Source organism: Rickettsiales endosymbiont of Stachyamoeba lipophora (genome assembly GCF_003932735.1).
Taxonomy (GTDB): domain Bacteria; phylum Pseudomonadota; class Alphaproteobacteria; order Rickettsiales; family 33-17; genus RICK01.
Genome location: NZ_CP033611.1, coordinates 115,343 through 230,685, shown reverse-complemented (window position 1 = coordinate 230,685; position 115,343 = coordinate 115,343). Strand labels below are relative to the sequence as shown.

Genomic DNA, 115,343 nt, shown 5'->3' with positions numbered 1-115,343 from the left:
TTATTAATCAGTAGTAATAATCATGAAATATATAATTTACAAAATATCGTTCCTACACTTACTGCTAACCCTGAAGATTTAACTATTTTTAATCGCTATCATAATAGATTAAGTGAGTTTTTATTTGCTTTACAAAGGATTGGGCAAAGCAGTTTATCCTCTAAGCCTGAAATAGCATTTGATTATTCTAAACTTAATGAGGATTATTATCCAAAATTTTTTGAGATAAAGCAATATTTGATTGAGATTTCAAAATACTTAAGAATGATTGACTTAGATTGGCCAACCAAAACCATTAATAGAATAGGAGAGTATATATTAAAAGGGGAAGTAGACCAAATAAAGTTATTACTGGATTCTATTAAAGCTAGAATTAAGGTGTTGCAATCCAAAAATTTAAATTTATTATTGCCTAGGTCAAGTGCCCAGCAAAGAGCCTATCTAGCAGAAAATCAATATTATTATTTTGAGTTACCTAAGCAAGCAGCATTAAAGAAGCTAGGCAGGTTAGTATATATTATTGCAGAAACAACCAACCATCTTTACTCTTATAGAAAAAACAATCAAACTATAAAAAGTTTACTTTTTGCTGATCCTTATACAATTTATGCTGAAGGTTTAGAAGTATTGCAAGAAGTATTAATTCCGCCTATTCCTCAAGACGCAGTTAATGCGTGCTCTCAATCGTCATCAAGAGTAAGTGGAAAATCATCACTAATGAAACAGAAGCCAGCTCAGTCAGTTAAGTTTGACATTGATGGCTTAATCCTTGTTAGTAGTAAAGAATCTCTTAAAATTGCTCCCTCCAGTAAAAAGCAAGAGGTGCTATCTAAGCACAAGAGAACTTATACCAGTTTAGTTGAAGATGAAAAGCATTCCCAGCTAGTGCACGTACGCTACTAATATTAGAGGAAAGCTTTATAAAAATATATGTGAAGCGACTAATGATACAAGGTGTAGGCTAATAAGCCCAGCTGGCAACCTTAAGAGAAGGCCGCCTCAATGTTGGTTCTTGGTTTATGCATTTATCATGCTATAGGGCTGTTTCGGCTTTTTCTAGCTATAAATGTTTATTGGTTGCTTGAAACATACTTACTATTACTACAAAGCAAGCCAGCTTTTTACTGAAAAATCGCTTAAAATAGCCCTTATCTAGATAAGGAGCTTAACTTAAAACTTTTTTACAAAATAAGTTTTATATTCTTTATCAAGAATTACTGCCGTAGGATTAAAAGTTTCTAAGGATTTGATATCATACATGCTGACATCAGTCTTGGAGTTTACAAATAATTTTTGTTCAATAGGTAAAAATAATACTTCGCCTGGAGCAATTTTTTTCTCGATAATTAGCCTGCTTTTTTGGTCAAATACTTTAAGACGAGTCGATTCATTGGCTACTACAACATATTCGTTTTCATCACTTTTTTGGAATATTTCAGTTTGATCCAGTTTAGCAGGAGTGAAGCCGTGATGGAAGCTGCTCATTAAGGCAAGATCATGAGCCAATTTCTGTTCCAGAAGGGTTACTATATCCTTAGAGTCCTTAGTTTTTATAGTATAGTAAGCAAAGTAAAATAAAATAAAAACTAATATGCATGCAACAGGCAATATTTTTCTAATATATTTAGTAGATAAATCTTCTTTAATTAAAATGATTTCTGATTGCTGTTCTATTGGTTTAGGTGGAGAGGGAAGCAAATCATTGTAAATAAAAAACTTTATATTGATATTAAAATATTTTGCATAACTTTTAATGTAACCATACCTATAAACTGCCTCTACTAACCTACTGATATTATTTTCTTCAATGGCTTTAATATACTTGCTGTTAATTTTAGTGGCTTTAGCTATATCATTTATAGAAAGTCCTTTCTCTATTCTTTTTTGTTTAAAAAGAATGCCAAGTTCTTGCTCATCTAATGACGTTTCATCTCGATGTTGTTGTTCACTTGGTAGGCTAGCCATTTGTTATACCTAAGTTACTTTTTTAACTGTTGTATTATTAATCTTAAAAAGCGTTTTTTATTAAATCAAGTATAAAATTTTAATTTTTATAAAAAATTTAATAATTTTAGATTATTTGGATAAAATTCATCAAAATAAGAGAGAATTATTAGCTGAGAGCTAAATTGGGAACATATTTTAGACTTTGTAAGTTAATAAATTTTGGATAAGTAGCATATAAATATAAGTGGTAATTGAAAATTTTAAGTTGTTATAACCATCTGCCTGCTTCCTATTTAAATATTATTGAATCATTTTTGGTTTTTTTATAATACGGTTACTATATTATTAGTTAGGTTGCTTAACAATAATAAGGAGGGATTATTTATGAGTGGTGTAAGCCGATCAAATGTTGCAGATTTTGAACAAGTTGGTTCAATTCAAAATAATGAAGATAGGGTTTTTATTTATACCCTCAAAGGTGATAATTCTGGCAATAAATATATAATTAAAAAATTGCAAACAAGAGAAGAGCTGTACCACCAACTTTATTATCCTAGATTAAAAATTAAGTATAATGAAGAAGATGTGTTTTTTGATTATTCTGGAATATTGGGTAAAAGTTTTAAGCAACTTCAAGAAGATTTTGATAACAAGCATTATCCACGTTATTTAGAGTCTATGCGTCTTGGCTTTAAGATAGAAGTATTTACTGCTAGGTTATATCGTAATTTATTTAATCTTAATGGGGCAGAGAATTTTTTAATACCGGATTTAGAGAATGATATATGCGTAGTGTCTAAGCTTATACCTGATTGTAAAAATTTGGAAGATTATCAAGGGCCAGGGATAGTTAAGGGTTTAGGAAGAGATAGCATAATTTCTTTGCTGTTTGGTGAGTCAGATGCCAATAACAGAAATTTTCTAGTAAATAATGAAGGTGAGTCTATTCGAATTGACCTTGAACGTTGTTTCCAGTTTCGTAAAAGTGGTGTTAGAAAATTTTATAACAGCAAGGACCGTATAATAAATAAACCAAATAACCTTTTGTCATTATTATGTTATTTAGTTGAGGGATCTTACTACAATCCTTTTGTAAATTTTAATAAAATTGATTTAAAAGAGGTGGTTGATACTATTCATGAAATTGCAAGTAGCAAAGAGAAAATAATTTCTGAAGTCGTAGCAATGAATGATATAATGAGGGCGGTATCATCAAAGAAAATTATACAGTTTAAAGTTATGATTGAACATATTTGTTCTATATCTGAAGAAATTGAGCAAGATAGCCACCAAATAAAACCAATAAACATCGATGAATTAAAGCTTGAGCAACGAAAATTATATCAATTTTTAGTAAATATTAACAAACAAGTTCAGTATTTTAACCCAAACTGGGTAGATAAGAGTTTTAATATATTAATGGGATATATCTATACAAATAAGAAAAAAGAATTTAAGCAATTTATAAAAAGCATAAGAAGCGATTTTCCGCCGTTGATAGAATGCGGGGAGAGAAGTGCTAGGGAATATTTTAATAATTGTATGGTTTTATTGGATATAGAGTCTCTGCTTTACTTTGCTCGTAACAAAATCGACGGGATTAATCCTTCAGGACAATTTTCTGTTCAAGCAAAAAGCCCAAAGGTTTATTCTTTTGCAGCAACGATCAGTAATGTTGCTACACAAAGTAAAAGCCTTTTGTATAACCTGGCAGGCAATATAAAAAATGATACGTGTTATCATAAATAGAATAATATTACCATGCAGTTAGGTAGGTAAATTTGTAAAAGATTAGATCTTTATGTGGCTCTTCTACTGTTTTTTAGAGAGTAATGCTGTAAAATTTTAGGTTAAGTGCTTTATTTTGTATTTCTGTTAAATGGTATAAGATTTTTCTTTTTTTAATTCGGTGCTACGCTTAATTTATTCAGCATCCCTCACGAAACTTAATCTAGGCTAAAGAATCTAAGATTAATCTAGCTTTTTCTTGAGGATTTGGATGGTTAGTAATTGGCCTACCAATAACTAGGTAAGTGCTACCTAAGATCAATGCTTCTTTAGGGGGCATTACTCTTTTTTGATCATCAGGCCCAATATCCTCATAAGTTCGGATCCCAGGAGTTACGATAATAAAATCTTGGCCAAAATTTTTTCTAATCATGAATAATTCTTGAGGAGAGCAAACAATACCATCTGCGCCATTATTTAGTGCTAGTTCAGTAAGTTTTAAGATTTGGGATTCAATATCTTTCATACCTAAAGAAGCCAGATCATCTTCATCTAAGCTAGTTAAAATAGTTACTGTAATTAGCTTGGTTTGTGTATTATTTGTGACTTCTTTAGCCTTGCTAATCATGTTAGCTCCGCCTAGTGCATGAATGGTTATTAGCAATGGATTAAGCTCCATTACGTTGCTTAAGCCCTTGTAAACAGTGTTGGGTATGTCATGTAGTTTAAGGTCTAAAAATAAAGGTATATTATGATGTTTTTGGATAAGATTTTGGACTCCTTCCTTGCCATATTTGTTCCAAAATTCGAGTCCTAGCTTAATCCCACCAATATAGTCTTTAGTCTGGGTAATAAGCTGCTCGATTGTGCTAATCTCAGTATGGTCAATAGCAAGAAGTATAGGATTGTTAGGCTTAATTAAATTCATAAACTAAATGTCCATTCACAAAAGTTTTAATAGCTCTACCTCTAACTTTTCTACCGTCAAAAGGGGTGTTGTTTGATCTAGATGCAAATTTTTTTGCCTCTATAGTCCACTCTAAATCCAGATCAATCACCGTTAAGTCAGCAGGATAGTTTTTGGCAATTTGGCCAGCTTTAACTCTAATAATCTCGGCTGGTTTGTTGGTCATGAGTGATATCAGATCAATTAAATCAACTCCGTAGTTAAAATGCAACTCAAGAGATAAAGGTAGCATGGTCTCAAGCCCTACAATCCCAAATGTAGCACGGGTTAAAGGTTGATCTTTACTTGCAGCGTCGTGCGGTGCATGATCGGTCGCAATAGCATCTACTACTCCTTGCTTGATGGCGTCGATCAGGTTTAAGCGATCTTCTTCACTTCTTAAAGGAGGGTTCATTTTAGCTAACGTACCTTTTTCAAGTACCGTTTGATCAGTAAGTAAAAAATGATGAGGAGCCACTTCACAGGTGACATTTAATCCTTCAGCTTTAGCTAGCTGTATATGTTTAATAGCCTCTTTGGTAGATACGTGAAGTACGTGATAATAACCACCAGTTAGCCTTGTTAAATCGATGTCGCGTGCTACTATTACAGATTCACTGGCGTTAGGAATGCCTGGAACTCCCAGTTCAAATGAAACTACTCCCTCATTAATAGCGCCGCCGTTAGTTAAGTTTAAATCTTCTGCATGTTGAGCAATAGGAACATTGAGAATTTTAGAATATTCAAGAGCACGTCTCATCATTAATGCATTCATTACAGGCAATCCATCATCAGTAAAGCCTACCGCACCATGCTCTTTTAATAATGCAAATTCTGAAAGTTCTTTACCTTCCATATTTTTAGAAATGCTGGCATAACTGTGGATGTGGATATATGATTCGGCTTTAGCTTTATAGTTTATATAATCTAATGTAGCAGGGCTATCTATTACTGGCTTAGTATTAGGCTGGCATACCACCCTGGTAATTCCCCCGCTTGCCGCAGATTTACTACCGCTGATGATATCTTCCTTATGTGTCTGGCCAGGATCTCTAAAATGCACTTGGATATCAAGCAAGCCGGGAACAATCAATTTTTGCTGAATATCATGTTTGATTTCAGCCTCTATCGATTCTTTGGTAAACAAATGTTTGCCAAAATCGATAATCAGACCATTTTTAATTAATATACCACCCATAATATCAGCACGAGTTGCTGGATCTATTATCCGTGCATTATATAGTAAGGTTGTTGGATGGGAATTATGAGGAAGATACCAATTTTGTGTCATGAGTTTTCCAAATTTAATAAAATTGCTTGTCTAATTAATATGCCATTATTTACCTGTTGTAAAATATGGCTGTGCTCAGAGTTAGCTAAGTCGCTTGATATTTCTATAGTACGGTTAATAGGTCCTGGGTGTAGTATAATTACCCGGTCGTTTGCATATTTTAAGGTTTGATGATTCACTTGATAAAGACGAGCATAATCACTGAGTGAGGGGATATATAAGTTATTCATCCGCTCTTGTTGTAGCCTTAAACACATAATAACATCTGTATTTTCTACAGCTTGCTCAAGGTTGCTATATAGCTTAATTTTTGTATTTGACAGAGATGAGGGTAAAAGTGATAAAGGGGCCGCCAAGCGAATGTTAGCACCTAGCTTGCCAAGCAACTTAATATTAGACCTTGCTACCCTACTGTGGATGATATCACCAATGATAGTAATATTTAATCCTTGTATGCTGCCAAAATGGTTACTTATAGTATATGCGTCTGTTAAGGCCTGGCTTGGATGTTCATTCCAGCCATCACCTGCATTAATAATATGAATGTCCTGAACTTGGTTTGCTAGCTTTTTATGGATACCGCTATCAAAGTGCCTAATAACAAAATAGTTTATGTCTAAGGCTTTTAAATTATTTATAGTATCTAATAAGGTTTCACCTTTTTGAGCAGAAGATTTATCAATATCTAAATTAATTACTTTAGCGCCAAGCTTGATTGCAGCATTTTCAAATGAGGCTCGAGTACGAGTTGAATTCTCATAGAATAAATTGCACAGAGTGGTATTTTTTAAGAAATTATTAGGCTCTCTTCCTAGCTTGCTAGCCATGTTTAATATTTGGCTAATTGCTTGCAAGGTAAGGTCATCGATAGAAATTAAATGTGTTAAGCCCATAAATTTTATTTCCCTATGAAAAAATAACTTTACAAAACTCAAGAGATTTGTTAGTTAAGTGGGTATCGGGGCATAGCGCAGCCTGGTAGCGCATCTGGTTTGGGACCAGAGGGTCGGGAGTTCGAATCTCTCTGCCCCGACCATTTCTAAAGTTATTTCAATAAATCTTCCAACTTTCCTTGATCATTTAAAGTGTGTAAATCATCACAGCCGCCTACATGGTAATCACCAATGAAAATTTGTGGTACAGTTTTACGGCCTTTAGCTTTAGTTACCAGCTCAATTCTTGCATGATCATCACCTGTTAAATCAATTTCTTTAAAATTAATATTTTTCATCTTCAGCAATTCTTTAGCTTTAACACAGTATGGACAATAATTGGTAGTATATACTAAAACTTCTTTCATAGCTTTCTCCGTTGGTTTTGCTTCCATTAGGTTAATTAAACAAAAAATTGTAGCAATGAAAGTAACAATCTTCAAAGCATTATTTATCATGATCTTTCAAGTGCCTTTTTTGCTAAATCAATTGTATTATTTATTCCAAATAAGGCAATAAAAGTTCCCCAGCGTGGGCCTTGATCTTGCCCTAGTAGCATATTATAAAGGGTTTTAAACAAGTCTTTAGATTCAATGTTTTCTTCTCTAGCTAGATCGTATAAACAATTTTGAATCTCATCATTTGTGGCAGTAGCAGTTAATTTGCTAAGTTTAGTAATAAGATTATTAATGGTTTGTTTATCTATTTCTTGCAGTAGAGGATATTTTTTGTTGGGCTTAATAAAGTCATTATAATATTTAACAGCAAAGTCCACCATTTTAGTAAGCATAGGGGAGTTCTGCAAGTTTACATCTGGAGCGTATTTAGAGATAAAACCCCATAATACGGTGCTATTTTCAGGATTACATACCGAAGCTAAGTTAAGCAATAAAGAGAAGCTGATATTATGCGGCTCAAGTTTAGGAGGATTGCCTTGATGAATATGCCATACTGGATTTTCAACCTGCTGGACAAGATCTTGAGTATAATATTTATTTAAATAAATTAAATATTCATCCATATTTTTAGGTATAACATCAAAAAAAAGTCTTTTAGCTTTTTTAGGTGATTGATACATATACAAGCTTAAACTTTCTTCGGGAGCATAAGTAAGCCATTCATCCATGCTTAAACCATTACCTTTAGATTTAGAAATTTTTTGGCCCTTCTCATCTAAAAATAACTCATAGTTAAATAATACTGGTTCTTGATATCCTAAAATGCGGGCTATTTTAGTTGAAAGCTCGGCAGTAGGAATTAAATCTTTGCCATACATTTCATAATCCACATCTAAAGCACACCAACGCATCGCCCAATCAGCCTTCCATTGTAATTTACACTGACCGCCGGTTACCTGTTGTTCAATAATAACACCTTTAGAGTTTTTAAATGTAATAGTACCTTTTGCTACATTTTTCTCTAAGATTGGTACTTGTAAAACTTCGCCGGATTCAGGACAGATTGGTAAAATAGGAGAATAGGTTTGCTGGCGTTCTTCGCCTAAAGTTGGCAGCATGACATTCATGATTGCATCGAAATGTTGTAAAGTCTTAAGCAATAAAGCATCAAACTTACCGGCTTTATAATAATCAGTAGCACTTTGAAATTCATATTCGAAGCCAAATTGATCTAAAAATTGTCTTAGTCGGTTATTCATGTGATGGCCAAAACTTTCATGAGTGCCAAAAGGATCAGGTATAGAAGTTAAAGGTTTACCAAGGTAAGTTCTAACCATATCTTTGTTTGGTATATTATCCGGTACCTTTCTAAGCCCATCCATATCGTCGGAAAAGGCAAAAAGTCTGGTTGGAATGCCAGAAATTTTAGTAAAAGCATGTCTGATGATGCTGGTTCTTGCCACTTCACCAAAAGTCCCAATATGTGGTAATCCTGAAGGGCCATAGCCAGTTTCAAATAATACATATCCTTTGGCAGGTATTTTGTTACCGATTCTTTCTAAAATTTTTTTTGCTTCTTGTGCAGGCCAGCAGTTGCTACTTTCTAAAATATTTTGTAAGTTTGACATGGATATACTCTTAAGGATATTTTTTACAGATATTACAAAATATATAAATTATGACAATAAAATCTTTGGTTAAGCAAATTTTAATTAGACTGGATATAATAGCACTAGCTAGTACTATTGTGGCGATGGGCTTGGTACTTATAATGCAATATGGCTTTAATTTTTTACCATGTAAATTATGTGTGTGGCAACGTTACATCTTTTTAAGCTTAATTGGCATAATAATTATCAAATTATTAAAAAAAAATAACAACATGGATTATTTAATTATAATAGTATTACTGCTTTCGAGTTTACTTGCAGGCTACCAAGCTTTACTGGAACTGGGTTTGGTTAGTGATTGGTTTAGTTGTAGTATAGATCTTAATACCGCTTTAGATTTAGATTCAATTTTAAGCAATGCTCCGCAAGTGAGTTGTAAGCAGGCTGATAAAATTTTAGGGCTAACGCTTTCTAATATCTCATTATTATATTCTTTAGGATTAATGATGTTATATATTTTTAAAAAATATAGGGGTAATTATTAATGGTTAAATTTGATGATTATTTACCAGGTGATAAAAATACTTCTCACAAGCTCAAGGAAATCTTACGAGTCAATCATGCCGGTGAGTATGGTGCTAAAAGGATATATGAAGGGCAACTAAAAACTTTAGGCGATAACCCTGAAATAAAGCATATGTATAACCAAGAATTAGAACATTTACAGTTTTTTGAGCAAGAATTAATTAAGCATAATGTAAGACCGAGTATACTTTCCCCATTATGGCATATAGGTGGGTATATGCTTGGTAGAGCTACTAGTCTACTAGGCGAAAAAGCAGCTATGGCTTGCACCGAGGCAGTAGAGGAAGTAATTGATGAGCATTATAGCGAGCAAATTGAAGAGCTAAAAAATTATGCACCAGCATTATCAGCAAAGCTGGAGCAATTTAGGCAAGAGGAATTAGAACATCGTGATCTTGCACGCAAGGAAGGAGCAACCGAAGCCCCATGCTATTCTTTATTAAATGCAGGAATTAAAACGCTAAGCAAAATAGCGATTAGGATTGCAAAAAAATATTAATGTTAATTATATACATATTGAATAAATGTTAACTTTATGTTAACCTGTGCGGCAAATGTAATTTAATGGTAATAACATGCCAAGTTCAAGCTCAAGCTCAGGTTCAAGCTCAGGTTCAAGCTCAAGCTCAAGCTTACGCCAATCACCGCAAACCAGCGTACAGCCTGGAAATAACACTTCAAATATGGAGAGGAAATATAGTGAAGAAACCCTTAGTAAAGTAGCAACAATATTTGCTAAAATTGAGCTTTATGCACAGCAAGAATATAGAAAACAAAGCTTTTTACAAAGTTATAAGGAAGTTCTTATTAGTCTTGCTAAAAACAATGGGTTAGATGATGATAGTTCGCTTGCATGCTTGTGTGATATTTATAGAGCAGGAATAAGAGAGGGTAAAGGTACTGGTAATTCAGAAGCAATAGAACAAGAGTGGTTGATTAAAGCTCTTAATGAAGCGCGGGTTGAGGTGGCAATTACGGATGTGTGTAACAAGCTTTCTAATCTAACATCAGATAGGAATGATATAGTCGGTGTTATTAGAAATTATCTTAAGACAGAAAGACATTTACCAGAGGAACTAGCTAACAAAGTAATGCAAAACCCAGTGATTGATAATAAAATAGCAAATTATCTATTAATCAACCAACCACAACAGATAAAGAAAACACCCTCTTCAGCGATACATAGTATTAGTAAAAACCAAGCTCCGACAGCGGCCTCTAAGCCTGCTCTGCAGTCCGCTTCTTCATCAGCAACAACAGCAGTTAGGCCTTTAAGTGAAATTGAGCAGGAGATTAAAAATCTGAGTGGCAATCTGTCAAAAATTAAAAAGCAGGCTCATGATAGAGAGGAAATAGAAATAGATCCTTATGAAGAGAATGTGAGTAAAAATATATTTGCTCAAGAAATACGCAAGTATTTGCAGCGTAAAGGGTTAAACAATAAAGAAATTTCAACTGTACTTATGCATGAAACGATTAAAAATCAATTAAGGATTTATATAAAAGAAGTAACACAAAAAGCGGTTAAAGAAAGTAAGAGAGTAGATGCATTAGTAAAAAAATATAGAGAAGAGGAAGGCATGAACCCACCAACATCAGCTGCCGAAGCTACAAATGGTATGTCAGAAACGCCACCTGCAGCAGCAAATAGTACAACAGAGACAAATGGTATGTCAGAAACGCCACCTGCAGCAGCAAATAGTACAACAGAGACAATTTTAGAAAATGTTGCTGTAAGTGAGAATAGTGATTCTGTAGAAGTATCAGAGAGCCCTGATACAGATTTATATTCTGAGGCAGGAAGTGATACTGATGCCGAAGATGATCTGGAGGGTCAAGTTCAAACATTTGAGAAAGCAAGAGAAGTATTACTTGATAAGATTGCCAATGTTAATTGTTCTTACGCTGAAATTGATGGGTTATTTAATAGCACAGTCACAATAAAGGTTGGTGGCAAATCAAAAAATGTTAAATTTTTTGATCACTTAGATCCTGCATTTATATTTGAAGCTCAAGATGAGAATACTAATATTTATACTGATTTACTTCGTAATATTAACCAAAATCCAACTTGCCTGGCAATTCTATATAAACTCTTTCAAGAGAAAAAGCCAGATTCTAAGGTGCTTTGTATTTATTATGAAGAGGATTCACAGCATCCAGGACAGTTTATTGAATATAAGTATCCTTTATTGCATTATGCCATTCTTAGACAGTCTTATGAAGCAATTAAACTAGCAATGAGTTGTGATTCATTAGTAAATGATCCGCAATTTGTTTCTTCTGAAATTGTTAAGAATGCTAATGGCCAGTTTATAAGCGCTTCTGATTCAGCTTTAAGTTATTTGCGACAAGGCTATGAGCAGATGATAAGAACAAATAATACGATCGATAGATTTACAAAAACTAATAAAGATTTAGCAGATAAAAATATTGAATACGCGAAAAAGATAGTTAATTCAGTTGATGAGTTTGAAAAAAATTATTATCAACAATTAATATGGAGCATAAGAGATAATATTATTAATGCTAATGGTGAAGAGCAGAATACCAAAGAAACATTAAGTAATATTAAAAGCTATTGGAATCTTAAAAGAGAAGAAGCTTTACTTGTACAAAAAATAGAAAAGATAAAAAATAGTGGATGGTATTCATTATTAATGAGAATTTGGCATTTAAATTTTGACCAAGAAGCCCTCATTGTAGATTTAGAAAATAGAACTCAAAAGATTGAAGATGCAATTGAAGAAAGAGATAAGAAAATCAAAGATGCGATAAGGCCAGATTCAACTAATAATAATTCTAGATCCCTTGATCTTATTACACAGGAGCTTGAATCTTATTCGCGTATTACTTATCCATTATTCTTTAGCAAGATAAAATATAAGTCAATTTATGCAGTTTTAGCAATAGTTATCGCTGGTATTACTTATGCTCAGTTGATGGCTGCAGGAGTGTTGGTTGCTCCAACTATTTTCCTAAGTGCTTTAGCTTCTGTAACAAGTGTTATAGTATTGAAGAAGGTGGCAGAAATTATCGAATTTGAAATATTAAAAACATCTTTGTTTAAAGTCCTGTTTGGTTCTCCTTTGAAAAGCTTACGTACGATTGCTTTAGGTCTGCTAAGCTTGCCTTTATTAGGGGTGGCTTTTATGTTCCCTATTGTACAATTAATTGCTGCATGTTATGTAATATACAAATGTATTAAATTTATTGCTAATGTTCTGATTAATTCAGCAAACAGTATAGGTAAAAGGGCTAGTTACTTGGCGGTAAGTATGGTTACAGTTTTCTCTGTTATAGGGACTGTGGTAAGCATTAAAGTGGTGGGTAGAGTTATTTTAGCTCCGTTATCTAAAAGGTTGCCTGGATTTGTTACTATATTGCCTAGATTGTTAGCTAAGTCTCCAATGACGTTAGCCTTGGGGGTAATTGTTGGTGGGATAGTGGCTTATTATTCTTCTAAGATTTTTGCTAATAAAGGGTATTCTATAGTTGATGAAAGTAAGAATGAAAATCTTACTACACAAGAAAGGGAAAGCATAAAAGATCAAAATGCATTAAATAAATTTAAGCAAAGAGAGCTTTTGAAATCATACCTTATTTCTGCTGGGGGCTCATTAGGTGGTATTGCTGGGGGGATATTACTTAGTATGGTTGGTTGCGCTCCGGCAACTATAGTGTTTGCAGCTTTGCTAATTGAGTGGGTTGCATCTCATGTATCATTAAATTATAATCCTGAACAAGCACAATCTATGGGCTATGCATTAAGGCAAGAGAAGATAGAGGTGCCGGTTCAACCTGTACAAGAAAACCAACCGCAACAAACTCGTACTGATATACATTATAGTTATGAATATCTTTCAGGTAAACAGAGTGTTTTTGGAAATCAAAAACTGCAATATGCTCTAGATTCTATTAGTCCTTTAGGATCTTTTGTAGAAAGGTTTAAAGAAGCTGATAAAGCTAGTATATCAAGAACGGATGCTTAAAATGAAATTAAGCCTGTATTATATAACAATGCAGGCTTAATTTTTAAATATAGGTTATTTGTTTGCTTTATTACTAGCAGCCTGAGAGCTGCGATATTTTCTAACATTTTCTAAATGTTCTGTAAGATTTTTTGCAAAGTAATGTTCTCCATTATTTTGACTGACAAAATATAGATAATAAGTACTGGCAGGTTTTAGTGCTGCAATGATAGAGGCTTTGCCTGGATTGCATATAGGAGTAGGTGGTAGCCCGGCAAATTTATAAGTATTGTATCTAGATTGGTTTAACTCAATATCTTTACGAGTTAAAATATAATTAAAATCTTCTCCGCGTCTTATATCATAAATAAGAGTAGGATCAGCCTGTAAAATCATGTTAATTTTTAATCTGTTATGATATACGCTGCTAATAATTTCTCGTTCTTCATTAACTTTAGCTTCTTTTTCGATAATTGAAGCTAACGTAAGTAGTTCTTCGTACTTTGTTATATAGCTTGGTAAAATGGAAGAGTTAATATTAAGAAAACTTTGCTGTGATTTAATCATTCGAGATAATAGATTGGTTCTAGTATCTCCTAAAGTATAATCATAAGTTTCCGGTAGTATGCTTCCTTCTTTGATGGGTATTTCGATATTGCCAGTAAGTTTCGGTAAATTGTTTAAAATTTGAATAATTTGTTTATTGGTCAATCCTTCGGGGATAGTAACAAAGTTTATTTTAATTTCCCCTTGGGTAATTTTTCTAATAATCAGCTTTAAATTAAATTTTCCTTTAAATTCATATTCGCCATGCTTAATTGATGCATTAGTAAAAAAAGCATATAATGCAAATAATACCTTAGTAAAATGCGGAGAAGAAATAATTTTCTGTTTAGCTAAATTATCAATAACTTTAAAAGCAGGCTCGCCTTTATTAATAATAAAACTTTCAATTTCTAAGTTTTTAAGGTGATAAGTATTATGATAAGTTAAAAAGCTACTGATTATTAAGGTAATAATCAGTAGCTTTTTAATCATTAAAATATCACTCTTTTAAATTTTTGTGAAAATCAAAGAAGCATTAGTACCGCCAAAGCCAAATGAGTTAGACAAGGCATACTCAATTTTTCTTTCTTTTGCAGTTAAGGGAACTAAATCTATATCGCATCCTTCAGATGGATTATGTAGATTAAGAGTTGGAGGAGCAATTTGATCTCGAAGTGCAAGAATAGAAAATATTGCTTCTACACTTCCTGTAGCGCCTAGTAAATGCCCAACAGCAGATTTGGTTGAAGACATGGATATATTATATGCATGTTCTCCAAATAATCTTTTTACTGCATTTAACTCAATTTGGTCACCCAGAGGAGTGGAAGTGCCATGAGCATTAATATAATCTATCTTATCGCTAGAAATCTGAGCGTTATTTAATGCAGCTTTCATAGCCCTAAAGCCGCCATCACCTTCAGGATGAGGAGCAGTAATATGGTAACCATCCCCTGATAAACCATATCCAATCACCTCTGCATAAATTTTAGCGCCACGTTTTTTAGCATGCTCATATTCTTCAAGTACTAAAACGCCAGCTCCTTCTCCCATAACAAAGCCATCACGGTCTTTATCCCATGGGCGTGAAGCTTCAGTAGGGCGATCATTAAAACCTGTTGAAAGAGCTCGTGCTGCAGCAAAACCTGCAAGCCCTAATCTACAAACAGCAGCTTCAGCTCCACCTGCTACCATAACATCTGCATCTCCATAAGTTATAAGGCGAGCAGCATCACCAATAGCATGAGCACCCGTTGCGCAAGCGGTAACTACTGCATGATTAGGGCCTTTAAACCCATATTTAATTGAAACATGCCCTGAGATAAGATTAATTAAAGAAGCTGGTATGAAAAAAGGACTGATTCTTCGAGGGCCTTCTTCTTTTAATAACTGAGCATTATATTCGATAGTAGATAATCCACCAATTCCAGAACCAATTAATACGCCGGTTCTGATTAATGAATCTTCATCTGTTGGCTTCCATCCTGCATCTTCTACTGCTTGTATTGCAGCAGCGATACCATAGGTAATAAAAGGATCTATTTTTCTTTGTTCTTTTGCTGAAATATAAAGATCTGGATCAAATCCATCAATTTCTTCCTTGGAAGGGACTAATCCTGCAACTTTAGCTGCAAGATCACTGACATCAAAACGATCAATCTTTTTAAGACCTGATTTTCCAGCAATAATATTGTTCCAGCAAGAAGTAACACCACTACCAAGCGGCGTTACTAATCCTAAACCTGTTATAACTACTCTTTTCATAATAGGGCAATTTCTATTAGAATGATTGTTTATTAGTTAGCATTTTCTATGTTGGCACGAATAAAGCTTACAGCATCACGAACTGTAGCAATTTTTTCTGCAGCATCATCAGGGATTGCAATACCAAATTTATCTTCAAAAGCCATAACTAGTTCAACTTGGTCAAGACTATCAGCGCCTAAATCATCAACAAAAGATGAATTTTCAGTAATTTTTGTTTCATCAATATCTAAGTGTTCAGCAACAATCTTACGAACTTGAGCTTCGATTTCATTCATTTTATAAATCCTTAATTAAGTTAATTGGTTAAACCATGATTAATCCGCCGTTGACGTGGATAGTCTGGCCTGTAATATATTTTGCTTCATCACTTGCTAAAAATAAACAAGCAGCTGCAACATCTTCTTTAGTGCCAAATTCACCACGCGGAATTTTAGAAAAAAACTTTTGTTTCATTTCGTCGTTTAAAACATCTGTCATAGGGGAGGTTATAAATCCAGGTGCAACGCAATTAATGGTAATACCTTTGCTAGCCACTTCTTGTGCTAATGATTTACTCATGCCAGTAAGACCAGCTTTTGAAGCAGCATAATTAGCTTGACCTGCATTTCCCATTGCCGCAACTACAGAAGTCATATTTATGATTCTACCATATTTTTGTTTGAGCATTAATTTAATCGATGCTCTATTGATAGCAAACGCAGATTTTAAATTAACAGTTAGCACTTCGTCAAAATATTCATCGCTCATTCTCAATGCCAAAGTATCCTTAGTTATCCCAGCATTGCAAATTACAATGTCCAGGCCACCTAATTTACTATGTGCCTGCTCAATTAAATAAGAAGCCTCTTTGACTTCCTTTAAATTGGCAACCACAAAATGATCAATTGAGGTTTGCTTAGAAAATTCAACTAATTTACGTTCATTACTTCCTGAAATGCAAACGGTAGCTCCTTGTTTTGCAAATGCTTCAACAATTCCTGCGCCAATGCCGCCAGTTCCGCCAGTAACTAAAACTTTTTTATTTTGGAAATTAAAAAGCATCAAATTTACTTTTAATTTTATATCATTAAACTCTTTAAACTAAATTACCCAATTGTCAAGGAAAAGTGATTTTACTTATCTGCCAATAGTAGGTTCTGGTTTTTTACTTGGAGTTTCTGAGCGTTTTGATAATTTTTGATTGAAAGTTTCTTTAGTTAGATCACATTTATTTGACATAACACCTTGAAGGGTTTCTTTGATTTGACTAAATTCTATAGATTCATCTTTTGTTACCTCTTTTAAGCTTTTTGCTTGGTCTTTGTTTTGCTCTTTTTGTAATTCTTTTTTTAATCCATCAACAAACTTAGAAATTTCATCAGATAATTCTTTTGTTTCGCTTTTGTTGAGTTTAAATTTTTTTTGTTCTGTGAGTTGTTGCCGTACAGCCACATTGGTTAAAGTTTTATTTATAAAATATGAAGTACTAAGGCCTAAAGAGAGAGGTAGTAGTAATTCTATCAAGCTTAACCCGCCGGTCGCTGCAATGCCTAACCCGACGCTTGCTGATATTAAGGCGGCAATTAAAGTTTTGCGTCCTATATTTTTCTTTTGTTCAGGTTTTAAATGTGCCGCTTGGATTTGTTGAAGAATATTTGCAATAATGCTTGCTAATTTGTTTTTGTGTCTAAGTAGTTTGGCAAAGGCTCTTAGTTTCTTTTCATATTTCGGTTCTTGCTCTATTTCATTTTCGCTCAATTCTACTTCTGTATTTTGCTCAATAGCTTTATCAATCTCTTGATTGATTTGTTTATTAAATTCTAGCTTTTTAGGCTGGTCGGTACCCTTGCCTAATTCTTGGATAATAGCAGTATAGATTTGTTCTTTGCTAAAATCCTTCATTAATTGATTATGTTCTTTGGCTCTGGAAACCCCAAAAGCTACAAAACTTAGGAAGGTTCCTTGTTCTTCTGTCTCCATGTTAGCTATTTTCTTTAGTGATTCTGGTTCATTAAAGAAATTTTGTAAATTTTTAATATATTTATTGATTGCCTGATCTTCTTCCTGATCATTAGAATTCATTATTCCTAAAATTGATGCTATGATAGCTTTACTTTTATCATTAATTTTATTATCAAAGGAATGCTTTAATCTGTTAAAGATTTTTTTAGCTAAATTAGACTGCATTCTGAAACTTATTGAAGTTAGATAATTAATTATAATCAATATATTGTAGAAATTAAAGGGGTAATATGCAAAACCACCATTTTAAAAGCGGATTTTTAAAAGAATTTTGTGCTAGAGGTTATTTTTATCAAGCTACTGACTTAGCGCAATTAGATGAGTTATTTGCTTCCAAAAGTGCTATTGTATATTTAGGTTTTGATTGTACTGCTAAGTCTCTTCATGTAGGCAGTCTTATGCAGATTATGATTTTAAGACTATTACAAAAACATGGGCACAAACCAATAGTTTTGATGGGAGGAGGTACTACCTTAATAGGTGATCCATCATTTAAAGATCAAGAACGTAAAATGCTGGCTACAACTGCCATTCAGGAAAATATGGATGGTATGAAACAAATTTTTGCAAAATATATTAAATTCGGTAGTGATACAAATGATGCTAAAATGGTTAATAATGCCGATTGGTTATGTAAGCTAAACTACTTAGAGTTTTTAAGGGATTATGGGCGCCATTTTTCAGTCAATCGGATGCTTACTATGGATAGTGTCAAATTACGTTTAGAAAGAGAGCAAAGCCTTTCATTTTTAGAATTTAATTACATGCTATTGCAAGCCTATGACTTTGCCTATTTAAATGAACATTCTCAGTGCCAAGTGCAAATTGGTGGCAGTGATCAATGGAGCAATATAATTAACGGGGTGGATTTATCACGAAAATTGGCTCTTAAGGAATGTTTTGGCTTAACCACTCCTCTTATTACTACTGCCGGTGGTGCTAAAATGGGTAAAACTGAAAATGGAGCTGTATGGCTTAATGGTGATATGCTCGCACCATATGATTATTGGCAATTTTGGCGTAACGTTGATGATCGGGATGTAATAAAGTTTTTAAAAATGTTTACTGATCTGGAAGTTGAAAAGATTGATCAGTTAGCATTAGAAACACAAAATATTAATGAGCTTAAGAAGATGTTAGCCGACGAAGCTACTAAACTTTGCCATGGCGAGGAGGAAACCCAAAAAGCTCGCGCTACTGCAGAAAATACTTTCGGCTCAGCAAAATCTGGTGAGGGTTTACCTGAATTTGAGCTGAGTAAAGAAGAATTAACGGATGGCAGATTACTTTTTGATATTATCAGAGCTGCTGGATTAACCCCAAATGGAGCTGAAGCAAAAAGAATGATCAAAAGTAACGCTGTTAAAATTAATGATCAACCAATTACAGAAGAATTATATAAAGTGAGTGTAAGTGATTTTGTGGAAGAGCAAAAAACAAAATTATCTGTAGGTAAGAAAAAACATATTCTGCTAGTATTAAAATAAAAAGGTAAAAATTTCAGTGGATCAAGTGAGAGTATCGTTAGAAAAATTACAAAACCCCAATTGTTTAATTATAGTTCCTTTCCAAAAATTTAATATATCTGCTCAAATGGCAGAATATAAAAGTAAAGAAGCTTTTGGTTTGGCTCGTTCAATAGATTTAAATGTAATCGATGTTATTACCTTTAGGGTAAATAGCTTTAAACCGGGCTGTTTGTTAAAAAAAGGCAAAATTGAAGAGATTGATTCTGTTATTAAAAAAGAAGATATATCTTTGGTATATATTGATTTAAGTCTTACCCCAGTACAGCAGCGTAATTTAGAAAAAGCCTGGAATGTTAAGGTGATTGACCGTACAGGCTTGATTATAGAAATTTTCGCTTCCAGGGCTAATACGAGTGAAGGTAAGTTGCAAGTGCGTCTTGCACAGCTAGATTATCAAAAATCTAGATTAGTAAGATTGTGGACCCACCTAGAACGCCAAAGGGGAGGGTTGGGTAATATCGGTGGCCCGGGTGAAACGCAAATAGAAGCTGATAAGCGTATGATTAAAGAGGAGATGCAGCGCATTAGAAAACAGCTTGAGAAAGTTAAAACTACTCGTGAACTGCATCGTAAATCTCGTGAAATTGTACCATATCCGGTTATAGCTATAGTTGGTTATACTAATGCTGGCAAATCTACATTGTTTAATTTACTCACCAAAGCTAGCGTTATTGCAGAGGATAAATTATTTGCAACGCTTGATCCTACTATGCGAATTGTGAAACTTCCTTCAAGAAAAACCGTAATACTTTCAGATACAGTAGGCTTTATCTCAGAATTGCCAACTCAGTTAATTGCTGCGTTTAGAGCTACTTTAGAAGAGGTAATTGCTGCTGATATCATTTTACATGTAATTGATTCAACCAGCCCTAGTTTGGTAAATCATATTCAAAATGTTGAAGAGATACTTACCGAATTAGGTATAGAAGAAAAATGGCGATATCAAACCCTTCATGTGTATAATAAAATGGATGCCAAAAAAATAGATTTTATTAAACCAATTGATGGTTTAGAAATTTCTGCCTTAGAAAATAAAAACATAGATTTATTGCTTCAGCAGCTGGATGCATGCCTTGCCGTTGATGAAATTAACATGGAAATAACAATAAAATCTAATGAAGGAGAAAAATTAGCATGGATTTATCGTCATGCTAATGTAATTTCAGTTGAACATGCAGATTTAGAAATTAAACTATTAGTATTGATTTCGCGTGTTAACCTAGCAAAATGGCAAGCTAAGTATGTCTTACCTTCTTGATCAACTTGATAATAACCCTCTTTTTATTAATCAATCTTTTGTAAATGGTACTTTTATAGCTTCTTCGGAAGTGCAAGAAGTATTAAACCCAGCTGATAACAAAGTAATTGGCAATGTAACAATCGTTAATGAAAGCCTAGTATATCAGGCAATTGCTGCTAGCGAAAAAGCCTTAAAGGATTTAGCCAAAACTTCTTTCATAGAGCGTGCAAATATACTGATACACTGGGGGGTTTTGATAGAGAACAATTTAGAAAATTTAGCACATATTATTACTTTAGAACAAGGTAAAACTTTAAAAGAATCTAGAAGTGAGGTGCAGTATGCCTTATCATATATTCGCCATTTTGCCTTAATAATTAAGACTAATCCAAATTACTTTGTCACTTCAAATGATATCTTTAAAACTAGAACGGTAATACATGAACCGGTAGGAGTAACAGCAAGTATTACGCCGTGGAACTTTCCCATAGCTATGTATATAAGAAAATTTGCAGCTAGTTTTGCAGCAAGCTGCCCTATGCTTGTTAAGCTATCAGAATTAACTCCTTTTTCAGCACTTGCTACTTTAAATCTTTTTCTTAAAACAACAGCTCCTATTAATTCTTTACAAATGCTAGTAGGAAATGCAGTTGAAATAGGAAAAATCTTGACTCAAGATTTCAGAATTAGAAAACTAAGCTTCACCGGCTCCACCCGAGTTGGAAAAATATTGATGAACCAATCGAGCGGCACACTAAAACGTCTATCTATGGAATTAGGAGGCAATGCTCCTTTTGTAGTGTTTAAAGATGCTAACCTTAATAAAGCCATTGATATGTTGATGAATGGTAAGTTTAGAAACAATGGTCAGAGCTGTATAGCTATTAACCGTGTATTGATAGATAAAGAGATAGTAGATCAATTTATTGAAAAAATTTATGATCGAATAAAATCTTTAAAAGTAGGTAACGGGCTTGATGAGCAAAATGATTTAGGAGCACTCATTAATTTTTCAGCTATTAATAATATAGAAAAATTAATAAAAGATGCCAAACAAGAAGGTGCCACAATGTTGTTTGGAGCAGAGAGAATAGGCAAGCAAGGCTGCTTTTTTAGCCCAGGGATTGTAACAGGGGTTACTCCTAGCATGGATATTTTTAAGCAAGAAATTTTTGGTCCAGTGGTGACTATTACTACTTTTGATAATGAAGAGCAGGTGCTAGCCCTTGCTAATCAAACTGAGTATGGGCTTGCTGCTTATATTTGCGGTGAAGATGAAGGTAGGAATTATAACTTTGCTACTAATTTAGAATTTGGCATGATAGGTATTAATGATGCTCGTATTTCTGATTCTTTAATACCTTTTGGAGGAATTAAAGCCTCTGGGTTTGGTAGAGAAGGTGGAAAGGAAGGGATATTTGAATATCTTAATACAAAATATATTGGATTTTAAAACTATATGCTGTTGATATAATACAGTATAATTAAAATATTAATTCATTTTCTTTTAAGTTTAGTATATAATAATCAATATAACTTTAACTTAATTTAAAAAAATGCTCTCAATAATTGGTATTATCGTAACTTTTATCATGGTGTTTGGTGGGTATGGGCTTGCTGGAGGTAAATTTGCGGTAATTCTTCATGCTCTTCCACATGAAATGATAACTATATGCGGAGCAGTGGTAGGGGCTTTTTTAGTTGCAAATAAATCGGATATTGTTAAGGCTACATTGCGTGATTTTAAAGTTATTTTTGTTAAACCAGCTTGGACAAAAGATGATTATCTTGATCTATTATGGATGTTGTTCCAAATTTGTAAAACTATGCGTAGTAAAGGTTTGCTTGAAATTGAAAAGCACCTAGAAAAACCTGAGGAAAGTGAGCTTTTTAATCAAAATGCTAAAATATTGCACGATCATTTTGCCCTAGATTTTATAGTAAGCACATTAAGGCTTATGACGATGAATATGGATAACCCATATCAGATGGATGATTTGCTTGAGGCTCAAATAGAGAAACATCATCATGAGTCTTTAGAAACTTCTCATGCGCTCCAAAGTGTAGCGGATGGATTGCCTGCCATTGGTATCGTAGCTGCGGTTCTTGGGGTAATTAAAACCATGGCCAGTATTGATCAACCTCCTACAATATTGGGTGCAATGATTGGTGGGGCGTTGGTAGGAACGTTTTTAGGGGTGTTCTTAGCTTATTGTTTTATTGGACCAATGTCTCAAAAAGTTAAAGCTTACTATGACGACCATTCTAAGCTTTATATAGTGATTAAAAAAGTTTTTGTAGCGCATCTGCAAGGGCATGCGCCTCAAATTTCTTGTGAAATGGGTAGAAGTAATATTCCCACTCATGAACAACCAACTTTCTTAGAAGTTGAAGAAATGCAGCAGAATCGTAAATAAATATTATAAGTAGTTATTGCATTTTAATATTTTTTGTTTTTAATAACAAATAAATAGTTTTAAAATTTAGTTTCAATGTTTAGATATTTTTATATTATAGCCTTTTTATTTATTAATAATGCTCATGCTGGCTTTGATTTTTTTAAAAAACCAGATTTACCAACCGTCTTAAACCTAGAAAATTATATTATTTATAGCAAAAATAATGCTAAACCCATTGATTTAGTTAAGCAATATGGTGAAAATCTAGATGGCTTAAATATGGGCAAAGTATATGCACGCCAGATAGTAGTAGAATCAGCAAGTTTAAAAGAATCTAATTTTGATCTTACTAACATTGAGCAAGGGTATTTTCAAGATGTTAAAATGCGAGGTGCAACATTTAAAGCGGCTGATGCTAGTAGTGCCATATTTATTGGAGTTGATTTTAGAGACGCAGATTTTGGGTTGGCTGATTTGAGTTTTGCTAGCTTTGTTAATTGCAATCTTAATAATGCTAAATTTTCAGGTGCTAATTTGACTAGTGCTGTATTTTTTAATTCTACGTTAAGCGGAGTGCAATTTGACGGTGCTAACTTAGAAAATGTTAAACTTGCAGGAAATGACCTAAGTTTAAGTAATTTTAATAATGCAAAATTAATTAAAGCAAATCTTGTAAATGCTAATTTGGAAAGAAGCACTTTTAAAAGAGCTAATTTATTTATGGCTAAATTAAATAATGCTAATGTTAAAGATGCAGAATTTTACGAATGTGATTTAACAAGAGCAGATATTCGTGGCATTAGAATAAAAGAAGCAAAATTTAGTGATAATAAGCTTACTAGGACAAAAACCTATCCTCTTAAAAATGTCGATTATGAATATCAAAAAGTAATAGAAGATTATACCTATAACAATTAATAAATTAACTTATTTATTAATTGTGCTTTAAGGTTAAAAAGTGATATAATTATTAATATATTTATATATTGGTAATTATGCCTAGTAAATTTTATTCCAGCCTTAAAAAATACAGACAAGAATATAATAGCAAATCTGTAGAAGAGATTGTTAGTTATGCCGCCGATCAGTTTAAAGATACTTTAGATGTTAGCAGTTGGAAGGTTGATTCAAAGTCGTTATCTCAAGGGCAAGAGCCTCAGTTAGATCCTAAAGCAGCAGTGAATATTAAAGCCAATACAGTATTAGTGAATGCCCTTACGTTAGTGCAGCAAGGGTTAGAAGTTAGAGGAAATCCAGAAGATGGAACAAAAGATTTAGCCAATCCATTTATTTATATGCAAATAGGTGGCAGAATAATGATTACTTATGATGCTAATGATAAAAATTTTTTTGAACGATTCATAGGAGGTGTAAAGCAAGATGTAACTTCAACTAAATATCATAGTGAAGATGCAATCAAAGAAAATAAAGCAATTTTTAAACGAACAGCCTCTACCCATGAATTAAAATGGGATGAACAGAAGGGGGAATTTGAAGAAATTAAAACTAGAGGGATATTCAAAGCAATTCGTAATCTTGCCGATGAATATTCTCAAAAATATCCAAATTTAATACCATTAAAAAATTTTATACATAATATTATACCAGAGCCAACTTTTGAAGAATATGGAATGGTAATTGCTTCTGGCGGGCTTGGTAATCAAGATATTTTAGGTAATAAAATTGATATTACCGGTGGTCATGGGCATATATTAATTCACCATCAAAAGCCAGATATTGCAAAAGGTATTCCTGGTGGAATAATGATTGGTATTGAAACGGCAGAGCATGGTAGTAAATCACAATCCCAACCATTTGGTAAGCACTCCTCACTTGGCCATGCCAATGAATTTTCCTCTTTTGGTATAGGAAAAATGAAAGACTTGGCAAAGAAAATAGTGAAAGAAAGTGCTAATATAGCCGCCCCTCAGTCAAAGTATAATTGTATGAGAGTGGATTTAACCAAAGAGCAAAATAAAGAGTTGGCTAAAAATTTTGATAATGTTGGTAAAAAATATCAAGAAGAAGTACAGCAAGTGCTTAAATCGGGCGTAGGCAAAGCAGCTGGGTTTCTAAATAACCTGCTTAAAACTTTTTCAAAACCTATTAATATTGAAACTAGAAAAGAATTTAAAGATACTTGTATAAATAGTGTACCAAAATCTCTACCCCCTAGAAAAGTATCACGTAAGATGCAACCAATAACAGAAGTTTCTGCAAAGATTAATAAAGATTTTCCTCCTCAAGACCAAGAAAAACTTGATAAATTAAAAAATGATTTAGGTAAAATGGTAAAAAGAAGAGAGAATAACGTACATTCTTCACCGGCGGCAATGAATCCACAAGTAAAGAAAAGAAGCAATACTATAACCTAACAAATAGAAATAAAAAGTAAATTTTTTATTGAGCTGTCCAGCCACCATCTAAGGTTAAATTTGTTCCGGTAATATTATTACCAGCTTCGGTAGTCAAAAATACTACCATATCCCCAATATCGCCAGGTTTAGTAAAAATTTTAGATGGTTGCTTTTCTGCAAGTAATTTAATGGTCGCTTCTTCATTGGTAAGGTGGTTTTGTTCAGCGATTGCATCAATCTGTTTTTGGACTAAGGGAGTATGCACCCACCCAGGGCAGATAGCATTACAAGTAATGCCGCTACCGGCAGTTTCAAGAGCGGTAACTTTAGTTAGTCCGATAATGCCATGCTTGCTTGCCACATATGCAGATTTGTTGACTGAAGCAACTTGACCGTGAGTGGAGGCAATATTAATAATTCTTCCCCATTGTTGCTGTCTCATAATGGGTAAAGCATGTTTAATACTATAAAAAACTGCTGAAAGGTTAATATCAATTATTTGTTGCCACTTAGCATCAGGAAATTCTTCAATAGGTGAGACATATTGAATGCCTGCGTTATTAACAAGTACATCTATTTTATTAAAAGTTTTATAAGTATACTCAATAAGTTCTGTTACTTGTTCCTTTTTACTTAAATCTGCAGGGTGATAAACTGTGGTAATATTAAATTCATCACTTAGTTGTAAGCATAGTTTGTTAATCTCTTGTAGGTCGCCAAATCCATTGATGCATAAATTAAATCCGGCTTTGGCTAATTTCTCAGCTATAGCTAGGCCAATACCACTTGTAGATCCGGTAACAAGAGCTGTTTTCATAAATTACTCTAAAATAAATATTAATGGTGGATTTCTTAAAAAGTAATAGAATTTTTTAAAAACATCAAATCAAACTTATCTTAATAGTTTAGTATAAAATCTTTGCAAATTAATGAAAAAATAATAGATTGAATTTTTAAAGAATATATTAAATATAAAATTAGCAAAAAATATGCGCGGTAAGCCTAAAAATATTAAATCACTTATAATAAATGGTAACCTTTATCTTAAATATGAAGATGAGGAACAATTAGCTATTCCTCAAAAAGGGGATATTATGTTTTATCTTAATGATGATGCTAGCCCTAAAAGTGGGATGCTAGGTAATTATTTTGATAAAGGTTATGCCGGATATTTTAAGATGGATATTTTTGATGGAAAAGAGTGGCAGGGTTTAAATATGGAAGAATTTTTTGACCATAAAGAATATCAATTCCATAAAAAAGAAGTTCCTATTGATTGCTATAATTTATGCAAGGAGGCAATGGAGAATTTTACCAACCTTCCTGTATATTACAACTATAGAGGACATTATACTAACCATCTACATGTTCAAAACGATTATATAAGGAATAAAAAACAACTTACGAAAAAAAAGAAAAAATTAACAAAGTGATGGTTTAGCTGGTCATTTAAATTGATTCTTCTATTTCATGAATAATTTATGTAATAGTTACTTCGTTTAACGACTTATGAATCTTATATTCATCATCTGGGCTTTAAAGGAAATAACAATATTATTTTTTAAGCTTTGAAAGAATTTCCTGAATCATAGCAGTGTTTGCTGTTTACTATTTGTGCAGAATAGTAGCTAATAAAATGATTATCTTGGTTTTTTATATTCTGAATTTAGTAAACAATTTCATTTCTGATCGTAATAATTATACATATAATTATTACCTAAGCCTTTAAGCTTAATAAATAGTTATAAAAAATATTATTTCACGTTGAGCGAAGATTTTAATATTTCATAATAGATTTAATAAGCGGGTGAATATTCATCTTTTTATTAAAATCAATATAATAAATTATATTAAAATTTTCAATGAGGTTTACTATGTGGGATACAATTACAAATACGGTTAAATCAGGTGCAGAGCTAATGAAATCGATGCTACTGTTTTTATGGAGGACAGTAGCATTTCCAATTTTATTAGCAATAGGTGTAGAGGTAACTTTAAAGCTTTTAGCAAATTTTCTGTTAGGTGTTAACTTACCGATGTTAAAAAATATAGCTCCAACTAAAGTTGTGGCTGTGCAGCCTACCCCTTCTGTGGCTGGAAAAAATCTAGCTATGTGGTCTGAAATAGTATCAAACTTATCTACTAAGAGAGAAGTGATACAAGGTGCTATAAATATTGCTAGCTACATAGCAGCTGGCGTAGCAGGACTTGTAGGTATAAAAAAAGAGATTTCTACAAGAGAGACTTTTGTCGATCAATTGGGAAATTACAGTTGGGTTAAGACGCTAATGGGAACTAACGACGACAATAACAAGGCTCCTACTGTAGAAAAAACGCATATCGGTGTAGAATTGAAGCCGGTTGGCGATCAAGTTAAGCGTGTGAATACAACAATAAACGATACGCAGCAAGAACACATTCGATCTGAGGAGGTGAAGGTAGAAAGAAGTAATACTGCTCCTGGAACTGCAGCCACCGCAGCGGCTGCACAGCAATCCACCACTGGTGCAGTGAATAGTTCTGGGACAGCTAACACCAATAAAAATAAAGCTGCTACCTTTGCTGAGGCTGTTGATGCTTCTAAAGCTAACACTAATAATGGAGCTCAGGCTGGAGTTGGAGTGAGCGCTTAATTTTAAGTTCTGTTTCAATTAAAAAGCTCATTTTGAATTTATTCAAGTGGGCTTTTTATAAGTAAACTTTATATTAGATTGAGCTCAAATTTAATTTAAGTATTTAAGCTTACATGCTATATTATATTTAAACTAATTAACAAATTTATAAAAAATGATGATCTTGAAAGATATTATAAAAGCATTTTCAATATTAGCTGTAAGAATGCTAGTGCCAATAGTAATACATTTATTGGTCAACAATGGGTTAAAAATTTTAAGTAATTTGTTATTAAATACTGGTTTTAAATTAAATTTTTCTCTTGCCGAAATAGCTAGAGATGAAGAAGATGAAAATTATTTTGAGCAATCGGTAATTAAAGATAATGATTTAGCACAACAATATGTATGCGGTGCTATCAATCTTGTTACATTAGTATTGGATTTTGCGGCTATCGGAGCGGCAGGATACCATGAGATGAATTCACCAAAAAGCTTTACTCGAATGTTGGCTGATAATAATATCATGAAAAAGCTACTGCTGGTAAGAGGGGATGTATCTTCCAGGTCCAATAGGTAGGATTGTTGATGTAATTAATAAATTGATAAAAGGAATGGTAATAGGGTTTCATGCCGTGATAAAATAGGTGTGTGTATGAATAAGTTGGTTAATACTTTGCTAGGGTTCTTTGTTATATCACCAAAATTTGTATAAGAATAATTTGGGTATCTAGGGTATGTAAGTAAAGATTATCCAATATTGATCTAAAGTCTTTAAATAATATTAACACTAATCAAAAGTAATAACCTTCTATAGTTAAATAATAAGATAAAAATATTGATGCTTGCTAAGAATGTCGAGGGGACCATTAGATAGGTAAATATCAGACCAATAATTAAAAAGCTAGGAAACATTGGCTTAAAGGTAATGACATCTTTTGATTTTTTAACACTAATTAGGACCAATAAAAGAAACTTCTTAATGGTTTAATCATAAATTTTCTCTTTAATATCAATAAAAACTTATATTTTTCATTTTCTCCACTTGAATAAAGAAAAAGCACTATTATATAGCTTTATCAGAAGCAGTGCTTCACGATATGCTTAAATTTTTTTTATGGAGAGATAAAAAATGGCAAAATTTGTTCCACTAAAGGATCGTGTTGCTATCGAACGTATTGACGAAGAGAGCACCACCGCAGGAGGAATTATTATTCCAGATACAGCCAAAGAAAAACCATCAAAGGGCAAAGTAATAGCTGTTGGCCAAGGTGTTAGGGATGAAAATGGTAAGTTAATTTCACTTGATGTTAAAGTTGGCGACACCGTATTGTTTGCTAAATGGGCTGGTACAGAAATCAAGCTTGATGGCAAAGAAGTATTAGTTATGAAAGAAAGTGACCTTATTGGTATTTTAGAAAATTAATCCTAGGAGAATAAATATATGTCCGCAAAAATAATTGAACATAATATGAGTGTTCGTCAAAAAATGATTGAGGGTGCAAATCAGCTTGCTGATGCTGTTGCTGTAACTCTTGGTCCTAAAGGTCGTAATGTTGTTATTGAAAAGAAATTTGGTGCGCCGCATATTACTAAAGATGGTGTAACGGTTGCTAAAGCAATTGAGCTTAAAGATCCTTTCTTAAATTTGGGTGCACAACTTGTTAAAGAAGTGGCCTCTAAAACTAATGATTTAACAGGCGACGGTACTACTACAGCAACCGTCCTAGCACGTGCAATTATTAATGAAGGTCATAAGATCGTCAGTGCTGGTTACAATCCTATGGATGTTAAGCGTGGTATTGATAAAGCAGTTGATGCAATTAAAGAACATATTGCTAAAGTTAGTAAGTCAATTGGTTCTGAGAATGAAATTTCTCAAGTTGCTACCATTTCTGCCAATGGCGATAAAGAAATTGGCGAAAAACTTGCTGAAGCAATGAAAAGAGTAGGCAAAGAAGGTGTAATCACTGTTGAAGAAAACAAAGGTTTAGGCTTTGATATTGACGTGGTTGAAGGTATGATGTTTGACCGTGGATATCTTTCACCATATTTTGTAACCAATGGTGAAAAAATGACTGCTGAGCTTGATAGGCCTTTCATTCTTCTTTACGAAAAAAAGCTTACAGCTCTCCAACCAATGTTACCACTTTTAGAAGCGGTAGTACAATCAGGTCGTCCGCTTTTAATTATAGCTGAAGATATTGAAGGTGAAGCACTTGCAACTTTAGTAGTTAATAGGCTTCGTGGTGGTCTTAAAGTGGCTGCTGTAAAAGCTCCAGGTTTTGGTGATAGAAGAAAAGCAATGTTAGATGATATTGCAATTCTTACTGGCGGGCAAGTAATTAGCGAAGACCTTGGCATGAAACTTGAGAGTGTCAATGTAAGCATGCTTGGTACTTGTAAACGTGTAGTTATTACTAAAGATCATACTACAATTGTAGATGGCGAAGGTGATAAAAATGATATTCAAGCAAGATGTAATCAAATTCGTAAGCAAGTTGAAGAAACTACTTCTGATTATGATCGTGAAAAGCTACAAGAGCGTTTGGCTAAACTTTCAGGCGGTGTAGCTGTACTTAAAGTTGGTGGTGCTACTGAAGTTGAAGTGAAAGAGCGTAAAGATCGTGTAGATGACGCATTAAATGCAACTCGTGCAGCAGTAGCTGAAGGTGTGGTTGCAGGTGGTGGTGTAACACTTTTTTATGCAGCTAGAATTCTTGAAAATCTTCAAGTAGAAAATGATGATCAAAAGGCCGGTGTAAAAATTATTAAACGTGCACTTGAAGCTCCGCTTCGTCAAATTGCAGCTAATGCAGGAATTGATGGTGCAGTAGTGGTTTCAAAGTTAGTTGATAGCAAGGATAATAATTATGGTTTTGATGCTCAAAATCATGAATATGTTGATATGCTTAAAGCTGGTATCATTGATCCAACTAAAGTAGTACGTACTGCACTTGAAGATGCAGCTTCTGTTGCTGGTCTCTTTATTACTACTGAGGCAGCAATTGTTGATATGCCTGAAGATAATAAGCCTGCTGGGATGCCAGCTGGTGGAATGGGTGGCATGGGTGGCATGGGCGGAATGGATTTCTAATTCAACCCCCCCACTACATTTATCACGTTAAAGAGGAGTGTTTTAAACACTCCTCTTTTTATTTGAATTTGCTAACTGCAATAATAACTTTCAACAAAAATAAGGCCTGTTTCTAAACCAAAAGTAAAGTTCCTAGATTGTGTGTACCTATCTTAGCCAAATAATGACAGAGGCCTTCTTATTAAGCTTTAAGAAAATCCGTTTGAAAGGTTTAATTTTATTAAAAAAGCATTTGATCAGAGATGTTCTTTATAACAATAATTATCGTAATATGTAAAAATTTTATGGTTTTTTCTTGGGAAGCCTGACAAGGCTATAAATTTATAATTTAATTTGTTCAATCAGAGTATTTGTATATCCACAGGCCTTTACTAACAGCTACATAAGAAGCTTAAAAGCTACCGATCAATAAGCATAAATAGTATAATGACGGTTGCTGAGGTTAAGGCAAGACGTAAACTTGTCCTAAAGCATTGCCACGTGCAGATCTGAGTAATAAAAACATTATTTGATAACCCAAATATTTCTTGTTATTAGAATCCTTTTGTATGCGTCATAAATAATAGTGAAATCTTTTAAATTTGCTACTAAGAAAGAAGTTGCTCTGAGAGGCATGTATATATGCAAAAATAGCAAGAAAAAATTCTTCTTCTGAATATTATGGTGATGTAAAAAACCATTGTAATTTAATTATCAAAAATAAAGTTGGGCTAATACCATGCTATTGCTTCTTGGATAATAGCCATTAGGGTTGTAGATTAGGTATTATCAATTATTTGTGTAAGCTGGCCGCCATATTTAGTATTACTAATACCTAAATCTTTCTGGCCATCACAACTACACTTATTTGACCAATATCGCCGAAATAATTCTTATTAAGTTCAATATTTCTATAAAATTGCTCACTATTATTTTACTGTTTGAGAGCAACCTTTCCTGGCAGTTTATGAAAATATCTAATTGCTAAATTATTATCAAGGTTAGTAATATTTTTTATATTTCAGTAGAAGAGATTCAAAAAATCTATAATTTTATTGAGTTTTATAACACCCTAATAATTTTTGTTATCAAACACTGCCTTTAGCAAGGATTTTATTTTTTTACTTTGCATCGTTTGGGCATCAAGGTGAATATAAAAAAAGGCCAGCAACTTGCTGGCCTTTTAAGAAAGTATGTATTATTTAGTAAGACCATTCAGCAGAAGGATATATTCCTTTAACTTTATTACTATCCTCACTTGATATATTATTTTCAAGCCCAATAGAATAATCCATATTCATGCTTGGATAAAGCCCGCTATTTTGATAAGAAAATTTCTTATAATCGTTGTTATCTGCTGTGGTAGTGCCGCCATTATCCATCCAAGCTTCCATAGGTGGAGCTGATGGAGCTGTATTGTTTACCATTTCCTCATTTATCCAATCTTCTGTAGGTGGAGCTGATGGAGCTATATTGTTTATCATTTCCTCATTTATCCAAGCTTCCATAGGTGGAGCTGATGGAGCTGTATTGTTAAAATCATTTTGAACATCATATATTTTTTCAATATGGTTAAGGAACGGATTGTTATCATTATAATCAAAATGATATCCGTTATTTTTGCCTACTAGCTCTTGAGGAGAAGCTGAAGGTGACTCTTCATAATTGAAATGATAGCCATTATTATATGTTGGTAATAACTCAGCTGGTGAAGGCGAGATAACTAGATCTTCTTTGAGTAAATCTTCCATAGAAGGAGTAGAAGAAGCAACATCAACATAAGAAATATTAGTGTTAGGATAAATCCCGCTATTATAATTATCTGCAGGATTAGGTTGAATATAGCCGGCTTTGTTTCCTTCAGGCTGGTCATAATTTTCCCAAGTACTATTCTCCGATACAATTTGGTAAGGAGTATACTGATATTGCTCAGAAATTTGGGTATCAATCTTGGATAAATATAAATCAACAACCTTTAATTTAGTATCAGAGTTGAAATAGCCTTTATGTACCTGTTGTAGATTATATTTGATAGCTTCCAATTCAAATTTAGCTTGTAATAAAGATTTGGTGCTATTTTCATAAATAGCTTTTTCGGCTATCTTTTTGATTTGTATCTCATTGTAGTTAGTATAAGTAGGAGTAATAGGTGAACTTTTAGAAGTTAAAGAACCCTGAATCTTATTAATTTTATCATTAAACTTGTATAGATACATACTATTAATTAAGCCATTTGCAGCTACTTCTTCATAAGTATATAATAAACCATTAAGCTCCCAACCGCCTTTTACTAATAGTGAGTTATAAGTATCTGTAAGCTTATTTATATCTTTGGTGGTTGCAAGTATCTGTTCATAATGAACTACATCCGCAATAGATTTGTTGATAAATTGCTTGAAATGAATATTATATTTTTGGGTAGCTTGCTCTTTAAGCATGTTAAGCGAATGCTGCCATTCTAATTTAATTTTAAAGTTCATTTGGCTATCAGCTTTAATCTCCTTAAGCTTTTCATTTAATTCTGAAAAGAGCTCTTTATCTTTTTTTAATGATAAAGAGTAAGAAATAGATTTGCCATAATTGTTAAAATAATCTTGAATCATGTGGTGATGCAACTCATCAGCCCTTTCTTCAAGCTCGCTAGCTTTAATAAGCATAATTTTATTCATTTGAGGGTCTAAATTTGGATTATTCTTATTCACTGATTTTGCAAATAGTTTGAATTGATAATAATCTTTAACCTCATGGCATTGATAAAAATTGATAAATAGATTCAAATTAGTATTAAATTCAGGTAACTGGGTAAGTCCATCAATCTGTTGCGAGGTCAGTTGGCGCATAGAATAAGTAAAAAAGTCACTTAAATATTTTTTATTGGGAATGATATTAAAATAGTTATCAAGGTTGGTAATTAGGTCGTTAGCTAGGTCTAAATGTTGCTCAGAAGTATATTGTAAATCTTGTGCAATTTGTGAACAAATTTTATTTAAAGAATTTTTACTCAAATCAAAAGCATTAAGCATTTCATTTAAATAAATCACACTAGTATTAATTTTAGATTCACCTATCATTTTAGCTACTTTGGTGTCTACATGAAAAATGCTAGCTAAAATTTCAGATTTTTGTTCTTTATTAAAAGGACTTTCATTAAAAGTTTTAGAGAGAATTTTGATCGCATTTTGACCAAAGATTTTATAGAAAAAAGTTTGGTCACTTACTCTTAATAATAAACCTTTTATATTATTTTCTAATAATTTATGATTTACAAATTTGTGAACATGTTCACTATTAATATCTTGAAAGTAATACAGATGATCTAGCAATTCATCCAAATCTTGTTGGGATAATTTACTATCTTCGTTTATATCCAATAAATTCATTATTGAGTTAGCATGATCTACGTCCGACCAAAATAATTTTTTACGTAAGTAGTCAAATGGAGAAAAGATTTTATAAAATACTGACATATAACATCCTAGCAATTAATGGTTCTATATTAATATTTAAAATTTAATATTTATGCCAGCAAAATTATAATAAATAAGATAGTTGAGTTCTTTTTTAATAAAAAGAGGAGAATTAATTCTCCTCCTCACTAATTCTTCTTAGGCAATAACCAAGGGACCTAATAGTTTCTATAATAGGTAGTTCATCAGGATTATTTTTAAGTGCTGTACGTAACCTATTGATATGTACATCTATTGTACGAGATTCAATAGGGTTGGTCTTACCCCATACATAAGACATAATAAAATCACGTGACAAAACATTTTTAGGGTATTCTAAAAAGCATTGCAAAATTTTAAATTCTGTAGGGCCTAATTTAATTTCACGATTATTGCGGGTAACACGATAGGTGTTAAGGTTAAGCTCTATATCGTGATGCCTTAAAATTCTTGCTGACTCAGGTGAGCGATAGGCTTTATAATATTCTTTAATTTTATAAATCATCGAACCAGCTTCAACATATTCAATATATTCTTGCGGCCCGCCTTCTTCCAACGATACCTTGTTAATATAAGATTTAGTTGAAGTTATGATAAAAATCACACTAAATTTCAATCTCTCAATGGTTCTAGCATAAAGACATAGTTCATTTGCTGTCATGCCATCGAGTTCTTCAGCTATAATAATAATATTAGGAACGCTGTTTTTTAAATATCTCATAGCTTGTTGGGCAGAGGTTTCATATGTAGTAATGAAGCCGCTATCTCTTAAGCTCTTTTCTAAGTTTACTTTCGATAAACTCAAATTTTTATCATCTGCAATCAACACTAAAGGGCTGAAAGGACTTTTTACTGCTGTAGTCATAATTTTTAACTAATTAATATTTTTCTTTAAGATTAACATAAACTTAACTTTAATTTGAAATATAAACAAGAATAATCTTTTTGTAAAGATAAAATTTACAAATTACACTTATTTGTTAACCAAAGTTTATTATAGCTATTAGCTTAAAGGATTGGTAAAACAATTGTTATTAAGGTCTGTTGATAGTATGGCCTACATTATAACAATCAATAAAGTTAATTTGTTATTAATATTAAATTTTAACATAATAAGATTAATATATATTTAGCATTATAGAAGTGGTACATGAAATTTGAAGAGCTTTTAAGAGAGATGTTAAAAAAAGAAATAGATATTAATAAATTTAGGAACCTTTGGGATCAAGATAGAGTTTTATAAATGCTAAAAATCAATTTGGGCGCATTTTATTACCTGCATCAGCTCAAGGGATAGTACGGTTGTTATTATCTTTTGATAGTATTAATCCTAATATAAAAGATGTTTTAACTTATATATCTTTACATTTCATGCGCATAAATGAATTTAGTTTCAGAGGTTCCCAATGATAAGCTTGATCAAAAAAATCAAGCGCGTAATAGAGTTGTTGAGTTGTTGTTGGGACATAAAGATACAGATGTGAATATTTTAGATAATTCAAAAACTAGTCCTTTAGGATATACGCTACCTTCATATAAGATGGATATTTTTAAAAAGATAGTAAATCACAAAAATTTTGACTCTTCAGTAAGTAAAATATCCGGCCCAGATATTAAGCAACATATCTTAGATAACATAGGAGAAGATAAGAGAGATCTTACAGGCGACCTTAAAGTTAGATATGTGACTGAGCTGGAAAGTATGTTAGATAGTTTTAACCAAGCAGAAGAAATGGAAAGCGCATAACCGCCAGAATAGCTTGATTAAAATCGCAAGTGACAGAAGGTAGAGCTAACATTGTATCTCAAACGATATGTACTACTATTTTAGAGCAGGGGTGCCTCTTCCAGTTTTGTTGCTGGTAGTAAAGTAAATACAAATAGCGTTGAGAGAAATTAAAAAGAATCAATTAATGCCATTAACTATAATAAGCTTTTTAAAGCTTATTATAGTTAATTAAGTAATTTATATATTTTCAAAATAATATAAGTGCTACCCATATCTTCCGGTTATATAATCTTGCGTAATACTTTGCTCTGGATTGGTAAAAATATTCTGGGTAGTATTATATTCTACTATTTTACCTAAATTAAAGAATGCCGTGTAATCAGAAGTGCGGGCGGCTTGCTGCATTGAATGAGTGACAATAATAATGGTATATTTAAGTTTTAAATCCTCAATCAAAGCTTCAATTTTAGTAGTAGATATAGGGTCTAAAGCTGAACAAGGTTCATCCATTAAAATTACTTCAGGTTTAATCGCTATAGCTCTTGCAATGCATAAACGTTGCTGTTGTCCACCAGAAAGGTTGGTTGCAGGTGAATGAAGCCTATCTTTAACTTCATCAAAAAGGCCCGTTTGTATTAAGCTTTGTTCAACTAGTTCTTGTTCTTCTTTAGAGTTCTTTTTAACCAATCCATGTATACGTGGTGCATAAACTATATTTTCATAAATTGAACGTGGAAAGGGATTGGGTTTTTGAAAAACCATCCCAACTTTAGTTCTAAGTCTTACTACATCAAGGTTTTTTTCTAAAATGTTATGACGATCTATTAGTATTTGTCCGGTAACGCTGCAACCTTCTATTAAATCATTCATACGGTTTAAACAACGTAAGAAGGAAGATTTGCCACAGCCAGATGGTCCTATAAGAGCAGTAACTTTATGCTGATAAATCTCCATGTTTATATCGAATAAAGCTTGTTTATCGTTATAAAATAAGTTAACAGCTTGTACGGTTACTTTAGGGTTTAATTTATTGTTAGTAATGTCACTACCAGCGATACTCATATTTTTTCCTTATTATAAATGCTGATAAATTTAGTAAAGAAATTACGATTAGTAATACCATAATGGCTGTAAAAGTTTTGGTAATATAGGCTTTCTCAATACCTATTGACCATAAATAAATTTGTACAGTCAACGTGGTAGTAGGTTCAAGAATATTCGTTGCAGTATTGGCAATAAAAGCGACCAAGCCAAGCATTAATAAAGGTGCAGTTTCACCTAATATTCTACTTACCGTAAAGATTGTACCACTCATAATACCAGGAATAGTTAATGGCAAAAGATGGTCAATAATAAGTTGGCTTTGTGAAATACCCAATGCGGTTACACCTTGTCTTAAACTTTGGGGAATTGCCTTTAATGATTGCCTAGTACTGATAATAATTAGTGGTAAGGTCATGATGCTCATAGATAATCCAGCAAGTAATGCGGAAGACCTGGGTATATGAAAAATAGCTATAAAAATACTTAATCCTAGCAGCCCATAAATAATTGAGGGTATGGCTGCAAGATTATTAATATTGGCTTCTATTAGGTTTTTTAACCAGTTGTTTTTTGCAATTTCTTCAAGATAAATGCCTGTGATCACCCCAATTGGCAAGCTAATTAGTAATGCTACCATTACTGTCAGTAATGATCCGGTAATTGAGCCAAGCAATCCAGTATTTTCAGGATATCGTGAATCATTATTAATAATAATATCAAAATTGATTTTTCTGATAATTCTTTTCTGGCTCTTAAAAGACTTATATAGCTTCTTTATCTCTACATGTTCTCTGGTTAGGGACGGCATATTATCAGTAAGTTTAAGCTCATATTTAGTCTTAATTCCAAGGTTACCTTTAAGCAATCTTTTGAGTTGATTGTGCCCTAAAATCCTTTGGATTATTGGTAATTCCTCTGGGGTAAAATTATAAGTAAGGAGCTGTTCTTCGGTTAAATTTTTCAGTTCCTGATCCGGTAAATCAATTTTAAGATAATATGAAGAAAATCCACTAAGCCCATTAATAAAAATAGTACCCATCATAACAACAAGGACAAGCATAATAAAATAGAGTGATAATTTAATTTTTCGCTCAAATTTGCGCTGTTTTTGATAACGTTTGGATAAATTAGAAATTGTAGCCATATTTCTCTTTATAATGTTTTACAATTTTATTAGCAATTAAGTTGAGCGTCATAGTAAATATAATTAAGATAAGCGCAAGTGCGAATGCAGATAAAGTTTTAGGGCTATCAAATGCATCATCTCCTATCAGTAAATTAGTAATCTGCGCGGTAAAGGTAGAAACTGCTTGAAATGGATTTACTTTAATTTCTGAATTTAAACCTGCGCACATTATAACAATCATCGTTTCGCCAACAGCTCGTGAAATAGCTAAGATAATTACTGCTAAGATTCCTGGCTTTGCTGCGGGTATAATTACATTTTTAATAGTTTCGTGTTTAGTAAGACCAAGCGCCAAAGCGGAAAATCTTAAATCTTTAGGAATACTTCTAATGACATCATCACTTAAAGACATAATCATTGGAATCATCATCATTCCGATCAGTAAACCAGTCGAAAGAGTATTTTCAGTGGTAGCAGAAAGATGGATTGTTTCCCCGATAATTTTAATAACAGGGGAAATATATATTAAACCTAAATACCCATAAACTATTGAAGGAATAGCAGCTAGCATTTCTACTGCGGGTTTTAGCAGGTTTCTTACTTTTTTCCCTGAATATTCACTAAGATAAATGGCTGCATTAATAGCTATAGGGGCTGCAAATCCAATTGCAATAGCGCTAATATAAAAAGTTCCAAATAGTAGAGGCATAATACCAAAAGCGTGTGATAAATCCTTATCCGCCATAGTGGGATTCCAGGTGAGGCCAAATAAGAAATCAAAAAAATTTACTTTTGCAAAAAACTGTAAACTATAATTAAGTATAATGCCAATTGTGGCTATTACTCCCAGTATACTTATAGAGCTTATACTTAGAATAAATATTTTAAACCATTTCTCTAAATGAAATTGAGCATTAAATGAACGATTCAAGCTAAATATGCATAATATTAATGTTATAAAGCTCAAATTTATAGGTAGATATTTAATTAATTTATGAGAAGCTGCGCCTTCGGCATAATAAGCAACCAGTAAACCTACTACTGCAGCGAGAGTAGTATATAGAAAGGTTATATACCCGTAATATTTTAACTGAGAAACGCTCTTACGTGAGGGAGACGTTTGGTATCTTATTCTATAAACAGCAATAAAGTAGCCAAAAAAGCCTAAAATACCTGATAAAAATGAAGTGAAATGGCTAATACTCATTATACAACTGCTTCTAATAATTTTTTTGGTAATTTAAATTTCATACTTTCTTCTACGCCACTCATAGTGGTAACCTCCATATTGCTAATAGATAGAATATGGCTAATCACTTGCTCAACCAATTGTTCAGGGGCAGAAGCACCAGCGGTAATACCAACAGCCTTTTTACTGCTAAGAATCCATTGAGAATTAATATCATGATAGGTATTAATTAGATAGCTTTTTACACCTAGCTCATTACCTAAATCACACAGTCTATTAGAGTTTGAGCTATTTTCTGAACCAATTACTAACAGTAGGTCGATATCTTTACATAGCTCTCTTACTGCATTTTGTCGGTTTTGGGTGGCATAACAAATATCTTTTAAATCAGGTCCTTTAATTGTAGGAAAGCGCTGTTTTAAGGCATCAATAATTTCTCTGGTTTCATCTACACTTAAAGTTGTCTGCGTAATATAACCTAGGTTGTCTGGGTTTTTAACTTCTATTTGCGTTACATCACTTAACCCCGAAACTAAAGTAACTTCCTGGGTTACTCTACCAGAAGTGCCGATTACCTCAGGATGATTGGTGTGTCCTATCATAATAATTTGTCTGCCCATAGCTTCTAAGCTTTGAGCTTCTCTATGAACTTTAGTAACAAGCGGGCATGTGGCATCAATAACATCTAATTTTCTTTGATTGGCGTTAATCTCAACCATTTCAGATACTCCGTGAGCGCTAAAAATCGTTATAGCACCTGTTGGAATTTCATCAATTTCCTCTACAAAGATAGCCCCTTTTTTTCTAAGGTCTTCAACTACATATTTATTATGTACTATTTCATGTCTTACATAAACTGGAGGGCCATATTTTTGTATGGTTTGTTCAACTATATCTATTGCTCTTTCGACCCCTGCGCAAAATCCTCGTGGTTGAGCTAGAATAATTTTCATTAACGCGCCTTAAATTATAATTTGTGATTAATATAGTTTCGTGTTTGCATTTCGTAAAGCCTGGAAATTGTTCTGGCAAATTCGAATGCTCCTTTTCCTTCTGTATAAAGAAGATTTATTGCACATTCAAGACTAAGAATTAATATTACTTGATGAATATACGCTTGATCAATAAACATTAGAAATCGTTTAGCTTCATTATGCATTTCAGTAGAGAGTTTAGGCACATTTTTTACTATGATGATTTTAAAATGTTTACAAATCTCAATATAGTCATTTTGGCTAAAATGTTGCCTGCATAGCTCATCAAAATCAGTGATTAATAACTGATTAAGAGTTTTTTGAAAATTTATATTTCTATCAAATACTTTTAAACTAGCTGCTTTTAAAGTCTTTTTTTCAGTTAAGTTTTCAATAATTGTATCAATTTTTTGATTGTTCTCTGAATCATTAGGTGTATAAAATAATTCCTGTGCGGAAAGCGTTTTCTGAAGACGATAATCTTGTTCTCCATCCAAAGATAAGATTGTATGATGGTTACGAATTAAGCTAATAAGCTTGCTAACATGCTCTCTTCCAAAGCTGTCATGATATAGATCACTTGGTTCACGATTAGAAGTAAAAACCATTATAGATTTAGAGTTAAAAATCTTTTCAAATATCCTAAGGAGAATCATAGCGTCAGAAATATCTAAAATTTGAAACTCATCTAAAACAATGAGATTATACTGATTAATTAAGAATTCTGCAGTAGCTAGTACAGGATCAATTTGAGGAGAAGTTGTCTTATGTTGGTGGATTTGTTCATGAATCAATTTAATCAAAGCATGATAATGGATAAATAGAATGGAAGCAGCATTGCAAGCATTTAAATATTTAGCAAAAAGTGAACCAATTAATGTTTTCCCGCGTCCTACACTACCAAATAGATAAATTCCTTGAGGTTTTTTTTCAGCTAAAATTTTATGTAACCATTTTTTTGAAGTAAGATAATATTTTAGTGCATCTGTAAGTTTTACAAATTGTTCTATTGTTTCAAGTTGCCATTCATCTTGCTTTAAGTTATTTTCCTCTAAATGTTTAAGGTAATATTCTTTAAAACTAATAGTTTGCTGATTATTCATGGATATAAATTTACAAAATGAGCTTAAAAACTGTTATTTAGAACAGTATAATTTAATTAATAACTGTTTAAATAACCAAAAAATAAACAGTTGGATTATAACAGGCAAAAAGGGAATTGGTAAAGCTTCTTTAGTAAAATTAATTGCTAAGGAAGTATTTAATCAAAGTAATGCTCATATTGAACTTTCTAACCATCCAGATTTTAAGCTAATAGAAAAAATAGAAGATAAAGAAATATCTATCGAGCAGATTAGAGAAATTATTGGCTTTGCTAGAATTACTAGTTCTATTTCTGCTAAAAAAATTGTGATCATAGATGATATAGATTTTCTTAATAAAAATGCAGCTAATGCTTTGCTTAAGATATTAGAAGAACCTCCAAAAAATTTATTTATATTTTTAATTACCCATCAGCCGCATACCGTATTGGAAACTATTAATTCAAGATGCGCTAAAATTAAGCTTGCTCTTAACGACCATGATTATGCTAAAACCATTCTGGTAGAAAAGCTTGGATTTGATGAAGAAGAAGCTTTGATGTATTTAGTGCTAACTAACAATTCAATAGGTGAAGCGGTAGCTTTTAAAGAGATTAAGATAAAATCATTTTATGAAGAATTATTACAGAGCCTGCAAAACTTGAGTTTAAATGATATAAGCAAATTGACTCAGGTAAATAATAAAGTTTTATATTTTATAACCTTACGACTTTCGAGGTTATTATTCGGGTTTTTTGATAATAAATATATTTTAAGTTGTGAAAAAGATTTTTTACAAAACATGAATTACCTAAATATACCCATAGCTTATAAGCTAGAGCTGTGGGAGGATATAAATAAGAAATTTTTAGCTTTAGAATATGCAAATTTAGATTATAAGCATTGTTTATATTTAATTTTAAATCAGATTAGGCAAGTAAGTTTATGAATAACTTTTATATTACTACCCCCATTTATTATGTAAATGACATACCACATATTGGTCATGCTTATACTTCTGTGGCAGCCGATGTTCTGGCCCGATATCATAGAATGAGAAATGAAGAGGTGTATTTTTTAACAGGGACTGATGAACATGGCCAAAAAATCGCCTCTAGTGCATTGAAAAATAATAAAGATCCGCAGGAGTTCACAGATTTTTATTCACAGAAATTTCGTGATTTAACTATTGCTCTAAATTTATCCAATAATGATTTTATTAGAACTACTGAAGAAAGGCATAAAAAAGCTGCAAGCTTTCTATGGGAAAGATTAGTTGAAAGCGGTAATATTTACTTAGATTCTTATAGTGGTTGGTATGCGGTAAGAGATGAGGCATTTTATCAAGAGAGCGAGCTTATTGATGGCAAGGCTCCTACAGGAGCGCCAGTAGAATGGGTAGAAGAACCTAGTTATTTTTTTGCGCTGTCTAAATGGCAAGATAAGTTATTAGAGCTTTATGAGCAAAACCCAGATTTTATTTGGCCTAAAGCACGCCGTAATGAAGTTATTAGCTTTGTGAAATCCGGGCTTAAAGATTTATCAGTTTCGCGTACTAGTTTTAATTGGGGCGTGCCTGTGCCTGGCAATGATAAGCATATTATGTATGTGTGGCTTGATGCTTTAACTAACTATATTTCTGCTCTAGGTTATCCTGAAGATACAGAATTGATGAAAAAATTTTGGCCCGGAATTCATATGGTGGGTAAGGATATTTTAAGATTCCATACTGTTTATTGGCCGGCATTTTTGATGGCTGCAAATCTTCCGGTTCCTAAACAGATTATAGCTCATGGTTGGTGGACTAATGAAGGCCAAAAAATATCTAAATCGCTTGGTAATGTTATTGATCCTTATGAGTTGATCAAAATCTATGGACTGGATCAAACCAGATATTTTATGTTACGCGAAGTCCCTTTCGGCAATGACGGAAATTATTCAAAATCCAGTTGTATTAGACGCTTAAATAGTGAACTCTCTAACAATTTTGGCAACTTAATGCAGCGAGTAGTATCATTTATTCATAAAAATTGTGAATCTAGGATACCTAAAGGGCAGCATGATCCTATTTTTTTACAAGTAGCGGAGCTAGTAAAAAATTATCATAATTTTATGGAGAATTATGAGTTTCATAATGCTTTAGAGGTGGTAGTTAATATTGGCAACTTAGCTAATATCTATATTGATGAACAAGCACCATGGAACCTAAGGAAAGATAATCCTGAGAAAATGGCCCATGTATTGTTTGTATTAATTAATATTATTAAGCAGATTGCAATATTGCTTTTACCTTTTATGCCTACTCTATCTCAAATAATGCTTGAAGTACTTAATGTTGAGGCAAACGATTTTTCAGAATTAGAAGATTTATTGCCAATAGGCGGGCTGCTTAAGGAAGTTCAACCAATTTTCCCAAGAATAGAGGAAGCTGTTTAAATGTATATTGTGGATTCGCATTGTCATTTAAATTTTCCTGATTTTCAGGAAGACTTTCAAGAAATGCTCAAGCGAGCTTTACAAAATGATGTAAAATGTATGCTGAGCATTTGTACTAAATTAAGTGAGTTTGAAACAGTTTATCACATTGCAAAAAGCTATCCTCATATTTATGCATCTGTTGGGGTTCATCCCTGTGAAGTAGAAAAAGAGGGAATAGCAAGTATTAAAGAGTTGCTGGAAAAAACCCAATTATCTAAAGTCATTGGTATTGGTGAAACGGGGTTAGATTATTTCCATCAACCGTTTGATAAAATTAAGCAAATAGAGAATTTTATTAATCATATTAAAGTTGCTCAAGAAACCGGCTTACCTTTAATTGTGCACACCAGGGATGCAGAAGAAGATACGGTTAGAATATTAAAAGAGCAATTTGAACAAAAACCATTTAAAGCGATTATTCATTGTTTTACTGGAACGGAATATTTAAAAAACGAAGTTTTAGCGTTGGGATTTACTATTTCTATTTCTGGAATTGTTACTTTTAAAAATGCCAAAGATTTACAACAAACTATTGCTCAAGTACCTTTAGAATTGATGCTGGTTGAAACTGATGCTCCATATCTTGCACCAACCCCTATGCGTGGTAAACGTAATGAGCCGGGTTTTACTAAGCATACTGTGGAATGTCTAAGTAAATTACTTGGTATAGAAGCAGAAAAAGTTGCTCAAATAACTACAGATAATTTTTTTAAGCTATTTAGTAAAGCTCAGAGAATATAATAACCTTTTGCTTATAAGATGGGTTGTAGAACTTGCAGTAACCATAGGGTTATTCTGAATTTTGCTGACTGCAAAAGCTGATTGTTTTTTTGCCAATTAGAAGTCATAATTCCTGTAAAATAAGCTGGATTTTTTATTTAAAAATTTCTTTCCATTAAATATCTAGAGTTTTCTACAGCTTTTCTATATATTGCAACATTTGCAAGTGTTAAATAATCCAGATAATTTTTTATAGCACTAATCTTTCTTCCTATTATTGATACATTTTTAAAAATAGTATTTTTTTATATCTAATATCAGCTAATAAATACTTATGTAAAACCTAACAGCTATAAATTACCAAAAGAATTTAGAAATTTATATTAAAATTTAAAGTAGCTTAATTTATATTGAGGAATATTATTTTTTATAACTTCAATAAAATTTTCTAATTGGTAAATAGGATTTAGCACTAAAAGGCCGCATTTATTCATTTTATCATTAGGGATTGATAAGTTAGTAATATCAATAGCAAGCTTTTCTATTTCTAATCCAACAAATTGCTGCTGAAAGCTATGAACTAAATCAGCATCTTTATTAGGATACCATATAATAATCTGAGCTTGTGCAAATTTTTTGAGTAACTTTAATATATTGGTACTAGCTTGCTGCCAGTCGCCTTTATCTTCAAACGCTGGATCGATTAAAATTATTGCTCTTTTTTCTTGGCCAGGTAGCAAGGAAGGCAGGCTGCTAAAACCATCACGCTGATGAAGTTGAATATCATTATCCTTATAAGCTGATAAGTTATGCTTTAATTTAGTAAAATGCTTCTCAGATTTTTCAATAAGTATCAGTCTATCTTGTGGGGCCATTAGTTCGGCAAAAATGGTTGGAGAACCAGGATATTTATCAATCTGCACTTTCTGGTTGAGTTTTTGCACTTTCTGGTTGAATTTTAAAATTATTTTTTTATACTCGGCTGAAATTTTTTCTAGATTGTCAACTATGCTTGCAATGCCTGTAATAAACTCGCCTGTTCTTAGTGCCTCATGTTCGCTTAAGTTATACATGCCTTGGCCTGCATGTGAATCAAAAAAAACAATTGGTTTATTTTTTAACTTATTATATTCTATAATATGTATTAAAATAAGATGTTTAATTACATCTGCGAAATTACCTGCGTGAAAATGATGATTATAATTCATAATATTTGTGTATTTGAATGGCTTTGACAACCAATAACCCTAAATTAAATAGTTTTCAACCTTTACCTCAAGCGGAGGATATAACTTCTCAATCCATTGAGTTAATTGAAAATATTATATTACATGCTAAGAAGACGGGGCATTCCTTTGGCTTCTTAATGATAAATATATTAAATTACTGTGATTTGTTGTTGGTACACAACGAAGAATTGATTCAAAGCTTGGTAGAAGAGTTGTTAAGATACCTAGGCGAAATTGATGATCATTATATTATACAAAAAATTAGCCGTGACAAATTTTTAGTTATAATAGAGCATTGTGGTAATCTAGAACACTTAAACCTTAGAGCTGAACAAATTTTTAACGAAATTCATAATTTTGGATTTCATAAAAAACAGATTACTGTGTATTTTCATACTAATATTGGTGGTGAGCTGCTTAATGCTGTCAATTATTTAAATCCATTTGAATTAATTAATCGTTGCTATATTGCTGTAAAGATTGCTGAGAAAGATGGATATCAAAATTTTTGTTCATATGAAAAAGCAAAAATTATGCAAAATGAATTGCAAGATGAAATGAAGAAAGCGAATTATTTACATCAGGCGATTGAAAAAAACCGTTTAACTTTAGCATTCCAGCCGGTAATTGATGCTAAAACTGGCGAAATTGGGTATTATGAGAGTTTGCTGAGAATAGTGAGTAAGTCCAATGAGCTAATTTCAGTAGGGCCCTTTATTAAGCTTGCTGAAAAATTTGGGTTTATTAATCTTATTGATGAGCTGGTGGTAACTCTTGCGACTTCAGAACTGATTTCAAATCCCAATCTTAAGCTTTCTTTTAATTTATCGGCTATTTCAGTACACCATACTCAAATTTTGGATAAGATTTCCCAAATAGTAAAATCTTTTGATAATTTGAGCAATCGCATGATTGTAGAAATTACTGAAACTGCACTAATGCGTGATTTAAGCAGTGCTAGCATTTTTACTAATAACCTTAAAGCTTTGGGTTGCCATGTGGCCTTAGATGATTTTGGTGCAGGATATTCATCATTTAAAGAATTACAAATGCTTAATGTGGATGTAGTGAAAATAGACGGATCATTTATTCAAAATATTCATAAAGATAAAAATAATCAGCTTTTTGTTAAAGTACTGTTAGAAATATGCCAGAATTTTAATATGAAATCTGTAGCAGAGTTTGTTGAAAGTCGAGAAATTGCTGAAACCTTAATGGATATGGGGATAGATTATATGCAAGGTTTTTATTTTTCTCAGGCAATTAAATATAATTCTTAAAAATAGCTTTTTAATACTTTTTAAAGAGAGCATAATATTGAAATTATATGAACAGAATTTTATCCATGCAACTTAGAAAGTTTTATATTTATATTAAATTATACAATAGATTTCTTTCTTTTAAATCTTGTAGAGAGGCTAGTGATTAGGCTGCTTAGCAAAATTAAAGTAATGCCAACAATTTGTTCCTTACTCATTATTTCATCAAGTAACAGTACTCCCGTTAAGATGGTGATTACAGGTTCAATCATGGTAAGAATAGAGATTTTTGTAGCAGATAATACTTTGAGAGATTTGATGAGAAATACCAATGCAAGAGCAGTACAAAAAAGGCGATACAAAATATATAAGTCCAAATTTCTATATTAAAAGCTAACGCGATATTATTGCCTTTGATTAGGTTAAAGGCAGTGAAACTAATCAAAGTACCAAAACATGTTACTGTTGAAGCGTTATATGAATCAACTTTAGAGGCGTATTTTTTAGAAAAGAAAATATACGACCCAAAGTAAAACCCACTAATGATTGCCAAAATTACTCCTAAATCTCCATGATTAGTTTTGGGTCCGTTATTCTCATGGATAAGTGTAAGACCTGTTAGTATTAAAATAATTGATATAAATACGTCTTTTTGAATTTTTTGCTTATCGATAATACGTGCATAAGCAATAACAAAAAGTGGAAAGGAAAAGAAAATAGTGATGGCAAGCCCCGAGCCAATATAGGTTGCAGCAGTGTAAAATAAAAATGACGATCCCGATAAACAAATCAAACTAATGAATAGTAAAACTAAATATTGTTTATCTTTATAACATTTTACATTTAATATTTTTTTAGGATTAAATAATATTAAAATAATTATCGCAGTAGCAAAACGCCAAAATAAAACTGTTTCAACCGGGATGTTTTTTTGATGAAGTTTAATTGCAAAAAAAGCCATTAAACCATAGAAAAAAGCTGAGAGCAAAGCATATAACAAAGCTTTATTATATGCTTTCTGATGAGTAATTATGTTCATTAATCCTTTAATTGCTTAAGATTGATAAGGTAATAATCATTTTAAATTACTAAATAAAATTAAAAACTAAATTGCTATGGGTAAGTAAGGTATAATAAAAAGATGATGGTTACAACCTTTAATCTGCCTTGATGGTGATTAAAATGGTTGATTAGCTTAATAATAATAGTGATTTTAGCTAGGGTTTTCTTACATTTATCAGGATGTTTTAATTTTTTTAAATCGTGATGAAAGGGTAACAATAAGGCTGCTGATTAAAATTAATAATGTACCCACTATTTGATCCTTGCTCATTTTTTCGTTTAAGAGAGCGGTACCTATAATAATAGTTACTACTGGTTCTAGCATGGTTAAAATTGATACTTTAGTAGCAGAGAGTACTGCCAATGCTTTGATTAAAAATAATAAAGCAAGCGCCGTCGAAAAAAATGAAATGCCAAAAAGATGACCCCATATGCTTAGATCAAAATTGCCGAATAATTGATGTCCTAAAATTAAATTTAATATTAGAAAACCAATGGTGTTACTCAGGCAAATGACTGTAGAAGCATTATATGAATTAACTTGAGAGGTAAATTTCTTTGAAAGAAAAATATATGATCCATAGCAAAACCCACTACAAATTGCTAGGACTACTCCTAAATCACTTTTGTTTGAACCTGAATGGTTATCATGAATTAAAGTTAAGCCAACCAACATAATAACCATAGAGATAAAGATATCTATATGAATTTTTTGCTTGTTGATTAGCCATTCATAAAAAATTACAAAAATTGGAAACAGAAAGAAAATAGTGATAGCCAACCCTGAGCCGATCAAAACCACTGATTTAAAAAAGAAAAAGGAAGAACCGGTAAAAAATATTAAACTAATAAAAAACAATTTTAAATATTGTGGATTATGATAATTTAATAAATTCAAGGTAACTGTAGGCTTTAATGCTATAATTACTATAATTGCTAAAGCGAAACGCCAAAATAATACTACTTCAACTGGAATGGCATGCTTATGAAGCTTTACTATAAAAAAAGCCATTAATCCATAAAAAAAAGCTGATAATGAAGCATTCAATATAGCTTTATTATACTCGCTGAACTGAGCTGGTATATGCATATAAGTAATGTTAATTAGTTAAAAAGTTAAAGGCTTGATTTAAATTATAAAAGATGATGTAATTATTATATCAGTTAAAGTGAGTATATACAAATTATAAACATGATGAGATTCTAAATTAAGAAATAAAATGCCAAGATTTACAGTTGCACTATTAGTTTTTTTAACAACTTTTATGATAGCCTTCTTAATGGGGGCTTATCTGCGTGATAAGGCGCTTAGCAATCTAGTTGTGCTTAAAACCTCTAATCAATTTAATAACTTAAGTGATAACTTTAATAGCAATATCTGGAACAAAATTTATGAAGGAGTCTTAAAAGAGACTGAAACTTCTTCTGCGGACAAAAAAGTATTTTATCCTCTTTTAGAGCAATATTTTTATCTTTTAACTAAAAATATGGATTTTAAACCCATTGCTATTTTAACTAAAAACGGTGCTAAAGTTATTTCTAATAATGGTGTTGAGAATATAGTAATTTTACCAAGCACCTTACAACAGCGCGTGCTATGTGTGGGGGTAGCTAATTTTAAAAATCATGATCTTCTTCAGGAATCAATTGTTAAGGGTAAAGCTAATCTTGGAATAATTTTTACCAATCAAGGTTATTTTATTCATCTGGTTACGCCGCTGATAGTAAACAATCAACTGACAGCATTTTTAGATGGTTATTATAATATTACAGGAACATGGAATTTCTTGTTTAATTTTCAAATAATTTATGCGCTGATCATTTCGGTAGTTATTACGGCAATTTTTGTAATTTTAGGCGCTTATTCAGCTAAATTGCAGTCTATTATAGTAAAGCAAATTCAAACTAATGAAGAATTAGAGTTAGCTAAGGTTGAAGCTGAAAAATCTAGTAGGCAAAAATCACAATTTCTAGCTAATATGAGCCATGAGCTTAGAACTCCTCTGAATGCTATTATTGGTTTTTCTGAAATAATTAAAACTGAAGCATTAGGAGCCGTAGGGGTACCGCAGTATAAAGAATACGGTAATGATATTCATGCCTCTGGTACTCATTTATTGTCTATCATTAATGATATCTTAGATTTCTCTAAAGCAGATGCAGATAAGTTGATAGTTGAAAATATACAAGTAGACGCCACCAAAATGGTTAAGCAATGTTTAAGGATCATGATTGCTAAAGCGCAAGAAGCAAAGGTTAACTTAAGTGATTTAACAGCAGATAAGCATTTTACAATTTTTGCTGATCCGAAAAGACTTAAACAAGTGATTTTAAATGTACTTTCCAATTCAGTTAAGTTTACCCCTGAGAATGGAACTATTGAAGTATCTCTTGAATCTCAAACTGATGAGGGCAAGGTACAAATTGTAATGCGTGATAGTGGCATTGGTATTGAAGCTAAAGATATAGCTAAGGTATTGTCTCCCTTTGGGCAGGTAGATAGTAAACACGCGCGTAAATATGACGGTACAGGGCTTGGTTTACCTTTAAGTAAAAAACTTGTTGAACTTATGAACGGAAAATTTCATATTGATAGTGAAGTGGGAATTGGTACTACGGTAAAACTCACTTTTAACCTAGCAAGCGATTAAGATTTATTACAATGAAATTATCTAACGATCTAACTAACCAAGGAAGCTTCACTAACAATCCGGAACTTACCGTAACTGAGCTCTCCAATCTAGTTAAAAAAACTATCGATACTTCATTTTCTTATGTAAAGGTACGAGGAGAAATTTCTGGATTAAAAATTGCTGCATCTGGCCATGCTTATTTCTCTTTAAAAGACGAGGGTGCCGTCCTAAATGCAATTTGCTGGCGTGCTAAAGTCAATTCTTTGGGAGTGAAATTAGAAGAAGGCATGGAAATAATATGTGCCGGTTCTTTAACTACTTTTCCTGGGCAATCTAAATATCAAATGATTGTTGAAAATGTTACTTTAGGTGGGATTGGTGCATTAATGGCACTACTTGCTAAAAGAAAAGAAGCACTCACTCAAGAAGGATTGTTTGAGGAACGGCATAAACAACCTTTAGCTAAGTTTCCTCAAGCTATTGGAGTTATTACATCTCCTAAAGGAGCGGTAATAAAAGATATTCTTCATCGTATTGCTGAGCGCTTTCCTTGTGATATCATTGTATTCCCGGTAGCAGTTCAGGGGGAAGATTGTCCTGGACAAGTAATTAAAGCCATTAGGATTGCTAATGACGCGGACAAATTTAAACTTGATACTTTAATAATTGCACGTGGCGGCGGTTCTATTGAAGACTTATGGGGTTTTAACGATGAAGGGGTAGTGAGAGCTGCTTTTGAGTCTAAAATTCCTATTATTTCAGCCATTGGTCATGAAACAGATTTTACTTTGCTTGATTTTGTAGCTGATAAACGGGCTCCAACCCCTACGGCTGCTGCTGAATTTGCTACCCCGGTTAAAATAGAGATTGAAAGGCATCTCAAGCATTTGCTAGTTAATGCTGCTAACATTTTTGATAGCAAGCTGTATAGCCTTGAAAATAATTTGGTATTAATTGCTGCTAAACTAAAGCATCCTTCGCAAATTATTGATGAGCTGGCGAGCAAGATAGCACTAATTAAATCTAGGATTGATGCTTTATGCCAAAATAAGCTTCATAGCCTCTCTCAGTTTTTAACTAAGCAATCAGCAAACATAGGACCAAGCTTGCTTAGCAACCACTTATGGCAGAAACAATCTACATTAGATAAAGTGGAGATTAATATACCTCATTATGCTTCCCAATATTTCCAAAAGTTAGCTCATCGGCTTGAAGTAATTGAGAGTGTGCTTAAAGCTAGTGATTATAACAAAATTTTAGAAAAAGGTTTTGCAATAGTTAAAGACTTAGATGGCAACTTAATTTCAAGCAAAAGCTGTATTGTACCTAATAAGAGTTACGAAATTATCTTTAAAGACGGCAAAGCAAAAGTTAGAGGTGAGGGAGATTTTTTACTTAGTAATCCTAAGTAGCTAACGTAAATAAAGACTTGCTATTTTAGCATAAGAGAAAAGTTATATAAAAAAACGGCCCCAATTTTTATAGAGCCGTTTTTCAGTATAAACATTAAGCATTCCTCTTAATTAGCGACCTAACTAAAATATAGCTATCCTATCTATTAAGCTGTGCTTGTTCATTTCGTTGAGTTAAAATATTTAAACCAAATATTGTAGCATTATTTTGCTCTTCATTATGTAGACCATGATTTATATTGTTTATAAACTGTAGAGGGCGAGCGGTAAAATGCTGAGCATCTGCCGGATAATCATTTTCAACACCTTCATAATATGGTTGGAGGTATGATAAATAATATTTAGTATTGTTATCTAATAAGCTGTACATATTTTTTAATACGTCGGTAATAAATCCTGCCCATAATACCCCTTTATTGAGGCTTGCTGTCCTGTTCAAGCAGTTTAATGATTCTTCTATAGCAATTCCACCACCAAGTATGCTCAAGCTTAATAAAACTAATGATCCTGCATAATTTAATGTTAGTAATAGGCCTTCTTTCATTCCTAAAAGTAAATTTTTATTACCTTTAAAGTAGATGCTGGATAAGGTAACAACAGTCGGTATTAACGAAAAGGCTGCGGCTTTAGAAGCGCGGGCTAAATGAATTAAATTTCCTTTATTACAAAATCCATGGTGCTTAATATTTAAAATTAAATCGTTTAAGTTATGCTTAATCCCAAATATAAAACCATATTTAAATATAGCGTATGGAATTTCTAGAAAGGGTGTTAATGAAAACCAGGTGAAGTTAAATAATGTTAAAAGTATAATTTTACATGTTCTTATGAACACACTATCAAATGTAACGATAGTATTGTTTATATATCCCAATTTAATATATATAATTAAAAGTTTAAATGGTCTAAATATATCTATAAACCTGCATTGTCCCTTTAAGTATTTATAAGCATTAATCCAAGGTTGAGTTAATATAATTCCTGTAAAAATTGCGGTGGTTATGATCTTGCTTAGCAGCATTAAATATAAAATGTTACTATTATGTAATTTAGCTAAAAACTTAGAAATTTTAGTATTATCAAAAGCCGCAAGTAATGAAAATATATGGGAGAGATGCGCTAAATTATCTTGAATAGTTGAATCTCTTCGGGCTAAGTCCCTAAATAAATTATTATTCACCCTAGTGTTAAAAATGTTATTATCTCTAAAATTCCCAATGTAATTATTAACATTGTCAGTAGAAAGTTGGTTTTGAGTTAAAAATTGTTGCTCTTCTGCGGTAAATGCACGATTAATAACGTATTGATAATTATCAGCTTGTTGAGGATTATCTTGGTTTTCCTGAATGCTAAATATGAAGTTAGCAAATTCTTTTTCAATAGCCTCATCGTTTAATACATTTAAATCTCCTGCTTCCTTTCGGCGTAAGAATATAATATTTCTTATTAAAGCCTCAGCTAAGATTTCTCTAACTATGCCATTGTTTACTATGGTTTCACCGCAAGGTCCTTTGCAAAATTCATCTAATCTATTATAATTGCTTGGCGTAAGATAATATGACTTAATAGAAGATAAGATTTCAGAAAGAGGGAGGTTATTATCAATAGGTTCATTATCAATAATCTTTTTTGCTTGTGAAATAAGCCACTCTATTTTTTCACTATTATTATTTATTTCAGGTGTGCCAAAATCTTCTAGCTCATAAGAAAATAACATTAATGTGTTGATATAAGGAGCAATTCGTTGCTTGGTTGCGTCTGAATAAAGTGCCATAATCAAATCCTATTTTGAATAGTAGTTTTTGAATATTAGTTATGTAATGGGTGGGTATTTATTTTGATTATATCGTTATATAACATTTTGATAAAGCCAAATAATAAGATTAATATAAAATTAACCTAATGAATGTTAAATTTTCATTTGATCAATAAATAAGTACTTTATAAAAATAAAGCTAGAACAATCCGATAAATTCCAAAGCAAGCTAAAGTATATTTAAATTTTATAAAAGCTTTCCTAGCTAATTTAAAGCTGAGAAGGCTAAATATGAACGCAGCAAATGCGCCAAATAATGATATTACTACTAATGAGCTGTTAAAATGATTAATTTCTTTAGTTAAACTATAACAATTTGCTGCAAAAATAGTGGGTATTGCCAGTAAAAAAGAAAAATCAAATGCCTGTATAGGACTAAGTCCAGCTATTACTCCGGTGGTAATAGTGGCACCTGATCTGGATACGCCTGGAATAATAGCAATTGTTTGTGCTATACCTATAGTTAAAGCTTGAGTAAAGCTTAAATTATACATATTTCCACTTAGATGGTGGTTCTTTTTAGCAAACAGATTAACTATAATCATAATTATTCCTCCTATAATAAGACTTAGAGGTATAATTTCTTCGGTAAAAATAGCTTTTAATTGTGAGCCGAATAGCCCGCCAATAATAACTACTGGTAGAAATGCCACAATTAATTTTAAAAATAACTTTTGATCAGGATGATTTTTAACATAAAAATTTTTTAAGATACTTAAAATATTTTGCCGATAGAAAAAAATTAAAGCGAATAGGCTTCCAAAATGCAAAAAAGTTTCAAAAATTAATTGCGTTGAAATGCTTGAACCAAGCAGGCTGCCTAGCAAATTGATGTGTGCAGTAGAAGATATAGGTAAAAATTCAGTAAGCCCCTGAACGATGCCGATAATTAAAGATTCGTAAAAATTAGTTAAACTGCTCATAAAAATTAATTTTTCTATAAAAATAAAATGCTTGTGATAAAATTAAAGCGCTTTTATATTATTAAAACAAGTTAAAAATTATTAAAGAGCATCTCAATGTTTTCTAAACTTCTTGGCTTCATGTCTAGTGACATGGCAATTGACCTTGGAACCGCTAATACTTTAGTTTATGTTAAAGGTAGAGGGGTGGTCTTAAACGAGCCTTCTGTAGTTGCATTATATAAAGAAAACGGCACTACTAAACCTTATGCTTTTGGACATCAAGCTAAAATGATGCTTGGAAGAACTCCAGCTGAAATTGAAGCAATTAGACCGCTTAAAGATGGGGTCATAGCTGATTTTAAAGGTGCTGAAGAAATGATTAAGCACTTTATTCGTATGGTGCATAATCGTAGAAGCTTTACAGGTCCATTAATTATTGTTTGTGTACCTTCCGGTTCAACTCCAGTGGAGAGAAGAGCAATTCAGGATGCAGCAGAATCTGCTGGTGCTCGTGAAGTATATTTAATTGAAGAACCAATGGCAGCGGCAATTGGAGCTGATTTGCCCGTTACGGAACCTACAGGATCAATGATTGTAGATATTGGTGGCGGTACTACTGAAGTGGCGGTATTATCGTTAGGTGGTATAGTTTATGCTCGCTCAGTAAGAGTAGGTGGGGATAAGATGGATGAGGCCATTATATCTTACATTAGGCGTAATCATAATTTGCTGATTGGAGAGTCAACAGCTGAGAAAATTAAAAAAACTATTGGCGCAGCTTGTGTTCCAGAAGATGGCATTGGTAAATCAATGGAAATTAAAGGACGAGATCTTATTCATGGCGTGCCTAAAGAAATTACTTTAAATGAATATCAAATTGCTGAAAGTTTAGTGGAGCCTGTAAGCCAGGTGGTTGAAGCGGTTAAAATTGCATTGGAATGCACTCCTCCTGAACTGTCATCTGATATTGTGGATAAGGGAATTGTGCTTACTGGTGGTGGTTCATTACTCAAAAATCTTGATATAGTATTAAGAGATGCAACAGGTTTACCGGTATTTGTAGCTGATGATGCATTATCTTGTGTAGCCATTGGCACTGGTAAAGTGCTTGAAAATATGAAAAAGCTACAACATGTTTTGTTTAAACAGGATTAAATAATATTATTATATGTTTTTCTTAACAAGTAGGTATTGGAGAGTATTAAGCTTATACTTTAAAAAGCTATGGGCTTATATTCTTAGCCTGCTTATTGTTTTGGTAATATACCTAGATGCCTCTAATCAAGGCACCTACCTTGCTGTTAAAAAATGTGTCACTGATAAGCTTGCTACCCCGGTGGGAATAATCAATAATAGTTTTTCAACAGTTTATGATTCGTTTGGCTTTATTAAAGATTTATCTAAGTTAAATAAAGAAAATAAGTATTTAAGAGAACAAAAACATAAACTGGAATATTACTATTTGCTAACTAAGCATCTTGATCAAGAAAATAAAGATTTACAAAAATTATTAAATGCGGTTGCTGACAAAAAGTTTAAATTTAAAACTGTGCGCGCTGCATATCTAGTAGATAATTCTTTTAATAAGATTTTATACTTAAATGGTGGCGAAGAAGATGGTATAAAGAAAAATCAAATAGTCCTGCATAATAATGGTTTAGTAGGAAGGATAATTGAAGTAGGAAGTAACTTTGCTAAAGTATTGTTAGTAACTGATTTTAATTCTAGAATTCCTGTAATAACGGAAAAAAGCCGTGAAAGGGGCGTAGCAGTTGGCGAGCGGTTTGAAACCCTTAACCTTGAATATATTCCAGAAGATAATAGTATTGAAGAAGGAGAGCTTGTTTTTACTAGTGCTGAAATTGATAATTTTCCTTCAGGAATATTAATAGGAGCTATCAGTAAAAAAAATGGTTCGGACATTCAAATTAAGCCAGCTATTAATTCAAGGAATTTAAATTTTGTAATAGTATTAGTTAACTAAATTTTTTATATAGGTGATGGATAAGATTTAGGCTTGCCAGATGGGTATCTTAAAAAACCTCAAAATTTATGTAATGAATTACTTATAACAAGCAAGCAAAAAGTACTTATTCATGGTGATTTTACGCCTGAATTGATTATAATAGATCCTGCATCCTAATATTAGTGAATTGTATAAAATCTTAAAGTAGATAGTCCTTTAGTAGTTAAACTTACAGGCGATAGTCATCAAAGAATGAGAGATTGGTGCTATGTTAGGAGTATTCTATCCCCATGTTGATATTTCGAAGATAATATGGATAGCTCGATATTTTGAGGATTGATATAAAGTTTAGAGGATATATAATATGATAAAAACTGAAAGACTTATTTTACGCAAGTGGGTTGATACAGATATAGAACCTTTTATGCGTATTAATCAAGACATTAAGGTAATTGAGTATCTTAGAGGTTCAATGGATATTAATGTATCAAAAACTTTTACTGAAGAAGCTAACCAGGCTACCGACCAGCTTAATTTTGGATTATGGGCAGCTATGATTGAAGAAACCGAGGAGAATTAATAGGCTTTATTGGTTTAAACGTTCCTAGCTTTAAAGCTAATTTTACTCCATGCGTGGAGATTGGCTGGAGATTATCTTCTAAACACTGGGGTAAAGGTTATGCTACTGAAGGTGCCAGAGCTTGCTTAGATTATGGTTTTAATAAAATTGATCTAAATGAAATATTAGCTTTTACTGTAGCAGCAAATCAAAGATCAATAAGAGTAATGGAAAAGCTGGGAATGAAGCGTGATTCTAATAGTGATTTTAAGCATCCTAAAATTCCAAAGGAGCACAGATTATCACCTCATATATTATATCGAATTAAAAAATCTGATTGGCAAGCTTGCAAATAACTTTCTTAATCTCTGCAGCTTTTTGCTCTTTAGCTTTCTCTCACTTAAGTATTATTTCTTGCTGGCTTGTTTTTTATGATTACTTTTTAAATATAGTTGTACTATAAGTTCTATGACGTTACAATCCATTAGGCTTCTTTCAAAACCGTGAGAAAAGAGAAGTTTTTAGGAAAAATGTAGATGAGGAACGAAGCTTATTTAACAATAAATGAGGTCCGAGACTTAATTTAATACTAAAGTTACCTTTTATGTTTAGTTTCATAAGAGATTTATCACTAAATTTAACTCTAAATACATTCAATATGTTTAAACTCCTTAGTTTTTTAAATAATAATAATTTATATTCTTATCTTAGTCTTATAGTAGTAGGAATTTTATCATCATTTGGTTTTGCCCCCTTATTTATCTATCCGCTAATTATTTTATATATCGTTACTTTAGTTTATATTATTGAGCATAATGATGCATTACTTCCGCTTTTTCAAAAAGCATGGATGCTTTCTTTAGGGCATTTTATTGGGAATTGTTATTGGATATGTTATTCATTAGTGATTGAACTGGAAAAATTTTGGTGGATGATTCCATTTGCTTTAACTGTTTTGCCAGGGTTTTTAGCCATTTATCCTGCGCTTGCCGCCTTTATAGCTAAGAAGTTTGTGCATAAAGGTAATGTTTTAGGTGTTATTATTGGCTTTCCTGCTATTTTTGTAATTTGTGAAATTTTAAGGGCCAAAATATTAACTGGTTTTCCTTGGAACTTAATAGGATATAGCTTAGCTTTTAATGATGAACTAATTCAGATAGCAAGCTTTGGAGGAATATATATTCTTAGCTTTGTTAGTATCTTAATTGGTACTATTCTTTATTATGCTATTATTCATAATTCTTTATATAAATTATTAAGTGCTGTGCTGATTATGGCTGCTATATATATCTTTGGGTATTATAGATTGCCGGCGTTCCCCGAATTTACTAATAAATCAGTTAAGATCATTCAAGCGAATATTAAGCAAGAACTCAAATGGGATGAGCAGCGAAAATATCAAGAATTTATTAAACATATTCATTTAACTAAGGCGAATGCTAGAGTTAATGATATTATTATTTGGCCGGAATCAGCTGTTCCTTATGCACTTAATCAATTTGCTGACCTTAAAAAGTTTATTATTAACAATCTACCGGCAAATTCTTATTTATTAACTGGCGCCATTCAAGTTAATATGGTGCAAAATGAGATATTAAATTTATGGACTAGTTTGTACATCCTTTCTACCAATAATCATTTAGAACATAAGATATACAATAAAACTAAATTAGTTCCGTTTGGTGAGTTCATACCTTTTAGAGATATATTGCCTATTGATAAGGTAACTCCTGGGCAAATCGATTATTCTCCTGGTAGTGAGAATTCATACCTTATTCTTGATAATCTTATTATTTTACCATTAATATGTTATGAAGCCATTTTTCCTAAACATAATTTAAATCCAAATGTTAAATATGATTTAATAATTAATATTACTAATGATGGCTGGTTCGGTGATAGTTTTGGACCTTATCATCATTTTCATATGAGTAGGTTAAGAGCTGTGGAGTTAGGTTTGCCGTTAGTAAGAGCAGCCAATACGGGTATATCAACGGTAATTGATGCATATGGAAAGATAATATCTTTTACTAAATTAAACCATGAAGCAGTGCTTGAAAGCTATATACCTAAAGCTATTCCTTCAACTTTTTTTGCAAAAAATTTAGATGACAATATTATTTTAGCAATCTTATTTAAATTAATAACAATAATATTTATTATTAGCCGTAGAATCTCAAAAAATATAAAAATTTAAATGTGCATATAAATAATCAAATATATTATTAAAAATATATTTTTGAAGCTATATGGTTTGTTAATTAAATTATTAAAAGGAAGAAATATGCCTAATACTACAGATTATCAGGTAAGTAAAAAGCTTTTAGGAGTAAATGTAGATAATGAAAACTTATTTAAGCTTATTGAAGCGGTTAATCAGCTTATTGCTAAAGCTACTCCTGAAATTAAAGAAAGTATATTATCAAAAAATAGGGAATTTAAGTGGAATATTCTGCATTGGGCGGCTTTTTATGAGTATAATTTATTGCTAGCAAGCTTGGTAGATTTAATACCTAATGAATTTAGAGAAGAACTGATTAACCAAACAGACTCTTTTGGACGTAATGTGTTACATTATGCAGCCTTCAGAGGGGATATAGTATTGATAAAGAAGTTACTAGATTCTTTTAAGTCAGATATTAAATTTGTTAATACTAAAGATAAAAATAATATATTACCAATTATGTGTGCTGCCAGAAGACATCATTGGAATGTAGTACTTTTATTAGCAGAAAATGGTGCTTACCTTCATTATAATCATCATGTAAGAGAAACATGGCAATTATTAGCAAATTTTGCCTATACAGATAGAAATAATATAGATCAAACTATTAAAGATAAATTGCAAGTATTGATAAAAGATGCACAGGAGACAACGAAAAAAAGCAAAACCTCTCTTATAATGAAAAGAAATCCACGCAATCAAGACCAAGATCAAGATATACAAAATCAAACTTACTCAGCAAGCTTCTCATAGTTTCGTGGGTTATTTTGATTGCATGAACATTGTTCTGTTAGTTTAATAGATAATAAAAAAGTGATAAGGTTAGATAAGCATCATATCAATTAGATTATTTAGCTATCCTGCTTATAAAACTAAGCATAAAAGGTAATTTTAATATTATATTAAGTCTTGTTGCTAATTGATGTTAAATAAGCTCTGCTCTCCTCATCTGTATTTTTTCTAAAAACTTCTCTTTTTTCACGGTTTTGAAAGAAGCCTAATGTTTCTTTGGGAAAATAATATATTTCAGAAAAGTTTTCTCTAAATTTAATAACTCAGTTTAGCGTGTTGTGATTATTGCTTTACTTCCTCTTAACTATAAAGTTGGGTAGGCTAAGCAATGCTTATACGATCTAAGATTCTTATATTTTTGATTATGCTAAAAGTTTAGGTTGTATAGAATCTTAAAAATAATGATAAGCAATCTAGGGTGATTTTCATAAAGTAGATTTTATTAAATATGTGTTAGCCGCAGCACGCTCAAATATTTATACATTGGCGTGCTGCTTGGTCAATATTTCCTTATGCTACTTCTTGAAATCCTTTAGATATACACAATTTTTAGATCATTTTGTTGTGCTATCTACAATAGCTTTAATCTCTTGAATTGCCCTATCTAATTGTGGATCTTTATTATTTTTATAATCCATTGGGGTTATATCTACCTCGATATCAGGTTCTACACCAAAATTTTCAATTTTATAATCATCATTAAAAAATTTCATTAAATATTCAGGTTGAGAAGTAATTCCGCCATCCGGAAGATATCCATTAAAGTCAATTCCTATAATACCGCCCCAAGTGCGCATACCAATGACCGGTCCTAATTTATAGGTTTTAAATACATGGGTCATAATATCGCCGTCTGATGCAGTGAATTGGTTATTAAGTAATACCATTTTACCAGTAGAAGAATTATCAGGGTAAGAAAACTTGCCAAATTGTTTATGCTCAAAATGACCGATCAGTTCCCGTTTAATTTTATCTAAAATATACCCTGAAGCATGCCCGCCAGTATTAAATCTAATATCAATAATTAACCCATCTTTTTTTAGTTGGTTCATGTAAGATCTAAAAAATTCATTATAGCCAAAGGCGGTCATATCAGGAATATGGATATAACCAATTTTGCCATCAGTATGTTTAGTAACGTAATCTTGGTTCTTTTTTACCCACTGACTGTAGTACATAGTTCTACTGCTTGGTAAAGGTTCAACTTTTACAATTCTTTTGTTTTTACCTTTAGCAAAGGCAGTTTCAATTAAAATAGGTCGTTTATGACTTACATTAAGTAAGGCTCGCTCCGGAGTATAATCTTTGCTCAATTGTTGATAATTAATAGCAAAAACCAAATCATTCTCTCTAATATTTACCCCAGGATTCAGTAATGGATTGGAACGATCAGTTAAATTATAATCACCTTGGACTAAATTCTTAATTCTATAGGCTTTATAGTTACTATCATATTCAAATTCACAGCCTAAGCGGGCAATAGGGTAGAATGCTTTATTATCATAGTCACCACCCATTACATAAGCATGTAAAGTGCCTAGTTCTCCATAGACTTCCCAGAGCAAATCATTGAGCTCAGTACGAGAACTAATGCGATTAACTAGGTGACGATATTTATTATAGATATAATCCCAATCAATTTTTTTTACCGGATTATTAAACTTTTCTTTTTGGTAAAAGAAAGCTTCATTAAAAATTTGTGCCCATTCAAGATTGCGATCAACTTTTAAATTGAAATCAAGATTAATCCATCCGCTTTCTTTATTGTAATCATAGGCTTTAATCGGGTATGATGCAGGTTGATTGCCACCTGGTTGAGAGTTAATAAGCCTTAAATATTGTCCTTCAATTTGTACTACAAAATTTTGACCGTTGTTGGTTAATTCGGCTCCATCAATTCCATCTATAACCGGGGAAAGTTTTTGCTTAGCTAAATCATAATGCACTAAACTGTAAACTGAGGATTTATGCTCCGGGTTATATTGTTCTTGGCCTATTGCAGGAGTGGGATAGGTGGCTAAAAACCAAATATTTTGCCCGTGGGTATAAATGGCATGGTAATTAGCAATTCCTATTGGAAAACGAACGGCCCTTTCATTGATTCGTTTAACATTAATAATCTGCTTCTTTTCTTTAGGAGTAGTTTTTTTTAAATCATTAATTTTATTAAAGGGATTGCTTAAATCATAATTTAAAGTAGCCAAATAAGGTTTAAGGGAAAATGGATAAATAAAATTCCATTCATATTGGTCCCTATAAGGTATATAATCACGATTTGATAAGAAAAATACATATTCATTATTTTCACTGATAATCGCACTAGAATTGTTGTATATATTATCATTCAAATTAAATATGTTACCTTCCTTAACTGAATATAATTTGTTAACGGCTTTTTGAAAAAAATCTTCAGTTGCAACAGTATAGGTAAGATATAAATCGTCTGCTGACCAATTTGCAGCGGCAATATATCCAAATTGTGATTTGTCAATCTTCTTAATACCTTTGTTTTTTGGAGAATAATCAACAATAAAAATTTCTCCCCTATTATTAATTACCGTAAACTTTTTTTCTTTATGAGATGGGCTAATATCAGTAATTCTACCAAAATCAAAATAATTAAAATTATGTTTTAAGCTTAAATCTTCGCTATCATAAATTTCAACAGTATCACCCTTTTTGTGCTTGGAAGAGAGGGCAATTGCTTCGCCATTCTCAAGCCAGGCAATATGTTTATATCTAAAATATGGGTTACCCACTTCAAAGAAACTACCATCAAAATAATGGCTAATAACGGCTTTGCCTCTAACAATTTGAGCCAAATAGTTTTTTTCTGGGTGTGCGCTCCATTTTTCAGTTAAAAATTTGTTATTTTTAAATTCTCTTTCTCTGGCCGCTTGATTTGAGTTCAGCTTAACTTCAATTTTTTTGCTTTGCTTGTTGAGAGTATCATAAAAATAAATTTCTCCACCTGCAGTATAAACAATGTTTTTACCGTCAGTAGATATGCCTCTTATATAATAGCCTTGATCATTTTTATCTTCTAACTTCAGATCTTTGCCATCAAATTTAACTGAATAAATATTCCCATGATTTTCGTGGTCAGATTGGAAATATACACGATCATTGATGATTAAAGGTCTAAAAATGTTTCCTTCAAGTTTAACCAATTCCTTAAATTCATGCTGGCCATCCAAGCTAATCCATAAATCTCCTTTCGTACCACCTTTATAACCTTTAAGATATGCATAATCTCTTGGGTAATTATGTCTTTGTAAAGCTGTTACATTATCCTTAATGGCAATGAAGCTACCTGGGCCATAAGGTAGCGTAACTACTTGGTCATGAGCTAGATCATAATAATTAATATGACTAAGCGTATATTCGTTTTTTTTAGGAGTAATCGATGAAAAATAAATTTTATGCCCTATCCAAGTTATAGCTCTTACGTTGCTAGCTAAGTGGGTCAACCTTTTGGTTTTTAAAGTTTCTAAATCAAGTAAATATAACTCACCATAACCTTCATGTGAGCCTGAAAAAGCGATTTGCTTACCATCAGGAGAGAAAATAGGTGAAAAAATTTCTGAATAGTAACTTGTTAATCGCTGAGCGGTAGTGCCTTTTGTATCAGTTAACCATAAATCGTTCTCGCTGATAAAGACGATTTTTTCTTCAAAAATTGTGGGATCGTTATAATAACCTGCGGTATTAGCTAAGGCAAGGTTAATAAAAGAACAGGATATAACTAATAATCTAAGTAATTTTTTCATATAATTTACACAAACTTCTTACGGTTAATAAAAATAAAGATAAATAGAGCAGGCAAGGCAAGTATAGTACTTATTATAAAAAAGCTGTTCCAACCAAAACTGTCAACTACAAATCCAGAACTGGAAGATAAAAATGTTCTGCCAAGCGATGCAGTGGAACTAAGTAAAGCATATTGAGTAGCAGTAAATTGAGGGTTATTACATAATCTACTTAAATAGGCAAGTAATGCTGCACTCCCCATGCCACCTACCAGATTTTCGACGCTAATTGTAAGGGCGAGTATTAAAGTATTATATCCCACTTCGTTTTGAAGAATATAGAATAAATTGGATAAGGCCTGCAGTATACCGCATACCAATACTCCTTTAGCTAATCCATAACGATAAATAATGCTCCCACCAAGAGTAGTGCCAAGCAGGGTAGCTAAAAGACCATAGGTTTTTACAATGGTTGCAATTTCAGTTTTACTAAAACCAAGCTCTACATAAAAAGGATTGGCCATGTGGCCTGCAAAGGCATCCCCCAGTTTAAAAAACATAATAAAAATTAAGATTAATAGCCAATGATTTTTTTGCATAAAATCTTTGAAAGGAGCAATGATTGTTTTCCTTAGAATTATCATTGCGGCTTTTTCTTTGCGGCGCATGAATACGTTGCTTGAAAAGAACACCTTTTTAATCTCTACATCTGGCTCGGCCATAAAAAATACAATGCTCATACTAACCATGATGATTAAGGAGATAATAGTATAAACAGTTGACCATTCAATTACCTCAGCCATAAACAAAGCTCCGGCGCCTGAGATTAACATACCAATACGGTAGCCTACAATATAAGCGGCAATTCCAGGAGCTTGCTGATTTTTGTTTAGTAATTCTAGCCTGTAAGCGTCCACTACAATATCTTGAGTTGCTGAAAAAAATGCAACCGCAATCGAGATTAAAGCGGTAAACAACAATCTATTTTCTGGTTTGGAAAATCCTAATAATACTAAACTGACAATAAGTAGAGCTTGACTTAAAATAATCCATGATTTTCTTCTACCCAAAGCATCACTTAAATAAGGTAAGGGCACAAAGTCTATAATTGGTGCCCACAGAAATTTAAGTGAATAAGGAATGGTTACTATTGCAAACAAACCAATGGTGCTTTTTTCCACTCCAATTTCAGTAAACCACATGCTTAAAGTAGAGCCGGTAAGTACAAGAGGCAACCCACAAGTTAGTCCTAGCAAAGCCATTGCTAGAATTCTAGGATTAGTATAAATCCTAAACATATTGAAGAGATTTGCCAAACTCATCTATCCTCCTGAAATAATTACTAGGAAGATAGCAAAGTTTTAAAACTTTACTATAAAATTTTAAAACTTTGTTACATAGAGTTGTTAATTTTTTTAATGAGTAGGGAGTTATATTCTTTATTGAGCTTATTAATAGCGGTAAGCCATAAGATCGCCATGACTAAAGAAAAGCAACCTAAAATACCCGAATATAACTTTTGATTTATCATCGGAAAGAGCATAATAATTGAAGATTGTAAGAAGGAACCACCAGCAATAGTGAATTTACTACCCAGAAGATCCACTACCGCTTTTCCTTTTACCTTAAGTTCTGGCTCTAATGGAATGTAGACCATCTCCCTTGTATTATCAAAGAAGGTAAACTTACTGCATTTCATCATTAATATAGATGCGGTGCTAACTATGCATAACAAATGTAAATATGAACTAATATATACTGTGAGAGTAGGGCTAATATATTCTTCAAATACATTAAGCGGGTAGAAGGTTAAGCAAGCAAGTAGCGCAATAAAAGCAGGAATTTTTGCGGCAGTACGCCATTTTGCTCTTCTAACCACGTTGCTTGATACGATGCTGAGGATAATAAGCGTTACACCGCTCATGATACTGAAATTTCCCATGAAGTGAGCATATTGATTAGTGTCGGTGTATAGCTGGTTCAGCTTGGATTTCCATTGAATTTCAAGGATATTGTTAATTACGCCGTATCCAACTATCATAGTGAATACATATAATAAATATTTAGAACTGAGAATAACTTTAATACTTTCTTTAATAGGTAATTTTAATTTGGAAGTCATATCAATTTTATTATGATAAATCACGCTAACATGGCGATTTACTAAATAAAACATGCCAACCATGGCAATCATAAAACCACTCATTAAAAACATATTAAAATGAATGAAGGCAATAGTACTTAAACTTTTGCTAGTGATCTTAATCACTTGCCCTGAGAAAATATGAGAAAAATTACCTAAAATACCAAAAGTAGGGTAAAATCTTCTAGCTTGATCTGAGCTGATTACATGGTTTGCAAATTGCCAAAATAGTAAAATGAAAGTAATTGGCATCCACATTTCTACCAGTACTCCCCAAAAGGTAAAGCACCATTTGCCAATTAAAACTACAAAAAACTTAAAATTAGGACTTTGGTCGCTAATTTGATTAATAGTTTCATCGCTCATGTGGAAATATTCAATATTAGGATAAAATACAAATCCAAATAAGTTGATAGCTATAAAATAAAAACCTATAATAAAATAAAAAATATATTCGCGTCTAACACTGTTGGTTAGCTTTGCATAAAGGATACTAAATAATATAGATATTGGCCCTACAAAATATAGATCAATAAAAGTGAGGTAAATTGAGCCAAGCTCTGGAACAATGATACTATCTCTTATAGCCCGTAATGTGCTATAAATATACAAAATTGAAAACATTAGGAAAGTCATTAATAAAAACTTTTTTCTTTCATTGCGATGAATAGGAAAGAAAAAAGTTACGAACTTAGTAAAAGGCGAATCTGTTACAAGTTGCACGTTATATTGCTCCCACGCTAAGAATTTTGTACGGTCTGAAAATTTAACGCAAGTTTAATATCTAAATTGAAAATAAGCAATAAAATTACTTAAATAATATCTAAATAAATTATTTCTTAAAAGGTTGCTTCACTGTAACAATTTGGAGTTTCATATAATCTGACTTTTATGCAGCGTACTTCATATGAAGAAAATAATTTAGGACAAACATCGTTTAATAGATAAACAGCCATATTTTCAGCGGTAGGGTTAAAAGGGAGCATGTAAGGTTTTTGATTAGTAGCTAGTTTTATACTGTTTGCTAGCTTCTCATCACCGTTAGCTAAAATCACATTATGATCCCAATATGTATTAATCCAATTATTTAAAATTTCCTTAATAATACCAAAATCAATTATACGCCCGAGCGGATCCAGCTCTTCAGCTTCAAAGGTAAATTCAGCTGTGTAGCGATGACCATGTAAATATTTACATTTAGTTTCATGACCAATTATTCTATGACCTGAATCAAAACCAATTTTCTGTGTAATAGTAATTTTCATAATGAATGAATTTATTTAATGTGACTGATGTTTTTCAAGCTCTTGATGATAAAGGATATTTAGGGTTTTAACGGCTTTTAACCATAAAGCACAAATCATTATACAACTAATTCCTACTGCTAAAATATATAAATTCATATGAGCTGCAGAAATTAAAATGATTAACGAAGACTGAATAGCAGCACCACCTGAGTCGGAAATTCTAGTACCAATTAAGTCTATAGCTGCTTTACCCTTAATCTTTAATTCATTGGGTAGAGGAATATAGCTCATTTCTTTGGTATTATCAAATAAACTATATTTGCTTGATTTAATAAATATTAAAGACAGAGCCCCAACTATCACCGTAATTTGAAGAAATAAATGATAATCTATAAGAGAATTAAGATTTTTTAGGATATTCATGCTGAAAAAGATTATTGAGGTGATTAGAGCTATAATTGGCGGAGTAAAGGCTGTAACCTTCCAACCATAATTTCTTAGCATGTATCCGCCAACTAACATCATTAGTATGGTAGCCACTCCAATACTACTAATAAATAGTCCCATAAAAGAAGCATAAGCATTTTGAGTGGTGTAAAGCTCTTTAGCAATTTCTTTAAGTCTAATTTCCATAATGTTATTGATTACTCCATAACATATAATCATGATAAAAATTTGTAGCAGATATTTAGATGTGGTAATTACCTTGATACTCTCCCATACGGTCAATTTTAGTTTACTGTCAGGAGTTTTAAATGCTTTAAGTTCAGGTTCATCGAGTTGTTCAAGATAATTGTTGGTATAAGTGAGTAACATTATTATTCCCACGATAATTGAAGCAAGTATCGTCATGTTTACGGTAATAAATGCTAAATCAGAGAGAGCATAACTTAGTTCTCGGATCATAATTCCGGCAATAATCAAAGCGAAATTACTTATTAAACCCAGATAAGGGTAAAATCTTTTGGCTTGAGCAATATAAACATTACTATTAATAAATTGCCAGAAAGATAACACCAAGATAATAGGTGACCACAGTTCAACCGAGACCGCAAAAATAGTAAGTGGCAACTTTTGCCACAGAACTGAAAGATATTCGCTAGTAGTGGTTGGAGTGAATTCGGGATAAATTGTAGCAGTAAACGCTGGATAAATATTATAACCAAACACTATAAAAAAGCATGCATAAATTACTAAGACCCCAATGAAAATTTGGTTCCTACTAAGGATGTTAGTAAGTTTGGTATAAAGAATAGTAAAGCCAACAGAAGAGGGAAGCACCCAGTAAAGATCAATAAAGCTTAAATAAATTGAACCAATTGATGGTACAATGATGCTATCTTTAATACTTCTAAGTGAACCGCCAATATATAAAATGCCAAACATGATAAAAGCAAATAGGATGAACTTTTGTCGTTCATGCGGTAAAATAGGGAATAACTTACTAAAAAATGACTTGATCAATGTGGCCATTATTTTTGTAGTGTTTGGGATTGATCTTGAGCTAATCTTTGTAGTAATCTGCCAGAAGAGCTGGGTTTTTGCGTTTCTTGGAATTTATCTCGGGCAAACTTTTTTCGCAAGCTATCATCAGTGCTGATATTTATCTGTTTATTTTCCGACCTTATTCTAGATGTTGTTTGAGATGCAACAGGGTGTGTCTTGTGAGTTTCCTGTGATTTTGCATCCTTCATTTTTTCTTTGGCTTCACTTAGTAAAGCATCTAAGGTAACAGAGATATTGGTTGATGAGCCTGCTATGGTAGCACTAGTATAAGAAAAATTTCTGTCTAAATAGCCTAATCTTGCCTGTTTTTCAAAGAATGTTTTATCTCCCATATAAACTTTTTTGGGATTATAAATATCTAAATCACCTTCACCAAAGCTAAAATTTATTAGATAAGGTCCTTTTTCGGTTTGAAGAACAATTAAAAATTCTTCTGGAATTGAATTTTCATTTTCTACAATAAAGCTTTTATCAATATTGGATGTATTTAACACTAAGTTGTTTGTAGATGAGGCTGTGCAAATCAACGCTTTATGGCTAACTTCATATAAAAAACTATCAAACGCAGTATCTACCCATATGTTTTGTAATCCTGAATCATTATTAAGCTGCTTATGAAACTCAGTTAGTTTAGATGCAGAAAAGCTAAAATAAATTAAGCATGAAGTGAGTTGATTAGACCTAATTAAATCGCTTAATTTTAAAAATATAGTTTGGTAAGATAAAGCTGTAACTTGAAGAGAGGGGAATCTTCTTTGTTGTGAACCTTCAACCGTGGAACTAAAAACTTGAAATAACTTAGAATGTGTTGCCTCCCTTTTTGATTCATCTGTAATCTTTTGTGAAAGCAAGAATTCTTGCAATGTTGATAGAAATTTACTACTTTTACTTAAGTAGCCAGTTAACTCTGTATCAAAGCTGTTATCCTGTATATAAGATTTAATAGGAGTAATAAAATTTCTCTTTGACGGAGCTAGTGTCATTTTTTCTCTCTAGTAATATAAAATTAAAATGTTAATATATTTTACAGTATAAATTTGGATAAATCCATTTTTGTAGTAATATTTTCTAAATGATTTATTACATAGGCTTCATCAACTAATATTGGTTGATTACTTAAGTGCTCATCATCACCTGCTTTAAAGCTGATTTCTTCAAGTAACTTCTCAAGCATGGTATGGAGCCGTCTGGCACCGATATTTTCAACATTTTGATTAACTGTGGTAGCAATTTCGGCGATTTTAGCAATACCATCATCAGTAAATTTAATATTTACATGTTCAGTGCCAAGTAGGGCTTGATATTGTTTTAGTAGGCTGCTCTCTGTTTCCTTTAAAATTCTAATCATATCTTCTTTAGTTAAAGATTTAAGCTCCACTCTAATTGGTAGCCTACCTTGTAACTCTGGTAATAAATCAGAAGGCTTAGAAAGGTGAAAAGCGCCAGAAGCAATAAATAGGATGTGGTCAGTTTTAATAGTGCCATATTTAGTGTTAATATATGTGCCTTCAATAAGCGGTAATAAATCACGTTGTACGCCTTCACGGCTTGCATCTGCTCCTCTACGTTCATGTGAGGTTACCACTTTATCAATCTCATCAATAAATACGATTCCGTCTTGCTCGGTAAGTTCAATAGAAGTTCTAATTACTTTTTCTTGATCAATTAGCTTTTCGCTTTCTTCCTTGATTAAAATATCTAAGGCGTGCTTCACACTCATTTTTTTAGGTTTAGTTTTTTTATCCATTCCTAGAGCTTTTTGGAACATTTCCCCTACATTTACTATGCCCATTTGAGCACCAGGCATGCCTGGAACATCAAACATAGGGTTACCGCTATTTGCTGGCTGATCTAAAACTTCAATCTCAATTTCTTTATCTTCAAGCTTACCTTGTTTAAGTAAATCGCGGAATTTTTCACGAGTGGTTTCGTTAGAGTTGGTGCCTACTAAAGCATCAAGTATTTTTTCCTCAGCAGCTATTTCTGCTTGCTCTTTTACCCGTTCATGCATTTGTTTTTTGACAAGCGAGATAGCATTTTCTAGTAAATCACGTACTATAGAATCAACATCTTTCCCCACATAACCGACTTCGGTAAACTTAGTAGCTTCGGTTTTAACAAAAGGAGCTCCGACAATTTTCGCAAGCCTTCTAGCAATTTCAGTTTTACCTACGCCAGTAGGTCCAATCATTAAAATATTTTTAGGAACAATTTCTTCTTGTAACTGAGGATCTTCAATCATTCGCCTTCTAATTCGGTTACGTAGGGCAATTGCTACAGCTTTTTTAGCTTCATCTTGACCGATAATAAAACGATTTAATTGATCTACAATTTTTTGAGGAGTTAGATGGCTAAATTCTTGAGTAAAATTATTCATAATTAATTGTTTCTATAGTTAAATTATTATTAGTATAAACGCAAATATCTGCTGCAATTTGCATTGCTTTTTTGGCAACATCTTCTGCAGTTAAATGCTCAATATCAATTAATGCTTTAGCCGCAGACAATGCATAATTTCCACCAGAACCAATGGCCGCAATGCCGCCTTCTGGCTCAAGTACATCCCCGGTACCAGTAATAATAAAGCTATTATTTTTATCCACCACAATAAGCATGGCCTCTAATTTGCGTAAATATTTATCAGTACGCCAATCTTTAGCTAACTCAACACATGCGCGCATTAATTGATTAGGGTGTTTATCCAGTTTGGATTCTAATCTTTCAAATAAAGTTAAAGCATCAGCAGTGGAGCCGGCAAAGCCTACATGGATAGTGTTATTTGCTAGGCTTCTTAATTTTTTTGCGGTTGATTTAATAACAGTAGGCCCTAATGAGACCTGGCCATCAGCAGCAATAGTTACCTGCTTGCCTTTTCTAACAGCAAGAATTGTGGTTCCATGCCAATTATTAGAGTTATTGTGCGTCACTTATTTTCCTTAAAGTTTTATTTAATTTAAATGTGTTTCATTAGGTATATCTAACGAGAATGTAGGAATGGTCAAATAGAATAATTTATTATTTGATAAATCTAAAATTTCATACTCACCAGCCATAATACCTGACGGGGTATGTAACAAAGTATAACTATTATAATCAAATTTATTTTTAGGATCAATAACCGGTTTTAGGCCTACTACCCCTTCACCTTCTATTTCTTTAATGCAGCCATCTTTATCAATGATATTCCAAAATCTGGAAAGTAATTGAATTTTGTGCACAGATAAATTTTCAATAATAATATGATAATTCCATACATATTCTAAATTGAACGGTGATGAAGCTTCAGGGTTATATTCTGGGCTTACGGTTATTTTAATATCACTTTCAGTATGGCTATATACAATTTTACTCAATTTCTGACTCATAATTTAAATTTAAAATACTTTACTGTACATATAGAAATCATTTTGTAAATTACCAAGCTTTGCATAATTCTTCAAGATTCCTTCTAAGTGAAAATTATTTTTTTCTAATACTCTGGTTGAAGCAACGTTATCAAGTGCTACAGTTGCCTGGATTCTTTTAGCGCTCATTCTCTGTTGTGCATAATTACACACTTGAGTGATTGCAACGGTTGTAATGCCTTGTCCCCAAAATTCCGGATCTAAATCGTAACTGATTTCTAAGCGTTCATGAAATTTATACCAATTATTAAACCCGATAGTGCCTATCATTTTATTGCTTTCTTTTAAAGCAATTGCCCAATATATACTGTGCTGGTCTCTAAATAAGGCCTGCCAGTAACGAAGTTCATTAATAGCTTTTTCAAATGTTTCAGGAATATCTTCGTCTGATAGATATTTTTTGACCAGAGGATGATTGATATATTCATGATAGTAGATAGCGTCATCAATGATAATTTCACGTAAGATTATGTCTTTGTTAATATTTAAAGAGGGGAAATTATTTTTATCAGCAGAGTGAAACAACATAACATTGGTAAGCTTATCTTGAAATTGAGGTGGTTCCCTATTTATTCTGATAATTATAAAGATTAAATCTAAATTTGCTAGCGGAAATATTAGGTGGCATTTTTGGAGGAAAGTATAGTTTAAAATATTAATATTTATTGAAAAGGTGAATTTTAAGTTGTTTTTCTCATGTTTTTGAACCGAATATTAAATTAAGGTTAGTTAAATCGTTATTAAGGAGCTTGGTTAATTATGTTAGATTTTACAGAAAGAGATAAAGAACTTTTACAAGAATATTTTACAGCAAACACCTGGAGACCGGTTAAGGTAAATAATTCAGATATAATATATGAATATTTCTTAGATAAAAATAAGAATAAATTTGAACAATTAGATAATTTATGTACTCATTTAAATTTACCAGGCACTTTAATGGAGTCTAAAGATGCAGAATTGGCAGCTGAAGAAAATCAATATTATCGTGTATATATAGATAGGAAGGATTTTGAAGACAAGCTTGCTCCCATTTTTGATCGTAAAATTTCTTTTGAGCATATTCTTACTATATTGCAAATTGAAGGTAGATTTGAAGCAGTGTTAGAAATAGCTCGTACTCAATATATGACAGAGTTTTATTGTAAAATAGGCCAGCAAGGGGGCAGCCCTTCATCTTATAAAAACATGGTTGTGACTACACCTCAAGCAGCAAAACGCCAATATGCCATAGAGGCGCTATTGCAAGAGGAAAGAGAAGAAAACGGTCCCTCAAGGTAAGCAATTTGATTTTTGAGATAAAGTTAATTACAGGTTATATTTGAAAGGCAAGCATTACAACTTGCCTTTTAACTTGAGATATTACTACTATTAAAATAGCATAAAATTATATTATTTTCCTTTGTAAAAAGCCATTCATTCTTTAGAAATTATACTTTTAATTTTATTAATAGTGAGTTAGAAGTTGATCATAAAAATTAAAAACAAGTTGTTATAATAGGGGTAATTATATGGCGTTTAATACAATAGGGATAGAATTACGTAATATTATTCAAAAAAAAGCGTCAGATCAAGAGACTGCCCAAGACTTTAATAATTATTTAGCCCAATTAGCACCTGTTTGGCAACAAAATCTAAAACAAATTATAACTTCTAAAGATATAAAAGATAATAGTAATACTCTTTTACATTATGCGGTAATGGCTAATAAACCTCAGGTTTTAGAGATATTAATTGAATTGGGTGGAAAACTTAGCTTGCCAGATAAAAATGGGTTACCTCCTTTGCATCATGCTTGGCTACCTTTATATAATATAATACAGAACGCTGAGCTAACAGATGAGCAAAAATCAGCGGAGATTAATGAATATATAGCCCAATTAGAGCAGCAAGGATGGAGCCAAAATTTAATTACGTTAATCATTAATTATCAAAATCCTAAAGATAAAAACAATAATCTATCGTATTATGCTGCACAGATAAATATACAATTTACTGTAAGGCGTTTGATTGCAGCAGGGGCGCAAATAGATTTAGCTAATCAAGAGGGTGTAAGGCCGCTTAATAAGCAATATTTAGCTAATCAAGAGGATATAGGGCCGTTTAATGAACAATGGTTAAAATTATATAATATTATTAATAATATTGGATTAACGGATGATGAAACAATTGTAAAAATTAATGAATTTTTACCCAATTATAATATTAATGAAGATTTATTTATGCAAATTATAAATTATCCAGTTGTGATCAATGATCGGTTATTTGAGCAGCTTATAGATTGCCAAGATATTATAAATGATGAAGATGCTAAAAGTGCTATGCAAGCAAGGAATAAGAATAATACTATGTTATTATTTTTAGCTCAGAAGCAAAAACCAAAGACACTCAAATTTTTAGTAGAAAAAGGAGCAGATATTAATTGGCGCAATTTTTCTTTTATAACAGCGCTTTATTTTGCTGTTTGGAAAAATAATATAGAGGCTGGCAAGATTTTACTGGAGAAAGGAGCGGATTTAAATAAAGCTAACAATGCTGGTAATACCCCATTACACCAAGCGGCAATAGTAGGACGTATCGAGTTTGTTGACATGCTGCTAGCAAAAAATGCAGATTTTAATATTCTAAACTGGGAAGGTAAGACTCCTCTGGATTTAGCCAAGGAGCATAAGCATAATGATATTGCATTAAAATTATTAGCTGTAGGTGGAAGATCTAAAAGTCAAATGCTGCTTGAAGAGCAGCAGGAAACCTTACGTGCTCAAGGTTTAATAGATAGGGCGGTAATCACATCTCAGCAACAGCAAATCAAGGGACCAGTACAAAGAACTACTGTACCTGAGCAAAAGAGCAATAATCATAATCAACGACAAATGAATAAATTAGGCTTAACATTACAAACAGTGATCAATATATCGGCTATTATACTTGGCTTACTTGTAGTGGGCTTAGGAAGCTTTGTAATTTATAAATGCTTAAGCCCTAAATTTACTATCAAAGAAATTAATTCAATTTTACCTTTCTCTATAAAGCAAGACAATATACCTCAACATTTAGAAACGGTAACTAAAGAATATGCGCCGAGTATCTTAAAAGCCAGGCAAGGAATATTAAGTAATTTATCTGCGATGTTATTTTAATTAGTATTAAAAGCTCCTCGGTATATTTCCAAAGGGCTTTATTATGCTAAGGTTAAGCTATATCTAAAATTTTATGAAGTTGTATAGAGAAAAAATATCCATGCTTTAAGGCAAGCTCTAAACAATATGTAGTGTTTTGCTTATTCTTTGCCTCATCATATTCATCCATGGGTTGTACATATACCGGTATATTATTTGCAGTTTGGCCTACTTCAGGGACGTAATTATAATTTGGTTGATCTTGAGCGATAATAAATTTAAAAGCATCAATTCTTTTTAGTAAATCTTCTCGTATATAATGATATTTTCCTGAATTATTTTTTGGGGAACATATTATTTTTATCCCTGCAGGCAATTCTTGATAAAGGGTACCGTTAGTTTCAATTTGTACTAAAAATCCTAGCTCAATTAATTGTTCACAAAGAAGAGATATATTCTGCCTAAAAGGCTCACCTCCGGTAATTACAATTAACTTAGCAGTTTCTAAATTCCTTGATAGCTGGGTGGCTTTAGCTGTAATTTCATTTAAGTTTAAATTACTAAATGATTCAAATTCAGTATCACAAAAATGGCAGGCTAGATTACAACCTCCAAGGCGGATAAAAACAGCAGGCTGTCCTTGATAAGGTCCTTCTCCTTGAAGAGTTAGTAAGATTTCTTGGATATCTAAACTTTCCCCGCTGCCTAAATCAGGCTTTCTTTTTGGATTATTGCCAAACATACTAAGCTGCAATATCAATTGTATTTATAATGTTGTTTGCGATTTGTTTTGTTTGATCTATTAGCTCGAAACAATCATCTAAGCTTGATAGCATGAGATTATGGTTTATATTTAAAGTTTCTACAATCACATGGTAAATTTGAGTAAATTTTATTTTATTATTCAAAAAAGCATTTACTGCCACTTCGTTAGCCATATTAAATATAATCATATTCGCTTGGCTTTCAGATAATAATACTTCTCTAGCTACCTGAAAACATGGGAATAATTCTTCATTAATCGGACGAAAATTTAAATTCCTTAAGGCTAGTAAATCGATATTTTCTATGCTAGTGTTGCTTCTATTTGGAAAGTCCATTGCGTAGCTAATTGCAACCTGCATACTAGGTTTGGATGCATGAATTAAACTAGTTCCATCTTTAAAATTTACTATCCCATGCACAATAGATTCAGGGTGCATAATTGCAGAAACCTGTTGGGGCTTTAGATCAAATAAAAAATAAGCTTCAATAAGCTCTAACCCTTTGTTTACAAGACTGGCACAATCTACGGTAATTTTAGCGCCCATTTGCCAATTAGGATGATTAATTGCCATTTCTTTGGTTACATTTTCAAGTTGAGCTTTAGTATAATCCCTAAATGCTCCTCCGGATGCAGTGATAATAATATCTTTGATATCACTTTTGTTTTCTTTGTGGATCAGCTGTAATAATGCATTATGTTCAGAATCAATGGGGAGTAATTTGGTATTATATTGCCTACATAGATCTTTTAGAAAGAACCCTGCACAAATTAAAGATTCTTTATTAGCTAAAGCTATTTGTTTACCTTGGCGGATATATTCTATAGTTGGTTTGAGACCTTCTACCCCGACAATGGCAGAAATTACTAAATCGGCATTATCCTCTGCTATAATTTTGTAGTTATTGCCTGCTATAACTTTAATATCAGTAGTTTTTAAAGCATGCTTGATAGCTTCATAATAAGATTCATCAGCAATTAATACTTGCTTTGCCTTAAACTCTATTGCGATTTTGGCAAGTTGCTGCCAATTAGAACTTGCAGTTAAGGTTTCAACCGTAAACTTATCTGGATTATCCCTAATTACTTGTAATGTATTTAATCCTATGGAGCCGGTTGCCCCTAAAATAGAAATTTTTTTACAATTCATTTTTTAAAATCACTCTATTATGCAATATTTTTAATTCAGTACGATATAATCTATAAACTGTCTCATCGTATATTGCTTGGGTTTTTAACTTGAGATCGAAGTCTATAAAGTTTTTATTACAATATAAGTATCATCATTCAATTCTTCTGCAATCATTTGCTAATGCTTCTTGGCCTAAGTTCTTCATAAACATAAATATCCTCTATGTGGATACTGTGTTTGCATAAAAAAGTAAAATAATTATATAAATATGATGCAAAACTAGCTATCTGGCCTTCTATCTTTAGCAGAGAGGCAAACACTTTCGGATGGCCATAAAATAGCGTGTTTATGACATTATCTATTTGAGCTGTTGCTTCATCCTCTAACTGTTCATATCTGGATAATGTTTTAATGAGCGCTAAAATTGCTTCTGAAGATGCTTTAATAGTTTTTCTGATATTAAATGTCATCTTCAGTTCCTATTTCATAAGTATTAACATTCAACTGTAGATTAAGTTGTGTGGCTCACTAAAATAAATTACCATTAGTTAAATAAAGAAGTAAAACCATTTTAGGAGCGGTAAGAATTAAACCATCAATCCTATCTAATATCCCACCATGACCTGGTATAATCTTACCGCTATCCTTAACCCCAAAATGCCTTTTAATTTTAGATTCAAGCAAATCACTAATTTGAGAATACACCGATAAAAGTGAAGTGATTATGGCTAAATTAGTTAGATTTAAATTATAAAATAATCCAAAACAAAGGCCACCGAGTAATGCAAGTAATATACCACCAAAAAAGCCACTCCAAGTTTTATTAGGGCTGATTTTAGGAGCAAGCTTAGGACCCTTTAAGGTCTTGCCAAAGATATAGCCACCTATATCGCTCATCCATACAGTAATAAACAGTAAGTAAATAAGCTTTAATCCATCTTCCTGTATTCTAATCCAAATGAGTGAGAGAGTAGGGGCAAGAATAACCAGCGCTCCAATTAAATACCAAATATTTTTTGGTTTGCCATTGCTTGAAATAATATGCTTCCATTCCATTGCCATTATTATAGCCACTATAGCTACTACAGCATTAAACCACATGCCACCTAAGTAAAATACATATAATGCAAGTGGAGCAAGAATAATAGCGGAAATAAAACGAGTAATAAAGTTACTAATATTCATTATATGCTAGCCTTCCACCAAAACGGCGTTCACGATGTTTGTATTGTTCAATAATATTTTCAAATTCACCTATAGTAATATCTGGCCACAAGGTTTGGGTAAAAAATAATTCTGCGTAAGCTGCATACCACAGCATAAAATTACTAATTCTTTGCTCACCACTGGTGCGAATTAAAATATCAACCATTGGTAGATTTGGATCATAGAGAAAATTACCAAAATTAATTTCATTTAAATTATTGATATCAAAATTACCTGCCATTACCTCATTACATATTTTTTTAGTAGCATCAACAATTTCTTCTTTACCGCCATAGCTTAGAGCTATAGTCAATTGTAAGCCATCATTTTTAGCTGTGGCTTCAGTTGCGCTTTCAATGCGGCTAGCAATATCTGAAGGTAATTTAGAGATGGCACCTATAACATTTAATTTAACATTGAGTTTGTTAAAAAATTCTACTTCGTGTTTTAAATAAAAACGCAATAGATTCATTAAATCATTTATTTCATGTGAAGAACGATTCCAATTCTCGGTAGAAAAAGCAAAGACAGATAGAAACTTAACTCCCAAAAGAGGAGCATGCTCAACTATAGCCTTTAAAGCTTGAGAACCTCTTCTATGTCCTTCAATACGTGGAAAGAAACGTTGTTTTGCCCAGCGTCCATTCCCATCCATAATCATGCCTACATGTAGGCGTTCAGTATCAAAGTGCATTTATTGTTTAAACCGTAAGAATTTCTTGTTCTTTATGCTTTACTAATTCATCAATTTTTTTGATGTATTCGTCAGTTATTTTCTGAATTTGGTCGCTTAAAGAATGCATAGTATCTTCATTGATTTGTTTATCTTTTTCTAGCTTTTTAACTTCATCCATGACATCACGTCTTACATTTCTAATAGAAACTTTGGACTCTTCTGCATATTTATATGAAACTTTGACAAGTTCTTTACGTCTGTCTTCTGAAAGCGGAGGAAGTGGAATTCTTATTAGTTGTCCTTCACTGCTGGGATTAAGACCTAAATCGGCATTGGCTATGGCTTTTTCTACTGATTTAACTGCTGTTTTATCCCAAACCTGTACGGTAAGCATCCTGGCATCACTTACTGTAACCGTAGCGAGCTGCGCAATAGGTAGCCTGTCGCCATATGCTTCAACTACGATATGATCAAGTAGGTTAGCAGAGGCCCTGCCGGTGCGAAGTCCTTTTAGGTTATGGTTAAATGAATTAATTGCACCATCCATACGTTTTTTTAAATCATTAAGAAGCTCAATGTTTTCTGTCATCTTATTCCTCTGTAATTAAAGTGTATTTTCCTTTCCCTTGCACTACTCTTGCAAAAGAACCTTGTTCTTTAATAGAAAATACTACGATTGGTAATTTATTATCACGTGCTAAAGTTATAGCAGATGCATCCATCACCATTAGATCGTCTTGAATAACTTGTTTATAATGTAAATTAGTATAATGTTTAGCATCAACATTTTTTTTAGGATCTGCTGAGTAAACCCCATCTACCTGGGTACCTTTAAATAGGGCATCACAGTTCATTTCTATAGCCCGTAAGGTTGAAGCGGTATCAGTGGTAAAAAATGGGTTACCTGTACCTGCTGCAAAAATAACTACGCGGCCTTTTTCCATATGTCTTATGGCACGGCGCCTAATATAAGGTTCACAAATAGAGGTCATAGGAATGGCTGATACTACCCGAGTGCTTGTTCCTAATGCCTCTAATGAGCTTTGTAATGCTATAGCGTTCATAACGGTGGCGAGCATACCCATATAATCAGCAGTGCTTCTTTCAATGCCAATAGCAGCAGCTGAGCTGCCACGGAAGATATTGCCACCACCTACAACTAAGCTTACTTGGATGCCTAATTTGCAAACTTCAACAATATCTTGGCAGATTCTTTGAATAGTAACAGGATCATGTCCAAATGGTAGGTTGCCCATTAATGCCTCACCTGAAACTTTAAACATAATTCTTTTAAATTTTAAGTTGTGGCTTGCCATTATAACATGATCCTTTTAAATTTTAGTTTTTAATACCAGCCATTTGAGCAACTTCATTGGCAAAGTCAGATTGTTGATGCTCTATTCCTTCACCCAGATTAAATCTTACGAATGAAGAAATTTTAACTTCGGTACCTAATTCTTTGGCTAGTTCTGCAACGGCATCTTTAATTTTAGTTTTGCCATCAATTACGAAAACTTGCTCTAATAATACAGCTTCTTCGTAGAATTTACGAACACGCCCTTCAACCATTTTTTCAATGATATTTTCTGGCTTACCGGAAGCGCGTGATTGTTCAGCAGCAATATCTCTTTCTCTTGCTACTAAGCTAGTGTCAAGCTCATCAATGGTAAGTGATTCAGGTCTGGCTGCTGCGATATGCATTGCAATTTGCTTTGCTAATTGGGATAGTTTTTCCTGATTACCAGTTGATTCAAGACCAATTAATACACCAATTCTGCCCATGTTTTCTGCAGCGGCATTATGAATATAATGGCCAACTACACCGTTTGTTACTTGTACTTGTCCAATACGACGAAGGTTTATGTTTTCACCAATAACAGCAATTTTATTAGTAATTTCTTCTTCCACTGTATTGTTATTAGTTAAACGTTCAGCTTTAATTACTTCAATATCTGTAGCTTTTGTTTTGAAAGCTATTGCTGCAATATCTGCACAAATAGTAATAAATTGATCGTTTTTAGCTACAAAATCAGTTTCCGAGTTGATTTCAACTGCTACGCCAAAGTTCCCTTCAACTTTAACAGCAACTAGTCCTTCAGCGGCAACCCTTGAAGCTTTTTTAGCAGCGGCAGCAAGGCCTTTAGCACGAAGCCAATCTACTGCTTCTTCAAAATTGGCGTTATTTTCAGTTAAGGCTTTTTTACAATCCATCATTCCTGCGCCGGTTTTTTCGCGCAGTTCTTTGATCATTTGAGAAGTAATTTCACTCATATTTTATAATCCTTTACCTAATTATTCGCTTTCGTTTACTTCAGCTTCTTCTTGGTCGGCTTTTTTAGATGATTTTTGAGTAACAGCTTTTTTATTATCACTGTTTTCTAATTTGGCTTTGGAAGCATGAGCTATAAAAGGTTTATTACCTTTTTTATCTTCTTTTGCTGCAGCAGGTTTTTTAATAATTTTTTTGGTTCTTGAAGCTTTATCTGCTTTAGCATTTTCTTGTTCATTAAGTAAATCTTCAATATCTTCCACCGCGCCTAAATCCACACCGGCGGCTACTAAGCTATCTTGGATGCCAGCAAGAGCTGCTTCTGATGCAAGACGTAAATATAATCTGATAGCACGAGTAGCATCATCATTTCCTGGGATTATATGATCAATTCCTTCAGGATTTGAGTTGGTATCAAGTATGGCAATTACTGGAATGCCAAGCTTGTTAGCTTCTTTAACAGCGATATTTTCTTTATTAGTATCGATAATAAAGAGTAAGTCAGGTAAACCACCCATTTTTCTGATCCCACCGAAAGCGAGTTCAAGTTTATCATTTTTACGGGTAAGTTCTAAAATTTCTTTTTTTGTAAGGTTTTCTAAAAACTCTTCATCCTCAAGCTTGTTGTCTGTACCTTCTAATCTTGAAATTGAAGCGGAAACTGTATTCCAGTTGGTAAGCATACCGCCAAGCCATCTATGGTTTACATAATGTTGTCCACATCTTTTAGCAGCTTCGGCAACCAATTCGGAAGCTTGTTTTTTAGTACCAACAAATAAAATACGTCCGTTGTTTTTTACAGCGTTATAAATTTGCATTAATGCTTGATGAAGCATTGGAGCAGTTTGCTGTAAATCAATAATATGGATACCATCACGCTCACCATATATGAAAGGAGCCATTTTTGGGTTCCAACGCATTGATTTATGTCCAAAGTGTACACCAGCGTCAAATAAGTCGCTAATAGAGAATTCTGGGAGATTAGTAGTAGTCATAATTTTCCTTTAATTTGTAGTTGATCCACCGCACCAGTAGTCTACTCTTAATCAAGTAGCACCACAAATTTTTGATGCGTGAGTATTTAGGCAAGTTATGCCCAAACGGCAATATAAGGAAAATTTAAATAATTTTCAATAAAAAATACGGTTAATTTTAATTTTTACTATAGTTTGCACAACAAATATTATTAAAATATTTACAAACATATAAATTTATGTTAATAAAAATAGACATATTTAAATACAAGTAAGATATAAAGATGTTATTAGCTAAAAAGAAAGTGATAAAGGGTTTAATAAAATTTTTGCATAAGCAAAGTGGAAGTATAATAACTTTTGTTCATTTTTTTGCTTTTGTTAAACATAAATGGAACAGAGATCTACTTAGATGGAAAGAAATTTGGCTAAGCACTTTGCATTATTTAAGAGATTTATTATTTTCTAAAAAATTTTTAATAAAATTGTTAAAAGCTAGGTTACAATCTAAAGTATCTGCTAGTGGCTCATTCGATAGGTCATTAGATGGTGGGTGTTCTTTATCTGTAAGCTCATTGGTAGCAAAACAAAACACGTTTATACAAGACCAGCACCGCAAGTTGGGTAATATCGGCCAACCAAGCTGCCTTTTTATTCAAAATGTTTATCGTACCGAATGGTATCAGATAAAAAATTATTATGAAAATTTTGAACTAAAATTTACAATAATTTCTTCGTCGAATATCATTAATAAACTTAATAGCCTGCTAAATGTTACCCATGATGTTACAGTAAAGAATTTAACCTCAGTTATAACCTGTACAGCTTTTGACCAAGGGGCATTCTTATCAAATAAGCAGGCTAATAATGATAATAAGCTAAGTTGTGCTAACAATTATGAACCGAATAAAATTAGGTCTATGCAAACCATAAACCTAAATCAGGTAGATAAAGTAAAAAAGAATTTAGATATTGTTAATGATAGGCATATTTAAGCTTTGTAGTATTAATGCCCTCTGCTAAGTTGTGTTAACATTTTTTAGTTCGCCACTACTATAGCTGAGACTTGATAGAAAATGATTGAATCAATGAACACGCTATCATATCTTAAGAAAATCCTTATAAAATTCTTTATGCTTGCAAAGCTTAAAAGTAAAATAATTGATGGGCTAATAGCACTTCAAATTTGTATTGAAATTAAAGATATATGGGAAGCCATTGTCATGCCAGATAAAAAACAGATTACATTAAAATTCTAGCCTAAGTTATAGCCAAATAGATTAAGAAAAATAAAACGATTGATATCTAGAATCTCTATAAAATGCTAAATTTAGCTTGGATTTAAATAAAAGGCAATGTGTGGAGTTAGTTAATCGATGGAATCAAGCTTTAGATAAACATATTGAATATTCTGAATTCCACTACGAATTATCAAGATATTGAAAATGTAAAACAACAAATTACGCTAATGCATGATTTTGATCAAAAGATAAGATGTGAGCTTGTAAAGAATTCTGTTGAGCTGCTTAACGAGGAAGAGGTAAGAGAAGTTGTTAGCAAGATGGATGAATCATACAAATAAACTGAAAGATATCTTATTAATCCATAAATGGTTAGTTATTTCAAAATTTGGAGAAGAAACCGATAGCAAAGCTTGGCTACTTGCATAACATGCCGATCATGATCCTGAGTTTTAAGCTAGTGTAGCTTTTCGTTTGCAATTGCTTTATCCCTTAGGGGAAACTGATAAAAGCAATTTCGCTTATCTTTATGATCGAGTTGCTCTTAGTTTTCCTGAATTAGAACTTAAGCAAAAATATGGCACTCAGGTAATATTAGAAAATGGTAAGTGTTGCTTGCAAGATTATGAGGGAAGTTTGCAAGATGTGGATTATAACAGAAGCGAAATGGGTTTAGAAAATGTTGAAGAGTATATTAAAAGTTTAGAAGAAATATATTTATAAGATTAGCAGAAGGAACTTTATAAAAGCTGTTAAGGATGTAGAAAAATCCTTTTTTGCTTTTTGTAAAGATGTTTTGGCTCTCAAGTCGTTGGTAAAATAGGATAAAGAACTATATTTTCTAGCTGTATAGCCATGGCTTGGGTATTAAGTAATGTTGATAAAGTAATAATATTAAATACTTATTATTCTAATTATTCTTTTAATATAGCAAAGAAGATATAAAGGCTTGTGGGTTATAACAACAAAAGTCATAATAAATAGCGCTCAATAACGCTAAGGGTTGTATGGTGTATCCCAGTTTCCATTAAATTTTTTGCTACATAGTTAAAGAATAAGGGATTTGGAGGTAAGAGGGGTGCTTTCTAGCAAAGCTTTTAAGTAATTATTTGTTAAAGAATTAATTTTATTTATCAATTTTTTGTAAAGATAAGTAAAACCATCTAATCTTTTGCTGATATATTTAATAAAATTAATCCTGAAGATTTTTATCCAGGCGAAACTAAAGGTCCACCGCGTTTATAATAAGTTTTACTTAGAGAAATTTTTATTTAGTAAGTATTTAATATTTTCAGAAATAAAATAAGTCTTGAATAATTAAGACGCAACTCCTCTGCTGATTTCTTAATGAATATCTTCTCTTTTATCTCTACTTTTCCTATTTAATATTTATAAAACTTTTTTACTTAGGTTAAATTCTCATTTTGAGACTAATGATATGCAAGGTGTAATTGGACGGTAATTATGCAGCTGGGTAGTGTAGGTAGTGCAAAGATTTGATAAAATTACAAGGGAGAATAGAAAGGGGAAAAGGTGTAAGTAAATGGCGGGAGTGACGGGACTCGAACCCGCGACCTTCGGCGTGACAGGCCGACGCTCTAACCAACTGAGCTACACCCCCTTTCTACAAGGGTGGTGGGCGATGACAGACTCGAACTGCCGACCCTCTCGGTGTAAACGAGACGCTCTACCAACTGAGCTAATCGCCCTTTAAGCCACTTAAAGTGATGCTGAATATACAGCAACTTAAAGTATATGCAAGCATTTTTTTCACCCTTGCGTGAAATTTTGCTTTAATTACTCAAATTAACCGTTAAGAGCATCTTTAAGCTTTTTTGGTGCCTTGAATTTAGGAACATTTGCAGCCGGAATGGTGATTGCAGCACCGGTTCTTGGATTTTTACCTTGTGAAGCCGCTCTATGCTTTACTGTTAAGGTGAAAAGTTCAATTATACGTACGTCTTTTTTTGCTTTAGCTGCTGCGTAAATTGCATCTACAAAAGCATCAAAAACTTTAGTGATGTCGACTTTGGTCATGCCAGTTTGTTTAGCAATTTCGTTAATGATATCGCTTTTGTTCACGTTACACTCCTACTATATATTACTCTATAAGTGAAGAATTCTCCTTATAGTCAAAAAAAATTGTAGGAATAAATTATTAAACAGTAAAATAAAAAAACACTCTGCTTAGAAAATATTTGAGAATTATTGACTAGTGTGTCAAATAGTCCTCAGTTTCGCTGCTTAATAGCTCTTTTTGGCTTCTCAAATACTCTACTTCATCCCAAGTAGTTGGATTGGTTTTTTCAGTTAAAGCATGTTTTAAGACTTCATCAACATTTTCAACAGGAATGATTGTTAAGCTGTTCTTAACATTTTCAGGGATTTCCTCTAGATCTTTGATGTTATCATGTGGAATTAAAACTTTTTTCATGCCAGCTCTTTGTGCTGCTACTAGCTTTTCTTTAAGCCCGCCAATAGGGAGCACTCTGCCTCTTAAAGTAATTTCACCTGTCATTGCCACTGAATTATCTACCGGAATATTAGTCATAACAGAAACTATAGTGGTAACTAATGCAATACCGGCTGACGGACCATCTTTAGGGGTTGCACCTTCAGGTACGTGAATATGGAGATCATGTTTTGCAAATTTAGGTGGAATAATCCCTAGCTCTAACCCTTTGGATTTAACATAACTTAGTGCAGCTTGGGCTGATTCTTGCATTACTTCACCAAGTTTACCGGTAATTTTAATACTGCCCTTACCAGGGACTAATACTGCTTCGATTGTAAGTAATTCTCCACCTACTTCAGTGTAAGCTAGACCATTAGTAACTCCAATTAGGCTAATTTTTTCTGCTTCGCTAGAAATAAATTTTTTAGGTCCTGCAAAATCTTTAAGGTTATCAACAGTAATAGTGACATTTTTAAGTTTTTTATCTACAGAAAGATTTTTCACAGCTTTTCTGGCAAGATTTGATAGTTGACGTTCTAGGTTTCTTACCCCTGCTTCCCTAGTGTAAAATCTGATAATATCTTTAATAGCATCAGTTTTAATAGTAATTTCGTTGCTAGCTAAACCATGTTCTTTAACTATTTTAGGCATTAAATGATTTAAAGCAATTTGAAGTTTTTCTTCTTCTGTATAGCTTGAAACCTGTATTATTTCTAAACGATCTAATAATGGTCTTGGTAAATTATATGAATTAGAGGTGGCAATGAACATAACATCTGATAAATCAAACTCGACCTCAAGATAATGATCCACAAAATGAGAATTTTGATTTGGATCTAATACTTCTAGTAACGCCGATGCTGGATCGCCTCTATAATCCATACCCATTTTGTCAATTTCATCAAGTAGGATGACAGGGTTGTTAACTTTAAGTTTTTTAATAGTAGAAATAATTTTACCTGGCATTGAACCAATATAAGTTCGGCGATGGCCTCTAATTTCTGCTTCGTCTCTAACTCCGCCCAATGCAATTTTACCAAATGGACGGTTTAAGCTATCAGCTATAGATTTTGCTAAAGAGGTTTTACCTACTCCTGGAGGGCCAAATAAGCAAATGATTGAGCCTTTAATTTTTTTAGTGCGGTTGTAAACGGCAATATATTCTAAAATTCTTTCTTTGGGTTTTTCGAGTCCAAAATGATCTTTGTTTAAAATAGTTTCAGCTTTCTTCACATCAGCAGTGGTTTTAACCTGTTTACCCCATGGTAACTCAATTAAAGTTTCAATGTAATTTCTAACTACCGAAGCTTCTGCTGATAATGGATTCATCATCTTCAGTTTTTTAAGTTCTGAGGTGGCTTTTTCAAGAGCTTCTTTAGAAAGTTTAGTTTTTTTGATTTGTTGTTCTAATTTATAAATTTCTTCTTTTGGATCGTCAGCTTCCGTTCCTAGTTCTTTTTCAATAGCTTTGAGTTTTTCTTTTAAATAATATTCACGATGGGATTTTTCCATTTGATTGCGAATCTTATTACTGATTTCGCGCTCAAAATCCATGATAGTAACTTCTTTATTTAAAATCTCTAAAATTAACTCAAAACGTTTTTTTAAACTGGTTTCATTAAGGAGCTCTTGTTTATCAAGCGTAGGTATTGGTAAATTATAAGAACAAAAATCAACAGTTTTTGCAGGATCTAATGATTGAGCGATAATTTTAGTTACTTCCGGATTAACTCTGCGGTTTTGTTCTGCATATAAATTAAATTGATCTTTTACCGCTCTAATTAAGGCCTCTTGCTCAACTTGCTCTATGTCGCTCTCTTGATGTATGGGATTAATATCAGCTAAAATATAACTACCATCAGCAATAATGCTCAGCATTTTAGCTCGCATCATGCCTTCTGCCAGAATTTTAACCGTGCCGTCAGGAAGCTTAATAACTTGTATAATATTGCATATTACTCCCATAGGGAATAAATCTTTGCCGGCAGGATCATTTTCTTCAGGATCTTTTTGAGTAGCTAATACTATTCTGCTATCTTTAGATTGCATGGCAGCATCAAGGGCTGCTATTGATTTTTCCCGTCCAATAATAAGAGATACTATAACATTAGGAAATACTACAATATCTCTTACAGGTACTACTGGATATAAATTCTCAGGTAATAAATTGTTTTGCTTCTTATCTTCACCTTCAGTTAGATGTAATTCTTCTGCCATAAATCAATACCCCCATTATATTTACACATAGTTTTACTAGGCTTTAGCCGCATTTTTATTGTTACTATATATTAATATAGGTTTGTTTTTTTGATTTACAACGTCTTCAGTAATAATAATTTTTTCCACATCATTTTTTGAAGGGATTTCAAACATGAGATCAAGCAGTAAATTCTCTAGTATTGCTCGTAATCCTCTAGCCCCGGTTTTACGTTTGATACCAAGATCTGCAATGGCTTTGATGGCCTTATCTTCAAATTCAAGTATCGTATTTTCCATATCAAATAATGCTTGATATTGCTTAATTAAAGCATTTTTCGGTTCAGTTAGAATTTTAATTAAACTTTCTACATCTAAATTATTAAGTGTAGCAACTACCGGTAGTCTACCTACGAACTCAGGAATTAAACCAAATTTAATTAAATCATCTGGCTCTACTTGGTGCAAATAGTGAGATAAATCCCCATCTTCTTTTGGTTTTAATTCTGCATTAAAGCCCATTGAGGATTTATTCGATTTATTTGCAATAATTGTTTCAAGTCCTGCGAAAGCACCACCACAAATAAATAAGATGTTAGAGGTGTTAATTTGCAAGAATTCTTGCTGCGGATGTTTTCTGCCACCTTGAGGAGGAACTGAAGCTACGGTACCTTCTATAATTTTAAGTAAAGCTTGCTGCACTCCTTCACCTGATACGTCTCGAGTAATAGATGGATTATCTGATTTACGTGAAATTTTATCAATTTCATCGATATACACAATACCGCGTTGTGCTTTTTCTACATTATAATCAGAAGCTTGTAGCAATCTTAATAAAATGTTTTCTACATCTTCACCAACATATCCTGCTTCAGTAAGGGAAGTAGCATCAGCTACAGCAAAGGGTACATTTAAAAATTTTGCAAGAGTTTGTGCAAGTAATGTTTTACCGCAACCGGTAGGGCCAATTAATAAAATGTTAGATTTGCTGATTTCAATATCGTTAATCTTTTTTTCTTGTGAAATTAAACGTTTATAATGATTATGCACGGCAACAGATAAAGTTTTTTTAGCTTTATCTTGACCGATCACATACTCACAAAGTTTGTTATAAATTTCTTCGGGAGTAGGGAGGGTGTCAGTAGTTTTAGTAGAATTACCTTTTTGTTCATCCTTAATGATATCTGAACATAAATCAATACATTCATCACAAATATACACGGATGGACCGGCAATTAACCTTTTGACTTCTTGTTGACTTTTGTTACAAAAAGAGCAAAAAAGACTATTATTATTTTTATCACCATCGTTATTTTTGCTCATAAGCTCTTCTCCTTACCCGCTGTAGTCATATTATGTAGTAAAATAGGTAGTAATAGTAATATATTGTCTAACAAAGAATTAACCAAATTTCTAGATAATAATGATTTATTCTGCTATTTTTGTAAACAAATAATGCTACATTTAAATTATATAATTTAAATGTAGCAAATTTAGAAATACTAAACTAGAGGAAAATATTAATTATTTGTTACTTTTTGCAAGTTCCCTTTTATCCACCACATGATCAATAATGCCAAATTCTTTAGCCTTTTCTGCAGACATGAAATTATCACGTTCAACACTAGCATCTACTATTTCAATAGGTTGTTTGGTATGCTTAACATAGATAGTGTTAAGTTTTCTTTTCATTTCTAAAATTTCACGGGCATGAATTTCAATATCTGTTGCCTGGCCTCTAAAGCCGCCTAATGGTTGGTGAATCATTACTCTTGAGTTTGGTAAAGAATATCTCATTCCTGCTTCACCGCCTGCAAGTAATAGCGAACCCATAGAGCAAGCTTGACCGATACAAAGGGTTGCCACTTTTGGCTTGATATATTGCATAGTATCATAAATTGAAAGCCCTGCAGTTACTACCCCTCCTGGAGAATTGATATACATCCAAATATCTTTATCAGGATTTTCAGATTCTAGGAATAGGAGCTGTGCAACCACTAAGCTCGCCATGTTATCTTCAACTTCACCAACTAAGAAAACGATTCTTTCTTTAAGAAGACGGGAAAATATATCGTATGAACGTTCCCCACGGTGAGTTTGTTCAACTACCATTGGAACTAACCCGGCATATTGCTCAAATTTACTGCTTATCTCTGACATATTTTCCCTCGTTTTATCGTTGATTTATTTTATTAATTCTAAAAATTCACTATCTTTAATAGCAACCTCATTAAATTTTACCTGAGACATAATCCAAGATACAACCTTTTCTTCTAAGATTGAACCATGTAATGACTCTAGCATGAATTTATTCTTCATATATAAATCAACTATTTGCATTTCTGCACCAGGGTATCTATTTGCAACATCAAAAATTGCTTTACGATAATCCTCTTGGGTAACTTTAATGCTTTCTTGTTCAGAAATTTGTAAGAATAGTAAGCTTAACGCAACTCTTCTTTTAGTAATTTGATCAGCTTCTTTATCCTCAATAGAAGGATCAGCTTTTTTAACTTGCTCAAGCTCGTTTTTGAGTAATGTTGGAGGTAAGTCTTGATCTAAAAACTTCTCTAATTTATCGAATAAATCTTTTTTGCTCATATGGTAGCTTGAAGTTTTAAAATCTTGCTCAAGCTTGCCTTGAAGGTCTTTTTTAAGATCTACTACGGTTTTGATATTAGGGAGGTTTAATTTTTCAACTAAATTATCGCTTACCTCGGGAAGATCGCCTTTGCCTTTAACTGCTTTAATGGTTACTTCAAAAAGGGCTGGTTTGCCTTTTAGGTTTTCAGCGTGATAATTTTCAGGGAAATTTACCTTTACTTCAATATAATCTCCAACCTTAGTGCCAACTAACTGCTCTTCAAAGGTATCAATAAATGACTTAGAACCGAGCTCTAATTCATAATCAGTAGCGGTACCACCGGGGAAAGCTTCACCATCAATTTTTCCTACGAAATCAATTATAGCAATTTCGCCATTTTTAAGCTTATGAGTTTTGCTAGTAATTTCTTTGAATTCACGCATTTCTTCTTGGAAGCGCTCAAGCTCTTTGTTAATTGAAGTGTCAGTGACTTCAACGGCATGTCTGCTTACAGTAAAATCTTTGAAATTAGGAATATCAAACTTAGGAGTATTTTCTACATATACATCAAATTCAAAATCTTGACCTTTATTATAATCTTTGAAATCAAGCTTTGGTTCAAAAGCGGGTCTAATATCTTTTTCTTTAAAAATAGCGCTTAAAGATTTTTTAAAAGAAGATTCAACTGAGTTTTGGATAAGGTCGGCCTCATGTTTTTGTCTCACAATTTTCAGAGGAGCTTTGCCTTTTCTAAAACCTGGTACGTTAACTTTGTCTTTTAATTTCTCGGCTTCTGAATCAATATTATTTTCAATTACCTGTGCGGGAATAGTAACTGTAAATTCATGAACAAGTCCGGAAGAGTTTTTTTCGATAATTTTGTAATCTGACATATTTCTTTCTTTTTAATTTAATTACATAAGTTGCTGGTGCGGATGAAGGGACTTGAACCCCCACAACTCTCGTTACAAGAACCTAAATCTTGCGCGTCTACCAGTTCCGCCACATCCGCTTAGTTGTATTATTATGCTGTAAATTATAGCAAAAGTTAAGAAAAGCAAGCTATTAATTTTTGAAAGATTTAAAAAAATCTGTAAAGAAAGTAGCTTCATAGTAACAAAAACCATGAAGCTACTTATTATGATATTAACGTGAATAGAACTCGATTACTAAATGAGGTTCTGCTTCAAATGGGAATGGAACTTCAGCTAATTCAGGAACTTTTATGAAAGTACCTTTGAAAGCTTTAGCATCTAATTCCATATAATCCGGAACGTCATTTTCCATTTTGCTAAGTGCGTCAATGAAGTGAACGTTTTCTCTGTAGCCTGGAGCTACTTCAATTATATCACCTGGTTTAACTTGGTAGCTTGAAACGTCTAACTTATGCCCATTAACTAAAATATGACCATGAGAGATAATTTGGTTAGCTGCAAAAATAGAATTTACAAAATTCAATCTGTAAACAACTGTAGCTAAACGGCTCTCTAGCAATCCGATTAAGTTTTGTGAGCTGTTGCCTTTTAAGCGCATAGCTTCTTTATATATTCTACGAAGTTGTCTTTCTACTTTAATACCGTAGTAATATTTGATTCTTTGTTTAGCAATTAACTGGGTACCAAAGTCTGATAATCTTCTTTGGGTATTTTTCCCATGCTGGCCTGGACGATAATTGCGTGTTATGAAACCACTATTAGCCTTACCCCATAAGTTAACGCCATAGCTACGACAAAGTTTTGTTTTCTTTAGTTTTCTTAGTTTTGTCACAGATTAACCATTGTTAATAAATTAAATGAACTTCACGCAAAAAATATACTTTTTGTTTATTGTGTCAACTGTTATTTAATGTTTCCATATTCATATAAAGAGCGAAAAATACCATGTAGCGTTCTAATCTCTTGCTCGCTATATAGGTTTTTAGTAAAAATATTATGAATATTTATTACCATTTTGTTTTTTTTATGTGGTTCTTGAAAGAAATTGGCTGTATCTAAAAACCCTTCAAGCTGTTTAAGCATAAAAGATACCTGCTCAGATGTTGCTGGAATATTTTTGTTTATAGCTACCTTATCTTTTTGAGTATTTGCAAATTGTTTATTTAATTCATAAGCAATTACTCCAATTGCCTGTGCTAAATTCATAGATTCACATTTTTTAGTGGTAGGGATGTGTAAAATAGCATTACATAAAGAAATTTGTTCATGAGTAAGGCCAATTCTTTCGCAACCAAACACAAAACCAACTTTAGTAACATTTGACTCTAATATGGTATGCAGGTTAGCCCAAGCTTCATTCGGGTAAAGTGTAGGTTTGTTAATAAAAATGTTTTTGCCGCACAAGGCGTAAACATATTCTAGCTCATTGATAGCCTCAGCTAAAGAATTATAAATAGTAGCGTTTTCAAGAATATATTTACCACAAGTTGCCATTTCTTCTGCTTTTAAGTTGGGCCAACCATCTCTTGGATTTATAATTCTTAGATTTTCTATACCAAAATTAGCCATAACTCTGGCAGCGGCGCCAATATTTTCTCCCATTTGCGGTTCGCATAAAATAAATGTAATTGCTAGATTATTATTTGGCTTTGGGTTTGGCATCAGGTGCTCGCATATAAAATGGTTGTAATTCATGAGAAGCGAATGAATTTTGGGCTTTTAGTTTAGCAGCTTGAAGTAACATTTTTGCATTAGGGCCTGCTTCGGTGATAATTTGATAATTACTTTCTTTAAAAAACTTACTGCCAGACCCTGCAATAAAGGAACCATCTTTTAAATAAGTAAGTAATTCTTGCTGATGAATAAGTTTTGCCTCTAGTAAACTATTGTTACTCCATTGTTGAAAGTAAAGTTGATTTCTACTGGCGTCTAAAATAACAGCAAAGTTGCTGATTGAGGGGTTGTTATTATAAATTTGTGCCCATATCGCTTCCATACTAGTGATGGCGGTAAATTTAAGGTGAGGTAGAGCAATTTTAAGCCCTTTTACACTTGCAAGACCAATTCTAACCCCAGTAAAACTGCCTGGGCCAATATTAACAATAACTTCATTTAGCTGGTTATAGCCTATTTTATTAGCTTTAAAAGCTTGGTTGATTTTAGGGAAAAGAATTTTAGATTGTTGTGAAGGAATAATTTCTTCATCAAAATAAATATGTTCATAATCTTGATTGCCTAAAGCAATTGAGCAAGTATTATTAACAGTTTCGATAGCTAGTTTGAACATTTTTGCTTTTAATCTTATATAAATTTTATTACAAAGGTAAAAATTACTTTGCGTATAGTAATAAACCTATTAAACATTTTGAGTATGCTCTGTTAATTTCAAGATTTGATAGCGTCAAAAATTAATACAGTGAAGCTCATGTATTATTTGTACATGGCTCAAATATGATATTAATTTTCCTTGCTAAATTTCGAAATCATTTGAGTATATATCCTCAGTAATTTGAGTACAATTAATACATTAAAGCTTTTATAATGCAAATTTTAGTTAAAAATATTACTAAGTCGCTAATACTTCCTAATATTATTGTGGCGGTAATTTTATGTTTTTTAGTGTGGATCATCCAATCGCTACGCTTTTTGGAGTTTATTTCAAGTAAGGGGATTGATTTTTTTATGGTCATCCAGCTTACTCTTAATTTTTTACCTAGTTTTTTGTTTCTCATCTTGCCAGCAGCGATAGGAATTGCTGTTGTTTATTATTATAACCGCATGCTTTGTGATAATGAAATAGTAGTAATGCGTTCAATCGGTATGAGTGATTGGCAGATTACCAAGCCTGCATTGATTTATGGATTGTTAGTTTGTGTGGTTGGTTATGCACTGTCTTTTTATATTTCGCCTCTAGCTAATAGAAAGTTTCAGGAGCGTAAAGCCTTCCTACAAAATCATTATGCTGCAATTATTATTCAGGGCGGGGCATTTACTGAGCCGGTTAAAGGGCTTACTATTTATATTGATAAAGTGTTAGAGAATAATACATATAAAGGTATTTTGGTTAATGATCAACGAAAGTCTGGCCAAGAAATGACTATGATTGCCAAAGAGGCCAGATTGATTGAAGATGAAAATTCTAGTTATTTTGAGCTCACTGATGGTAGTAGGCAAGAGGTAAAAGATAATAAACTTTCGATTTTATTTTTTAAAAATTTTCCACTCAATATTACCAACTATGTAAAAGACCCGCAGCAAAAATGGTTAGAACCACAAGAACGTAACATCTTTGAATTGTTTAAACATGAAGATCAGCGCCCTGAGATGCAAGGGAAGTTGAGAGCAGAGCTTAATCAACGTCTGGTGTGGCCTTTGTTATGCATAATTGTTTCAATGATCGGTTCAAGCTTAATTATTTCAGGTTATTACCGCAGATATAATTATAATAATAATATGATTAAAGCTGGTCTTGCTATTCTTAGTATTATCAGCGTACAAGTTATAATTAATATGTTTGTGGCAAGGTTTAGTTACGTTAATTATTTATCGATATTATTATTATTAGTTTCTATAAGTATTTATTTATTCATTATTAACAAATCAAGGGCGCTATGAAGAAATCAATTAAGGGGGCTTATTGGTGTAAAAAAGAGCAAAATCAACGTGATTTGCTTTTTTTATCGCAGAAATATAATCTTAATCCACTAGCTGCAGAGATTGTGTTAAGCCGCCTTGATAATATAGAAAATGCTGAAGAATTTTTAAACCCGCGTTTAAAAGATCATTTGCCTAATCCTGATTCTTTGCTTGATATGCAAAAAGCCTCTAAAAGAGTAGTAGAAGCTATTATGAATAATCAAAAACTAGTGGTTTTTGGAGATTATGACGTGGATGGTGCCACTTCATCTGCGCTGCTTGCCAGGTTTTTTGATTTAGTTGGTTATAGTAATTATCAGGTATATATTCCAGACAGAATCAAGGAAGGTTATGGTCCTAATTTGCCGGCTTTCCAAAATTTTGTGGCAAATGGCGTAAAGGTAGTTATTACAGTTGATTGTGGTACCCTCTCTTTTGAGCCGATTGAATATGCCGCTGATAATAACTTAGATGTAATAGTTTTAGATCATCATTTAAGCGATGTAATATTACCCAAAGCATGGGCAGTAGTTAACCCTAACCGTTTAGATGAAACTTTTCCGCATCGTAACTTAGCTGCAGTGGGGGTGAGTTTTTTATTTTTAGTATCGCTTAATCGGTTTTTACGTGAAGAAGGATTTTTCCAGAATAAAAAAGAACCCAATTTAGTTACCTTACTGGACTTAGTAGCGTTAGGAACGGTCTGTGATGTAATGACTCTTATGGGAGTTAATAGATTATTCTTAAGTGTGGGGCTTAAAATATTGTTAAAAAGGCAAAATTTAGGTCTTGCAGCTCTTATGGATGTAGCAGGGATTAATAGTGAACCAAATGTTTATCACTTAGGCTATATTTTGGGCCCAAGAATTAATGCTGGTGGCAGGGTTGGTAAAGCTGATTTAGGGTCAAGATTACTTAGATCGTTAGATTATGACCAAGCTCACAAAATGGCAGTAGAGCTAAACGAGTTTAATAACAACCGTAAATCTATTGAGCAATTAGTACTTGAAGAAGCTATAGTGGTTGCTGAAAGGCATGATCCTAATGTGCCGCTTTTGTTTGTTAGTGGTGATAATTGGCATCCCGGAGTTATTGGTATTGTCTGCGCTCGTATTAAAGAAAAACATAATAAACCGACAGCTATTATCGCTTTTGATGATCAAATAGGTAAGGCTTCTTTAAGGTCGGTACCTGGAATTGATATTGGTGCGGCTGTAGTTGCTGCTAAAAATTCAGGCTTGCTTATGGCAGGAGGCGGCCATGCTATGGCTGCAGGCTTTACTATACAGCGAGAAAGACTAGAAGATGCTTATAAGTTTATGTTAGAATATATTGCGGTTAATCAAAATGTAAATAATGTTGCTAGCAAATTTTATGATATTGCAGTTACCGCACGAGCTGTGAATCACAAACTTTATGAAATAATTAACTGTGCCCATCCTTATGGTAATGGTAATGAAGAGCCTTTGGTCCAAATTTCAAACTTAAAAATTGTAAAAGTAAACCAATATAAGAATGATGTAGTTAAGCTGATTTTAACAGATGAATTGGATCCACAAATTAGAGTATCTGCCACTCTTTTTAAAGCTTATGATAGTCCTATTGGGGAATATGTGCTGAATAATTATGGAAGTATTAGTTTGGTGGGTAAGCTGAGTATTAATAGCTGGAATGGTAGAGATAATATAGAAATCCTCGTTGAGGATGTTATATAAGCCCTTTGCTGGATTTCTGTATTCTTCATTTTGTTTCGTAATAAAAAATCACCTTGTTTGTTATACTATCTAGAGTATTAAGTTTAGACTATAGCCTTGAAATCTAGGCTCTTCTCTTGTTCTGGAATGGGGGATGATTTAATATAATTGATATCTTAAATGTAACAACAGCTAATTTAAGTGCTCCATTGTGCTCAGATCTTTATATATTCTATACATTATATACAATATGTGTGGTTCTTGTGTGATGTAATGCTGTTTAAGTTTGCCAATAATCTCGGTTTTGAGATGGCTATATGGTGATTCTTTTCAGTTTGGGCTAATTGCTGTACTTGGTTTTCTTGTCTTTCAGATTCTAATAAAAAGTTATCCGTTTGGGTGGGTTGTGATAATTCATCTTTGGTAATATATTTCTTGGTAATATATTTGTAATCATCTTTAAAATAATCACTTGCTGTGCTAACACGCTCCTTAATAATATTTGATATATTTTGAAGAAGCCCTGATTCTTGGTATATTACATAATCATTAATCATATCTTCAATTTCAGTTTCTGTAACTGATTCTGCTACCTTTAATGCTTTTTCTAAAATTCTTTTCTTTGCATAAGTGATGGTGTGGTTTTGAGCATGATATGCAAGATAAAAATCTTGGCCGCTTTCAGTACTTTTCTTTTGTGTTATCCCTGTTTTTAGTAAGTTAAAACTTCTTGTTTGGTTTTCGCTGTATATTAAATAATTTCTAATACGTGAATGTGAATTATCCCCTTGAGCAATTATAACCTGTTTTTTTATGATTTTATCTTGTAGTTTTGCTGGTTTGGAATGTTTATTTAATTCAGAATAACTTTGAATATTTTTAAGCAGCTCAGGGATTTGACCAAAAGTATCTCTAGCAGAAAGCAATTGAGCTTGAGCGGCAGTTTTATCCTTTTGTAAAGTAACCTTGAGGTGGTGGATGAAGCGATAAAGCTCACGCCATTTATATCCATCTTGAGTGTTATCATTGCTAATAAAATCAAGTATATTTTGTTGTAATTTTTTTATCGTTTTTGGAAGGATATCTCCGTACGTTTGTTCTATATTAGAATTGTTACTTCGGCTAATAGTTTCCATTTCTATTAAAGTGTTATGTATATGCTCAAGCAATTCTAAAAAATGTGGTTGGTATTGATCCTTTTTGATCTGAATATCATTTGCTTTAAACGGAGCAGAATCTCTACTTTTTTTTATGTTTTTGATTAGTTCTGCAATTGGTGAAAGAGCATTGGTTACCTTGGTGTGTTTTTCTTTTGTGTTGCTAAAAATTCTAATTAATGTCTCATCAGAGAGTTGTGAGAGAATTCTTAACTGGCTAAGTGCAAAATAAAAGCAGGAACCATTATCATATTGTAGGTAGCCGTAAGTAAGAAAGGGATGATATTTTATATTAGGGTCGTTTTGCTGTGATAAATATCTGATAATGCGTCTATTTAGATTATTAAAACAAGTTTGATTGGCGCTATCCATAGCAAAAATGTTAATTTGATCGCCTAGTTTTCTAATAATACAAAGATTGACATGGTCTAGCTCATCATAAATTAATAAGTTTAATTCAAGTTTTTTATTGGAATCTAAAGCTATTTCTTTGGTTGAGTTAATGATGTGGGGTAAAAGATGGTCTTTACAAGCTATAGGATTAAAATTAATGTTTTTAAGCTTTGGTGAATCATTTTTCGATTTTAAGATGGTAGCTATAGCAAAATGAAGGTTCCTATTAATGGCAATTCTATTAGTATATTCTTTTCGAGTTTGTTCTTTTATATATAAAGACGTTACTTCTTTAATCAGCTGCTGGTTATCAGCTTCAGTAGTTAATTCAGCGCTTTTATAGTGTAGCACGTTTTCCTGTATGGCTAGGCTTTTTTTAGCTGGATCTTGAATGGCACTCAATTGATATTTCTCTTCTAGATTAAGTATATCATCTTCTTCAATCGAGAAAATAAACTGGTTGATGAATTCAATTTTATTTTTTAGAGTGCTAATAAGCTTTTGTTTCATAAATATCGTAAATTAATTTTATATTAATTAAAAATGTATTTTAATACAAAATTAACTAATGTAAATATATTAATGCTCGTTGCGCTATAATTTACTTTTTGAATTAAAACGCTAAGGGTAATATAGAAGAAATTCGTCAATTGTCTCTATGCTAATCGCTTTAGTTTATATTAAAAGTTGGTTACTTATCGTTTGATTAAAGGGAATAGGGGGCTGTGAAAAACAGGTAGTTTACCAATTTGCTATACAAAGGTGTAAATTTGGATGGATAGTTTGTTAAAATTAAATGATTCGTTATGCTAATTTCTTTGTTTTGTAATCTATTAAATATTATGTTGATAAAATTTGATAATTATAACAAATCATAAGTGTAGATGTAAGGTTAAAAATAAAATATTTTGCTTGCTATTTTTTATTTTAAGTTATAAATGTTTGTAGCAATTAGTTTGCTTAGGACAGATGGCCGAGAGGTCGAAGGCGCCGGTTTGCTAAACCGTAGTACGGGTTAACCGTACCGAGGGTTCGAATCCCTCTCTGTCCGCCATTCATAAAATCATAACTTTCCAGCTTAAGAATGCAAATATGCTTCTAATCAATTTTTATTATTGTTTAAGGGTAGTATTAGCCAATCTAATTATTAAAAAATTTTCTTAAATATTTTTTTTATCCAGTAAGTTCATATAATCTATATAATCTTTAACTTGTGCATTTATATTATCTTCATTATGCCAATACCCATTAAAAATATATTGGTTAGTAAGTAAACTATACCAAGTGAGTCATATTTAAATTAATATTGTCAATGAATCTGGCAACAAAATCAAATACACATCAAACTCATAAAAGATGAGTGGGTAAATAATAAAAATTGATTGATATTATTTAAGATAATTATAAATTAATAAAATTTATAATTATTTTTAAAAATTTAATTGTATATGAAATAATATCTATTATAGATTTGATGGCTTAGCTTTAGGGATGATATTAGCAACTAATCAAAAGTAGATTTTCGGCAAATAAAAATAATGTTTAGTGAGTAGATAATGCATGAGGCAATATTTGATTTTTATCAATCAAGAGTAAAAAATTCTAGCATAAGTGATAAACGCTTTATTTCGGTGATAACCCGCTTAGCTAAAAATTCTACCAGTAAAATTGATATTAATATGCAAGATCTTAATGGCAATACGCCGTTAATGAAGGCAATTAAAAATAATAGATATAAATTAGTAGAGTTTTTACTTCAATCTAGGAAGCTGCTTAACTTAGATCTAAATATTCACAATAATTATGGCCAAACTGCATTGCATTATTTGGCTGAAAAAAATGATTATAAAAATTTGTATATTATTATTAATGAAATATCTGATGAATCTTTAAATGCTAGTTATCTAAATGCTTATAGTTCTGGTTATAGTGTATATGCTGCAGCTATTTCAACTTCTTCACTACAAGTTGTAAGATTATTAAATCATTATAAGAGAGATAAATTTAAAACTCAAAATTTAAAAGATATTATAACAGCAGTTAACTATGCAGTAGAAAGTAAAGAAATTGGGGAACAGCAGGTTAACATTATTAGTATGATGCAGTTAGTAATATTTGATATCTTTAAGGAAATGGATGCTAATTCTTTAGATGATATGGGACGTACTATGCTTGCTCAAGCTTTGCATTGCGGGATGGATAAAGTGGCGAAATATTTATTAGATAATACCGCTATTAAGGTCAATACACAAAATTTAATTGATGACGAAGAAACCCAAAAAGCATATGGCCATAATGCTTTAACTGCCGTGGTTCTAAGTCCATTAATGTCTCAGGAACTACAAAAGCAATTTATTTTAAATTTAGTACGGGAAAAAGGATTAAATCCTCTAGAGTGTAATAGCAATGGAGAAAATATAGCAGAAAATGCTTTAAATGCAGGAAATGTAGAAATTGCAAAATTTTTGTTAGCAAATTGGCCTCAGCTCAATAATTCTAAAGTAGAAGATAAGTTCTTACAATCAAGATTGATTGAAAATGATGATTATGAAATGACTGATGAAGACCTAGAAGAGCAAGAAAGATCTTCTTCGGATATCCAAACTCAGGAAGAAATTAGCTTGCTAGGTAGCAAATATAATGAAGAGACCTGTGATGCTGGTAGCCAGATAAGCAATAGTGAAAGTAATGCTTATCCACAAGAAAAGATTGATTGGAGAAGCAGAACGGCGCTGCGGTTAGCTGAAAATAGTGGATTGAAATATCTTATAGAAGAAAGGCTGCGTACAGAAAAGAGAGCCAATGAAAATAGTTCCTTTTTATTAAATTGTTAGGTTGGATGAAGTAAGTTTTATTAGCTAGGTATCTAGGTAGGTTTTTTGTAAATAACCCAACTATTTTAGCAAATATCTATTTGAAAATAAATTTCTGACTAGGTTTTTGCAGTATCTGATTTAAAAAATTTTATTATAAGAAGAACTGAAATAGGCAGAGGCAAAATTAAATCTAAAGTAGTTGCTATCCAGTAACTTTATTTAACGTAAAAGAGTTGAATTATGGTTAAATTATAGCTTATATAGCATATAAATCAGCAGTAAGTGTTAATGGATAGAAGAAGTTGGTAATGAAAATAGATTCTGAACGGCTTAATTTGTTAAATATAGGCTCAATAGAGAGTAAAAATTTAATGGAAGGGTTGAGCGTCGATTTAAATATCTTGTTAAGCAATAATCTTCCTGATCACCAAACTATTATTTTTCCTGAAAAAATGGGTATCACCAAAAAAATGAGATTGGTTGCAGAGAGTTTATATCATCGTTATGGATTTAAAATTTTTGATCATTTACTAGTTCAGCGCTCCGATACTTTGCGTGGTATTGCTTGCTTTGTTTTAGGAGGGCATTCAACGCTGCTTGCGGAAAAATTAAATTTAATTAAACCATTAGCGGATGATAACCATTTTGGGGTGAGAGAATGGGCGTGGATGGCGCTGAGGGAGAATATTGCCCAGGAGTTAGGTGAATCTTTAAAAATGCTGGAATTTTGGGCTGAAGAAGGTTCGGAGAAAATCCGCCGTTTTGCTAGCGAAGCTACCAGGCCAAGAGGAGTATGGTGTGCTCATATTAGGGAGTTAAGGGCAAAGCCTTGGCTTGCACTTAATATTTTAGAGGCGCTTCATAATGATTCGGCTAAATATGTGCAGCTATCGGTAGCTAATTGGCTAAATGATGCGGGTAAAGATCATCCTGTTTGGGTTAGCCAACTTTGCTTACAGTGGCAGCAAATATCCAATACAGAACATACCAAAAAGATTTGTAAAAGAGCTTTAAGGAATATTAAATTTCCTGCATAGCTTAAGAATTTAGCCTCGGTGATAAGTAGAATTTAGCGTAAATAAGCTATTATGTGTTATTTATATAAGAGTAAATAACGCTAGAGCTAAACCTAAGTTTACAACAGGCAGCTAGAACTAAAGATAATAAACAAAATATTATTCATAACACTAAAGATGCTGTATAACTATAGCGATAATTTGGTGCCATTACAACAAAGCATGTTTATGAAAGAGCAATTTACTGTATTAATTGAAAGGCAAGGATTCAAAGGCGATGGTATAGGATCATATCGCAATAAAAAGGTTATGGTGCCATTTGCTGTAGTTGGCGATGTGCTGGAAGTGGAGTTAATTAAAGAAAATAGCAAGCTAATTGAAGCTAAAATTGTTGATACTATTACACCAAGTTCTCATAGAGTTATTCCTGTTTGCAAATATTTTACCAGTTGTGGTGGGTGCGATATGCAGCATCTAAGCGATAATCTTTATCAAGAGACTAAGTTGAAACAGGTTAAAGAATCTATCATGCGTGCAGGTTTTAGTTGCGGTGAAGTGAATTTTGTTGCAATAAAAGCCAAATCAAGAAGAAAAACCAGGTTGCATGTTAAAGATGGGAAAATAGGTTTCTATCATAAAAATAGTCACCATATTGTCCCAATTGAAAGTTGTGAAGTTTTACCTGATGAAGTTATGGGTATAATTAAAACTTTAAGAGAAAGGGAGCTTTCTTCCCGTAGAGATGTAGATATTGTTTTAACCAATGACGGATATATTGAGATAGGTAATTATTTAGTTAAATATGATAACTATTTTCTACAATCATCAGCAGAAACTAACAACATAGTTGCAAGCTTAATTCAACCTACTCTAACTAGGACTATGAAAATTTTAGATCTTTTTGCAGGAGTTGGGGCATATAGTTTATTGCTTCATGGGCAAGTTGCTGCTATTTATGCTGTCGAAGGTGATGAAAAAGTTCAACCATGTCTTAATGAAACTCTTAGTAAATATGCAATATCTAATATTCAATTTACCTTGCAAGATTTATATAAACAACCAATTACTCCTAAAGCTTTAAATCAATACGATACCATAATTATTAATCCGCCTAAAAATGGTGCAGAACCCCAATTTAGAGAGATTGCGAAATCAAATGTAGCTTCAGTCCATGTTATTTCGTGTAATCCTATTACTTTAGAGCGGGATTTGAAGTATTTATCCAATGCTGGCTTTAAAATAAAGCAAGCTCACTTAATTGATCAATTTAAATGGTCTTATCATTCTGAGGTCTATCTCCATCTAGCAAGATAATTAAATTTTCCTATAAATGCTATCTATGACTAATAAGCTATTCAAGTGATTGAAAAGTAATAGCGCTGAATTAAACCATTGATTTTAAAACAAAAACGAAGTCATACCATCAGGTATGGGATCACAACTGTATTTTATTTTGCAGACGAATTATATAAAAATTATAGTTAATAAACAAAAGTAAAGTGAATATCTAAGCTATGCAAAGGGATAGAGCTAATAGCATACACTTAAGCTAAATGCTTACTTAACCTTTTTATGGAAATTAATGCTTTCTTTAGATTTATTGTCTATTTTTTACTTTTAAATAAGTATTTACGTTACAAATATAATTAATTTACGATATGTTTATATTATTAATTTTAATGATAATGGGCTATTCATCATCCATTAAACATTATCAACAAGGTCTGTTTTCCTGGTAAAATATCCAGCTTGTATGATATAATTTATATTAATATTTTGATAACTTACTAGCAAATAAGCAATTAAGCGTTGACTAACAAGATTTACTACCTATTTACTTGATTTTTATGTAATTAATGACAATTAATTTTAACGCAATTTTAATTAACATGTTAATGTTGTTGACAAGCCGTTTATACCTAGGTTATAAATTAATAACCAACCTATGAAGGAGATTGTTTATGTCTTTTGCTATTAAGAGAATTGAGGAACTAATTACAGACCTAAAAGAAAAGCAAACTATTGGGCATGCGGAAAAAGAAGCTAAGAAATTAAAACCGCTTATAGATCAAGCTGGCAAATTTATGATGAATATGAAAGATATTGATCCTAAAACACGCGGTCAATACCTAGATAAATTAGTTGATATTCAAAAACAATTAAATAACGGCATTGCTAAAGAAGAAAATTATTTAAGTAATGTTGCCAAGCTAGCTAGTAAATCACAAGATTTAAAACTTAAAATCTATCAAGATAAACCAGACAAACTAGATCAAATTAAAAAACTTTCTTCTCAAAAAAGTAAAGATTTAGATGAGTTTAAAGAAAATTGGATTGCACGCCCAAAAGTTTTTGTTAAAAAAATAGAAACTCTTAAAGATCATGCTCAACAGAAGCCTACACTTTATCATAGATAAATATATTCAAATAGATAGGTAAAATTATAATTTTACCTATCTATTCCTTTATCTGCATTGTTTTTAACATTAGGAGTGATAGTAGGCTTTATTGCCTCATGATTCTCTACAAGTTTCATGCTTGATACTCCATTTAATACTCCCGGTTCTTTTTGGGGTGAATTCCCTTTAGAAGTATTAGAAGGTTTTATTGCGCTAGGATTTTCCATAGATTTCATACTTGATACCCCATTTGAATTCTCTATTTTTACGTTAGCATTATTAGCACTCTTTGTAACGTCTTCCTTTACAGGTTCTGCGCTTGGCACCCTCTTTAATGCTCCACGATCTTGCCCTAACCCTTTTTGTAATGGCTTTCCTATTGCAGTAGCAGCGTGATCATTTTTCTCTATTTCGCTTGCTATTTCCTGCGATGAAGAAAAAATATCTAAATCCTCTGCATCTAATTTAGGATTTACTGACGATGAAGGTACACGAGCTTCTTTGTTATGATTGTCTTGAGCCGATGGTGTATTCTTATCCCGATTAGCTTCAGCTTTTTTGCTTGCAGGTTCCGCAGCTTTAGAAGTGTTGGAGGATTCTGGCGTAGTTTTTGGGGCAGGGGTGATTGGCCTCTCAGGATATTGTCCTATTATTCCTGGCTTAGTAGTAGCACTTGGCTTAGGACCCAAAGCACCAACTGGCGAGCCTGCCTGCATAGGTTTTGTGCTGCCTGGGTTGTTGCTTGTTATAGGCTTTATTGGTACTTCTGGTGCTCGAGGTATAGGTGATGTAACAGTGGGGCGTGGTGGTGCTGGAATATCTTTTAAGGGAATGGTTGCAGCAGCTTTTAGCCTATCACTGTTGCTCTGTTGGCTGCCTTCAGCCATTTGTTGTGGTTTTTGTTGAGCTTTGGTTGTTTCCGGTTCCTGAGTTTGGCCCTGTTCTCGTTTGATCTGTTTTTCTTTTGAGATATTTAAATCTTTATTGGTAAATTCTTTTACTAGCTTATTTTCTACTTCTTTTTTTAGGCCTTTAAGTTTTTCACTAATACGTTTTTGTAGAATCCCATCTTTATCTTTTAATTTATCTATAACCTTTTCTAATCGTTGCTGCAATAATTCTAATTGTGTTATTTTAAAACCTTTACCAAAGTTTTTTAACCCTGCTAATTCCAGACTTTTAAAGGCCAAATTAACTAGGCCATTAACGAGTATATCTAATAACCCATCAAGCATTGATCCAGATTGCTGTTTTCCTTCTGCTTTACTTTTTTTGCCGATCCCCAATTTCTTAAGTACCAAATATAACCATGGGGATTTTTCGGCTAAGTCAACTTCATTCTCAACATTCTTTAAAAGATCAGTAACCTTTTTTTCGATATTACTATCATTAGGTGCCTGATTAAGCTCATCAATAGCTTCTTCTAACTCATCCATTAAAGCTTCTAGAGTGTATTCTTTATTGATAGGGATGATTGTTGCTTTATCATTATTGTTTAAATTATTATCGTCATTGGCCATATACTTAACCACTAGTATTAAAAATGTATTGGGTCTTAATATATTAACACATTTTATTATCAATGTGAATTATTAAGTATCTGAAATTATACTATTTATTGTAGTAATAGATTTATTATTTATGTTAATATTTAACGCATATTCATAATTCAGCTTATCTCTATAAGCTGCCTATATATGATTTTATTATGCAAGCTTAGCTCGGGAATAGATACAATAAACTATAACCAGCGTTGTTTTGAGCCTTTGCCTCAATTTTGAGAAATTATTATCAGACTATAACAATATATAATTTATTTAAAAATTTGCTGCACTTGTGCTCTTAACGCGGGTATCAATTCCTGTTCAAACCAAGGGTGGCTTTTAATCCATCTATTGTTATGCCAGCTTGGGTGAGGCAACACTAAATACTGCGGTAAATATTCTTGCCAAGCTTGAATAGTTTCAGCCATCTTAGCTTTGGCCCTATCTTGCAGATAATAATGTTGGGCATAGCGACCAACTAGTAATGTAAGCTTGATATTAGGCATTAGTCCAAGCAATGATTTATGCCAAGTTATTGCATGTTGAATATTAGGTGGCCTATCACCACCATGGATATTCTGTCCTGGATAACAAAACCCCATAGGTATGATGGCAACTTTATTCTTATCATAAAAGACCTCTTTGGATAAATTAAGCCAAGCTCTTAACCTATCACCTGAAGCATCATTCCATGGGATTCCCGAAGTTTGAGCTCTTATTCCTGGAGCTTGGCCAATAATCAATAATTTTGCTGTGCTGCTTATTTGCAATATTGGGCGCGAACCAATTGGCGAAAGAGAATCCTTTGCTATATATTCAGTTATTTGCGTTTGTAGTTCTTCTAGGTTCATATAATTTAAATATAGTTTGTTGTAATGTATAATTTGGGCGCTGTAAAAATTTTTATTATTAAGTTGCTTGGAGTATTATTGGCTATAAAAAATCAAATATTTTTTAAAACAAGCAACCCTCACTACAAAATATTAACTCATTTTCGATTAAAAATTTTATCAAATATAGGCAAAATAGTTCTTCCTTAATATGGCATTTTATTTCAACACTTTATAAGTGATGAGCTAACAAATAAGGTTTATGGCTAACTCTAATAAAGTAACTCTTCCTATTTACTATTGTACCCAGCTATCAATGCACTCAAGACATTTTTTACTAAGCTATATTCTTTCATAATTATGCTCTTTGAAGCAGCCTTTTTAAGATAGTACTTTGCTATCATAATTAATAGTATAGCCATCATAAGAAATACCGCAGCAGTAGCCAGCATTGCTTCACTTTGAGTATAAATAAGACATAATGCCTTATATAGAGATAGACCTAAGAAAACTTTTGCTACAATAATACTTATACATCCGGTTATTAAAATTAAAAGCGCCTCAATAGGTATCTTTTGATTGGTGGATACCTGAGGAACAATTACTGCAGCTAGGTATCCAAGAAGCTTTTTTAAATTCATTTCTAGACCTATTTGCTTTTACATAAACGCGATACAATCATGCCAAGTAAGAAGGAAATTCCTATGGCTAAGAATGGTTGATTTTTCGCTTGCTCCTCTACATAATGTAGGGTGTTTTTTGCATATTCCTGACTCTTATTTACTTCTTCTTTGATTTTACTACCCAGTTCATAGGCACTTTGTTCGATTCCTTCCTTGGCCATACTTGCTCCCTTTATTATATTTTGCACACCTTCTTTAGACTTTAATTCATTCTTAAGTTCAGTAATTGTATCTTTCATTTTCTCTATATGGTTATCGGTGTTGTTTTGTGCCATTTTTTACTCCACTTGGTTAATTCCTTAAGTTTAATAATGTCACTGGTAATTTTTAATTTCAAAATGAAAAAAGGATAATATTTAACTTGCACATTGAAATCATCGACTTATTAAAGAAAATAAAGATAATAATAAAATATTTTTGAAGTAGAAATATTGGCTTTAACCGATATAATTTTTTTAACTTTTATTATGTTTATGATTTTAAAAATACAATATGTTGCTTTGATAATTGCTGCTATTACCGAAATTGCTGGGTGTTATACATTTTGGGCTTGGTTTAAGCTAGGTAAATCCATTCTATGGCTTATACCGGGTACATTATGTTTATGGTTGTTTGCTTATTCGTTAACTGTAGTTGAAACAGAATTTGCCGGTAGAGCCTATGCATTTTATGGAGGAATTTATATATGTTTTTCACTATTTTGGATGTATTTAGCAGAGGGAAATATGCCCGATAAATGGGATATACTCGGAGCAGTAATATGTCTTATAGGAGCTTCAGTAATTTTATTAGTACCACGATCTACTTAAGATGGTTTGTTTGTAAGAAGTATATAGTAGAGTTGTAGCTAGGGGAACAAGAGAAGAAGGATAATTTATTGATATCCTTTTTCTCTTTTGATTAAGCGTAATCAGCTTCTATCGCTTGGGTGGTTTCAACAGCAAGTTGTTCACCATGATAATGATGATGAGTTTGTATTGAATTTTGGGCTGGAAGAAAATGTTTATCAATTATAGGCTTAAATTCTTCATATGAGAATGGATGATAAGTATGAGGACCTGACCAAATATTTCCACTTATTTCTAACATAATTGGCATATTGATTTGGTCTTCAATGAGATATTGAATAGGCGTACTCAAGAAGGTAATGCCTGATGAAGCGCACGCTCCTTCCACCAATCCAAATCCAATATGTTGCAATCCATTTTTAACACATGAAGAAGCACTACTGGAAACAACTGCCGGTAATGCAAAAAGCGCTGTTTCAGCTGCGCCATAAACGATGTGTAAAGGTGCATCGATAAATTCAATTGCTGTAGATATGCTGCCAGCTACTAAGCCAACACCAACTTCTGCTATTCTACCAAATAAAGCCATGATTTCTTTTTTTTTAAAGTTATTAAAATGTAATATAAACAATATTGCTAAATTAGCCAATGATTTTCTTAATTGTAAACGTTTAATTAAGCAATTTTTTATAACTTGAGTAAAATAAAATTAAAAGATTAAATTTAGGAATTTGTACCTAAGCTAAAAAATTAATAGTGGGCACAAGGATTTTTGATGCCCTAGTTCTTTCAAGATATTTTTGATTTGTTTATACATTAAAGTGATTAAATATTATTGCTCATTTATTCCTTTTAATAAAATTAATTATAGGATTTATTTATCTTGTTAAGATAGTGAAATTAAAAACTATATCTCTTTAAAAGATAAATCTTTTGCTTATTCTAATATATTAAAAGCATTTTTAACCGAAGCTATTTTGGCAGCTTGGCCCTTTAGATCTTTGTGGTCTTTCTTTTCTAATTATTCAACAAGATTCATCTTTTTATTTCAAGCATCGTTTGCTTGTTGGTAGAAACCTTAATGGAGAAAGGCAAGGTTGGTCTCTGTATTGCGTGGCAAAAAGTTACTAAAAGGATACACCATATCTATAGGTAAATGTATTGTTACTTAGATTTCTTTCCATGTATTTCGATCAATCAATTTGTATTACATTCTTTAATATAGCCTCAGCTCCTCTTGTATATTCCTTTTCAGCAGAGGTCCTTGCCTTTACCCAGGGTAGATTTGGAGCTTGTAAGATTGTGTATAGTTCATTAAGGTTTTTTCCTACTTCTACCAGATGCTGAGTGCTAAATCAAAGGTACATAAATTCTTTTGTTTGTCTGAATGATTATTTAGTATTTTAAGCAATGTAGCTGCATTCATTAATTAAATTTAAAAAATAATATTTTTTCAATGTTATTTAATTATATAAACATATTAATTTTTATAAATAAAGGCAAGGTAGTATTTTAGGTTTTGTATAGATAATCAATATGATACGAGAAAGTTTGAAAAAGAAAGTTTTTCGGAGTGACTGCCCTTAGGGGATACACTTCGAACTAAATATTATAAAGATATTATGACTTTTAATGTGTATCTTCCTATTTTTCATAAATTTATCTGTTTATGAATTTAGTTAAAAGCAAGGATGCTTGCTAAGATATCATTGCTTGATAGCTGTGAGTTAATGAATTGCTTATTATAATGTAGGTCCTTTAGCTTTTTCTTCTTTTAATCGTTCGATATGTTCTCGTTTATTATCTCGAGTGTAGTTTGCTTACTTATTTACGGCTTTCTTGGTTAGTGCTAGCTTGGTAGCTGTACTGCGCGGTAAAAATGTACTAATAACACTACCTACGTCTTTAGGTAATTCAAATTATGTTGCATTATCGAGTACTGCTTCCATTGCTCCCCTTGTATATTCCTTTTCGGTAAGGGTTATGTACCTTACTACCCAGGATTGTTGAGGGTTATTTAAAGCACTATTTAGCTTTGTAAAGTCATTTGCTAATATTACTTATCAGAAGGTGTCATTCCTGTATCTATGAGCTCTTTTGCTTTATCTATGTTGGCACATAAGTATTCTAGAGAGTTGATATTAGCTAATATCTGCTCGGTAGTGAATCCAAGTTCTAAAAGTTCTCTTAATTGATGGATCCAATGATGTAAATCATATATAACATTGCTATTAGTTTTAGTTATTTTTATCAATTGCTTAGGTGTAAATTTAGCTCCTATAAGCTCTGCTGTTCGATCGGTTTGTAATAGTGTGAATAAGCCTGCTGTATTAACTTCACATACTTCTATTAGTTGCTCAGGAGAAAATTTAAGTCCTATAAGCTTTTCTATTTTATCGGCACTCGTTAGCATTTGTGAAAAAGCCCATGATTTATTTGCAGTTATAGCTTCTTTTAATTTGATGAGCTTGTTGTACGAAAATCCAAGATCTATAAGTTGTTTTATTTTTTTATCCATAATTTCTTCTATAATTTAATAATTTAATATATTTTATTAGTTAATTATTAATTATATATAAATATAAAGCAAAGTAAAGATTAATATGTTAATATGTTGTATGGGGCGTAATAGTAAGGTAAGCTGTATATAGCTTGCTAATGTAATGGATGTTTTATAAAGGAAAAATTTTTCGTAGTGGCTATCCATAGTGGATATACTTCGAACTACATATTATAAAGATATTATGGCTTTTAATATGTATATTCCTACTTTGCAAGCTCTCTTGCCTTCAAGCTAGCTTAAGAAAAGAACAAGAGGATTAGTTTATAGTTGGAAAGATGTCTAAGTATCTTGATTTCCATAAAATATTGTTTGTATAAATATTATCATAAATGGTACTCAAGTTAACATATAGCGTGATATTTATTAAATATTTACCTACTGCTAATGTTTGCTTGACTTTTACCTTATGCGCAATAGATTTCCTTTAAACAGTTAATAGATATTAAATTTATAATTATAAGGAGAGCTAATATGTCTGCATATGCAAGCCGCAGAGCTGGAATTGATGTAAATTCTGGGCAAAGAGTAGCAGCTGGAGTAAGGTATGCTGATCATCATGACCACCCTGAAGGTACTTCACCTTACTATTTAGAATTTACTCGTCTACGTGAGCAGTTAATTGCAGCTGCAGGTAAAGATGAAAATAATAACAACTTTGCTGAAATGCTAGCAATATACGTACTTAAATCTTTAGAATTATATAGAAAAGCTAATTTCGAGATGCATGCTGATGTCTTAGTACGGGATATATTATTTGAGCTAGCAGATGAATTTCCTAATATTCATATATTAAGAAAGAATTGCGACCCTCTAGATTGGCAAGGGCCTGATTTGTTTAAATTCGTTGATCATTATTGTGCTACTTTAGAAGAGCAGTTAAAAGCAGCTCGTAAAGAATATGGTTTTGCTATAAACTGTAATCGCCTTTTTAAAGTAGGTTTTGTTGCTTTAGGTGCTGTGGCTGCTATCCTTACTGTTGCTAGCATTATTACTCCTGCTATTGCTTCTAGTGTTATAACTGTTGGATTAACCAAACTTGCAACAACCATAGGAATTAGCTTAACTGCAGCTCAATTTGCAAGTTTAGCTAATTTAGCTCTTACCACAGTTGCTGCTGTAGCTGGTGTAGCTACTACTTATGCTATCAATAATGTTTTGGTTGATAAAATTCAAAGACTCACTGCCAAGAGAATGCTATGCCAATATGGAAATGGCCAGGAAAACTTCTTTGGAAGTAAGATTATGAACAACTCAAGTTATTGTAATAAAATATCACAAGAGGAAAGAAGTTTAAATCAGAGTTGGCAAAGAAAGTATTTATAATTAATTAAGTATATTTATACTTAATTAATTATCTGATAAAAAGGGTTTGATAGGAATTATCAAGCCTTTTTTAATATAATTTTTATTTTATATAATAATGAAAAGCTTATAGGGTGGGAATTAGGTTGTTGTTAAATTTAAAAAATGGCTGGGGTGGTAGGATTCGAACCTACGCATGACGGTATCAAAAACCGTTGCCTTACCACTTGGCGACACCCCAACATTCTTAAAATAAGCTTGTTATTTTTAGCGCATATTAATCGAGTTGGCAAGCCATTTTCCAAAATTTTTTTCAATATCTGCAATTTTAAACTTAATTACGCAGGGAGTATCATAAGGATGCATTTCTAAAATTCTAGCTTGTAGTTTACTATAGCAATTTTCTTGAGTTTTAAAGAGCATAATATACTCATTATTTATCTCAATTTGATTATTCCATTCATAAATAGAGGTAACATTAGGAATGATATTTGCGCAAGCTATCAACTTTTCTTGTAACAGCTGAACCGTAATTTGTTTGGATTTCTCAAAATTATCAATGGTAGTATAAGCAATGATAAAGTTATTACTCATTTTTTAGGCTCTTTATAGCAGTATTAAAACTTTGGGGGTGATTAAATAAATATGAGCCAGATACTAACACATCTGCGCCGGCTTCGATAACTAATTTAGCAGTTTGCTCATTAATGCCTCCATCAACTTCCAACAGAGCTTGAGGGTTGATTTTATCGATCATCTTTCTAACTTGCTCAATTTTTTTAAGTTGTGAAGTTAAAAATTTTTGTCCTCCAAAGCCAGGATTAACCGTCATAACTAATATTAAATCTATTTTTTCTAAAATATATTCAAGGTTTGATTCGTGAGTTGTAGGCACAATCGAAACGCCAGCCTTTTTACCAAAAGATTTAATTTGAGTAATAGCGGAATCTAAATGAATAACCGCTTCTTGATGAATGGTAATAATATCTGACCCAGCTTGAGCAAATGCAGCAATATGTTGCTCAGGATTGTTGATCATCAGATGAGTATCAAAGGGAAGAGTGCTATAAGGTCTAATTTGTTTAATAATTTCTGCTCCAAGGGTAATATTGGGCACAAAATTTCCGTCCATTACGTCAAGGTGTAGATAATCAGCGGTGCTTTGAGCAATCTTTGAGATTTCACTTTGTAAATTGCTAAAATCACAGCTTAAAATAGAAGCAGAAACTTTAATTTTTTTGTTCATACTAAAATTAACTTATCAGGTTTTGAAAATTTTAATTAATTATGTTATAATATATTATATTTAATTTTAATTAAAGAGAATCATATTATGAATCCACAATTGTCTGGAGGATTAACTTCAGGGCAAATAAGTAACATACAAGAACGGCTACCAAGTGCAAGTAGCAGCGGAGGTGGCAGTGCTATGGGAGCAGGAGAGGGTAAAAGAAGCTTTGGTGTAACCCAGGGAAATATTACTCAATCTTTAGAGCATACCTCAAAAAATGCACTAGGATCTCAGATGTTTAAGATGTTTGATAGTATTTTGCAAGCCGGAGATGGGGGAGTGAAAAGCGTTTTGAGAGTGTTTGCGGTTGGGGAGATGATGGGCCAGGCGACCGGTTTGTCCAGCATGGCTTTATTTAAAGATGCTCCTGTTAACCCGCTTCTTGCTCAGGGCAATAAACCACAGCAAAGCCGTTAGTTTTGGAAGTTATTGTATTTTTTTATTTGTTGGTTAGTGATTCCGTCGCAAAAGGATGCACTAAATTATAACTTTTAATTAAGGTGGTTTGGTCTAATTTTGTATAAATTTGGGTGGTTGAGAGGCTTTCATGCCCCAGTAACTCCTGAATGGATCTTAAATCAGCACCATTGTTAAGTAGATGTGTAGCAAAACTATGCCTAAAGCTGTGGGCGGTAATGTTGTCACCTAAATTTAAAATAGCCCTTAATTCTCGAATTCTCTTATTTACTATGGGTGCAAGCAGCTTTTTTCCTTTTAAACCATAAAAGAGCGGAGTATTAGAATTAATAGAGTAGGGGCAGTTTTGTTGGTAACTAACAATTCTTTGTAAAGCTAGTTCAATTATTGGAATAATTCTAGTTTTGTGGCCTTTACCAGTGATTCTTAGATATTTATTACTAAAATCAATCATGTTTAATGTTAAATTTAAAGCCTCGCTAATACGTAACCCGCAAGCGTATATTAAAGTAATCAGCGCTAAATCTCTTGAAGCTATCCATGGATTTTCCTCAATTTCGTTAACTAAATTTAGAGCCTCTTGGGCTTCATATTCTGTTAATGACTTGGGAAGTAAGTTGCGACGTTTTTTTATT

104 protein-coding genes, 6 tRNA genes and 1 pseudogene (2 of these 111 running past the window's edge) are annotated in these 115,343 nt (G+C 32.4%); 45 read left to right on the top strand and 66 right to left on the bottom strand.

The annotated features are described in order from the left end of the window. Positions 1 to 903 carry the 3' portion of a hypothetical protein gene (locus EF513_RS01015; RefSeq protein ID WP_125215558.1) on the top strand. Its footprint begins 693 nt before the window's first position, so only the last 903 of its 1,596 coding nucleotides appear in the window; its start codon lies off the left edge, out of view; its stop codon occupies positions 901 to 903. Between the two features lie 267 nt (positions 904 to 1,170). On the opposite strand, the gene EF513_RS01010 is transcribed toward EF513_RS01015, so the two are convergent. Next, a complete protein-coding gene (locus tag EF513_RS01010; protein WP_125215557.1) occupies positions 1,171 to 1,965 on the bottom strand; it encodes a helix-turn-helix domain-containing protein in 795 nt (264 codons plus the stop codon). A gap of 366 nt (positions 1,966 to 2,331) precedes the next feature. Here EF513_RS01010 and EF513_RS01005 point away from each other — a divergent pair, with 366 nt between their 5' ends. After that, complete coding sequence (locus tag EF513_RS01005) at positions 2,332 to 3,696, top strand: hypothetical protein (protein ID WP_125215556.1); 1,365 nt, start codon at positions 2,332 to 2,334, stop codon at positions 3,694 to 3,696. 202 nt (positions 3,697 to 3,898) lie between these two features. Here the strand turns inward: EF513_RS01005 and pyrF are convergent, their stop codons facing one another. Genes pyrF through EF513_RS00990 form a run of 3 tightly spaced genes read right to left on the bottom strand, consistent with a single transcriptional unit; the run spans position 3,899 to position 6,805 of the window. Next, complete coding sequence (gene pyrF / locus EF513_RS01000; RefSeq protein ID WP_125215555.1) at positions 3,899 to 4,603, bottom strand: orotidine-5'-phosphate decarboxylase; 705 nt, start codon at positions 4,601 to 4,603, stop codon at positions 3,899 to 3,901. Continuing rightward, entirely contained in the window at positions 4,590 to 5,912 is a 1,323-nt protein-coding gene (locus EF513_RS00995; protein WP_125215554.1) for a dihydroorotase, read from the bottom strand. Before EF513_RS00995 ends, pyrF begins: the two co-directional genes overlap by 14 nt. Beyond that, positions 5,909 to 6,805: an aspartate carbamoyltransferase catalytic subunit gene (locus tag EF513_RS00990; RefSeq protein ID WP_125215553.1), complete on the bottom strand. Its 897-nt coding sequence runs from the start codon at positions 6,803 to 6,805 to the stop codon at positions 5,909 to 5,911. Before EF513_RS00990 ends, EF513_RS00995 begins: the two co-directional genes overlap by 4 nt. Positions 6,806 to 6,871: 66 nt before the next feature. Here EF513_RS00990 and EF513_RS00985 point away from each other — a divergent pair. Further along, positions 6,872 to 6,948: transfer RNA gene (locus EF513_RS00985), tRNA-Pro, on the top strand. A 9-nt stretch (positions 6,949 to 6,957) separates the two neighbouring features. Here the strand turns inward: EF513_RS00985 and grxC are convergent. After that, positions 6,958 to 7,212 carry a glutaredoxin 3 gene (gene grxC, locus EF513_RS00980; RefSeq protein ID WP_125215552.1) on the bottom strand — a complete coding sequence of 85 codons (255 nt, stop codon included), beginning with the start codon at positions 7,210 to 7,212 and terminating at the stop codon, positions 6,958 to 6,960. A gap of 86 nt (positions 7,213 to 7,298) precedes the next feature. Then, complete coding sequence (locus EF513_RS00975) at positions 7,299 to 8,870, bottom strand: lysine--tRNA ligase (RefSeq protein WP_125215551.1); 1,572 nt, start codon at positions 8,868 to 8,870, stop codon at positions 7,299 to 7,301. A 50-nt stretch (positions 8,871 to 8,920) separates the two neighbouring features. On the opposite strand from EF513_RS00975, the gene EF513_RS00970 reads away from it, so the two are divergent. The 3 genes from EF513_RS00970 to EF513_RS00960 all read left to right on the top strand — a co-directional run bounded on the left by EF513_RS00970 (position 8,921) and on the right by EF513_RS00960 (position 13,429). Further along, positions 8,921 to 9,397, top strand: coding sequence for a disulfide bond formation protein B (locus EF513_RS00970; protein ID WP_125215550.1), 477 nt, complete (start codon positions 8,921 to 8,923; stop codon positions 9,395 to 9,397). Beyond that, the gene (locus tag EF513_RS00965) at positions 9,397 to 9,936 is read left to right on the top strand and encodes a demethoxyubiquinone hydroxylase family protein (RefSeq protein ID WP_125215549.1); all 540 of its coding nucleotides are present in this window, start codon (positions 9,397 to 9,399) and stop codon (positions 9,934 to 9,936) included. Before EF513_RS00970 ends, EF513_RS00965 begins: the two co-directional genes overlap by 1 nt. Positions 9,937 to 10,012: 76 nt before the next feature. Further along, positions 10,013 to 13,429 carry a hypothetical protein gene (locus EF513_RS00960; protein ID WP_125215548.1) on the top strand — a complete coding sequence of 1,139 codons (3,417 nt, stop codon included), beginning with the start codon at positions 10,013 to 10,015 and terminating at the stop codon, positions 13,427 to 13,429. A 54-nt stretch (positions 13,430 to 13,483) separates the two neighbouring features. Here the strand turns inward: EF513_RS00960 and mltG are convergent, their stop codons facing one another. The 5 genes from mltG to EF513_RS00935 all read right to left on the bottom strand — a co-directional run bounded on the left by mltG (position 13,484) and on the right by EF513_RS00935 (position 17,887). Continuing rightward, positions 13,484 to 14,446 (bottom strand): endolytic transglycosylase MltG, encoded by a 963-nt coding sequence (gene mltG, locus EF513_RS00955; protein ID WP_125215547.1) that lies wholly within the window; start codon positions 14,444 to 14,446, stop codon positions 13,484 to 13,486. A gap of 15 nt (positions 14,447 to 14,461) precedes the next feature. Continuing rightward, the gene (gene fabF, locus EF513_RS00950; protein WP_206425217.1) at positions 14,462 to 15,721 is read right to left on the bottom strand and encodes a beta-ketoacyl-ACP synthase II; all 1,260 of its coding nucleotides are present in this window, start codon (positions 15,719 to 15,721) and stop codon (positions 14,462 to 14,464) included. 29 nt (positions 15,722 to 15,750) lie between these two features. Beyond that, positions 15,751 to 15,996: an acyl carrier protein gene (locus EF513_RS00945; RefSeq protein WP_125215545.1), complete on the bottom strand. Its 246-nt coding sequence runs from the start codon at positions 15,994 to 15,996 to the stop codon at positions 15,751 to 15,753. Between the two features lie 28 nt (positions 15,997 to 16,024). Continuing rightward, positions 16,025 to 16,762, bottom strand: coding sequence for a 3-oxoacyl-[acyl-carrier-protein] reductase (gene fabG, locus EF513_RS00940; protein ID WP_125215544.1), 738 nt, complete (start codon positions 16,760 to 16,762; stop codon positions 16,025 to 16,027). A gap of 75 nt (positions 16,763 to 16,837) precedes the next feature. Next, complete coding sequence (locus tag EF513_RS00935; protein WP_125215543.1) at positions 16,838 to 17,887, bottom strand: hypothetical protein; 1,050 nt, start codon at positions 17,885 to 17,887, stop codon at positions 16,838 to 16,840. Positions 17,888 to 17,952: 65 nt separating this feature from the next. Between EF513_RS00935 and tyrS the strand changes: the two genes are divergently transcribed. The 6 genes from tyrS (at position 17,953) to EF513_RS00905 (ending at position 25,265) form a co-directional block, all read left to right on the top strand. After that, complete coding sequence (gene tyrS / locus EF513_RS00930; RefSeq protein WP_125215542.1) at positions 17,953 to 19,209, top strand: tyrosine--tRNA ligase; 1,257 nt, start codon at positions 17,953 to 17,955, stop codon at positions 19,207 to 19,209. A gap of 16 nt (positions 19,210 to 19,225) precedes the next feature. Then, the gene (hflX, locus tag EF513_RS00925; protein ID WP_206425205.1) at positions 19,226 to 20,509 is read left to right on the top strand and encodes a GTPase HflX; all 1,284 of its coding nucleotides are present in this window, start codon (positions 19,226 to 19,228) and stop codon (positions 20,507 to 20,509) included. Continuing rightward, on the top strand, positions 20,493 to 21,944 hold the full coding sequence (locus tag EF513_RS00920) for an NAD-dependent succinate-semialdehyde dehydrogenase (protein WP_125215541.1): 1,452 nt from the start codon (positions 20,493 to 20,495) through the stop codon (positions 21,942 to 21,944). The genes hflX and EF513_RS00920 overlap by 17 nt, the downstream gene beginning before the upstream one ends. A gap of 103 nt (positions 21,945 to 22,047) precedes the next feature. Then, entirely contained in the window at positions 22,048 to 22,908 is an 861-nt protein-coding gene (gene motA / locus EF513_RS00915; RefSeq protein WP_125215540.1) for a flagellar motor stator protein MotA, read from the top strand. 75 nt (positions 22,909 to 22,983) lie between these two features. Further along, positions 22,984 to 23,808, top strand: a complete 825-nt coding sequence (locus tag EF513_RS00910) for a pentapeptide repeat-containing protein (RefSeq protein WP_125215539.1) — start codon at positions 22,984 to 22,986, stop codon at positions 23,806 to 23,808. Between the two features lie 77 nt (positions 23,809 to 23,885). After that, positions 23,886 to 25,265, top strand: a complete 1,380-nt coding sequence (locus EF513_RS00905) for a hypothetical protein (RefSeq protein WP_125215538.1) — start codon at positions 23,886 to 23,888, stop codon at positions 25,263 to 25,265. 25 nt (positions 25,266 to 25,290) lie between these two features. On the opposite strand, the gene EF513_RS00900 is transcribed toward EF513_RS00905, so the two are convergent. Beyond that, positions 25,291 to 26,064, bottom strand: coding sequence for a 3-hydroxybutyrate dehydrogenase (locus EF513_RS00900; RefSeq protein WP_125215537.1), 774 nt, complete (start codon positions 26,062 to 26,064; stop codon positions 25,291 to 25,293). Between the two features lie 172 nt (positions 26,065 to 26,236). Between EF513_RS00900 and EF513_RS00895 the strand changes: the two genes are divergently transcribed. The 5 genes from EF513_RS00895 to groL all read left to right on the top strand — a co-directional run bounded on the left by EF513_RS00895 (position 26,237) and on the right by groL (position 30,956). Continuing rightward, positions 26,237 to 26,680: a hypothetical protein gene (locus tag EF513_RS00895; protein ID WP_125215536.1), complete on the top strand. Its 444-nt coding sequence runs from the start codon at positions 26,237 to 26,239 to the stop codon at positions 26,678 to 26,680. Positions 26,681 to 27,121: 441 nt separating this feature from the next. After that, positions 27,122 to 27,880: a hypothetical protein gene (locus EF513_RS00890; protein ID WP_125215535.1), complete on the top strand. Its 759-nt coding sequence runs from the start codon at positions 27,122 to 27,124 to the stop codon at positions 27,878 to 27,880. 157 nt (positions 27,881 to 28,037) lie between these two features. Continuing rightward, a complete protein-coding gene (locus EF513_RS00885) occupies positions 28,038 to 28,439 on the top strand; it encodes a hypothetical protein (protein ID WP_125215534.1) in 402 nt (133 codons plus the stop codon). A gap of 552 nt (positions 28,440 to 28,991) precedes the next feature. Next, complete coding sequence (gene groES, locus EF513_RS00880) at positions 28,992 to 29,285, top strand: co-chaperone GroES (RefSeq protein WP_125215533.1); 294 nt, start codon at positions 28,992 to 28,994, stop codon at positions 29,283 to 29,285. Between the two features lie 18 nt (positions 29,286 to 29,303). Continuing rightward, positions 29,304 to 30,956: a chaperonin GroEL gene (gene groL, locus EF513_RS00875; protein ID WP_125215532.1), complete on the top strand. Its 1,653-nt coding sequence runs from the start codon at positions 29,304 to 29,306 to the stop codon at positions 30,954 to 30,956. A gap of 1,181 nt (positions 30,957 to 32,137) precedes the next feature. Here the strand turns inward: groL and EF513_RS00870 are convergent. After that, on the bottom strand, positions 32,138 to 34,402 hold the full coding sequence (locus EF513_RS00870; protein WP_125215531.1) for a hypothetical protein: 2,265 nt from the start codon (positions 34,400 to 34,402) through the stop codon (positions 32,138 to 32,140). A gap of 112 nt (positions 34,403 to 34,514) precedes the next feature. After that, complete coding sequence (locus EF513_RS00865; protein ID WP_125215530.1) at positions 34,515 to 35,246, bottom strand: winged helix-turn-helix domain-containing protein; 732 nt, start codon at positions 35,244 to 35,246, stop codon at positions 34,515 to 34,517. A gap of 516 nt (positions 35,247 to 35,762) precedes the next feature. On the opposite strand from EF513_RS00865, the gene EF513_RS00860 reads away from it, so the two are divergent. After that, positions 35,763 to 36,128, top strand: a complete 366-nt coding sequence (locus EF513_RS00860; RefSeq protein WP_125215529.1) for a hypothetical protein — start codon at positions 35,763 to 35,765, stop codon at positions 36,126 to 36,128. 246 nt (positions 36,129 to 36,374) lie between these two features. On the opposite strand, the gene pstB is transcribed toward EF513_RS00860, so the two are convergent. The 5 genes from pstB to zapE are packed head-to-tail and all read right to left on the bottom strand — an operon-like array spanning position 36,375 to position 41,546. Beyond that, a complete protein-coding gene (gene pstB / locus EF513_RS00855; RefSeq protein ID WP_125215528.1) occupies positions 36,375 to 37,172 on the bottom strand; it encodes a phosphate ABC transporter ATP-binding protein PstB in 798 nt (265 codons plus the stop codon). Beyond that, positions 37,156 to 38,298 carry a PstA family ABC transporter permease gene (locus tag EF513_RS00850; RefSeq protein ID WP_125215527.1) on the bottom strand — a complete coding sequence of 381 codons (1,143 nt, stop codon included), beginning with the start codon at positions 38,296 to 38,298 and terminating at the stop codon, positions 37,156 to 37,158. Before EF513_RS00850 ends, pstB begins: the two co-directional genes overlap by 17 nt. Then, on the bottom strand, positions 38,282 to 39,487 hold the full coding sequence (pstC, locus tag EF513_RS00845) for a phosphate ABC transporter permease subunit PstC (protein WP_125215526.1): 1,206 nt from the start codon (positions 39,485 to 39,487) through the stop codon (positions 38,282 to 38,284). The genes EF513_RS00850 and pstC overlap by 17 nt, the downstream gene beginning before the upstream one ends. Beyond that, positions 39,487 to 40,422 carry a 4-hydroxy-3-methylbut-2-enyl diphosphate reductase gene (gene ispH / locus EF513_RS00840; protein WP_125215525.1) on the bottom strand — a complete coding sequence of 312 codons (936 nt, stop codon included), beginning with the start codon at positions 40,420 to 40,422 and terminating at the stop codon, positions 39,487 to 39,489. The genes pstC and ispH overlap by 1 nt, the downstream gene beginning before the upstream one ends. Positions 40,423 to 40,436: 14 nt before the next feature. Beyond that, positions 40,437 to 41,546 (bottom strand): cell division protein ZapE, encoded by a 1,110-nt coding sequence (zapE, locus tag EF513_RS00835; RefSeq protein ID WP_125215524.1) that lies wholly within the window; start codon positions 41,544 to 41,546, stop codon positions 40,437 to 40,439. Between zapE and EF513_RS00830 the strand changes: the two genes are divergently transcribed. Genes EF513_RS00830 through EF513_RS00820 form a run of 3 tightly spaced genes read left to right on the top strand, consistent with a single transcriptional unit; the run spans position 41,545 to position 44,744 of the window. Further along, a complete protein-coding gene (locus tag EF513_RS00830; protein WP_125215523.1) occupies positions 41,545 to 42,474 on the top strand; it encodes an AAA family ATPase in 930 nt (309 codons plus the stop codon). The genes zapE and EF513_RS00830 overlap by 2 nt on opposite strands. Further along, positions 42,471 to 43,961, top strand: coding sequence for a methionine--tRNA ligase (metG, locus tag EF513_RS00825; protein ID WP_125215522.1), 1,491 nt, complete (start codon positions 42,471 to 42,473; stop codon positions 43,959 to 43,961). The genes EF513_RS00830 and metG overlap by 4 nt, the downstream gene beginning before the upstream one ends. Then, entirely contained in the window at positions 43,962 to 44,744 is a 783-nt protein-coding gene (locus tag EF513_RS00820) for a TatD family hydrolase (protein WP_125215521.1), read from the top strand. A gap of 362 nt (positions 44,745 to 45,106) precedes the next feature. On the opposite strand, the gene rlmJ is transcribed toward EF513_RS00820, so the two are convergent. Further along, on the bottom strand, positions 45,107 to 45,931 hold the full coding sequence (gene rlmJ, locus EF513_RS00815; protein ID WP_125215520.1) for a 23S rRNA (adenine(2030)-N(6))-methyltransferase RlmJ: 825 nt from the start codon (positions 45,929 to 45,931) through the stop codon (positions 45,107 to 45,109). Positions 45,932 to 45,948: 17 nt separating this feature from the next. On the opposite strand from rlmJ, the gene EF513_RS00810 reads away from it, so the two are divergent. Then, complete coding sequence (locus EF513_RS00810) at positions 45,949 to 47,232, top strand: EAL domain-containing protein (protein ID WP_125215519.1); 1,284 nt, start codon at positions 45,949 to 45,951, stop codon at positions 47,230 to 47,232. Positions 47,233 to 47,330: 98 nt separating this feature from the next. Here the strand turns inward: EF513_RS00810 and EF513_RS08230 are convergent, their stop codons facing one another. The 3 genes from EF513_RS08230 to EF513_RS00795 form a co-directional block, all read right to left on the bottom strand. Further along, positions 47,331 to 47,543 carry an EamA family transporter gene (locus tag EF513_RS08230; protein WP_164503781.1) on the bottom strand — a complete coding sequence of 71 codons (213 nt, stop codon included), beginning with the start codon at positions 47,541 to 47,543 and terminating at the stop codon, positions 47,331 to 47,333. Then, positions 47,480 to 48,250, bottom strand: a complete 771-nt coding sequence (locus EF513_RS00800; protein ID WP_125215517.1) for a DMT family transporter — start codon at positions 48,248 to 48,250, stop codon at positions 47,480 to 47,482. Before EF513_RS00800 ends, EF513_RS08230 begins: the two co-directional genes overlap by 64 nt. 198 nt (positions 48,251 to 48,448) lie before the next feature. After that, on the bottom strand, positions 48,449 to 49,363 hold the full coding sequence (locus EF513_RS00795; protein WP_125215516.1) for a DMT family transporter: 915 nt from the start codon (positions 49,361 to 49,363) through the stop codon (positions 48,449 to 48,451). Positions 49,364 to 49,493: 130 nt separating this feature from the next. On the opposite strand from EF513_RS00795, the gene EF513_RS00790 reads away from it, so the two are divergent. Continuing rightward, a complete protein-coding gene (locus EF513_RS00790; RefSeq protein ID WP_125215515.1) occupies positions 49,494 to 50,924 on the top strand; it encodes a sensor histidine kinase in 1,431 nt (476 codons plus the stop codon). Positions 50,925 to 50,935: 11 nt separating this feature from the next. Beyond that, positions 50,936 to 52,318: an exodeoxyribonuclease VII large subunit gene (xseA, locus tag EF513_RS00785; protein ID WP_125215514.1), complete on the top strand. Its 1,383-nt coding sequence runs from the start codon at positions 50,936 to 50,938 to the stop codon at positions 52,316 to 52,318. Between the two features lie 139 nt (positions 52,319 to 52,457). Here xseA and EF513_RS00780 read toward each other — a convergent pair whose 3' ends face one another. Together EF513_RS00780 and EF513_RS00775 are read right to left on the bottom strand one after the other, a co-directional pair. Then, positions 52,458 to 54,092, bottom strand: coding sequence for a hypothetical protein (locus EF513_RS00780; protein WP_125215513.1), 1,635 nt, complete (start codon positions 54,090 to 54,092; stop codon positions 52,458 to 52,460). A gap of 167 nt (positions 54,093 to 54,259) precedes the next feature. Beyond that, positions 54,260 to 55,057 (bottom strand): undecaprenyl-diphosphate phosphatase, encoded by a 798-nt coding sequence (locus EF513_RS00775; RefSeq protein WP_125215512.1) that lies wholly within the window; start codon positions 55,055 to 55,057, stop codon positions 54,260 to 54,262. A gap of 96 nt (positions 55,058 to 55,153) precedes the next feature. Here EF513_RS00775 and EF513_RS00770 point away from each other — a divergent pair, with 96 nt between their 5' ends. The 6 genes from EF513_RS00770 (at position 55,154) to EF513_RS00750 (ending at position 60,541) form a co-directional block, all read left to right on the top strand. After that, a complete protein-coding gene (locus EF513_RS00770; protein ID WP_125215511.1) occupies positions 55,154 to 56,194 on the top strand; it encodes a rod shape-determining protein in 1,041 nt (346 codons plus the stop codon). 13 nt (positions 56,195 to 56,207) lie between these two features. After that, a complete protein-coding gene (gene mreC, locus EF513_RS00765) occupies positions 56,208 to 57,023 on the top strand; it encodes a rod shape-determining protein MreC (protein WP_125215510.1) in 816 nt (271 codons plus the stop codon). Positions 57,024 to 57,369: 346 nt separating this feature from the next. Continuing rightward, positions 57,370 to 57,585: a GNAT family N-acetyltransferase gene (locus EF513_RS08005; RefSeq protein WP_206425204.1), complete on the top strand. Its 216-nt coding sequence runs from the start codon at positions 57,370 to 57,372 to the stop codon at positions 57,583 to 57,585. Then, positions 57,585 to 57,920, top strand: a complete 336-nt coding sequence (locus EF513_RS08000; RefSeq protein ID WP_206425216.1) for a GNAT family N-acetyltransferase — start codon at positions 57,585 to 57,587, stop codon at positions 57,918 to 57,920. Before EF513_RS08005 ends, EF513_RS08000 begins: the two co-directional genes overlap by 1 nt. 302 nt (positions 57,921 to 58,222) lie before the next feature. Further along, positions 58,223 to 59,761 carry an apolipoprotein N-acyltransferase gene (gene lnt, locus EF513_RS00755; protein ID WP_164503779.1) on the top strand — a complete coding sequence of 513 codons (1,539 nt, stop codon included), beginning with the start codon at positions 58,223 to 58,225 and terminating at the stop codon, positions 59,759 to 59,761. Between the two features lie 87 nt (positions 59,762 to 59,848). Next, positions 59,849 to 60,541: an ankyrin repeat domain-containing protein gene (locus EF513_RS00750; RefSeq protein WP_125215508.1), complete on the top strand. Its 693-nt coding sequence runs from the start codon at positions 59,849 to 59,851 to the stop codon at positions 60,539 to 60,541. Between the two features lie 593 nt (positions 60,542 to 61,134). Here the strand turns inward: EF513_RS00750 and EF513_RS00745 are convergent. The 10 genes from EF513_RS00745 to EF513_RS00700 form a co-directional block, all read right to left on the bottom strand. Beyond that, on the bottom strand, positions 61,135 to 64,350 hold the full coding sequence (locus EF513_RS00745; RefSeq protein WP_125215507.1) for a S41 family peptidase: 3,216 nt from the start codon (positions 64,348 to 64,350) through the stop codon (positions 61,135 to 61,137). Between the two features lie 5 nt (positions 64,351 to 64,355). Next, a complete protein-coding gene (locus EF513_RS00740; RefSeq protein ID WP_125215506.1) occupies positions 64,356 to 65,651 on the bottom strand; it encodes an AmpG family muropeptide MFS transporter in 1,296 nt (431 codons plus the stop codon). Positions 65,652 to 65,722: 71 nt separating this feature from the next. Beyond that, positions 65,723 to 67,195 (bottom strand): Npt1/Npt2 family nucleotide transporter, encoded by a 1,473-nt coding sequence (locus EF513_RS00735; protein WP_125215505.1) that lies wholly within the window; start codon positions 67,193 to 67,195, stop codon positions 65,723 to 65,725. A 116-nt stretch (positions 67,196 to 67,311) separates the two neighbouring features. Then, a complete protein-coding gene (locus tag EF513_RS00730; protein ID WP_125215504.1) occupies positions 67,312 to 67,737 on the bottom strand; it encodes a 6-pyruvoyl trahydropterin synthase family protein in 426 nt (141 codons plus the stop codon). 15 nt (positions 67,738 to 67,752) lie between these two features. After that, positions 67,753 to 69,192, bottom strand: a complete 1,440-nt coding sequence (locus EF513_RS00725) for an Npt1/Npt2 family nucleotide transporter (RefSeq protein ID WP_125215503.1) — start codon at positions 69,190 to 69,192, stop codon at positions 67,753 to 67,755. Continuing rightward, positions 69,192 to 70,208 carry a hypothetical protein gene (locus tag EF513_RS00720; RefSeq protein ID WP_125215502.1) on the bottom strand — a complete coding sequence of 339 codons (1,017 nt, stop codon included), beginning with the start codon at positions 70,206 to 70,208 and terminating at the stop codon, positions 69,192 to 69,194. The genes EF513_RS00725 and EF513_RS00720 overlap by 1 nt, the downstream gene beginning before the upstream one ends. Positions 70,209 to 70,249: 41 nt before the next feature. Continuing rightward, positions 70,250 to 71,602, bottom strand: a complete 1,353-nt coding sequence (gene hslU, locus EF513_RS00715) for an ATP-dependent protease ATPase subunit HslU (RefSeq protein WP_125215501.1) — start codon at positions 71,600 to 71,602, stop codon at positions 70,250 to 70,252. Further along, positions 71,595 to 72,152 (bottom strand): ATP-dependent protease subunit HslV, encoded by a 558-nt coding sequence (hslV, locus tag EF513_RS00710; RefSeq protein ID WP_125215500.1) that lies wholly within the window; start codon positions 72,150 to 72,152, stop codon positions 71,595 to 71,597. Before hslV ends, hslU begins: the two co-directional genes overlap by 8 nt. A 21-nt stretch (positions 72,153 to 72,173) precedes the next feature. After that, positions 72,174 to 72,590, bottom strand: coding sequence for a Co2+/Mg2+ efflux protein ApaG (apaG, locus tag EF513_RS00705; RefSeq protein WP_125215499.1), 417 nt, complete (start codon positions 72,588 to 72,590; stop codon positions 72,174 to 72,176). Positions 72,591 to 72,599: 9 nt separating this feature from the next. Further along, positions 72,600 to 73,157: a GNAT family N-acetyltransferase gene (locus tag EF513_RS00700; RefSeq protein ID WP_125215498.1), complete on the bottom strand. Its 558-nt coding sequence runs from the start codon at positions 73,155 to 73,157 to the stop codon at positions 72,600 to 72,602. A 231-nt stretch (positions 73,158 to 73,388) separates the two neighbouring features. On the opposite strand from EF513_RS00700, the gene EF513_RS00695 reads away from it, so the two are divergent. Then, the gene (locus EF513_RS00695) at positions 73,389 to 73,910 is read left to right on the top strand and encodes a hypothetical protein (protein WP_125215497.1); all 522 of its coding nucleotides are present in this window, start codon (positions 73,389 to 73,391) and stop codon (positions 73,908 to 73,910) included. A gap of 230 nt (positions 73,911 to 74,140) precedes the next feature. After that, on the top strand, positions 74,141 to 75,769 hold the full coding sequence (locus tag EF513_RS00690) for an ankyrin repeat domain-containing protein (RefSeq protein ID WP_125215496.1): 1,629 nt from the start codon (positions 74,141 to 74,143) through the stop codon (positions 75,767 to 75,769). Positions 75,770 to 75,821: 52 nt separating this feature from the next. Here the strand turns inward: EF513_RS00690 and EF513_RS00685 are convergent, their stop codons facing one another. The 9 genes and pseudogenes from EF513_RS00685 to rpsB form a co-directional block, all read right to left on the bottom strand. Further along, positions 75,822 to 76,490, bottom strand: a complete 669-nt coding sequence (locus EF513_RS00685) for a 7-carboxy-7-deazaguanine synthase QueE (RefSeq protein ID WP_125215495.1) — start codon at positions 76,488 to 76,490, stop codon at positions 75,822 to 75,824. Position 76,491: 1 nt separating this feature from the next. Beyond that, positions 76,492 to 77,661, bottom strand: a complete 1,170-nt coding sequence (gene dxr, locus EF513_RS00680; RefSeq protein WP_125215494.1) for a 1-deoxy-D-xylulose-5-phosphate reductoisomerase — start codon at positions 77,659 to 77,661, stop codon at positions 76,492 to 76,494. A 152-nt stretch (positions 77,662 to 77,813) separates the two neighbouring features. Beyond that, the gene (locus EF513_RS00675) at positions 77,814 to 78,113 is read right to left on the bottom strand and encodes a hypothetical protein (RefSeq protein WP_125215493.1); all 300 of its coding nucleotides are present in this window, start codon (positions 78,111 to 78,113) and stop codon (positions 77,814 to 77,816) included. 58 nt (positions 78,114 to 78,171) lie between these two features. Beyond that, positions 78,172 to 78,828 (bottom strand): phosphatidate cytidylyltransferase, encoded by a 657-nt coding sequence (locus EF513_RS00670; protein ID WP_125215492.1) that lies wholly within the window; start codon positions 78,826 to 78,828, stop codon positions 78,172 to 78,174. Next, on the bottom strand, positions 78,818 to 79,543 hold the full coding sequence (uppS, locus tag EF513_RS00665) for a polyprenyl diphosphate synthase (protein ID WP_125215491.1): 726 nt from the start codon (positions 79,541 to 79,543) through the stop codon (positions 78,818 to 78,820). The genes EF513_RS00670 and uppS overlap by 11 nt, the downstream gene beginning before the upstream one ends. 7 nt (positions 79,544 to 79,550) lie before the next feature. Continuing rightward, a complete protein-coding gene (frr, locus tag EF513_RS00660) occupies positions 79,551 to 80,114 on the bottom strand; it encodes a ribosome recycling factor (protein ID WP_125215490.1) in 564 nt (187 codons plus the stop codon). Between the two features lies 1 nt (position 80,115). Continuing rightward, a complete protein-coding gene (gene pyrH, locus EF513_RS00655; protein ID WP_125215489.1) occupies positions 80,116 to 80,841 on the bottom strand; it encodes a UMP kinase in 726 nt (241 codons plus the stop codon). 22 nt (positions 80,842 to 80,863) lie between these two features. Continuing rightward, positions 80,864 to 81,796, bottom strand: a complete 933-nt coding sequence (gene tsf, locus EF513_RS00650; protein WP_125215488.1) for a translation elongation factor Ts — start codon at positions 81,794 to 81,796, stop codon at positions 80,864 to 80,866. 93 nt (positions 81,797 to 81,889) lie between these two features. Beyond that, positions 81,890 to 82,789 (bottom strand): annotated as a pseudogene (gene rpsB / locus EF513_RS00645) (30S ribosomal protein S2); the annotation flags it as partial. Positions 82,790 to 83,097: 308 nt separating this feature from the next. Between rpsB and EF513_RS00640 the strand changes: the two are divergent. The 3 genes from EF513_RS00640 to EF513_RS00630 all read left to right on the top strand — a co-directional run bounded on the left by EF513_RS00640 (position 83,098) and on the right by EF513_RS00630 (position 84,732). Further along, positions 83,098 to 83,763 carry a hypothetical protein gene (locus EF513_RS00640; protein ID WP_125215486.1) on the top strand — a complete coding sequence of 222 codons (666 nt, stop codon included), beginning with the start codon at positions 83,098 to 83,100 and terminating at the stop codon, positions 83,761 to 83,763. Positions 83,764 to 84,170: 407 nt separating this feature from the next. Next, entirely contained in the window at positions 84,171 to 84,350 is a 180-nt protein-coding gene (locus EF513_RS00635; protein WP_125215485.1) for a hypothetical protein, read from the top strand. Between the two features lie 133 nt (positions 84,351 to 84,483). Further along, complete coding sequence (locus EF513_RS00630; protein ID WP_125215484.1) at positions 84,484 to 84,732, top strand: hypothetical protein; 249 nt, start codon at positions 84,484 to 84,486, stop codon at positions 84,730 to 84,732. A gap of 821 nt (positions 84,733 to 85,553) precedes the next feature. On the opposite strand, the gene EF513_RS00625 is transcribed toward EF513_RS00630, so the two are convergent. The 11 genes from EF513_RS00625 to tsaB all read right to left on the bottom strand — a co-directional run bounded on the left by EF513_RS00625 (position 85,554) and on the right by tsaB (position 94,466). Next, positions 85,554 to 85,630, bottom strand: a tRNA-Asp gene (locus EF513_RS00625). Between the two features lie 12 nt (positions 85,631 to 85,642). Further along, positions 85,643 to 85,718 (bottom strand) — tRNA-Val (locus EF513_RS00620). 97 nt (positions 85,719 to 85,815) lie between these two features. Beyond that, positions 85,816 to 86,091 (bottom strand): HU family DNA-binding protein, encoded by a 276-nt coding sequence (locus EF513_RS00615; protein WP_125215483.1) that lies wholly within the window; start codon positions 86,089 to 86,091, stop codon positions 85,816 to 85,818. A 130-nt stretch (positions 86,092 to 86,221) separates the two neighbouring features. Then, positions 86,222 to 88,681: an endopeptidase La gene (gene lon, locus EF513_RS00610; RefSeq protein ID WP_125215482.1), complete on the bottom strand. Its 2,460-nt coding sequence runs from the start codon at positions 88,679 to 88,681 to the stop codon at positions 86,222 to 86,224. A gap of 36 nt (positions 88,682 to 88,717) precedes the next feature. Beyond that, positions 88,718 to 89,983, bottom strand: coding sequence for an ATP-dependent Clp protease ATP-binding subunit ClpX (gene clpX, locus EF513_RS00605; RefSeq protein ID WP_125215481.1), 1,266 nt, complete (start codon positions 89,981 to 89,983; stop codon positions 88,718 to 88,720). A 201-nt stretch (positions 89,984 to 90,184) separates the two neighbouring features. Continuing rightward, positions 90,185 to 90,820: an ATP-dependent Clp endopeptidase proteolytic subunit ClpP gene (clpP, locus tag EF513_RS00600; RefSeq protein ID WP_125215480.1), complete on the bottom strand. Its 636-nt coding sequence runs from the start codon at positions 90,818 to 90,820 to the stop codon at positions 90,185 to 90,187. Between the two features lie 24 nt (positions 90,821 to 90,844). Beyond that, positions 90,845 to 92,137 carry a trigger factor gene (gene tig / locus EF513_RS00595; protein ID WP_125215479.1) on the bottom strand — a complete coding sequence of 431 codons (1,293 nt, stop codon included), beginning with the start codon at positions 92,135 to 92,137 and terminating at the stop codon, positions 90,845 to 90,847. A 34-nt stretch (positions 92,138 to 92,171) separates the two neighbouring features. Continuing rightward, a tRNA-Leu gene (locus EF513_RS00590) sits at positions 92,172 to 92,256 on the bottom strand. 134 nt (positions 92,257 to 92,390) lie between these two features. Continuing rightward, a complete protein-coding gene (rpsD, locus tag EF513_RS00585) occupies positions 92,391 to 93,011 on the bottom strand; it encodes a 30S ribosomal protein S4 (RefSeq protein WP_125215478.1) in 621 nt (206 codons plus the stop codon). Positions 93,012 to 93,082: 71 nt separating this feature from the next. After that, positions 93,083 to 93,841, bottom strand: a complete 759-nt coding sequence (locus tag EF513_RS00580) for an RNA methyltransferase (protein WP_164503778.1) — start codon at positions 93,839 to 93,841, stop codon at positions 93,083 to 93,085. Then, positions 93,819 to 94,466, bottom strand: a complete 648-nt coding sequence (gene tsaB, locus EF513_RS00575; protein ID WP_125215476.1) for a tRNA (adenosine(37)-N6)-threonylcarbamoyltransferase complex dimerization subunit type 1 TsaB — start codon at positions 94,464 to 94,466, stop codon at positions 93,819 to 93,821. The genes EF513_RS00580 and tsaB overlap by 23 nt, the downstream gene beginning before the upstream one ends. A gap of 254 nt (positions 94,467 to 94,720) precedes the next feature. On the opposite strand from tsaB, the gene EF513_RS00570 reads away from it, so the two are divergent. Both EF513_RS00570 and recJ read left to right on the top strand, forming a co-directional pair. Continuing rightward, complete coding sequence (locus EF513_RS00570; RefSeq protein WP_125215475.1) at positions 94,721 to 95,794, top strand: LptF/LptG family permease; 1,074 nt, start codon at positions 94,721 to 94,723, stop codon at positions 95,792 to 95,794. Further along, positions 95,791 to 97,530, top strand: a complete 1,740-nt coding sequence (recJ, locus tag EF513_RS00565; protein WP_125215474.1) for a single-stranded-DNA-specific exonuclease RecJ — start codon at positions 95,791 to 95,793, stop codon at positions 97,528 to 97,530. The genes EF513_RS00570 and recJ overlap by 4 nt, the downstream gene beginning before the upstream one ends. A 218-nt stretch (positions 97,531 to 97,748) precedes the next feature. Here recJ and EF513_RS00560 read toward each other — a convergent pair whose 3' ends face one another. Further along, entirely contained in the window at positions 97,749 to 99,569 is a 1,821-nt protein-coding gene (locus EF513_RS00560; protein ID WP_125215473.1) for a hypothetical protein, read from the bottom strand. A 453-nt stretch (positions 99,570 to 100,022) separates the two neighbouring features. On the opposite strand from EF513_RS00560, the gene EF513_RS00555 reads away from it, so the two are divergent. The 5 genes from EF513_RS00555 (at position 100,023) to EF513_RS00535 (ending at position 105,308) form a co-directional block, all read left to right on the top strand. After that, positions 100,023 to 100,113, top strand: a tRNA-Ser gene (locus EF513_RS00555). Positions 100,114 to 100,615: 502 nt separating this feature from the next. Then, positions 100,616 to 101,893, top strand: coding sequence for an ankyrin repeat domain-containing protein (locus EF513_RS00550; RefSeq protein WP_125215472.1), 1,278 nt, complete (start codon positions 100,616 to 100,618; stop codon positions 101,891 to 101,893). 290 nt (positions 101,894 to 102,183) lie between these two features. After that, positions 102,184 to 102,912 carry a DNA alkylation repair protein gene (locus EF513_RS00545; RefSeq protein WP_125215471.1) on the top strand — a complete coding sequence of 243 codons (729 nt, stop codon included), beginning with the start codon at positions 102,184 to 102,186 and terminating at the stop codon, positions 102,910 to 102,912. Between the two features lie 207 nt (positions 102,913 to 103,119). Then, positions 103,120 to 104,205 (top strand): class I SAM-dependent RNA methyltransferase, encoded by a 1,086-nt coding sequence (locus tag EF513_RS00540; protein WP_164503777.1) that lies wholly within the window; start codon positions 103,120 to 103,122, stop codon positions 104,203 to 104,205. Between the two features lie 647 nt (positions 104,206 to 104,852). Next, positions 104,853 to 105,308 carry a hypothetical protein gene (locus EF513_RS00535; RefSeq protein WP_125215469.1) on the top strand — a complete coding sequence of 152 codons (456 nt, stop codon included), beginning with the start codon at positions 104,853 to 104,855 and terminating at the stop codon, positions 105,306 to 105,308. A gap of 32 nt (positions 105,309 to 105,340) precedes the next feature. Here EF513_RS00535 and EF513_RS00530 read toward each other — a convergent pair whose 3' ends face one another. The 4 genes from EF513_RS00530 to EF513_RS00515 all read right to left on the bottom strand — a co-directional run bounded on the left by EF513_RS00530 (position 105,341) and on the right by EF513_RS00515 (position 108,622). Further along, positions 105,341 to 106,810: a hypothetical protein gene (locus tag EF513_RS00530; RefSeq protein ID WP_125215468.1), complete on the bottom strand. Its 1,470-nt coding sequence runs from the start codon at positions 106,808 to 106,810 to the stop codon at positions 105,341 to 105,343. Positions 106,811 to 107,103: 293 nt separating this feature from the next. Then, positions 107,104 to 107,685 (bottom strand): uracil-DNA glycosylase family protein, encoded by a 582-nt coding sequence (locus tag EF513_RS00525; protein ID WP_125215467.1) that lies wholly within the window; start codon positions 107,683 to 107,685, stop codon positions 107,104 to 107,106. 269 nt (positions 107,686 to 107,954) lie between these two features. Beyond that, positions 107,955 to 108,305 carry a hypothetical protein gene (locus tag EF513_RS00520; protein WP_125215466.1) on the bottom strand — a complete coding sequence of 117 codons (351 nt, stop codon included), beginning with the start codon at positions 108,303 to 108,305 and terminating at the stop codon, positions 107,955 to 107,957. 8 nt (positions 108,306 to 108,313) lie between these two features. Further along, a complete protein-coding gene (locus EF513_RS00515; RefSeq protein WP_125215465.1) occupies positions 108,314 to 108,622 on the bottom strand; it encodes a hypothetical protein in 309 nt (102 codons plus the stop codon). A 198-nt stretch (positions 108,623 to 108,820) separates the two neighbouring features. On the opposite strand from EF513_RS00515, the gene EF513_RS00510 reads away from it, so the two are divergent. After that, complete coding sequence (locus tag EF513_RS00510) at positions 108,821 to 109,156, top strand: YnfA family protein (RefSeq protein WP_125215464.1); 336 nt, start codon at positions 108,821 to 108,823, stop codon at positions 109,154 to 109,156. A 91-nt stretch (positions 109,157 to 109,247) separates the two neighbouring features. On the opposite strand, the gene EF513_RS00505 is transcribed toward EF513_RS00510, so the two are convergent. Continuing rightward, a complete protein-coding gene (locus tag EF513_RS00505; protein ID WP_125215463.1) occupies positions 109,248 to 109,724 on the bottom strand; it encodes a hypothetical protein in 477 nt (158 codons plus the stop codon). 1,467 nt (positions 109,725 to 111,191) lie between these two features. Next, positions 111,192 to 111,653 (bottom strand): hypothetical protein, encoded by a 462-nt coding sequence (locus tag EF513_RS00500; protein WP_125215462.1) that lies wholly within the window; start codon positions 111,651 to 111,653, stop codon positions 111,192 to 111,194. 516 nt (positions 111,654 to 112,169) lie between these two features. On the opposite strand from EF513_RS00500, the gene EF513_RS00495 reads away from it, so the two are divergent. Continuing rightward, a complete protein-coding gene (locus tag EF513_RS00495; RefSeq protein ID WP_125215461.1) occupies positions 112,170 to 113,021 on the top strand; it encodes a hypothetical protein in 852 nt (283 codons plus the stop codon). A gap of 145 nt (positions 113,022 to 113,166) precedes the next feature. On the opposite strand, the gene EF513_RS00490 is transcribed toward EF513_RS00495, so the two are convergent. The 3 genes from EF513_RS00490 to rpe all read right to left on the bottom strand — a co-directional run bounded on the left by EF513_RS00490 (position 113,167) and on the right by rpe (position 114,246). Continuing rightward, a tRNA-Gln gene (locus EF513_RS00490) sits at positions 113,167 to 113,241 on the bottom strand. A 26-nt stretch (positions 113,242 to 113,267) separates the two neighbouring features. Beyond that, the gene (cutA, locus tag EF513_RS00485) at positions 113,268 to 113,594 is read right to left on the bottom strand and encodes a divalent-cation tolerance protein CutA (protein WP_125215460.1); all 327 of its coding nucleotides are present in this window, start codon (positions 113,592 to 113,594) and stop codon (positions 113,268 to 113,270) included. After that, positions 113,587 to 114,246, bottom strand: coding sequence for a ribulose-phosphate 3-epimerase (gene rpe, locus EF513_RS00480; protein WP_125215459.1), 660 nt, complete (start codon positions 114,244 to 114,246; stop codon positions 113,587 to 113,589). The genes cutA and rpe overlap by 8 nt, the downstream gene beginning before the upstream one ends. 87 nt (positions 114,247 to 114,333) lie before the next feature. Between rpe and EF513_RS00475 the strand changes: the two genes are divergently transcribed. After that, a complete protein-coding gene (locus tag EF513_RS00475; protein ID WP_125215458.1) occupies positions 114,334 to 114,708 on the top strand; it encodes a hypothetical protein in 375 nt (124 codons plus the stop codon). Between the two features lie 22 nt (positions 114,709 to 114,730). On the opposite strand, the gene EF513_RS00470 is transcribed toward EF513_RS00475, so the two are convergent. Beyond that, positions 114,731 to 115,343: the 3' portion of a tyrosine recombinase XerC gene (locus EF513_RS00470; protein ID WP_125215457.1), read on the bottom strand. 329 nt of this gene lie beyond the right edge of the window; the window shows 613 of its 942 coding nt (coding positions 330–942); the start codon falls outside the window, past its right edge; the stop codon is at positions 114,731 to 114,733.

Coding starts and splice junctions, on each gene's coding strand:
- EF513_RS01010 (WP_125215557.1), bottom strand. CDS start 1,965: ATGGCTAGCCTACCAAGTGAACAACAACATCGAGATGAAACGTCATTA.
- EF513_RS01005 (WP_125215556.1), top strand. CDS start 2,332: ATGAGTGGTGTAAGCCGATCAAATGTTGCAGATTTTGAACAAGTTGGT.
- pyrF (WP_125215555.1), bottom strand. CDS start 4,603: ATGAATTTAATTAAGCCTAACAATCCTATACTTCTTGCTATTGACCAT.
- EF513_RS00995 (WP_125215554.1), bottom strand. CDS start 5,912: ATGACACAAAATTGGTATCTTCCTCATAATTCCCATCCAACAACCTTA.
- EF513_RS00990 (WP_125215553.1), bottom strand. CDS start 6,805: ATGGGCTTAACACATTTAATTTCTATCGATGACCTTACCTTGCAAGCA.
- grxC (WP_125215552.1), bottom strand. CDS start 7,212: ATGAAAGAAGTTTTAGTATATACTACCAATTATTGTCCATACTGTGTT.
- EF513_RS00975 (WP_125215551.1), bottom strand. CDS start 8,870: ATGTCAAACTTACAAAATATTTTAGAAAGTAGCAACTGCTGGCCTGCA.
- EF513_RS00970 (WP_125215550.1), top strand. CDS start 8,921: ATGACAATAAAATCTTTGGTTAAGCAAATTTTAATTAGACTGGATATA.
- EF513_RS00965 (WP_125215549.1), top strand. CDS start 9,397: ATGGTTAAATTTGATGATTATTTACCAGGTGATAAAAATACTTCTCAC.
- EF513_RS00960 (WP_125215548.1), top strand. CDS start 10,013: ATGCCAAGTTCAAGCTCAAGCTCAGGTTCAAGCTCAGGTTCAAGCTCA.
- mltG (WP_125215547.1), bottom strand. CDS start 14,446: ATGATTAAAAAGCTACTGATTATTACCTTAATAATCAGTAGCTTTTTA.
- EF513_RS00945 (WP_125215545.1), bottom strand. CDS start 15,996: ATGAATGAAATCGAAGCTCAAGTTCGTAAGATTGTTGCTGAACACTTA.
- fabG (WP_125215544.1), bottom strand. CDS start 16,762: ATGCTTTTTAATTTCCAAAATAAAAAAGTTTTAGTTACTGGCGGAACT.
- EF513_RS00935 (WP_125215543.1), bottom strand. CDS start 17,887: ATGCAGTCTAATTTAGCTAAAAAAATCTTTAACAGATTAAAGCATTCC.
- tyrS (WP_125215542.1), top strand. CDS start 17,953: ATGCAAAACCACCATTTTAAAAGCGGATTTTTAAAAGAATTTTGTGCT.
- EF513_RS00920 (WP_125215541.1), top strand. CDS start 20,493: ATGTCTTACCTTCTTGATCAACTTGATAATAACCCTCTTTTTATTAAT.
- motA (WP_125215540.1), top strand. CDS start 22,048: ATGCTCTCAATAATTGGTATTATCGTAACTTTTATCATGGTGTTTGGT.
- EF513_RS00910 (WP_125215539.1), top strand. CDS start 22,984: ATGTTTAGATATTTTTATATTATAGCCTTTTTATTTATTAATAATGCT.
- EF513_RS00905 (WP_125215538.1), top strand. CDS start 23,886: ATGCCTAGTAAATTTTATTCCAGCCTTAAAAAATACAGACAAGAATAT.
- EF513_RS00900 (WP_125215537.1), bottom strand. CDS start 26,064: ATGAAAACAGCTCTTGTTACCGGATCTACAAGTGGTATTGGCCTAGCT.
- EF513_RS00895 (WP_125215536.1), top strand. CDS start 26,237: ATGCGCGGTAAGCCTAAAAATATTAAATCACTTATAATAAATGGTAAC.
- EF513_RS00890 (WP_125215535.1), top strand. CDS start 27,122: ATGTGGGATACAATTACAAATACGGTTAAATCAGGTGCAGAGCTAATG.
- EF513_RS00885 (WP_125215534.1), top strand. CDS start 28,038: ATGATCTTGAAAGATATTATAAAAGCATTTTCAATATTAGCTGTAAGA.
- groES (WP_125215533.1), top strand. CDS start 28,992: ATGGCAAAATTTGTTCCACTAAAGGATCGTGTTGCTATCGAACGTATT.
- groL (WP_125215532.1), top strand. CDS start 29,304: ATGTCCGCAAAAATAATTGAACATAATATGAGTGTTCGTCAAAAAATG.
- EF513_RS00870 (WP_125215531.1), bottom strand. CDS start 34,402: ATGTCAGTATTTTATAAAATCTTTTCTCCATTTGACTACTTACGTAAA.
- EF513_RS00865 (WP_125215530.1), bottom strand. CDS start 35,246: ATGACTACAGCAGTAAAAAGTCCTTTCAGCCCTTTAGTGTTGATTGCA.
- EF513_RS00860 (WP_125215529.1), top strand. CDS start 35,763: ATGAATTTAGTTTCAGAGGTTCCCAATGATAAGCTTGATCAAAAAAAT.
- pstB (WP_125215528.1), bottom strand. CDS start 37,172: ATGAGTATCGCTGGTAGTGACATTACTAACAATAAATTAAACCCTAAA.
- EF513_RS00850 (WP_125215527.1), bottom strand. CDS start 38,298: ATGGCTACAATTTCTAATTTATCCAAACGTTATCAAAAACAGCGCAAA.
- pstC (WP_125215526.1), bottom strand. CDS start 39,487: ATGAGTATTAGCCATTTCACTTCATTTTTATCAGGTATTTTAGGCTTT.
- ispH (WP_125215525.1), bottom strand. CDS start 40,422: ATGAAAATTATTCTAGCTCAACCACGAGGATTTTGCGCAGGGGTCGAA.
- EF513_RS00830 (WP_125215523.1), top strand. CDS start 41,545: ATGGATATAAATTTACAAAATGAGCTTAAAAACTGTTATTTAGAACAG.
- zapE (WP_125215524.1), bottom strand. CDS start 41,546: ATGAATAATCAGCAAACTATTAGTTTTAAAGAATATTACCTTAAACAT.
- metG (WP_125215522.1), top strand. CDS start 42,471: ATGAATAACTTTTATATTACTACCCCCATTTATTATGTAAATGACATA.
- EF513_RS00820 (WP_125215521.1), top strand. CDS start 43,962: ATGTATATTGTGGATTCGCATTGTCATTTAAATTTTCCTGATTTTCAG.
- rlmJ (WP_125215520.1), bottom strand. CDS start 45,931: ATGAATTATAATCATCATTTTCACGCAGGTAATTTCGCAGATGTAATT.
- EF513_RS00810 (WP_125215519.1), top strand. CDS start 45,949: ATGGCTTTGACAACCAATAACCCTAAATTAAATAGTTTTCAACCTTTA.
- EF513_RS00800 (WP_125215517.1), bottom strand. CDS start 48,250: ATGAACATAATTACTCATCAGAAAGCATATAATAAAGCTTTGTTATAT.
- EF513_RS00795 (WP_125215516.1), bottom strand. CDS start 49,363: ATGCATATACCAGCTCAGTTCAGCGAGTATAATAAAGCTATATTGAAT.
- EF513_RS00790 (WP_125215515.1), top strand. CDS start 49,494: ATGCCAAGATTTACAGTTGCACTATTAGTTTTTTTAACAACTTTTATG.
- xseA (WP_125215514.1), top strand. CDS start 50,936: ATGAAATTATCTAACGATCTAACTAACCAAGGAAGCTTCACTAACAAT.
- EF513_RS00780 (WP_125215513.1), bottom strand. CDS start 54,092: ATGGCACTTTATTCAGACGCAACCAAGCAACGAATTGCTCCTTATATC.
- EF513_RS00775 (WP_125215512.1), bottom strand. CDS start 55,057: ATGAGCAGTTTAACTAATTTTTACGAATCTTTAATTATCGGCATCGTT.
- EF513_RS00770 (WP_125215511.1), top strand. CDS start 55,154: ATGTTTTCTAAACTTCTTGGCTTCATGTCTAGTGACATGGCAATTGAC.
- mreC (WP_125215510.1), top strand. CDS start 56,208: ATGTTTTTCTTAACAAGTAGGTATTGGAGAGTATTAAGCTTATACTTT.
- EF513_RS08005 (WP_206425204.1), top strand. CDS start 57,370: ATGATAAAAACTGAAAGACTTATTTTACGCAAGTGGGTTGATACAGAT.
- lnt (WP_164503779.1), top strand. CDS start 58,223: ATGTTTAAACTCCTTAGTTTTTTAAATAATAATAATTTATATTCTTAT.
- EF513_RS00750 (WP_125215508.1), top strand. CDS start 59,849: ATGCCTAATACTACAGATTATCAGGTAAGTAAAAAGCTTTTAGGAGTA.
- EF513_RS00745 (WP_125215507.1), bottom strand. CDS start 64,350: ATGAAAAAATTACTTAGATTATTAGTTATATCCTGTTCTTTTATTAAC.
- EF513_RS00740 (WP_125215506.1), bottom strand. CDS start 65,651: ATGAGTTTGGCAAATCTCTTCAATATGTTTAGGATTTATACTAATCCT.
- EF513_RS00730 (WP_125215504.1), bottom strand. CDS start 67,737: ATGAAAATTACTATTACACAGAAAATTGGTTTTGATTCAGGTCATAGA.
- EF513_RS00725 (WP_125215503.1), bottom strand. CDS start 69,192: ATGGCCACATTGATCAAGTCATTTTTTAGTAAGTTATTCCCTATTTTA.
- EF513_RS00720 (WP_125215502.1), bottom strand. CDS start 70,208: ATGACACTAGCTCCGTCAAAGAGAAATTTTATTACTCCTATTAAATCT.
- hslU (WP_125215501.1), bottom strand. CDS start 71,602: ATGAATAATTTTACTCAAGAATTTAGCCATCTAACTCCTCAAAAAATT.
- apaG (WP_125215499.1), bottom strand. CDS start 72,590: ATGAGTCAGAAATTGAGTAAAATTGTATATAGCCATACTGAAAGTGAT.
- EF513_RS00700 (WP_125215498.1), bottom strand. CDS start 73,157: ATGTTGTTTCACTCTGCTGATAAAAATAATTTCCCCTCTTTAAATATT.
- EF513_RS00695 (WP_125215497.1), top strand. CDS start 73,389: ATGTTAGATTTTACAGAAAGAGATAAAGAACTTTTACAAGAATATTTT.
- EF513_RS00690 (WP_125215496.1), top strand. CDS start 74,141: ATGGCGTTTAATACAATAGGGATAGAATTACGTAATATTATTCAAAAA.
- EF513_RS00685 (WP_125215495.1), bottom strand. CDS start 76,490: ATGTTTGGCAATAATCCAAAAAGAAAGCCTGATTTAGGCAGCGGGGAA.
- dxr (WP_125215494.1), bottom strand. CDS start 77,661: ATGAATTGTAAAAAAATTTCTATTTTAGGGGCAACCGGCTCCATAGGA.
- EF513_RS00675 (WP_125215493.1), bottom strand. CDS start 78,113: ATGACATTTAATATCAGAAAAACTATTAAAGCATCTTCAGAAGCAATT.
- EF513_RS00670 (WP_125215492.1), bottom strand. CDS start 78,828: ATGAATATTAGTAACTTTATTACTCGTTTTATTTCCGCTATTATTCTT.
- uppS (WP_125215491.1), bottom strand. CDS start 79,543: ATGCACTTTGATACTGAACGCCTACATGTAGGCATGATTATGGATGGG.
- frr (WP_125215490.1), bottom strand. CDS start 80,114: ATGACAGAAAACATTGAGCTTCTTAATGATTTAAAAAAACGTATGGAT.
- pyrH (WP_125215489.1), bottom strand. CDS start 80,841: ATGGCAAGCCACAACTTAAAATTTAAAAGAATTATGTTTAAAGTTTCA.
- tsf (WP_125215488.1), bottom strand. CDS start 81,796: ATGAGTGAAATTACTTCTCAAATGATCAAAGAACTGCGCGAAAAAACC.
- lon (WP_125215482.1), bottom strand. CDS start 88,681: ATGGCAGAAGAATTACATCTAACTGAAGGTGAAGATAAGAAGCAAAAC.
- clpX (WP_125215481.1), bottom strand. CDS start 89,983: ATGAGCAAAAATAACGATGGTGATAAAAATAATAATAGTCTTTTTTGC.
- clpP (WP_125215480.1), bottom strand. CDS start 90,820: ATGTCAGAGATAAGCAGTAAATTTGAGCAATATGCCGGGTTAGTTCCA.
- tig (WP_125215479.1), bottom strand. CDS start 92,137: ATGTCAGATTACAAAATTATCGAAAAAAACTCTTCCGGACTTGTTCAT.
- EF513_RS00580 (WP_164503778.1), bottom strand. CDS start 93,841: ATGCCAAACCCAAAGCCAAATAATAATCTAGCAATTACATTTATTTTA.
- tsaB (WP_125215476.1), bottom strand. CDS start 94,466: ATGTTCAAACTAGCTATCGAAACTGTTAATAATACTTGCTCAATTGCT.
- EF513_RS00570 (WP_125215475.1), top strand. CDS start 94,721: ATGCAAATTTTAGTTAAAAATATTACTAAGTCGCTAATACTTCCTAAT.
- recJ (WP_125215474.1), top strand. CDS start 95,791: ATGAAGAAATCAATTAAGGGGGCTTATTGGTGTAAAAAAGAGCAAAAT.
- EF513_RS00560 (WP_125215473.1), bottom strand. CDS start 99,569: ATGAAACAAAAGCTTATTAGCACTCTAAAAAATAAAATTGAATTCATC.
- EF513_RS00550 (WP_125215472.1), top strand. CDS start 100,616: ATGCATGAGGCAATATTTGATTTTTATCAATCAAGAGTAAAAAATTCT.
- EF513_RS00545 (WP_125215471.1), top strand. CDS start 102,184: ATGAAAATAGATTCTGAACGGCTTAATTTGTTAAATATAGGCTCAATA.
- EF513_RS00540 (WP_164503777.1), top strand. CDS start 103,120: ATGAAAGAGCAATTTACTGTATTAATTGAAAGGCAAGGATTCAAAGGC.
- EF513_RS00535 (WP_125215469.1), top strand. CDS start 104,853: ATGTCTTTTGCTATTAAGAGAATTGAGGAACTAATTACAGACCTAAAA.
- EF513_RS00530 (WP_125215468.1), bottom strand. CDS start 106,810: ATGGCCAATGACGATAATAATTTAAACAATAATGATAAAGCAACAATC.
- EF513_RS00525 (WP_125215467.1), bottom strand. CDS start 107,685: ATGAACCTAGAAGAACTACAAACGCAAATAACTGAATATATAGCAAAG.
- EF513_RS00520 (WP_125215466.1), bottom strand. CDS start 108,305: ATGAATTTAAAAAAGCTTCTTGGATACCTAGCTGCAGTAATTGTTCCT.
- EF513_RS00515 (WP_125215465.1), bottom strand. CDS start 108,622: ATGGCACAAAACAACACCGATAACCATATAGAGAAAATGAAAGATACA.
- EF513_RS00510 (WP_125215464.1), top strand. CDS start 108,821: ATGATTTTAAAAATACAATATGTTGCTTTGATAATTGCTGCTATTACC.
- EF513_RS00505 (WP_125215463.1), bottom strand. CDS start 109,724: ATGGCTTTATTTGGTAGAATAGCAGAAGTTGGTGTTGGCTTAGTAGCT.
- EF513_RS00500 (WP_125215462.1), bottom strand. CDS start 111,653: ATGGATAAAAAAATAAAACAACTTATAGATCTTGGATTTTCGTACAAC.
- EF513_RS00495 (WP_125215461.1), top strand. CDS start 112,170: ATGTCTGCATATGCAAGCCGCAGAGCTGGAATTGATGTAAATTCTGGG.
- cutA (WP_125215460.1), bottom strand. CDS start 113,594: ATGAGTAATAACTTTATCATTGCTTATACTACCATTGATAATTTTGAG.
- rpe (WP_125215459.1), bottom strand. CDS start 114,246: ATGAACAAAAAAATTAAAGTTTCTGCTTCTATTTTAAGCTGTGATTTT.
- EF513_RS00475 (WP_125215458.1), top strand. CDS start 114,334: ATGAATCCACAATTGTCTGGAGGATTAACTTCAGGGCAAATAAGTAAC.